The sequence below is a fragment of the Pseudomonas sp. 8AS genome (genome assembly GCF_902506505.1).
GTDB lineage: Bacteria > Pseudomonadota > Gammaproteobacteria > Pseudomonadales > Pseudomonadaceae > Aquipseudomonas.
This window is the reverse complement of record NZ_LR733406.1, coordinates 2,044,004-2,158,580: the sequence shown is the minus strand read 5'-3', so window position 1 is coordinate 2,158,580 and position 114,577 is coordinate 2,044,004. Positions and strand designations below refer to the sequence as shown.

General features: G+C 65.5%; 100 protein-coding genes, 4 tRNA genes, 1 other RNA gene and 1 pseudogene (2 of these 106 cut by a window edge). 39 read left to right on the top strand and 67 right to left on the bottom strand.

Going from position 1 to position 114,577, the window contains the following annotated elements:
* Positions 1–1,646 carry the 5' portion of a LuxR C-terminal-related transcriptional regulator gene (locus tag GV001_RS10105; protein ID WP_160079492.1) on the bottom strand. 982 nt of this gene lie to the left of the window's left edge, so only the first 1,646 of its 2,628 coding nucleotides appear in the window; its start codon is at positions 1,644–1,646; its stop codon lies beyond the left edge, outside the window.
* Between the two features lie 281 nt (positions 1,647–1,927).
* On the opposite strand from GV001_RS10105, the gene GV001_RS10100 reads away from it, so the two are divergent.
* Positions 1,928–2,650, top strand: coding sequence for a type II secretion system protein N (locus GV001_RS10100; protein WP_306108814.1), 723 nt, complete (start codon positions 1,928–1,930; stop codon positions 2,648–2,650).
* Entirely contained in the window at positions 2,647–4,596 is a 1,950-nt protein-coding gene (gene gspD / locus GV001_RS10095; protein ID WP_160079490.1) for a type II secretion system secretin GspD, read from the top strand. The genes GV001_RS10100 and gspD overlap by 4 nt, the downstream gene beginning before the upstream one ends.
* 45 nt (positions 4,597–4,641) lie before the next feature.
* On the opposite strand, the gene GV001_RS10090 is transcribed toward gspD, so the two are convergent.
* From GV001_RS10090 to leuC, 15 genes are all read right to left on the bottom strand, one after another.
* Positions 4,642–4,887, bottom strand: a complete 246-nt coding sequence (locus GV001_RS10090; protein ID WP_160079489.1) for a GlsB/YeaQ/YmgE family stress response membrane protein — start codon at positions 4,885–4,887, stop codon at positions 4,642–4,644.
* A gap of 92 nt (positions 4,888–4,979) precedes the next feature.
* Positions 4,980–6,191, bottom strand: coding sequence for an O-succinylhomoserine sulfhydrylase (locus GV001_RS10085; RefSeq protein ID WP_160079488.1), 1,212 nt, complete (start codon positions 6,189–6,191; stop codon positions 4,980–4,982).
* Between the two features lie 10 nt (positions 6,192–6,201).
* Positions 6,202–7,707: an amidophosphoribosyltransferase gene (gene purF / locus GV001_RS10080; RefSeq protein WP_160079487.1), complete on the bottom strand. Its 1,506-nt coding sequence runs from the start codon at positions 7,705–7,707 to the stop codon at positions 6,202–6,204.
* Positions 7,708–7,742: 35 nt separating this feature from the next.
* Entirely contained in the window at positions 7,743–8,306 is a 564-nt protein-coding gene (locus GV001_RS10075; protein WP_160079486.1) for a CvpA family protein, read from the bottom strand.
* A gap of 107 nt (positions 8,307–8,413) precedes the next feature.
* Positions 8,414–8,998 (bottom strand): SPOR domain-containing protein, encoded by a 585-nt coding sequence (locus GV001_RS10070; protein ID WP_160079485.1) that lies wholly within the window; start codon positions 8,996–8,998, stop codon positions 8,414–8,416.
* Positions 8,982–10,283 carry a bifunctional tetrahydrofolate synthase/dihydrofolate synthase gene (folC, locus tag GV001_RS10065; RefSeq protein WP_160079484.1) on the bottom strand — a complete coding sequence of 434 codons (1,302 nt, stop codon included), beginning with the start codon at positions 10,281–10,283 and terminating at the stop codon, positions 8,982–8,984. The genes GV001_RS10070 and folC overlap by 17 nt, the downstream gene beginning before the upstream one ends.
* Entirely contained in the window at positions 10,280–11,170 is an 891-nt protein-coding gene (gene accD, locus GV001_RS10060) for an acetyl-CoA carboxylase, carboxyltransferase subunit beta (protein ID WP_160079483.1), read from the bottom strand. The genes folC and accD overlap by 4 nt, the downstream gene beginning before the upstream one ends.
* Before the next feature lie 141 nt (positions 11,171–11,311).
* Positions 11,312–11,932, bottom strand: coding sequence for a phosphoribosylanthranilate isomerase (locus tag GV001_RS10055; RefSeq protein ID WP_160079482.1), 621 nt, complete (start codon positions 11,930–11,932; stop codon positions 11,312–11,314).
* An 83-nt stretch (positions 11,933–12,015) separates the two neighbouring features.
* Positions 12,016–12,882 carry a tRNA pseudouridine(38-40) synthase TruA gene (truA, locus tag GV001_RS10050; RefSeq protein ID WP_160079481.1) on the bottom strand — a complete coding sequence of 289 codons (867 nt, stop codon included), beginning with the start codon at positions 12,880–12,882 and terminating at the stop codon, positions 12,016–12,018.
* 3 nt (positions 12,883–12,885) lie between these two features.
* Entirely contained in the window at positions 12,886–15,663 is a 2,778-nt protein-coding gene (locus tag GV001_RS10045) for a FimV/HubP family polar landmark protein (protein WP_160079480.1), read from the bottom strand.
* A gap of 153 nt (positions 15,664–15,816) precedes the next feature.
* A complete protein-coding gene (locus tag GV001_RS10040; protein WP_160079479.1) occupies positions 15,817–16,830 on the bottom strand; it encodes an aspartate-semialdehyde dehydrogenase in 1,014 nt (337 codons plus the stop codon).
* A 111-nt stretch (positions 16,831–16,941) separates the two neighbouring features.
* Positions 16,942–18,054: an aspartate-semialdehyde dehydrogenase gene (asd, locus tag GV001_RS10035; RefSeq protein ID WP_160079478.1), complete on the bottom strand. Its 1,113-nt coding sequence runs from the start codon at positions 18,052–18,054 to the stop codon at positions 16,942–16,944.
* Between the two features lie 54 nt (positions 18,055–18,108).
* A complete protein-coding gene (gene leuB, locus GV001_RS10030) occupies positions 18,109–19,191 on the bottom strand; it encodes a 3-isopropylmalate dehydrogenase (RefSeq protein ID WP_160079477.1) in 1,083 nt (360 codons plus the stop codon).
* Positions 19,192–19,281: 90 nt separating this feature from the next.
* Entirely contained in the window at positions 19,282–19,929 is a 648-nt protein-coding gene (leuD, locus tag GV001_RS10025) for a 3-isopropylmalate dehydratase small subunit (protein ID WP_160079476.1), read from the bottom strand.
* An 11-nt stretch (positions 19,930–19,940) separates the two neighbouring features.
* Positions 19,941–21,368 carry a 3-isopropylmalate dehydratase large subunit gene (gene leuC / locus GV001_RS10020; RefSeq protein WP_160079475.1) on the bottom strand — a complete coding sequence of 476 codons (1,428 nt, stop codon included), beginning with the start codon at positions 21,366–21,368 and terminating at the stop codon, positions 19,941–19,943.
* A 211-nt stretch (positions 21,369–21,579) separates the two neighbouring features.
* Here leuC and GV001_RS10015 point away from each other — a divergent pair, with 211 nt between their 5' ends.
* Positions 21,580–22,479 (top strand): LysR family transcriptional regulator, encoded by a 900-nt coding sequence (locus tag GV001_RS10015; RefSeq protein WP_160079474.1) that lies wholly within the window; start codon positions 21,580–21,582, stop codon positions 22,477–22,479.
* 171 nt (positions 22,480–22,650) lie between these two features.
* A complete protein-coding gene (locus GV001_RS10010; protein WP_160079473.1) occupies positions 22,651–26,331 on the top strand; it encodes a PAS domain S-box protein in 3,681 nt (1,226 codons plus the stop codon).
* Positions 26,332–26,677: 346 nt separating this feature from the next.
* Here GV001_RS10010 and mgtE read toward each other — a convergent pair whose 3' ends face one another.
* Positions 26,678–28,120: a magnesium transporter gene (gene mgtE, locus GV001_RS10005; protein ID WP_160079472.1), complete on the bottom strand. Its 1,443-nt coding sequence runs from the start codon at positions 28,118–28,120 to the stop codon at positions 26,678–26,680.
* 318 nt (positions 28,121–28,438) lie between these two features.
* Between mgtE and GV001_RS10000 the strand changes: the two genes are divergently transcribed.
* A complete protein-coding gene (locus GV001_RS10000; protein WP_160079471.1) occupies positions 28,439–28,939 on the top strand; it encodes a DUF4124 domain-containing protein in 501 nt (166 codons plus the stop codon).
* A gap of 40 nt (positions 28,940–28,979) precedes the next feature.
* Here the strand turns inward: GV001_RS10000 and GV001_RS09995 are convergent.
* From GV001_RS09995 to GV001_RS09905, 19 genes are all read right to left on the bottom strand, one after another.
* Positions 28,980–29,056: transfer RNA gene (locus GV001_RS09995), tRNA-Arg, on the bottom strand.
* A gap of 72 nt (positions 29,057–29,128) precedes the next feature.
* A tRNA-Arg gene (locus tag GV001_RS09990) sits at positions 29,129–29,205 on the bottom strand.
* Between the two features lie 71 nt (positions 29,206–29,276).
* Positions 29,277–29,353, bottom strand: a tRNA-Arg gene (locus tag GV001_RS09985).
* 53 nt (positions 29,354–29,406) lie between these two features.
* A tRNA-Ser gene (locus GV001_RS09980) sits at positions 29,407–29,497 on the bottom strand.
* Between the two features lie 62 nt (positions 29,498–29,559).
* On the bottom strand, positions 29,560–29,745 hold the full coding sequence (gene csrA, locus GV001_RS09975) for a carbon storage regulator CsrA (protein WP_069517029.1): 186 nt from the start codon (positions 29,743–29,745) through the stop codon (positions 29,560–29,562).
* 183 nt (positions 29,746–29,928) lie between these two features.
* Complete coding sequence (locus tag GV001_RS09970; protein ID WP_160079470.1) at positions 29,929–31,167, bottom strand: aspartate kinase; 1,239 nt, start codon at positions 31,165–31,167, stop codon at positions 29,929–29,931.
* Positions 31,168–31,277: 110 nt separating this feature from the next.
* Positions 31,278–33,893 (bottom strand): alanine--tRNA ligase, encoded by a 2,616-nt coding sequence (alaS, locus tag GV001_RS09965; protein ID WP_160079469.1) that lies wholly within the window; start codon positions 33,891–33,893, stop codon positions 31,278–31,280.
* A gap of 152 nt (positions 33,894–34,045) precedes the next feature.
* Positions 34,046–35,038: a succinylglutamate desuccinylase gene (gene astE / locus GV001_RS09960; protein ID WP_160079468.1), complete on the bottom strand. Its 993-nt coding sequence runs from the start codon at positions 35,036–35,038 to the stop codon at positions 34,046–34,048.
* A gap of 14 nt (positions 35,039–35,052) precedes the next feature.
* Positions 35,053–35,340 carry a topoisomerase II gene (locus tag GV001_RS09955; protein WP_160079467.1) on the bottom strand — a complete coding sequence of 96 codons (288 nt, stop codon included), beginning with the start codon at positions 35,338–35,340 and terminating at the stop codon, positions 35,053–35,055.
* 14 nt (positions 35,341–35,354) lie between these two features.
* A complete protein-coding gene (astB, locus tag GV001_RS09950; protein ID WP_160079466.1) occupies positions 35,355–36,701 on the bottom strand; it encodes an N-succinylarginine dihydrolase in 1,347 nt (448 codons plus the stop codon).
* Entirely contained in the window at positions 36,701–38,164 is a 1,464-nt protein-coding gene (astD, locus tag GV001_RS09945; protein WP_160079465.1) for a succinylglutamate-semialdehyde dehydrogenase, read from the bottom strand. The genes astB and astD overlap by 1 nt, the downstream gene beginning before the upstream one ends.
* A gap of 2 nt (positions 38,165–38,166) precedes the next feature.
* Entirely contained in the window at positions 38,167–39,189 is a 1,023-nt protein-coding gene (gene astA, locus GV001_RS09940; RefSeq protein WP_160079464.1) for an arginine N-succinyltransferase, read from the bottom strand.
* Between the two features lie 88 nt (positions 39,190–39,277).
* Positions 39,278–40,309 carry an arginine/ornithine succinyltransferase subunit alpha gene (gene aruF / locus GV001_RS09935; protein ID WP_160079463.1) on the bottom strand — a complete coding sequence of 344 codons (1,032 nt, stop codon included), beginning with the start codon at positions 40,307–40,309 and terminating at the stop codon, positions 39,278–39,280.
* Positions 40,310–40,462: 153 nt separating this feature from the next.
* Complete coding sequence (locus GV001_RS09930) at positions 40,463–41,683, bottom strand: aspartate aminotransferase family protein (RefSeq protein WP_160079462.1); 1,221 nt, start codon at positions 41,681–41,683, stop codon at positions 40,463–40,465.
* Positions 41,684–42,155: 472 nt separating this feature from the next.
* Positions 42,156–43,145 carry a transcriptional regulator ArgR gene (argR, locus tag GV001_RS09925; RefSeq protein WP_160079461.1) on the bottom strand — a complete coding sequence of 330 codons (990 nt, stop codon included), beginning with the start codon at positions 43,143–43,145 and terminating at the stop codon, positions 42,156–42,158.
* A gap of 17 nt (positions 43,146–43,162) precedes the next feature.
* Positions 43,163–43,927 (bottom strand): arginine/ornithine transport ATP-binding protein AotP, encoded by a 765-nt coding sequence (gene aotP, locus GV001_RS09920; RefSeq protein ID WP_160079460.1) that lies wholly within the window; start codon positions 43,925–43,927, stop codon positions 43,163–43,165.
* 40 nt (positions 43,928–43,967) lie between these two features.
* Positions 43,968–44,666 carry an ABC transporter permease gene (locus GV001_RS09915; RefSeq protein WP_160079459.1) on the bottom strand — a complete coding sequence of 233 codons (699 nt, stop codon included), beginning with the start codon at positions 44,664–44,666 and terminating at the stop codon, positions 43,968–43,970.
* A 9-nt stretch (positions 44,667–44,675) separates the two neighbouring features.
* The gene (locus GV001_RS09910) at positions 44,676–45,365 is read right to left on the bottom strand and encodes an ABC transporter permease (protein ID WP_160079458.1); all 690 of its coding nucleotides are present in this window, start codon (positions 45,363–45,365) and stop codon (positions 44,676–44,678) included.
* A gap of 136 nt (positions 45,366–45,501) precedes the next feature.
* Positions 45,502–46,278: an ABC transporter substrate-binding protein gene (locus GV001_RS09905; protein WP_160079457.1), complete on the bottom strand. Its 777-nt coding sequence runs from the start codon at positions 46,276–46,278 to the stop codon at positions 45,502–45,504.
* A 636-nt stretch (positions 46,279–46,914) separates the two neighbouring features.
* On the opposite strand from GV001_RS09905, the gene GV001_RS09900 reads away from it, so the two are divergent.
* From GV001_RS09900 to GV001_RS09890, 3 genes are all read left to right on the top strand, one after another.
* The gene (locus GV001_RS09900) at positions 46,915–47,451 is read left to right on the top strand and encodes a hypothetical protein (protein WP_160079456.1); all 537 of its coding nucleotides are present in this window, start codon (positions 46,915–46,917) and stop codon (positions 47,449–47,451) included.
* 929 nt (positions 47,452–48,380) lie between these two features.
* Entirely contained in the window at positions 48,381–49,022 is a 642-nt protein-coding gene (locus GV001_RS09895; RefSeq protein ID WP_160079455.1) for a DUF1326 domain-containing protein, read from the top strand.
* A gap of 751 nt (positions 49,023–49,773) precedes the next feature.
* The gene (locus tag GV001_RS09890; RefSeq protein ID WP_160079454.1) at positions 49,774–50,364 is read left to right on the top strand and encodes a hypothetical protein; all 591 of its coding nucleotides are present in this window, start codon (positions 49,774–49,776) and stop codon (positions 50,362–50,364) included.
* A 57-nt stretch (positions 50,365–50,421) separates the two neighbouring features.
* Here the strand turns inward: GV001_RS09890 and GV001_RS09885 are convergent, their stop codons facing one another.
* From GV001_RS09885 to GV001_RS09865, 5 genes are all read right to left on the bottom strand, one after another.
* A complete protein-coding gene (locus GV001_RS09885) occupies positions 50,422–51,357 on the bottom strand; it encodes a quinoprotein relay system zinc metallohydrolase 1 (RefSeq protein WP_160079453.1) in 936 nt (311 codons plus the stop codon).
* A gap of 26 nt (positions 51,358–51,383) precedes the next feature.
* Positions 51,384–52,148 (bottom strand): quinoprotein dehydrogenase-associated SoxYZ-like carrier, encoded by a 765-nt coding sequence (locus tag GV001_RS09880; protein ID WP_160079452.1) that lies wholly within the window; start codon positions 52,146–52,148, stop codon positions 51,384–51,386.
* 241 nt (positions 52,149–52,389) lie between these two features.
* Positions 52,390–53,271: an ABC transporter substrate-binding protein gene (locus tag GV001_RS09875; protein ID WP_160079451.1), complete on the bottom strand. Its 882-nt coding sequence runs from the start codon at positions 53,269–53,271 to the stop codon at positions 52,390–52,392.
* 5 nt (positions 53,272–53,276) lie between these two features.
* Positions 53,277–53,714 (bottom strand): cytochrome c-550 PedF, encoded by a 438-nt coding sequence (pedF, locus tag GV001_RS09870; protein WP_160079450.1) that lies wholly within the window; start codon positions 53,712–53,714, stop codon positions 53,277–53,279.
* A gap of 223 nt (positions 53,715–53,937) precedes the next feature.
* Positions 53,938–54,375, bottom strand: coding sequence for a copper-binding protein (locus GV001_RS09865; protein ID WP_160079449.1), 438 nt, complete (start codon positions 54,373–54,375; stop codon positions 53,938–53,940).
* Positions 54,376–54,576: 201 nt separating this feature from the next.
* On the opposite strand from GV001_RS09865, the gene GV001_RS09860 reads away from it, so the two are divergent.
* The 6 genes from GV001_RS09860 to GV001_RS09835 all read left to right on the top strand — a co-directional run bounded on the left by GV001_RS09860 (position 54,577) and on the right by GV001_RS09835 (position 60,215).
* Positions 54,577–55,773, top strand: a complete 1,197-nt coding sequence (locus GV001_RS09860; RefSeq protein WP_160079448.1) for an ABC transporter substrate-binding protein — start codon at positions 54,577–54,579, stop codon at positions 55,771–55,773.
* Entirely contained in the window at positions 55,770–56,048 is a 279-nt protein-coding gene (locus GV001_RS09855; protein WP_160079447.1) for a hypothetical protein, read from the top strand. Before GV001_RS09860 ends, GV001_RS09855 begins: the two co-directional genes overlap by 4 nt.
* A gap of 50 nt (positions 56,049–56,098) precedes the next feature.
* Entirely contained in the window at positions 56,099–57,067 is a 969-nt protein-coding gene (locus tag GV001_RS09850) for a YVTN family beta-propeller repeat protein (RefSeq protein ID WP_160079446.1), read from the top strand.
* Positions 57,064–57,795, top strand: coding sequence for an ABC transporter ATP-binding protein (locus GV001_RS09845; protein ID WP_160079445.1), 732 nt, complete (start codon positions 57,064–57,066; stop codon positions 57,793–57,795). Before GV001_RS09850 ends, GV001_RS09845 begins: the two co-directional genes overlap by 4 nt.
* A gap of 172 nt (positions 57,796–57,967) precedes the next feature.
* Entirely contained in the window at positions 57,968–58,765 is a 798-nt protein-coding gene (locus GV001_RS09840) for an ABC transporter permease (protein WP_160083280.1), read from the top strand.
* Positions 58,766–58,847: 82 nt separating this feature from the next.
* The gene (locus tag GV001_RS09835) at positions 58,848–60,215 is read left to right on the top strand and encodes an MATE family efflux transporter (protein ID WP_160079444.1); all 1,368 of its coding nucleotides are present in this window, start codon (positions 58,848–58,850) and stop codon (positions 60,213–60,215) included.
* Between the two features lie 149 nt (positions 60,216–60,364).
* Here the strand turns inward: GV001_RS09835 and tusA are convergent, their stop codons facing one another.
* Entirely contained in the window at positions 60,365–60,616 is a 252-nt protein-coding gene (gene tusA / locus GV001_RS09830; RefSeq protein WP_160079443.1) for a sulfurtransferase TusA, read from the bottom strand.
* Between the two features lie 71 nt (positions 60,617–60,687).
* Here tusA and GV001_RS09825 point away from each other — a divergent pair, with 71 nt between their 5' ends.
* Positions 60,688–60,867 (top strand): hypothetical protein, encoded by a 180-nt coding sequence (locus GV001_RS09825; protein ID WP_160079442.1) that lies wholly within the window; start codon positions 60,688–60,690, stop codon positions 60,865–60,867.
* Here the strand turns inward: GV001_RS09825 and rlmM are convergent.
* Complete coding sequence (gene rlmM / locus GV001_RS09820; protein ID WP_160079441.1) at positions 60,842–61,891, bottom strand: 23S rRNA (cytidine(2498)-2'-O)-methyltransferase RlmM; 1,050 nt, start codon at positions 61,889–61,891, stop codon at positions 60,842–60,844. The two genes, GV001_RS09825 and rlmM, sit on opposite strands and share 26 nt — an antisense overlap.
* Before the next feature lie 136 nt (positions 61,892–62,027).
* On the opposite strand from rlmM, the gene acnA reads away from it, so the two are divergent.
* Positions 62,028–64,703: an aconitate hydratase AcnA gene (gene acnA / locus GV001_RS09815; RefSeq protein ID WP_160079440.1), complete on the top strand. Its 2,676-nt coding sequence runs from the start codon at positions 62,028–62,030 to the stop codon at positions 64,701–64,703.
* Between the two features lie 94 nt (positions 64,704–64,797).
* Here acnA and GV001_RS09810 read toward each other — a convergent pair whose 3' ends face one another.
* The 12 genes from GV001_RS09810 to GV001_RS09755 all read right to left on the bottom strand — a co-directional run bounded on the left by GV001_RS09810 (position 64,798) and on the right by GV001_RS09755 (position 80,798).
* A complete protein-coding gene (locus GV001_RS09810) occupies positions 64,798–66,237 on the bottom strand; it encodes a mannose-1-phosphate guanylyltransferase/mannose-6-phosphate isomerase (protein ID WP_160079439.1) in 1,440 nt (479 codons plus the stop codon).
* Between the two features lie 89 nt (positions 66,238–66,326).
* Entirely contained in the window at positions 66,327–67,448 is a 1,122-nt protein-coding gene (locus tag GV001_RS09805; protein ID WP_160079438.1) for a mannuronate-specific alginate lyase, read from the bottom strand.
* A gap of 9 nt (positions 67,449–67,457) precedes the next feature.
* On the bottom strand, positions 67,458–68,105 hold the full coding sequence (locus tag GV001_RS09800) for an alginate O-acetyltransferase AlgF (RefSeq protein ID WP_160079437.1): 648 nt from the start codon (positions 68,103–68,105) through the stop codon (positions 67,458–67,460).
* A 27-nt stretch (positions 68,106–68,132) separates the two neighbouring features.
* Positions 68,133–69,293 (bottom strand): alginate O-acetyltransferase, encoded by a 1,161-nt coding sequence (locus tag GV001_RS09795; protein WP_160079436.1) that lies wholly within the window; start codon positions 69,291–69,293, stop codon positions 68,133–68,135.
* 12 nt (positions 69,294–69,305) lie between these two features.
* Positions 69,306–70,778: an MBOAT family protein gene (locus tag GV001_RS09790; protein WP_160079435.1), complete on the bottom strand. Its 1,473-nt coding sequence runs from the start codon at positions 70,776–70,778 to the stop codon at positions 69,306–69,308.
* An 88-nt stretch (positions 70,779–70,866) separates the two neighbouring features.
* Positions 70,867–72,288 carry an alginate biosynthesis protein AlgX gene (locus GV001_RS09785; protein ID WP_160079434.1) on the bottom strand — a complete coding sequence of 474 codons (1,422 nt, stop codon included), beginning with the start codon at positions 72,286–72,288 and terminating at the stop codon, positions 70,867–70,869.
* Between the two features lie 10 nt (positions 72,289–72,298).
* Complete coding sequence (gene algG, locus GV001_RS09780) at positions 72,299–73,861, bottom strand: mannuronan 5-epimerase AlgG (RefSeq protein WP_160083278.1); 1,563 nt, start codon at positions 73,859–73,861, stop codon at positions 72,299–72,301.
* Between the two features lie 17 nt (positions 73,862–73,878).
* The gene (locus tag GV001_RS09775) at positions 73,879–75,312 is read right to left on the bottom strand and encodes an alginate export family protein (RefSeq protein ID WP_160079433.1); all 1,434 of its coding nucleotides are present in this window, start codon (positions 75,310–75,312) and stop codon (positions 73,879–73,881) included.
* Positions 75,309–76,685 carry a tetratricopeptide repeat protein gene (locus GV001_RS09770; RefSeq protein WP_160079432.1) on the bottom strand — a complete coding sequence of 459 codons (1,377 nt, stop codon included), beginning with the start codon at positions 76,683–76,685 and terminating at the stop codon, positions 75,309–75,311. Before GV001_RS09770 ends, GV001_RS09775 begins: the two co-directional genes overlap by 4 nt.
* Positions 76,682–77,836, bottom strand: coding sequence for a PilZ domain-containing protein (locus GV001_RS09765; RefSeq protein ID WP_160083276.1), 1,155 nt, complete (start codon positions 77,834–77,836; stop codon positions 76,682–76,684). Before GV001_RS09765 ends, GV001_RS09770 begins: the two co-directional genes overlap by 4 nt.
* A 78-nt stretch (positions 77,837–77,914) precedes the next feature.
* The gene (locus tag GV001_RS09760) at positions 77,915–79,396 is read right to left on the bottom strand and encodes a glycosyltransferase family 2 protein (RefSeq protein ID WP_160079431.1); all 1,482 of its coding nucleotides are present in this window, start codon (positions 79,394–79,396) and stop codon (positions 77,915–77,917) included.
* Positions 79,397–79,487: 91 nt separating this feature from the next.
* Positions 79,488–80,798, bottom strand: a complete 1,311-nt coding sequence (locus tag GV001_RS09755) for a nucleotide sugar dehydrogenase (RefSeq protein ID WP_160079430.1) — start codon at positions 80,796–80,798, stop codon at positions 79,488–79,490.
* A 686-nt stretch (positions 80,799–81,484) separates the two neighbouring features.
* On the opposite strand from GV001_RS09755, the gene GV001_RS09750 reads away from it, so the two are divergent.
* Positions 81,485–83,050 (top strand): PAS domain-containing methyl-accepting chemotaxis protein, encoded by a 1,566-nt coding sequence (locus GV001_RS09750; RefSeq protein ID WP_160079429.1) that lies wholly within the window; start codon positions 81,485–81,487, stop codon positions 83,048–83,050.
* A 186-nt stretch (positions 83,051–83,236) separates the two neighbouring features.
* Here the strand turns inward: GV001_RS09750 and GV001_RS09745 are convergent, their stop codons facing one another.
* Complete coding sequence (locus GV001_RS09745) at positions 83,237–83,905, bottom strand: alpha/beta family hydrolase (RefSeq protein ID WP_256664894.1); 669 nt, start codon at positions 83,903–83,905, stop codon at positions 83,237–83,239.
* Positions 83,906–83,947: 42 nt separating this feature from the next.
* On the opposite strand from GV001_RS09745, the gene ccoN (GV001_RS09740) reads away from it, so the two are divergent.
* From ccoN (GV001_RS09740) to hemN, 14 genes and pseudogenes are all read left to right on the top strand, one after another.
* A complete protein-coding gene (ccoN, locus tag GV001_RS09740) occupies positions 83,948–85,384 on the top strand; it encodes a cytochrome-c oxidase, cbb3-type subunit I (protein ID WP_160079428.1) in 1,437 nt (478 codons plus the stop codon).
* A complete protein-coding gene (ccoO, locus tag GV001_RS09735) occupies positions 85,384–85,998 on the top strand; it encodes a cytochrome-c oxidase, cbb3-type subunit II (RefSeq protein ID WP_160079427.1) in 615 nt (204 codons plus the stop codon). Before ccoN (GV001_RS09740) ends, ccoO (GV001_RS09735) begins: the two co-directional genes overlap by 1 nt.
* Positions 85,999–86,045: 47 nt before the next feature.
* On the top strand, positions 86,046–86,984 hold the full coding sequence (gene ccoP / locus GV001_RS09730) for a cytochrome-c oxidase, cbb3-type subunit III (RefSeq protein WP_160079426.1): 939 nt from the start codon (positions 86,046–86,048) through the stop codon (positions 86,982–86,984).
* A 396-nt stretch (positions 86,985–87,380) separates the two neighbouring features.
* The gene (gene ccoN / locus GV001_RS09725) at positions 87,381–88,823 is read left to right on the top strand and encodes a cytochrome-c oxidase, cbb3-type subunit I (protein WP_160079425.1); all 1,443 of its coding nucleotides are present in this window, start codon (positions 87,381–87,383) and stop codon (positions 88,821–88,823) included.
* Positions 88,823–89,434, top strand: a complete 612-nt coding sequence (gene ccoO / locus GV001_RS09720; RefSeq protein WP_160079424.1) for a cytochrome-c oxidase, cbb3-type subunit II — start codon at positions 88,823–88,825, stop codon at positions 89,432–89,434. The genes ccoN (GV001_RS09725) and ccoO (GV001_RS09720) overlap by 1 nt, the downstream gene beginning before the upstream one ends.
* A 6-nt stretch (positions 89,435–89,440) precedes the next feature.
* Complete coding sequence (locus GV001_RS09715; protein WP_160083272.1) at positions 89,441–89,626, top strand: cbb3-type cytochrome c oxidase subunit 3; 186 nt, start codon at positions 89,441–89,443, stop codon at positions 89,624–89,626.
* Positions 89,623–90,600 (top strand): cytochrome-c oxidase, cbb3-type subunit III, encoded by a 978-nt coding sequence (gene ccoP / locus GV001_RS09710; RefSeq protein ID WP_160079423.1) that lies wholly within the window; start codon positions 89,623–89,625, stop codon positions 90,598–90,600. Before GV001_RS09715 ends, ccoP (GV001_RS09710) begins: the two co-directional genes overlap by 4 nt.
* 141 nt (positions 90,601–90,741) lie before the next feature.
* The gene (ccoG, locus tag GV001_RS09705; protein WP_160079422.1) at positions 90,742–92,151 is read left to right on the top strand and encodes a cytochrome c oxidase accessory protein CcoG; all 1,410 of its coding nucleotides are present in this window, start codon (positions 90,742–90,744) and stop codon (positions 92,149–92,151) included.
* A gap of 64 nt (positions 92,152–92,215) precedes the next feature.
* Positions 92,216–92,491 (top strand): annotated as a pseudogene (locus GV001_RS20135) (DUF2628 domain-containing protein); the annotation flags it as partial.
* 87 nt (positions 92,492–92,578) lie between these two features.
* Positions 92,579–93,082 (top strand): FixH family protein, encoded by a 504-nt coding sequence (locus GV001_RS20130; protein ID WP_256664991.1) that lies wholly within the window; start codon positions 92,579–92,581, stop codon positions 93,080–93,082.
* Positions 93,083–93,095: 13 nt separating this feature from the next.
* The gene (locus GV001_RS09695) at positions 93,096–95,510 is read left to right on the top strand and encodes a heavy metal translocating P-type ATPase (protein ID WP_160079420.1); all 2,415 of its coding nucleotides are present in this window, start codon (positions 93,096–93,098) and stop codon (positions 95,508–95,510) included.
* A 16-nt stretch (positions 95,511–95,526) separates the two neighbouring features.
* Positions 95,527–95,733 carry a cbb3-type cytochrome oxidase assembly protein CcoS gene (gene ccoS / locus GV001_RS09690; RefSeq protein ID WP_160079419.1) on the top strand — a complete coding sequence of 69 codons (207 nt, stop codon included), beginning with the start codon at positions 95,527–95,529 and terminating at the stop codon, positions 95,731–95,733.
* A complete protein-coding gene (locus GV001_RS09685; RefSeq protein WP_160079418.1) occupies positions 95,726–96,409 on the top strand; it encodes a sulfite exporter TauE/SafE family protein in 684 nt (227 codons plus the stop codon). Before ccoS ends, GV001_RS09685 begins: the two co-directional genes overlap by 8 nt.
* A 141-nt stretch (positions 96,410–96,550) precedes the next feature.
* Positions 96,551–97,933, top strand: coding sequence for an oxygen-independent coproporphyrinogen III oxidase (gene hemN, locus GV001_RS09680; protein ID WP_160079417.1), 1,383 nt, complete (start codon positions 96,551–96,553; stop codon positions 97,931–97,933).
* Between the two features lie 53 nt (positions 97,934–97,986).
* Here the strand turns inward: hemN and GV001_RS09675 are convergent, their stop codons facing one another.
* Positions 97,987–98,388: an Ig domain-containing protein gene (locus GV001_RS09675; RefSeq protein WP_160079416.1), complete on the bottom strand. Its 402-nt coding sequence runs from the start codon at positions 98,386–98,388 to the stop codon at positions 97,987–97,989.
* Between the two features lie 300 nt (positions 98,389–98,688).
* On the opposite strand from GV001_RS09675, the gene fnr reads away from it, so the two are divergent.
* The 8 genes from fnr (at position 98,689) to GV001_RS09635 (ending at position 104,024) form a co-directional block, all read left to right on the top strand.
* Positions 98,689–99,423, top strand: coding sequence for a fumarate/nitrate reduction transcriptional regulator Fnr (gene fnr, locus GV001_RS09670; protein ID WP_160079415.1), 735 nt, complete (start codon positions 98,689–98,691; stop codon positions 99,421–99,423).
* A 35-nt stretch (positions 99,424–99,458) separates the two neighbouring features.
* The gene (locus GV001_RS09665) at positions 99,459–100,007 is read left to right on the top strand and encodes an adenine phosphoribosyltransferase (RefSeq protein WP_160079414.1); all 549 of its coding nucleotides are present in this window, start codon (positions 99,459–99,461) and stop codon (positions 100,005–100,007) included.
* 119 nt (positions 100,008–100,126) lie between these two features.
* Positions 100,127–100,336 carry a cytochrome oxidase putative small subunit CydP gene (gene cydP, locus GV001_RS09660; RefSeq protein WP_160079413.1) on the top strand — a complete coding sequence of 70 codons (210 nt, stop codon included), beginning with the start codon at positions 100,127–100,129 and terminating at the stop codon, positions 100,334–100,336.
* A complete protein-coding gene (locus GV001_RS09655) occupies positions 100,333–101,898 on the top strand; it encodes a cytochrome ubiquinol oxidase subunit I (RefSeq protein WP_160079412.1) in 1,566 nt (521 codons plus the stop codon). Before cydP ends, GV001_RS09655 begins: the two co-directional genes overlap by 4 nt.
* A gap of 10 nt (positions 101,899–101,908) precedes the next feature.
* Entirely contained in the window at positions 101,909–103,051 is a 1,143-nt protein-coding gene (gene cydB / locus GV001_RS09650) for a cytochrome d ubiquinol oxidase subunit II (protein WP_160079411.1), read from the top strand.
* Between the two features lie 11 nt (positions 103,052–103,062).
* On the top strand, positions 103,063–103,179 hold the full coding sequence (gene cydX / locus GV001_RS09645; RefSeq protein ID WP_160079410.1) for a cytochrome bd-I oxidase subunit CydX: 117 nt from the start codon (positions 103,063–103,065) through the stop codon (positions 103,177–103,179).
* Entirely contained in the window at positions 103,169–103,471 is a 303-nt protein-coding gene (locus GV001_RS09640) for a cyd operon YbgE family protein (protein WP_160079409.1), read from the top strand. Before cydX ends, GV001_RS09640 begins: the two co-directional genes overlap by 11 nt.
* Before the next feature lie 127 nt (positions 103,472–103,598).
* Positions 103,599–104,024, top strand: coding sequence for a group II truncated hemoglobin (locus GV001_RS09635; RefSeq protein ID WP_160079408.1), 426 nt, complete (start codon positions 103,599–103,601; stop codon positions 104,022–104,024).
* A 106-nt stretch (positions 104,025–104,130) separates the two neighbouring features.
* On the opposite strand, the gene GV001_RS09630 is transcribed toward GV001_RS09635, so the two are convergent.
* From GV001_RS09630 to GV001_RS20355, 10 genes are all read right to left on the bottom strand, one after another.
* Positions 104,131–105,279 (bottom strand): acyl-CoA dehydrogenase family protein, encoded by a 1,149-nt coding sequence (locus tag GV001_RS09630; RefSeq protein ID WP_160079407.1) that lies wholly within the window; start codon positions 105,277–105,279, stop codon positions 104,131–104,133.
* 52 nt (positions 105,280–105,331) lie between these two features.
* Entirely contained in the window at positions 105,332–106,534 is a 1,203-nt protein-coding gene (locus tag GV001_RS09625; RefSeq protein ID WP_160079406.1) for a PepSY domain-containing protein, read from the bottom strand.
* 63 nt (positions 106,535–106,597) lie between these two features.
* Entirely contained in the window at positions 106,598–109,072 is a 2,475-nt protein-coding gene (locus tag GV001_RS09620) for a TonB-dependent siderophore receptor (RefSeq protein ID WP_160079405.1), read from the bottom strand.
* Between the two features lie 111 nt (positions 109,073–109,183).
* Entirely contained in the window at positions 109,184–110,131 is a 948-nt protein-coding gene (locus GV001_RS09615; RefSeq protein WP_160079404.1) for a FecR domain-containing protein, read from the bottom strand.
* A gap of 3 nt (positions 110,132–110,134) precedes the next feature.
* Complete coding sequence (locus GV001_RS09610) at positions 110,135–110,647, bottom strand: sigma-70 family RNA polymerase sigma factor (protein WP_160079403.1); 513 nt, start codon at positions 110,645–110,647, stop codon at positions 110,135–110,137.
* A 184-nt stretch (positions 110,648–110,831) separates the two neighbouring features.
* On the bottom strand, positions 110,832–111,431 hold the full coding sequence (recR, locus tag GV001_RS09605; protein WP_160079402.1) for a recombination mediator RecR: 600 nt from the start codon (positions 111,429–111,431) through the stop codon (positions 110,832–110,834).
* Between the two features lie 171 nt (positions 111,432–111,602).
* Positions 111,603–111,929, bottom strand: a complete 327-nt coding sequence (locus GV001_RS09600; RefSeq protein WP_074940389.1) for a YbaB/EbfC family nucleoid-associated protein — start codon at positions 111,927–111,929, stop codon at positions 111,603–111,605.
* 22 nt (positions 111,930–111,951) lie between these two features.
* A complete protein-coding gene (dnaX, locus tag GV001_RS09595; RefSeq protein WP_160079401.1) occupies positions 111,952–114,042 on the bottom strand; it encodes a DNA polymerase III subunit gamma/tau in 2,091 nt (696 codons plus the stop codon).
* Between the two features lie 229 nt (positions 114,043–114,271).
* An RNA gene (ffs, locus tag GV001_RS09590) (signal recognition particle sRNA small type) lies at positions 114,272–114,368 on the bottom strand.
* Between the two features lie 89 nt (positions 114,369–114,457).
* Positions 114,458–114,577, bottom strand: the 3' portion of a protein-coding gene (locus GV001_RS20355) for a methyl-accepting chemotaxis protein (protein ID WP_372238583.1). 660 nt of this gene lie beyond the right edge of the window; the window shows 120 of its 780 coding nt (coding positions 661–780); its start codon lies beyond the right edge, outside the window; the stop codon is at positions 114,458–114,460.

The following is a 114,577-nucleotide window of genomic DNA, read 5'->3' as shown; positions in this document are numbered from 1 at the left end:
TGGTAGTCGTGGTAGACGTCCTTGCGCGCGCTGGTGGCGCGGCAGGCGTTGCGGTTGCACAGGGCGAGGATCAGGTCGGCGTAGCTCTCCAGAAAGCTCTGCCCGGTCTGCCCCAGCAGTGCCTTGGCCTGCAGCGCCATGTGGCTGGCCTGCTGCAACCGGGCATTGAGCAGGTGGTGGTAGGAGAGGATGGTCAGCGCCAGCGCGCGCACCTCCGGCGGCACGCCCGGCGCCAGCAGCTCGGACCAGCGCTCGCCGGGGGTGAAGCCGAGATCGAACTGGAACAGTTCCAGATTCAGCGCCAGCAGCTGGCGGGTCGGCGCATCCACCGCCGGCTCGCGGTGGGCGCGGGCGACCAGTTCGTCCAGGCAGTAGCGCGCCTGGTGGAAGCGCCGCGACAGGGTCAAGGCGTAGACCATCGGCACCAGCAGGCGCGGGCTGGCGAACAGTTCGGCCTCGCGCAGCGGTTCCAGCCACTTGAGCACCTCGGCGAAGTGCCCGGAGCGCACCCACTGCTCGCAGGCCTCTTCCAGCATGCGGCGAAACAGTCCCGGCTCGTCGCCGCGCTGGGCGTGCTGCAAGGCCTGGTCGAGATCGCCGCGCTGCTGCAGGCATTGCGCCGCACGCCGGTTGAGCGGGCCGATGCGCTGCGGCTGCTCGACCGCCAAGCGCTTGCCGAGAAAGTCGTGCAGCAGCGCGTGGTAGCGATACCAGCCGGGCTGATGCTCGACCGGCAGCATGAACAGCTCGCGCCCGGCGATATCCTCCAGCAGCAGCGCCGAGCCACTGCGCTGCAGCACGCGGTCGCAGAGCTCGCCATCGAAGCGCTCGAAGATCGCGCTGCACAGGAAGAAATCGCGCAGGTGCGGCGACAGGCGCTTGAGCACCACATGGCCGAAGTAGTCGACGATCTCCGGCTGGCTGCCGCTGAAGCGCTCCAGGGCGATGGTGCCGAAGCGCGCGTAGGCCAGCAGCGCCACCTTGACCCCGGCGACCCAGCCCTCGGTCATGGCCATCAGACTGTCGACATAGGCTTGGCTGAGGCTCGGCCCGCCCAGGTGGGCATTGAGCTGCTGGATCTGCGCGGCAGACAGGCGCAGGTCGTGCTGGTCGATGCACAGCAGCTTGTTCTCCAGTTTCAGCCGGCTCAGGGAAAAACCCGGGTGATTGCGGCTGGCGAGAATCACCCGCACGCCGTCTGGCAGGCGCTCGAGCATGGCCGAGAGCGCGTCGAGAATGGTCGGCTGATCGATGTGCTGGAAATCGTCGAGAACGATGTACAGGCCGCCGGCGATGCGTTCCAGGGCATCGGCCAGGTACTCGCCCACCACCTCGGGGGCCTGGTGCATCTCGGCGGCGAAGGGGTTGAACCAGGAAATGTCGAAGTCTTCGACCTGGCCGCGGATGATCTCGGCCAGGCGGCGAAAGAAGCGCACCGGTTCGTTGTCACGCGCCTGCAACGGGTAATGGACCACAGTGCGGCGGGGCTCGCCGGCCCGCCAGTGAGCCAGCAGGGTGGACTTGCCCGAGCCGGCGGGGGCCAGCAGCAGGGTCAGGGGAAACTGTTCGCAGTGGCGGAGCAGCTCCAGCAATGGCTCCCGGGCAAAACCGGGAGCCATGGTGGAGGACGGCGGGCGGTCTTCCATGGCAAGGATCCGTCAGGCTTGTTTTTATTGTTGAACGGAAAGCGCTTGGCGGCCGATGATAGCGACCAGATGCCGGTAAAGTCTGAAACAGATCACGCTTTTAGCAGCAAAGTCGCCGGTCCTGGCGCGGCACGGGCACGCCTGCCGCACCCGCCAGACGCCCGCAGTGCAGGAGCCAGCGGGCTTGCCGGCCGCCCGGCGCGAGAGTGGCGGCGATTGTCGCCCCGCTTGGCGATAGCGCACTGTGTGGAGACTTGCGGTATGGTTGGCGCGGCCCGCGCATGACGGGCCGCGTCGGCGCACGCTGGATGCAGCGCCAGGCGACCAACAATAAGAAAGTCATTGGGGGGAGTGAAGCATTGAGCGCAACGGGCACCCGCGTTCCTGGCTGGCTGCGTCGCCATGGTGTGACGGGCCTGTGCATACTCGTGGTCATCGCCATGAGCCAGAGCCTCTCGTGGCAGGCCCTGGACCTTGCGCGCCTGCTGCGCGCCACGCCGCCAGCCCCAGCCGCCGCGCCTGTCGCCCCCCAGGCCCAGCTCGCCCTCGACGCCCTGCAAGGCCTGTTCGGCACGCCCCTGCAGGCGCGCGGCGACCAGCCCGCACCGCCGACCAGCCTGCAGCTGACCCTGCTGGGCAGCTTCGTCAACCCGGACAGCCAGCGCTCCACGGCGATCATCCAGGTCGCCGGCGGCAACCCCCAGCGCCTGACCGTCGGCGACCCGCTCAATGCCGGCGTGCGCCTGCAGGCCGTGCACCAGGACCACGTGGTACTCAGCCGCAACGGCCGCGAGGAAAGCCTGCATTTCCCCCGCCCGCGCACGCCAACCGCCACGCCGCGCAGCGCGCAGCCGCCGATCAGTGAACTCCAGCATGAGCAACTGCAGGACGAGGATGTCCAGCTTCTGCAGCAGCGCATAGCCACTCTCCGCCAACAAATGGAAGACGAGGGTGCCCCCGCGGCCCCCACCGAAGCGACCGAAGTGACCGAAGCCAAGCCATGACCCACTCGAAACGCGTGCCGCCCAAACACCTGCCCCTCGCCCTGCTGCTGGCCATCGGCTGCCTGGGCGCCCCTCTGCCGCCGGCCCAGGCGGCCATCGCCACGGGCGCGAGCAGCCAGCAAGGGGAAACCTGGACCATCAACATGAAGGATGCGGATATCCGCGACTTCATCGAGCAGGTGTCCAGCATCAGCGGGCAGACCTTCGTCATCGACCCGCGCGTGAAGGGCCAGGTCACGGTGATGTCGCAAGCGCCGCTGGGCCTGAGCGAGGTCTATCAGCTGTTTCTCTCGGTGATGAGCACCCACGGTTTCTCGGTCATCGCCGAGGACGACCAGGCGCGCATCGTGCCCAACGCCGAGGCCAGGGCCGACGGCTCCGCCGCAGGCACGGCCAATACCCTGGAAACCCGCGTGCTGCAGGTGCAACAAAATTCCGTGACCGAGCTGATCCCGCTGATTCGCCCGCTGGTGCCGCAATACGGCCACCTGGCCGCCGTGGCCTCGGCCAACGCGCTGATCATCAGCGACCGCCCGGCCAATATCGCCCGCATCGAGCAACTGGTGCGCCAGCTGGACCAGGCCAACCAGCAGGACTACACGGTCTACGACATGCGCCACGCCTGGGTGATGGACGCCGCCGAGGTGCTCAACAACACCCTCAACCGCGGCCAGGCCAAGGGCACCGCCAGCGCCACCCAGGTGGTCGCCGACAGCCGCACCAACCGCCTGCTCCTGCTCGGCCCGGCCGAAGCCCGGGCGAAGATGCTGGCCCTGGCCAAATCCATCGACACGCCTTCCTCGCGCTCGTCCAACACCCGGGTGATCCGCCTGCGCCACAACGATGCCAAGACCCTGGCGGAAACCCTCGGCGAAATCAGCGAAACCCTGAAATCCGCCGAAGGCAGCACTGAAGGCGGCAGCGGCAAGCCCAAGCAGATGCTGATCCGCGCCGACGAAAGCCTCAACGCCCTGGTGATCCTGGCCGATCCGGAAACGGTGAGCATGCTCGAGGACATCGTCCGCCAGCTCGACGTGCCGCGCGCCCAGGTACTGGTCGAGGCCGCCATCGTCGAGATTTCCGGCGACATCCGCGACGCCCTGGGCGTGCAGTGGGCCGCCAGGGGCAGCGACGGCATCGGCGGGGTCAACTTCAACAATACCGGCCTGTCGATCGGCACCTTTCTCGGCGCCCTGCAGGACCAGAAGATCCCGACGCCGCTGCCCAACGGTGCCATCATCGGCATTGGCAACAGCGACTTCGGCGCGCTGATCACCGCCCTGTCGTCCAACAGCAAGAGCAACCTGCTGTCCACGCCGACCCTGCTGACCCTGGACAACCAGAAGGCGGAAATCCTGGTGGGGCAGAACGTGCCGTTCCAGACCGGCTCCTACACCACCTCTACCGACGGCGCGAGCAACCCCTTCACCACCATCGAGCGCCAGGACATCGGCGTGACGCTCAAGGTCACTCCGCACATCAACGAAGGCGCCACCCTGCGCCTGGAGATCGAGCAGGAGATCTCCTCGCTGGTGCCCTCCCCGGCCAACGTCACGGTGTCCGACGTGATCACCAACAAGCGCTCGATCAAGAGCACCATCCTGGCCAATGACGGTCAGGTCATCGTGCTTGGCGGCCTGATCCAGGACGACGTCACCCGCACCGACTCGAAAGTGCCGATCCTCGGCGACATCCCCCTGCTCGGGCGGCTGTTCCGCTCCACCGAAGACACCCACGTCAAGCGTAACCTGATGGTGTTCCTGCGCCCGGCGGTGGTCCGCGACGCCAACGGCCTGGCCAACCTGAGCAGCAAGAAGTACAGCGATATCCGCGTGCTCAGCCAGCCCATCGGCGACGAGCCGGGCCTGCTGCCCAGCGATCCGCAGCGCCTGTTCGACCCCAGGGACGACGCCAAGCCGACCCTCGACCTGCGTCCGCAGCCGTAATCCGGCGCCTGGCTCGCGCGGCCCGCTCCCGCAACCGGGGCGGGCTCAGGCCTTCTTGATCAGGCCGACGAGCACCAGCAGCACCAGCGCGCCGATCACCGCGGTGAGCAGCGAACCGATCAGCCCGCCACCGGCCGAGACGCCGAGATAGCTGAACAGGTGGCCGCCGATCACCGCGCCGACAATGCCAACCACCAGGTTGCCGAGCAGGCCGAAACCGCCGCCACGCAGCAGCTTGCCGGCGATCCAGCCGGCAACGGCACCGATAATCAGGAAAAGAATGAGGCTCATGGGCGCACCTGGCTGAGGGGTTGTTCAACCCAGCCTAGACCACTACGCGCCCGCAACCTGCCCGGCGGTTTGCCCGCCGGGCAGCCACGACCTCAGAGCGCGGCCAAGCCGCGGGCCAGATCGGCCTTGAGATCAATGATGTCTTCCAGGCCCACGGCAACCCGGATCAGGTTGTCGCGGATACCGGCATTGGCCCGCTCCTGCGGCGACAGGCGGCCGTGGGAGGTGGTGGCCGGGTGGGCGATGGTGGTCTTGGTGTCACCCAGGTTGGTGGTGATCGAAATGACCTTCGTCGCGTCGATGAAACGCCAGGCCGCTTCCTTGCCACCCTTGACCTCGAAACTGACCACCGCGCCGAAGCCGCTCTGCTGGCGCTTGGCCAACTCGTGCTGCGGGTGGCTGGGCAGGCCGGCATAGTAGACATGCTCGATGCCCGGCTGCTGCTCCAGCCACTGGGCCAGCTCCAGGGCACTGGCGCAATGGGCCTGCATACGCACGCGCAGGGTTTCCAGGCCCTTGAGGAACATCCAGGCATTGAACGGGCTGAGGGTCGGCCCGGCGGTGCGCAGGAAGCCGACGATCGCCTCCATCTGCGCGCGGCGTCCGGCGACCACGCCGCCCAGGCCACGACCCTGGCCGTCGATGTACTTGGTTGCCGAGTGCATGATGATGTCCGCGCCGAGCTTCAGCGGCTGCTGCAGCGCCGGAGTGCAGAAGCAGTTGTCCACCACCAGCAACGCGTCGCGAGCATGGGCGATCTCCGCCAAGGCGGCGATATCCACCAGTTCGGCCAGCGGATTGGACGGCGACTCGACGAACAGCAGCTTGGTATTGGGCTTGAACGCCGCTTCCCAGGCCGCCAGGTCGGCCAGCGGCGGGTAGTCGACCTGCACGCCGAAGCGCTTCAGGTAGCGCTCGAACAGGCTGATGGTCGAACCGAACACGCTGCGCGACACCAGCACGTGGTCGCCGGCGCTGCACAGGCTCATGACGATGGCCAGGATCGCCGCCATGCCGGAGGCGGTGGCCACCGCCTGCTCGGCGCCTTCCAGGGCGGCGATGCGCTCCTCGAAGGCGCGCACGGTGGGGTTGGTGTAGCGCGAATAGACGTTGCCCGGCACTTCGCCGGCAAACCGCGCGGCGGCATCGGCAGCGCTGCGGAACACGTAGCTGGAGGTGAGGAACATGGCCTCGCCATGCTCACCCTCCGGGCCACGATGCTGCCCGGCGCGCACGGCCAGGGTATCGAAGCCCACGCCCTCGAGATCGCTGTCCAGCCGCCCTGCTTCCCAATCCTGGCTCATCGGCTCGCCCTCAGTCGTTGTGCAGATCGATGATCGCGCTGACCGCCTCGGCGCTGGCCTTGCTGGCGTCGTTGCGCGCCTGCTCGATCTTGTTCAGGTAGGCCTCGTTGACATCGCCGGTGACGTACTGGCCGTCGAACACCGCGCAGTCGAAATGCTCGATCTTGACCTTGCCGCCACCGACCGCGTCGATCAGGTCCGGCAGGTCCTGGTAGATCAGCCAGTCGGCACCAATCAGCTCGGCCACCTGCTCGGTGCTGCGGCCGTGGGCGATCAGCTCGTGCGGGCTGGGCATGTCGATGCCGTAGACGTTCGGGTAACGCACGGCCGGCGCCGCCGAGCAGAAGTACACGTTCTTCGCCCCGGCCTCGCGGGCCATCTGGATGATCTGCTTGCAGGTGGTGCCGCGCACGATGGAGTCGTCCACCAGCATCACGTTCTTGCCGCGGAACTCCAGGTCGATGGCGTTGAGCTTCTGCCGTACCGACTTCTTGCGCGCAGCCTGGCCGGGCATGATGAAGGTGCGGCCGATGTAGCGGTTCTTGACGAAGCCTTCGCGGAATTTCACGCCCAGGTGGTTGGCCAGTTCCAGCGCCGAGGTGCGGCTGGTGTCCGGAATCGGGATGACCACGTCGATGTCGTGATCCGGGCGCTCGCGCTGGATCTTCTCGGCCAGCTTCTCGCCCATGCGCAGCCGCGCCTTGTACACCGACACGCCGTCCATCAGCGAGTCCGGGCGGGCCAGGTAGACGTGTTCGAAGATGCACGGCGACAGCTGCGGGTTTTCCGCGCACTGGCGGGTGTGCAGGTGGCCGTCTTCGGTGATGTACACCGCCTCGCCCGGGGCCAGGTCGCGGATAAGGGTGAAGCCGAGCACGTCGAGGGCGACGCTCTCGGAGGCGATCATGTATTCCACGCCGTTGTCGGTGTGGCGATGGCCGAAGACGATCGGGCGAATCGCATGGGGGTCGCGGAAGCCGACGATGCCGTAGCCGGTGATCATCGCCACCACCGCATAGCCACCCTTGCAACGGGCATGCACGCCGGCCACGGCGGCGAACACGTCTTCCTCGGTCGGCTGCAACTTGCCGCGCACGGCCAGCTCGTGGGCGAACACGTTGAGCAGCACTTCCGAGTCGGAGTTGGTGTTGACGTGACGCAGGTCCGATTCGTAGATCTCGCGCGACAGCTGCTCGACGTTGGTCAGGTTGCCGTTGTGCGCCAGGGTGATGCCGTAGGGCGAGTTGACGTAGAACGGCTGCGCCTCGGCGGAACTGGAACTGCCCGCGGTCGGGTAGCGCACGTGGCCGATGCCGATCTGGCCGACCAGGCGCTGCATGTGGCGCTGCTGAAACACGTCCCGCACCAGGCCGTTGTCCTTGCGCAGAAACAACCGGCCGCCATGGCTGGTCACGATACCGGCAGCGTCCTGGCCGCGATGCTGGAGGACGGTCAGCGCGTCATACAGCGACTGGTTGACGTTGGACTTACCGACAATACCGACAATGCCACACATGTGACGCAACCCCTACGTTGTGGATCAGGCTAAATCTACAGGCTCTCGGGCAGCTTGGGCTGCACCAGTACCTCTTTGAACGGCAGATCGGCCGGCGCGCTGATGCCGCTCGCCAACCACTGACTGGACAGACTGAGAATCAGGTTCTTCGACCAGTCCGCCACCATCAGAAAATGCGGCATCAGACTCGACTGCTGCCACCATTTGTCCTGTTGCACCGGCGCCAGGCTGACCAGCCCGACCAGCACCACCACCAGCAGGGCCCCACGCGCCGCGCCGAAGACCATGCCGAGAAAACGGTCGGTGCCCGACAGTCCGGTGACCCGGATCAGCTCACCGATAAGGAAATTGACCAGCGCACCGACCAGGAGGGTGGCGATGAACAGCATGGCGCAGGCGGCGATGACCCGCATCGACGGGGTTTCGATGAGTTCCGTGAGGTGCTGCGACAGGGCGCCGCCGAACATCCAGGCGACCACACCGGCGATGATCCAGGTCAGCAGCGACAGGGCTTCCTTGAAGAAGCCGCGCTTGAGGCTGATCAAACTGGAAATGGCGATGACGGCGATGATCGCCCAATCGACCCAAGTGAATGCCACGATGCTGCCTACAGACGGGAAAGGCGGCGGATTTTAACAGAGCCAAGCCCCATCGGGTAAGTCGGCTTTGCGCAGCCGCGGCCCGGCCTCGCGCAGGGCCGGCGCAATCAGTTGGTTTCCGGCTGGAAACGCACGACGAAGCCGTTGAGCTTCTGCTGGCGATTGAGCTGGTCGCGCAGGCGATCGGCTTCGGCGCGCTCGACCAGCGGCCCGACAAACACCCGGTTCATCCCCTCGAACGTACGCACGTAGGCGTTGTAGCCCTGGCTGCGCAGCTTCTTCTGCAGTTCTTCGGCGCCGCTGCGGCTGGACAGGCTGGCCAGCTGCACCGACCAGCTGACCGGCAGGCTGCTGGCATCCAGGCGTGCCGGCTCTGCCGGTGCCACGGGCTGGCTCGGCTCGACCGGCGCCACGGCAGCCGGCGCGGCCTCTGTCGGTGCTTCGGCGACCTCGGGTACATCCAGCGGCTCGACCGGCGGCACCTGTTCCTCGGCAATCGGCTGCGGCACCTCGACCGGGTCCAGCGCCACCTCGGGGATCGCCGGGGCCTGCGGCAGCGCGGGCGCATCCACCACCACCTGGCGCAGCTCGTCCTCACGGGAAAACAGCATCGGCAGGAAGATAACCGCCAGCGCCACCAGCACCAGTGCCCCGACGATTCGCTGCTTCAGCCCTTTATCCAGCACAGCCATTACCCGCCTCCGCCTGTTGCCCCAGCCACTCCAGGGCCTCGGCCACACAATAGAAAGATCCGAACACGAGAATCTCATCTTCGGCCGTCGCCTGTCGGCACTGTGCCAACAATGCCTCGGCAACGCTGTCGCAGGCAAGCGCGCTGGCACCCAGATTGGCCAAGGCCGCCTGCAGCTCACCGGTCGGCCGGCTACGCGGGCTCGGCAGCGGCGCCACCGCCCAGCCCTGCACTTCGCCCAGCAGGGGCTTCAGCACCCCGACCAGATCCTTGTCCTGCAACAGGCCGAACACCGCCAGGCGCCGCCCCTGCGGCGGCCGTGCCGCCAGGCGGGTAGCCAGGTAATCGGCCGCATGCGGGTTATGCCCGACATCCAGCAGCAGCTGCAGGGTCTTGCCCTGCCAGTGCAGCTGGCGACGATCCAGGCGGCCTGTGACGCGGGTATTCAGCAAGGCGGCGCGAATATCCTCAGCCTGCCAGGACAGATCCAGCTGGGCATAGGCCTGCAGGGCCAGGGCCGCATTTTCCATGGGCAGATCGAGCAGCGGCAGGTCGTGCAGCTCCAGCACGGCGCCGGCCGCATTCAGCCCCCACCAGTGCCAGCCCTGCTCGCCGATGGCGAGGTCATAGTCGCGCCCGCGCAGGAAGAACGGGCAATCGAGCGCAGCCACCCGCTCCAGCAGCGGTCGCGGCGGATCGAGGTCGCCGCACAGCGCAGGCTTGCCCTGGCGCAGGATCCCAGCCTTTTCGAAAGCCACCGACTCGCGGCTGTCGCCCAGCCAGTCGGCGTGATCGATGCCGATGCTGGTGATCAGCGCCAGGTCGGCGTCGATCAGATTGACCGCATCCAGCCGTCCGCCCAGGCCGACTTCCAGCACCAGCGCATCCAGGCCGGCACGCTCGAACAACCAGAACGCCGCCAGGGTGCCCATTTCGAAGTAGGTCAGGGAAATCTCGCCACGCGCGGCCTCGACCGCAGCGAAGGCCGCGCACAGGGCGGCATCGTCGGCCTGCTGACCGGCGACCTGTACCCGCTCGTTGTAGCGCAACAGGTGCGGGGAGCTGTAAACCCCGACGCGCAGGCCCTGCTGCTGAAGCAGCGAGGCCAGGAAAGCACAGGTGGAACCCTTGCCATTGGTGCCGGTGACCGTGATCACCCGCGGCGCAAGCCGCCCCAGGCCGAGTCGCTCGAGCACCTGCTGGCAGCGCTCCAGGCCCATGTCGATGGCGCTGGGGTGCAGCTGCTCGAGGTAGGCGAGCCAGTCGGCGAGGGTACGCTCACTCATGCCGTGGCCGGAACCTGGGCCAGGGTGGGAGCCGGCAGGTGCTGCAGTTGCGCCAGCAGGCGGGCCAGACGCGGGCGCAGCTCCTGACGATGAATGATCATGTCGATGGCGCCGTGTTCGAGGAGGAACTCGCTGCGCTGGAAGCCTTCCGGCAGCTTCTCGCGCACGGTCTGCTCGATCACCCGCGGACCGGCGAAGCCGATCAGCGCGCGCGGCTCGGCGACTATCACGTCACCGAGCATGGCCAGGCTGGCGGAAACCCCGCCGTAGACCGGGTCGGTCAGCACGGAGATGAAGGGAATGCCCTCCTCGCGCAGGCGCGCCAGCACGGCGGAGGTCTTGGCCATCTGCATCAGCGAGATCAACGCCTCCTGCATGCGCGCACCGCCGGAAGCGGCGAAGCACACCAGCGGGCAGCGTTTTTCCAGGGCGACGTTGGCGGCACGCACGAAGCGCTCGCCGACGATGGCGCCCATGGAGCCGCCCATGAAGCTGAACTCGAAGGCGCAGGTGACGATCGGCATGCCGAGCAGGGTACCGCTCATGGACACCAGCGCATCCTTCTCGCCGGTATCCTTCTGCGCGGCGCTCAGGCGATCCTTGTACTTCTTGCTGTCACGAAACTTCAGGCGATCGACCGGCTCCAGCTCGGCACCGATCTCCTCGCGCCCTTCCGGGTCGAGGAAAATGTCCAGGCGGCTGCGCGCATCGATACGCATGTGATGGTTGCACTTGGGGCAGACATCTTCGGTCTTTTCCAGCTCGGGGCGATACAGCACGGCGTCGCAGGACGGACACTTGTGCCACAGGCCTTCCGGCACCGAGCTCTTCTTGACCTCGGAACGCATGATCGAAGGGATCAGTTTTTCTCTCAACCAGTTGCTCATGCTCACTCTCCGTAGCTGACCCGGGACGACTCTACAATCCCGGCAAACTCATACTCGCGGCCCGCCAAACCCAGCCGAAGCGGACCCTGCGGGACAATTCAAAGACAGCTTATGGACGGCAGGCACTGCCGGCCCGTCACATCAGCCACCCTGCGCCGCACGAATAAAAGCCCTGATCTTGTCCGCATCCTTGATGCCCTTGGCCGATTCCACGCCACCACTGACATCCACCGCATAAGGGCGCACACGAGCAATCGCCGCCGCGACATTCTCAGGGGTCAGGCCACCGGCCAGGATCACCGGTTTGGACAAGTCGGCCGGCACCAGCGACCAGTCGAACGCCAGGCCCGTACCGCCGGGAACGCCTTCGACGAAGGTATCCAGCAGCACACCGGCAGCCCCCGGATAACGGGCCACCTGCGCCGCCACATCGTCACCGGCCTTGACCCGCAAGGCCTTGATATAGGGCCTGCCGTGCCCCTCGCACTGCTCCGCGCGCTCATCGCCGTGGAACTGCAAAAGATCCAGCGGCACCTGCGCCAGGATCTGCCGCAGCTCGTCGCGCCCGGCATCGACGAACAGGCCCACCGTCGTCACGAAAGGCGGCAAGGCGGCGATGATCTGCCGCGCCTGCGCCACGCTGACCGCGCGCGGACTCTTGGCGTAGAACACCAGGCCGATGGCATCGGCACCGGCCGCGGCCGCGGCAAGCGCATCCTCGACCCGGGTGATGCCACAAATTTTGCTGCGAACGGCTGACAAGTAGGGACACCTTGTAGGGAAAAAACGATGGTAGCAAAAGGCCCAGGACGCTGTTGAGCGTTTTTTCGCGCCATCACGAGCGCTTATGCGCCCGCCATCACATCCGGCAAGCCGGAGAGGAAGTGCGGCCCCAGGTAGCGCTGCGGCAGGTCGAACTGCGCCGGGTATTCCACCTGCACCAGGTACAGGCCGTAAGGATGGGCGGTCACCCCGCCGGTGCGGCGCACACGGCTTTCCAGCACCTCGGCCACCCACTCCACCGGCCGCTCGCCGGCACCGATGGTCATCAGCACCCCGGCGAAGTTGCGCACCATGTGATGGAGAAAGGCATTGGCGCGGATATCCAGCACGATGAAGCGCCCATGCTCGAGCAGCTCCAGGTGATGCACCGTCTTGACCGGCGACTTGGCCTGGCACTGACGCGCGCGGAAGGCGCTGAAGTCATGGGTGCCGATCAGGTAGCGCGCCGCCGCGCGCATACGCTCGACATCCAGCGGCCGGTGGTTCCAGGTCACTTCTTCGGCCATGTGCGCCGGGCGGATCTGGTCGTTGTAGATCACGTAGCGGTAGCGCCGCGCCATGGCACTGAAGCGTGCATCGAACTCGGGCGGCATGGCCTTGGCCCAGGTGACGCTGATATCCGCCGGCAAGTTGAGGTTGGCGCCCATCACCCAGGAATGCATGGTGCGCTCGACACTGGTGTCGAAATGCACCACCTGGCCGCTGGCATGCACCAGCGCATCGGTGCGACCGGCGCAGCTCAAGACCACCGGCGCGCCGCCGGCGACCTTGGACAGGGCCTTCTCCAGACTCTCCTGAATCGACGGCACCCCGGCGCGCTGGCGCTGGAAGCCGCGATAACGCGAGCCCCGGTATTCGACGCCCAGGGCAATCCTGGAAATGCCAACGGCAGCCGAATCGGCTGCCGCTGTTGGTACTGCTTCAGACATGTATCAGACCAGTTTACCGATCAGCTCGCGCGCTTCCTGCTGCTGACCTTCATTACCTTCGGCGACTACTTCGTCGAGGATATCACGAGCACCTTCGGTGTCGCCCATGTCGATATAGGCCCGCGCCAGATCCAGCTTGGTCGCGGTCTCATCGGTGCCCGACAGGAAGTCGAAATCGTCGTCCATATCCAGTCCTGCGGCTGCGGCCGGCTCTTGCACTGGGGCAAAGGCCAGGTCGTCGGTTAGCAGCTCATCATCCAGACCGCCGCTCATTTGTTCCAGTTCGGCACTGACCTCATCCAGTTGTGCAGCAAAGCTGTCGGCGGCAGGCACGGTCGCAGCCGGCTCATCGGCCAGCGACAGATCGAAATCGGCCGACATATCCAGTTCGGCTTCGACCGGAGCAGAGCTCAGCGACACCGCCGGTTCATCTTCCAGGCTGAGCATGAAGTCGTCATCGGCCAGCTCGCCGGGCTTGCTGTCGGCCGGCAGATCCAGGCTGAAGTCAGCCAGATCGTCGCCCAACTCCAGCGCGTCAGCCGTGCTGTCGACGCCGAGGTCCAGATCGAAATCCAGGTCAGCGGCCGCGCTGGGCTCGGCAACCGGGGCGTCGAAGCTCAGGGCATCCAGGTCGGCATCGGCCAGCTTGGGTGCATCCTGCAGGTCGCTTTCCAGCTCATCCAGGCTCAGGTCGAAGGCGTCATCCAGATCGGCGCCCTTGGCCGGAGCGGAAGGCTCGTCCAGGGTCAGATCGTCGAGACTGAAGGAGTCCATGTCATCCAGCGCCGCCATGCTGCCAGCGGCTGCCGCGATCATGGCCGGATACTTGACCTTGAGCTGGTCGACATTGGCGGCAGCGCCACCGATCTCGCGCAGTTCCTGGTCCTGGCGGGCAAAACCGTCGCGGTCGCCCAGCTCGGCATAGACTTCCATCAGTTTCAGGCGCAGATCGGCGCGCTGCGGCTCGTCGTTGATGGCATTCAGCAGCAGCTCGGCGGCCTGGCTGAACTTGCCGTAGGCGATGTAGATATCCGCCTCACCCAGGGCATCGGCGGTTTGCGGTGCGACACGTTCCTGCTCGCGCACCACGGTTTGCGCAGAAGCATCGCCCAGCTCGGCGAAGCTGTCTTGCGGCATGTCCAGATCGGCTTCGAAGGTGCTGCCCAGATCGTCGCTGGCCAGGCTGTTCTGCAGCTCGGCTTCCTTCATCGCATTGCGCCGCGACAGCACCATCAGGCCGACCAGCAGCGCCAGCAGCGCACCGCCGCCGACGGCGCCGAGCAGCATCGGGTTGGCCAGCAGGTCATCGATGAAGCTGCTCGGCTGCGGCTCGGCGGCCACGACCGGAGCCGGCTTGGCGGGTGCTGCAGGCTTGGCCGGAGCAGCCGGCGCCGGGGCGGCGACTACGGGCTTGGGCGCCTCGACCTTGGCGGCCGGCTCTTCGCTGTAGTTGTAGTCGGGGGTGGCCGGCTTGACGGCTTCCGCCACCGGAGCCGGCACGGCTGGTGCCTCAGCTGGCTTGGCTTCAACCGGCTTGGCAGCGGCGGGCTCGACTGCCTGCGGCTTGGCCTCTACCGGTGCGGCAGGCTGCGCCGGTGCAGCCGGAGCGGCCGCCGGCTGGCTAGCCAGATCGGATTGCAGCTTGGCCAGTTGGTTGTCTTTCAGGGCGATCAGCTTCTGCAGCTTGTCCAGCTGGCTCTGCAGATCGGTCATGCGTCCCTTCAGCTCTTCGTTTTCACGACGAGTGGAGTCCAGGCTTTCCTTGGTCACGGCCAGTTGGTCGTTGAGCGCCTTGTTGTCGCCGACGCCCTTCTCGCTGCCACCGGCCGACTTGCCGCTCTCGGCGGCCACCAGCTTCAGGCTGTCCTTGCTTTCGGCCTTGGCTGGCGCGGCGCCGGCCTCGGAACGCTTGGTCGCGTCCAGCTGACGCGAACCGGTACTGGCCAGGCTGCGACCTTCGCGCCAGGCGGTATTCTGCGCGGTAACCTGGGCGATGGCCTCGGCCTGGCTGCGGCTCTTGATCTGCTGATCATCGGGCAGACGCAGCACCTGGCCGCTCTTCAGTCGATTGATGTTGCCGTCGACGAAGGCATCCGGATTGAGTTCCTGGATCGCCAGCATGGCCTGATGCACGGAGCCGCCCTGACGGGTGCGCTGGGCGATTTCCCACAGCGTATCGCTGGAGGTGGTCTTGTATTCGTTACCCTGGATCTGGCTGGGCGCACTGCTGGCCGGCGCGGCTGGTCGGCTGGCGAGCGGGGCCGCAGACGGAGCGACTGGACGCGGGGTCGGCGCAGCAGCCTGCGGACGGGGCGCCGGAGCCGACACCGGGGCGGCGACCGGCAGGCGCGGGGCCGCGGCCACTACCGGTTGCGGCGAGTAGAGCGGCGGGTCGAGCAGCAGGGTGTATTCCCGCAGCAGGCGACCGTTGGGCCACAGCACTTCCACCAGGAAATTCAGGTAGGGCTCGTTCACCGGCTTGCTGGAGGTGATGCGAATCACGCTCTTGCCGTTGGGCTTGATCACCGGCGTGAACTTGAGGTCGGTCAGGAAGTACTGGCGATCGACGCCAGCCTTGTTGAACTCCTCCGGGGACGCCAATGCCGGAATCACCTCGGCAGTGCCGAGATCGCGCACCTCGAGCAAATCGATTTCCGCCACCAACGGCTGGCTCAGCGAGGACTTGAGGGTAACTTCCCCCAGCCCGAGCGCATGCGCCGTACCGGAGGTCAGCGCCGAAGCAGCGGCGATTGCCAGCACCAGTTTGCGAACCCGAACCATAGCGTAATCCCTTGTTTTATCTTTTTTTCTCGATAATCGAGAGGATTTTGAAGGTCACTGCCTGCACCCGCCTACAGCGGTTCCCCGTCAGCGAACAGCCAAACCAGTATTGCCAAGCTAGAAAAATTCTTCAAATTTGGGGCTAAGTATCTTTTACAGATAGTGTTTTATCAATAACTCGCCTATTTGCACAGCATTTAGCGCGGAGCCTTTTCGCACATTATCAGACGCAATCCACAAATTGAGTTCGGCCGGATCATCCAGCCCCGTGCGCAGACGCCCCACATACACCTCGTCCTGCCCCACGGCGTCGCCGACCACGCTCGGATAATCGCCGGCCTCGACCAGCTCGATGCCCTCCTGCGCCTCCAGCAGCCGGGCGACCTGGGCAATATCCACGGTTTCGGCGGCCTGCAGCGAAACGGCCAGGCTGTCGCCGAAGAACACCGGCGCCTGCACGCAGGTGGCCGCGACGCGCAGCTGCGGCAGCGCCAGCACCTGCTTCAGCTCCTCGGCCAGCTGGCGCTCCAGCAGCGCGTGACCACCCTCTTCCTCCAGCCCGCCGACCTGGGCCAGCAGGTTGAAGGCGATCTGCCGGTCGAACACCTTGGACTCCAGCGGGCGCATGTTGAGCAGTTCGGTGGTCTGCCGGGCCAGTTCGGCAATCCCCTCGCGCCCCTGGCTGGACACCGCCAGGGCCGCCATCACGCTAACCTTCTGCAGCGCCAGCGCAGCCCGCAACGGTGCCAGCACCAGCGCCAAGGCCACCACCAGCGGCTGCGGACTGCTCAGCAGAAAAGGCGCCTGCAACCCGGCCAACAGCTCGGCATTGACCTCCGGCACCAGGCGCGGCGCCTGCTGCTGGGGCAGCGCGCCGCTCAGGTCGATCACCGTGCAACCGGCGCCCTGGGCCTTCGCCGCATAGGCCTGGGTGACGGACGCGCCCGCACAGAAGAACACCAGCTGCACCGTGGCGAAGTCGAAGTCGGCCAGCTCGCGCACCCGCAGGTTCTTGCCCTTGAATGGCACCGACTGCCCCGCCGAGGCGCTACCGGCCAGCAGATGCAGACTGGCCAGCGGAAAGGCGCGCTCTTCGAGCAGTTGCACCAGGGTTTCACCGACAGTGCCGGTGGCACCGATCACGGCGATATCGAAAAGCTTGGACATCAGCAGGCCTTACCCAGAGAAGCGAATGGACGGCACTCTAACCGGCGCCGCCCGCACAGGCAATTTGCCGCCCACAATGAACAAGGGCCGGTGTTGGCCGGCCCTTGTTGCTTAACGCTCCAGCAGGATGCGCAGCATGCGTCGCAGTGGTTCGGCCGCGCCCCACAGCAGCTGGTCGCCGACGGTGAAGGCGCCGAGGTATTGCGAGCCCATGTTGAGCTTGCGCAAGCGCCCGACCGGCACGCTGAGGGTGCCGGTGACGGCGGTCGGCGTCAGCTCGCGCATGCTGGCTTCACGCTGGTTCGGCACCAGCTTGACCCAGGGATTGTGCTGGCTGATCAGGCCTTCGATATCGGCCAGCGGCACATCCTTGTTCAGCTTGATGGTCAGCGCCTGGCTGTGGCAGCGCATGGCGCCGATGCGAACGCACAGGCCGTCGACCGGGATCGGGCTCTTGTTGCGCCCGAGGATCTTGTTGGTCTCGGCCTGGCCCTTCCACTCTTCACGGCTCTGCCCGTTCGGCAGTTCCTTGTCGATGTAGGGGATCAGGCTGCCGGCCAGCGGTACGCCGAACTGGTCGGTGGGGAAGCTGTCGCCACGCATGGCCTCGGCGACCTTGCGGTCGATGTCGAGGATGGCGCTGGCCGGGTTGGCCAGGTCATCGGCCACAAAGGCGTTGATCGCGCCCATCTGCTTGATCAGCTCGCGCATGTTTTGCGCGCCGGCGCCGCTCGCCGCCTGGTAGGTCATGGCACTCATCCACTCGACCAGGCCGGCTTCGTACAGGCCGCCCAAGGCCATCAGCATCAGGCTGACGGTGCAGTTGCCGCCGATGTAGTTCTTGGTGCCGGCGTCCAGCGACTGGTCGATGACCTTGCGATTGACTGGGTCCAGCACGATCACCGCGTCATCGGCCATGCGCAGGCTGGAGGCCGCATCGATCCAGTAGCCCTGCCAGCCGGCTTCGCGCAGCTTGGGGAAGACTTCGCTGGTGTAGTCGCCACCCTGGCAGGTGAGGATCACGTCGAGGCTTTTCAGCTCGTCGATGCTGTAGGCATCCTTCAGCGGGGCAATGTCCTTGCCCACGGCCGGGCCCTGACCGCCGACATTGGAGGTGGTGAAGAACACCGGCTCGATCAGGTCGAAGTCACGCTCTTCCAGCATGCGCTGCATGAGCACGGAACCGACCATACCGCGCCAACCGATCAGACCTACACGTTTCATAACGACTACACCTTTATATACAACCCGCCGGGCGGTCCCGGAGGGGCTGAAAGATTACAGACTACGCAGCGCTTCGACTACCGCATCACCCATGCCGGCAGTACCGACTTTGGTCATGCCCGCGGAGAAGATGTCGCCGGTACGCAGACCCTGATCGAGCACCTTGCTCACGGCCAGCTCGATGGCATCGGCCGCGGCGGCCTGATTGAAGCTGTAGCGCAGCATCATCGACACCGAGAGAATGGTCGCCAGCGGGTTGGCGATGCCCTGCCCGGCGATATCCGGCGCCGAGCCGTGGCACGGCTCGTACATGCCCTTGTTGTTGGCATCCAGGGATGCCGACGGCAGCATGCCGATGGAGCCGGTGAGCATGGAGGCTTCGTCGGAGAGGATGTCGCCGAACATGTTGTCGGTGACCATCACATCAAACTGCTTGGGCGCACGGACCAGCTGCATGGCGGCGTTGTCGACATACATGTGCGACAGCTCGACCTCCGGATAATCCTTGGCCACTTCCTCGACCACGGCGCGCCACAGCTGACTGGAGGCCAGCACGTTGGCCTTGTCCACCGAGCAGAGCTTCTTGTTGCGCACCATGGCCATGTCGAAGCCGACCTTGGCGATGCGGCGGATCTCGCTCTCACTGTACGGCAGGGTGTCGTACGCCATGCGCTCGCCGTTTTCCAGCACCTTGCTCTCGCGCGGCTGACCGAAGTAGATGCCGCCGGTCAGCTCACGGACGATCAGGATATCCAGGCCGGCCACCACTTCCGGCTTGAGGCTGGAAGCCTCGGCCAGCTGCGGATAGAGAATGGCCGGACGCAGGTTGCCGAACAGGCCCAGCTGTGAGCGGATCTTCAGCAGGCCGCGCTCCGGGCGCAGGGCCGGCTCGATGGCGTCCCACTTGGGCCCGCCCACCGCGCCGAGCAGGATCGCATCGGCAGCGCGTGCGCGCTCCAGGGTCTCGTCGGCCAACGGCACGCCGTACTTGTCATAGGCCGCGCCGCCCAGCTCGTCGAAGCTCAGCTCGAAGCCCAGGCTGTACTTGTCGTTGGCCAGCTGCAGCACCTTGACTGCCTCGGCCATGATTTCCGGGCCGATGCCGTCGCCAGGGAGAACCAGAATCTGCTTGCTCATTGCATTCCTCATTTATTCAGCAAGGCCCGGCATTTTCGTTGCCGGACCTCTGTCCGGCGGGTTACGGCCTTCGGCCTAACCCACCCTACATCACTTGATCGCGCCGAACAGCCAGGGGCTGCTCTGCTGGTGTTTGGCTTCGAAGGCCTTGATCGCCTCAGCGTCCTGCAGGGTCAGGCCGATATCGTCCAGGCCATTGAGCAGGCAGTGCTTGCGAAAGGCATCGACCTCGAACCCGTACTGCACGCCGTCCGGACGGGTCACGGTCTGCGCCGCCAGGTCGACGGTCAGCTGGTAACCCTCGGTGGCTTCGGCCTGCTGGAACAGCGCATCGACCTCATCCTCCTTGAGGATGATCGGCAGCAGGCCGTTCTTGAAGCTGTTGTTGAAGAAGATATCAGCGAAGCTCGGTGCGATGATGGTGCGGAAACCGTACTCTTCCAGCGCCCAGGGCGCATGCTCGCGGCTCGAACCGCAGCCGAAGTTCTCCCGCGCCAGCAGCACGCTGGCACCCTGGTAGCGCGGGAAGTTCAGCACGAAATCCTGGTTGATCGGGCGACCCGAGCTGTCCTGGTTCGGCTGGCCGACATCCAGGTAACGCCACTCGTCGAACAGGTTGGGGCCGAAGCCGGTGCGCTTGATCGACTTGAGGAACTGCTTGGGGATGATCTGATCGGTGTCGACGTTGGCGCGATCGAGCGGCGCGACCAGGCCGGTATGTTGGGTAAAGGCTTTCATCATCTAGCTCCTCAGGCCTGCATCAGTTCGCGTACATCGATGAAGTGACCGGTCACCGCGGCGGCGGCGGCCATGGCCGGACTGACCAGGTGGGTACGACCACCGGCGCCCTGGCGGCCTTCGAAGTTGCGGTTGGAGGTCGAGGCGCAGTGCTCGCCGCTACCCAGCTTGTCCGGGTTCATCGCCAGGCACATGGAGCAGCCCGGTTCACGCCATTCGAAACCGGCCTCCATGAAGATCTTGTCCAGGCCTTCGGCCTCGGCCTGCGCCTTGACCAGGCCGGAACCCGGTACCACCAGCGCCTGCTTGACGCTGCCGGCGACCTTGCGGCCCTTGGCCACCTCGGCGGCGGCGCGCAGGTCTTCGATCCGCGAGTTGGTGCAGGAGCCGATAAATACGCGGTCCAGCTGGATATCGGTGATCGCCTGGTTGGCGGTCAGGCCCATGTATTTCAGGGCGCGCACGATCGAGTCGCGCTTGACCGGGTCGGCCTCGGCGGCCGGGTCCGGCACGCACTCATCTACGGCCAGGACCATTTCCGGCGAAGTGCCCCAGCTGACCTGCGGCTTGATGTCTTCGGCACGCAACTCGACCACGGTGTCGAAGTGCGCATCGGCATCGGACACCAGGCCTTGCCACTGGGCCACGGCCTTGTTCCAGTCGGCGCCCTTGGGCGCGAAGGGACGGCCTTCGACATAGGCGATGGTCTTGTCATCGACAGCCACCAGACCGACACGGGCACCGGCCTCGATGGCCATGTTGCAGATGGTCATGCGCCCTTCCAGGGACAGCTCGCGAATGGCGCTACCGGCAAACTCCAGGGCATGGCCGTTGCCACCGGCGGTGCCGATCTTGCCAATGACAGCAAGAACGATGTCCTTGGCGGTGACTCCGGCGGGCAGCTGGCCCTCGACGCGCACCTGCATGTTCTTCATCTTCTTGGCCACCAGGCACTGGGTGGCGAGCACGTGCTCGACCTCGGAGGTGCCGATGCCGTGGGCCAGGGCACCGAAGGCGCCGTGGGTGGAGGTGTGCGAATCGCCGCAGACCACGGTCATGCCCGGCAGGGTGGCGCCCTGCTCCGGGCCGACCACGTGGACGATGCCCTGGCGGCTGTCGTTCATCTTGAATTCGAGGATGCCGAAGTCGTCGCAGTTCTCGTCGAGGGTCTGCACCTGGATGCGCGACACCTCGTCGGCGATCGACTCCAGGCCGCCCTGGCGCTCGGCCTTGGTGGTCGGCACGTTGTGGTCCGGGGTGGCAATATTGGCGTCCACACGCCAGGGTTTGCGCCCGGCCAGACGCAGCCCTTCGAAGGCCTGCGGCGAGGTCACTTCGTGGAGGATCTGCCGGTCGATGTAGATCAGCGACGAACCATCATCGCGGCGCTTCACCTCATGCATGTCCCAGAGCTTGTCGTACAGCGTTTTGCCGGCCATCGGAGCAATCCTCATCAGCGGTTTGGGGGGTGCAGGGTCTATGGCCCTTCTACCCATGTGGCGATCCTAGGGGCTGGCATCAAATAACTCCAATTCATAATTTTTATCCAAAGCATTCCTTGTCGGAATGCGCTGCGCTATAAGCTTGCTTCTATATGCCGCGCGCAACCGCGCCGCCCGTCACTCGCCATCCGCGGCCCGGAGCTACAGCATGGACCTCGCCAACCTCAACGCCTTTCTCGCCATCGCCGAAGCCGGCAGTTTCTCCGAGGCCGCCGAACGCCTGCACCTGACCCAGCCGGCAGTGAGCAAGCGCATCGCCGGCCTGGAACAGCAGCTCAAGGTGCGCCTGTTCGACCGCCTGGGCCGCGAAGTCAGCCTCACCGAAGCCGGCCGCGCCCTGCTGCCGCGCGCCTACCAGATCCTCAACGTGCTGGACGATACGCGCCGCGCGCTGACCAACCTGAATGGCGAAGTCACCGGTCGCCTGACCCTGGCCACCAGCCACCACATCGGCCTGCACCGCCTGCCGCCGCTGCTGCGCGCCTTCACCCGCGCCCACCCGCAGGTGGCGCTGGACATCCAGTTCCTCGACTCGGAAGTGGCCTACGAGGAGATCCTCCACGGCCGCGCCGAGCTGGCAGTGATCACCCTGGCCCCGGAAACCCGCGAGCCGGTGCGCGCCGTGCCGGTGTGGGACGACCCGCTGGACTTCGTCGCCGCCCCCGAGCACCCGCTGGTGCGCAATGGCGGCACGGTCCGCCTGGCCGATGTGGCCCGGCATCCGGCGGTGTTTCCCGGCGACAACACCTTCACCCACCACATCGTGCGCCGCCTGTTCGAGGCCGAAGGGCTGACGCCGAACATCGGCATGAGCACCAACTACCTGGAAACCATCAAGATGATGGTCTCCATCGGCCTGGCCTGGAGCGTGCTGCCGCGCACCATGCTCGACGAGCAGGTCACTCGCCTGCCGCTGCCCGGCATCCAGCTGAGCCGCCAGCTCGGCTACATCCTGCATACCGAACGCACCCTGTCGAATGCGGCCAAGGCCTTCATGAACCTGCTCGACGAACAGCGCACCCTGCCCGGCGCGGCCCTGCCCCGCTAGCGGCGCAACAACCCCGTCACAGACGCGTTCCAGCAGCACCGCACAGGCCTTGCCTAGAGGCCTGGAGTGGGGCTAACGTGGCCCCATAACGATAAGAAAGGCCCCCGCAGGCATCAGCCAGGCCAGTTACCGGACGGTGACAGCCACATGCATGCGCCACACGAGCCCGCCATGCCCAAATTGCCCAAGCCAACGCCCCCCCTGCCGTTCATTCCGGCGCTGGATCCCGCCGAAGTCGAGAAGACCTGGCAAGACGCGCCGCGCCTGCTTGCCGCGCTCAACGGCGCGCACCTGGGCGCCTGGTACTGGGACACCGACAGCGGCCAGGTCAGCTGGTCGCGCGGCGCGCAGGCGCTGTTCGGCATCGACGCCAGCCATCCCCTGCGCCAGCGCGTCGACTACATCGACCTGATCCCGGAAGAAGACCGCCCGCGCGTGCTGCGCCTGTTCCGCCAGGTGCTCGCCGGCACGCCTGCCGCCGAGCCGCTGCGCCATCGCATCCGCTGGCCCGACGGCAGCCTGCACTGGCTGGAGATCAGCGGCCGCCAGCAGCTCGACAGCGACGGCAGCAAGCGGGTATTCGGGGTGATCCGCGACATCACAGAACAGCAGGAGCGCTCGGTCGCCCTGAGCCAGTCGGAACAGCGCTTTTCCATCCTGTTCCACATGATTCCCGACGTACTCCTGCTGATCCGCGCCGAGGACAACCGGATCGTCGAAGCCAACCCGCACTTCGAGAGACTGTTCGGCTGGAATGCCAGCGAGGTCCTCGGCCGCACCACCCTCGAGCTCAACCTGTGGAGCGACCCGGGCCAGCGCGACGAACTGCGCGCCAAGGCCTGGCAAAGCCAGGAGCCGGTGATCCAGCATGTACGCCTGAACAGCCGCGATGGCCGGCAACTGCATGGCGTACTGAACAGCCAGTACATCGAAATCGACAAGCAGGCCTACCTGCTCAGCACCTTCCTCGACACCACCGAGGACAAGCAGGCCGCCGCCGCCCTGCGCGCCAGCGAGGAAAAATTCGCCAAGGCCTTCCGCCAGACCCCGGACGCCATCGTCATCACCGACAAGGCCAGCGGCATCTTCATCGAAGTCAACCCGGCTTTCGAGCAGCGCTTCGGCTGGAGCAAGGACGAAGCCATCGGCCGCAGTTCGCTGCAGCTGGGCATCTGGAAAAGCCCCGGCGATCGCCAGCGCCTGATCGATGCCATGCAGCACGACGGCAGCTGCCAGAACCTGGAAGTCGAACTGCTCGACCGCCGCGGCCAGCCCAGCCTCAACCTGATCTTCGGTGGCGAGATCGAACTGGACGGCAAGCCGTGCCTGGTCCTCACCGTGCGCGACATCGGCCACGAGCGCGCCCAGGAGCAGGCCCTGCGCGACAGCCAGGAACGCCTGACCCTGGCCCTCGAGTCCGCCAGCCTGGGCACCTGGGAATGGCACATCCCCAGCGACACCCTGTACGGCTCGGCGCGCGCCGCGGCCCTGCACGGGCTGGCCGACACGCCCTACCACGGCGACTTCACCGCATTCTTCAGCCACGTGCCCCTGCAGGACCGGCACAGCATGCGCCAGGCCTACCTGGAACTGCTCGACGGCACCCGCACCGACTACCAGATCACCTACCGCACGCGCTTCGCCGACGGCGAGCTGCACTACCTGGAAAGCACCGCCAAGCTCTACCGTGACGCCCAGAACCAGCCGCTGCGCATGGCCGGCATCCTCATCGACATCAGCGAGCGGGTGCAGCGCGAACAGCGCCTGGCCGCCTCCGAGGAGAAGTTCTCTACCCTGTTCCAGAGCAGCCCGGAGCCGATCAGCGTGTCGCGCATCCGCGACGGCGCGTTCATCGAGATCAACCCCAGCTTCAGCCAGACCTTCGGCTGGCAACCGGCGGAAATCGTCGGGAAAAGCGCACCGCAACTGGGCTTCTGGGTCGATGAGCAGCAGCGCAACCGGTTATTCAAGCAGCTGACCCAGGACCAGGGCCTGAACAACGAGGTGGCGCGCTTCCGCACCAAGGACGGCCGCGAGCTGACCTGCGTGCTGTCCAGCCGCTTCATCCGCGTCGAACGCCAGCTGTGCATCACCACCACCTTTCGCGACATCAGCGAGTGGCAGAAGAGCGAGGCCGCGCTCAAGGCCAGCCAGGACAAGTTCGCCAAGGCCTTCCACTCCAGCCCGGACGCAATCACCATCACCGAACGCGACAGCGGCCGCTATATCGAGGTCAACGAGGGTTTCTGCCGCCTGACCGGTTACCGGGCCGACGAGGTCATCGGCCGCAGCGCCAACGAACTGAGCGTCTGGGCCGACCCGCAAGAGCGGGTCATGATGGTCGAGACGATCAAGCGCGAAGGCCGCGCCTACCACCTGGAAATGCACGGCCAGCACCGTGACGGCCATGTCCGCCTGGTCGAGGTCTCGGTGGAGCCCATCGAACTCGACGACATTCCCTGCCTGCTGCTCACCGCCCGCGACATCAGCGAGCTGAAGGATGCCCAGGCGCAGATCCATCACCTGGCCTACCACGATCCGCTGACCAACCTGCCCAACCGCGCCATGCTGATGGACCGCCTGACCCAGCAGATCGCCCTGCTCAAGCGCCACAACCTGCATGGCGCGCTGCTGTTCCTCGACCTCGACCACTTCAAGCACATCAACGACTCGCTCGGCCACCCGGTCGGCGATGCCGTGCTCAAGCTGGTGACCGCGCGCCTGAGCGCCAGCGTGCGCCAGGAAGACACGGTAGCGCGCCTGGGCGGCGACGAGTTCGTGGTGCTGCTGTCCGGCCTGGAGGGCACCCGCAATCAGGTTCGCCACCAAGTGCGCCAGGTTGCCGACAAACTGCGCCAGCTGCTCGGCGAACCCATGCACCTGGACGGCCATCGCCTGCAGGTCACGCCGAGCATCGGCATCGCCCTGCTGCCCGAGCACGGCGACAACCCGACCGACCTGCTCAAGCGCGCCGACATCGCCCTGTACCGGGCCAAGGATTCCGGACGCAACACCGTGCAGGTGTTCCGCAAGGCCATGCAGGACGCCGCCAGCGAGCGCCTGCGCCTGGAGAACGACCTGCGCCTGGCCCTGGCCCGCGGCGAGTTCGAGCTGCACTTCCAGCCCCAGGTGGATGCCCGCAACAACCGCATCATCGGCGCCGAGGCCCTGCTGCGCTGGACCCACCCGACCCTCGGCCCGCAGTCGCCGAGCCAGTTCATCCAGGTCCTGGAGGAAAGCGGGCTGATCCTCGAAGCCGGCACCTGGGTGCTCAGCGAGGCCTGCCACGCCTGCGCCCGCCAGCTACGCGACGGCCTGCTCGACCCGGTCCACTTCCAGCTGTGCGTGAACATCAGCCCGCGGCAATTCCGCCAGCACAACTTCGTCGAACTGGTCGAACTCAGCCTGAAGAGCAGCGCCCTGCCGGCGCCAATGCTCAAGCTGGAGATCACCGAAGGCATCGTGATCCAGAATCTGGATGACACCATTGCCAAGATGCACCAGCTGAAGAAGCTCGGCGTCAGCTTCGCCATGGACGACTTCGGCACCGGCTACAGCTCGCTGACCTACCTCAAGCGCCTGCCGGTGGACGTGCTGAAGATCGACCAGTCGTTCGTCCGCGACGCCACCAGCGACCCCAACGATGCGGAAATCATCCGCGCCATCGTCGCCATGGCACGCAGCCTGAATCTGCAGATGATCGCCGAGGGCGTCGAGCAGCAGGAGCAGCTGGACTTCCTCCTGCAGCAGGGTTGCCACCTGTACCAGGGCTACCTGTTCAGCAAACCGCTGGCGCTACCCGGCTTTCGCCAGTTGCTCGGGCTCAACCGCGAGCAGGCGCTCAAGGCCTAGGCTGGCCTGGAGTCGCCGAACGCCTGCTGCAGACGGTGCACCGACTGGATGGCTTCAGGGTTGCGCCACGACTTGGAATAAGTGACCGGATGCTAGTTGCAAACCCGTGAAAGCAGGCCATCCGACACTAGAGTCGACACTGACGCTCTGGATATGAAATACGCCCCGGCCTTGCCTGTAGTCGTATCAATACCACCGAGTCGATGATGACGGAGCTTCAGAGCATTCTTGAAAAGTGCTGAGATGTGACTGAGGCATAGCCAAAATCGCGGCGGATCTTCCATGGGCAAGCACGATGACCCTTTATGAAAAAACCGCCCGCAGGCGGCTTCTCTGCCCCTCGGATCTACAGCAAAAAGATGGTGGCCAGGCCGAGAAAAATGAAGAAGCCACCACTGTCGGTCATCGCCGTGATCATCACGCTGGCCCCCATCGCCGGATCGCGCCCCATGCGCGCCAGGGTCATGGGGATCAACACGCCCATCAGGGCCGCCAGCAACAGGTTGAGGGTCATCGCCCCGGTCATGACCAGGCCCAGCGACCAGCTGTTGTAGAGCAGGAAGGCAACCACGCCGATCACCCCACCCCAGACCAGGCCGTTGACCAGCGCCACGCCCAGCTCCTTGCGCATCAGGCGCGAAGTGTTGCCGGTACTGATCTGATCCAGCGCCATCGCGCGCACGATCATGGTAATGGTCTGATTCCCCGAGTTGCCGCCAATCCCAGCCACTATGGGCATCAGCGCCGCCAGGGCCACCAGCTTTTCGATGGAACCCTCGAACAACCCGATCACGCGGGAGGCGACAAAGGCGGTGATCAGGTTGATCGCCAGCCAGGACCAGCGGTTACCGAGCGATTTCCACACCGAGGCGAAAATATCCTCCTCTTCGCGCAGACCGGCCATGTTGAGCACTTCGGTCTCGCTCTCCTCGCGGATCAGGTCGACCATTTCGTCGATGGTCAAGCGCCCGATCAGCTTGCCGGCAGCATCGACTACAGGCGCGGAAACCAGGTCGTAGCGCTCAAAGGCCTGAGCCGCATCGTAGGCATCCTCATCCGGAGCGAAACTGACCGGATCGCTGGCCATGACTTCGCCGACCTGCTTGTCCGGATCGTTGACCAACAGGCGCTTGATCGGCAGCACACCCTTGAGGATGCCGTCGTAATCGACCACGAACAGTTTGTCGGTATGGCCCGGCAGTTCCTTCAGGCGGCGCAGGTAGCGCAGCACCACTTCGAGACTGACGTCCTCGCGGATGGTGACCATCTCGAAGTCCATCAGCGCCCCGACCTGATCCTCCTCGTAGGACAGCGCCGAGCGCACGCGCTCGCGCTGCTGCGCATCGAGGGACTCCATCAGCTCGAGGACCACATCGCGCGGCAGCTCGGGGGCCAGATCCGCCAGCTCGTCGGCGTCCATTTCCTTGGCCGCGGCGAGGATCTCGTGATCATCCATGTCGGCGATCAGCGATTCACGAACGGCATCGGAAACTTCGAGGAGAATGTCGCCGTCACGCTCAGCCTTGACCAGCTGCCAGACGGCCAGGCGCTCATCGAGCGGCAGGGCTTCCAGAATATGGGCGACGTCGGCCGAGTGCAGCTCATCGAGCTTGCGCTGCAGTTCGGCGAGATTCTGTCGATGGACCAGGTTTTCCACCAGGTCCCGGTGCTGGCCTTCCTGGCGATGCGCCAGGCTTTCAACCAGCCGGTGACGATGCAGCAATTCAACCACCTGGGCCAGGCGGTCTTGCATGCTCTCTTGCGGCTTTTTGGCTTCTACTTCAGTCATATGGCGCGCTCCACCCCAGCAGCAGAGCACGCCACGGGGATCAATCAGTCAATACGCGATTGGGCAATCGGAATTTTGAGTAACTACTGGGTAAGTCCATGGTGGTATTCCACAAGCCCCGGCGGAGCTGACAGGGCAATGATAGCACTCCAGGCCAGCCCATACGCGACAAAATCGTGTCTAGAACAAGCGCTTGCACCACACACTTGAGCAAACTTTGAAAGCACGACTCTGACGCCAGACCGGCACCGCGAGACACCACTGGCGACAGCTCCAAGATCAGCTAGGCTTGCCCGGGAACGTCAAGGAGGACGCCCCATGCTGCGATCAATCTGCGCAGGAATTTGCGCAACCCTGCTATTGCCCACCACAAATGCTCTCGCCTCGACCGTGTTCCGCTGCGAAGACCACAGCGGCCACATCACCTACACCCTGCAGGGATGCCCGACAGATGCCGAGCAGGCCCTGCAGAGCGCAGACAACCCCACGCCAGGCCGAGGCAAACCGGTTCCGCTAGCCAAGGACAACCGCAGCAAGAGCAGCACGCACAAGGGCGACAGCCGTGAGACACCAGTAGTCGTAGTGGGCGAGAAACAGGATGGCTGCGGCAACCGCATCACCGGCAGTCAGCGGCGCAGTGCGATGATTCGTCAACAGGTGCGCGCCGGCATGACGCGTCGCGACGTCGAAAGCAGCCTGGGCGAGCCCGACAAGATCACCAGCCAGGATGGCCAGACCCGCTATCACTACGCCGACCAGAAGGGCAATCGACGCCAGGTCACCTTCGACGAAGCCGGCTGCGTGAAAGGCAAACGCTGAAATGCAAAAGGCCCGCATCGCTGCGGGCCTTTTGGCTTTATGGTGCACTCAGGAGGATTCGAACCTCCGACCGCTCGGTTCGTAGCCGAGTACTCTATCCAGCTGAGCTATGAGTGCAAGTGGCGCTTTTAGACCAGATCACCGCTGGTTGAATCCTGGAACCCCGCATCACTGCGGCAATCCCCTATATGGTGCACTCAGGAGGATTCGAACCTCCGACCGCTCGGTTCGTAGCCGAGTACTCTATCCAGCTGAGCTATGAGTGCAAATGGCGCTTTTAACCAGATCACCGCTGGCTGAAACAAAATGGCCTGCATCACTGCAAGCCATTCCGATTTGGTGCACTCAGGAGGATTCGAACCTCCGACCGCTCGGTTCGTAGCCGAGTACTCTATCCAGCTGAGCTATGAGTGCATGTAACGCTTGCACTGTAGACATCCAACATCAACGCCTGCAGCACTAAATAATGGCGGAGAAGGGGGGATTCGAACCCCCGACACCCTTTTGAGGTGTACTCCCTTAGCAGGGGAGCGCCTTCGGCCACTCGGCCACCTCTCCGCAACACGGGGCGCATGATAACCATGTTTTCCCCGTTTGCAAAGCCAAAATTTCGAGAAAAATTAGTGGCTTGGTTCGTCGCCTTTCTCTTTCTGGATGCGCTGGTAGATTTCTTCCCGGTGCACGGCCACTTCCTTCGGAGCGTTAACGCCGATGCGCACCTGGTTACCTTTCACACCTAGCACAGTGACGGTCACTTCATCACCGACCATCAGGGTCTCTCCAACCCGGCGAGTCAGAATCAGCATTCCTTTCTCCTTACGGACTTAGTTCAGGACAACAATCTGCAGAAATAAAATGGTGGCAGCCCCGCCAATATCAAGCCGGAACCTTCACCCAAGTATTGACCAGCATCGACAAAAGGAAAGCCCCCGTCGCACCGCTCAAAAAAAGCAAAAGGCGCGGACTAGCCGCGCCTTTCGGACAACGCTTCACTCACCCTGTCGGGCCGGAGCGTCCAGCTCGAAGGCAGTGTGCAATGCGCGCACGGCCAGCTCCAGGTATTTCTCCTCGATCACCACGGAAACCTTGATTTCCGAGGTCGAGATCATCTGGATATTGATGGTTTCCTTGGCCAGCGCCTCGAACATGCGACTGGCGACGCCGGCATGGGAACGCATGCCGACCCCGACGATGGAGACCTTGGCGATATTGGTGTCGCCACTGACCTCGCGGGCTCCCAGTTCGCGCGCGGTGCTTTCCAGCACGCTGTAGGCGTTCTGGTAGTCGTTGCGGTGCACGGTGAAGGTGAAATCGGTGGTGTTATCGTGCGCCACGTTCTGCACGATCATGTCCACTTCGATATTGGCGGCACTGATCGGGCCGAGGATCTTGAAGGCCACGCCCGGGATATCAGGCACGCCACGGATGGTCAGCTTGGCTTCGTCGCGGTTGAAAGCGATGCCGGAGATGATCGGCTGTTCCATGGATTCCTCTTCATCAAGGGTAATGAGGGTGCCCGGACCCTCCTGGAAGCTGTGCAACACGCGCAGCGGAACGTTGTACTTGCCGGCGAACTCCACCGAGCGGATCTGCAGCACCTTGGAGCCGAGGCTGGCCATTTCCAGCATCTCCTCGAAGGTGATCTTCTCCAGGCGACGGGCCTTGGGCACCACGCGCGGATCGGTGGTGTAGACGCCGTCGACATCGGTGTAGATCTGGCATTCGTCGGCCTTCAGCGCCGCCGCCAGGGCCACGCCGGTGGTGTCGGAACCGCCACGACCGAGGGTGGTGATGTTGCCCTGCTCGTCCACACCCTGGAAACCGGCGACCACCACCACGCGACCGGCCTTGAGATCGGCACGGATACGCTGGTCGTCGATCTGCAGGATGCGCGCCTTGGTGTGCGCGCTGTCGGTGAGGATGCGCACCTGGTTGCCGGTATAGGACACCGCCGGCACGCCGCGCTGGATCAGCGCCATGGCCAGCAAGGCGATGGTCACCTGCTCGCCGGTGGAGACCATCACGTCCAGCTCGCGCGGCACCGGCTGACCATCGCTGACCTGCTTGGCCAGTTCGATCAGGCGGTTGGTTTCGCCACTCATGGCGGACACCACGACGACGATGTCATCGCCGCCTTCGCGGAACTTCTTCACCTTGTCGGCCACCTGCTGAATACGCTCGACGGTGCCGACGGAGGTGCCCCCAAATTTCTGTACGATCAAAGCCATGTCAAAAAGCCGCCTGATTCCTCAAGGGCGCCCATTAGACCCGCATCGGGCCACACTGCCAAGGCTTGCCGGACGCGCTGCCAGCCTTGGGTATCGCGGATTTATCGAGCTTAGCCGGCGAAAGCGGCAGCCAGGGCCAAGGCCTCATCCAGCTTGCCGGCGTCCACGCCACCGCCCTGGGCCATGTCCGGCCGGCCACCACCCTTGCCACCGACAACGGCGGCGGCCTGGCGCATCAGATCGCCGGCCTTGAGCTTGGCGGTCAGGTCCTGGGTCACCCCGGCGACCAGCACGACCTTGTCGTCCTGCACGCCGCCGAGCAGGATCACCGCGCTGCCCAGCTTGTTCTTCAGCTGATCGACCATGGCCAGCAGGGCCTTGCCATCCAGGCCATCGAGACGCGCGGCCAGCACCTTGATGCCGTTGACCTCGATAGCCGAGCCGGCCAGGTCGTTGCCGGCCGCGCTGGCGGCCTTGGCCTTAAGCTGCTCCAGCTCCTTTTCCAGCTGACGGTTGCGTTCGAGCAGGCCGGCCAGCTTGTCCAGCACGTTGTCGCGACTGCCCTTGACCAGGCTCGCCGCTTCTTTCAGCTGCTCTTCCGCGCCATTCAGCCAGGCCAGCGCCGCGGCGCCGGTGACGCCTTCGATGCGGCGCACGCCGGCGGCCACGCCGCCTTCGCTGGTGATCTTGAACAGGCCGATGTCGCCGGTACGCGACACGTGAGTGCCGCCGCACAGCTCGACGGAGAAACCGCCACCCATGCTCAGCACGCGCACTTCGTCGCCGTATTTCTCGCCGAACAGGGCCATGGCGCCCTTCTGCTTGGCGGTTTCGATATCGGTTTCCTCGGTCTCGACAGCCGAGTTCTTGCGAATCTCGGCGTTGACCAGCTCTTCGAGGGCCTTCAGCTGCTCGGGCTTGATCGCCTCGAAGTGGCTGAAGTCGAAGCGCAGGCGCTGGCTATCGACCAGCGAGCCTTTCTGCTGCACGTGCTCGCCGAGAATCTGGCGCAGCGCGGCGTGCAACAGGTGGGTCGCGGAGTGGTTCAGCGCGGTGGCCTGGCGCACCGAGGCGTCGACCGCAGCCTGCAGCGCGTCACCAACCTTGATCGCACCCTGGGCGACGATGACGTGGTGCAAGAAGGCGCCACCGGCCTTGGTGGTATCGCGCACATCGACGCGCACGCCAGCAGCTGTCAGGTAACCGGTGTCACCGACCTGGCCGCCGGATTCGGCGTAGAAAGGCGTCTGGTCGAGGACGATCACGCCCTCCTCGCCTTCGCCCAAGCTGTCCACCGCCGCGCCGGCCTTGAACAGCGCGACGACCTTGCCGGCCCCCTGGGTGCCCGCATAACCGGTGAAGACGGTATCCACGTCGACCTTGACCAGGCTGTTGTAGTCCAGGCCGAAGGCGCTGGCGGAGCGGGCACGCTCGCGCTGGGCGTCCATCTCGCGCTCGAAGCCTTCCTCGTCGAGGGTCAGCTCGCGCTCACGGGCGATGTCGCCGGTGAGGTCCATGGGGAAGCCGTAGGTGTCGTACAGCTTGAAGATCACCTCGCCAGGGATGACGCTACCCTTGAGTTCGGCCAGATCCTGCTCGAGGATCTTCAGGCCCTGCTCCAGGGTCTTGGCGAACTGCTCTTCCTCGGTCTTCAGCACGCGCTCGATGTGCGCCTGCTGCTGTTTCAGCTCGGGGAAGGCCTCGCCCATCTCGCCGACCAGTGCGGCAACGATCTGGTAGAAGAAGCTGCCCTTGGCACCCAGCTTGTTACCGTGGCGGCAGGCGCGACGGATAATGCGGCGCAGCACGTAGCCGCGGCCTTCGTTGGACGGAGTCACGCCATCGGCGATCAGGAAGCCGCAGGAACGGATGTGGTCGGCCACCACTTTCAGCGAAGCCTGGGCCTCGTTGGCGCAGCCGATGGCCTTGGCCGCGGCGTTCAGCAGGCTCTGGAACAGGTCGATTTCGTAGTTCGAGTTGACATGCTGCAGCACCGCGCTGATGCGCTCCAGGCCCATGCCGGTGTCCACGCTCGGCGCCGGCAGAGCGTGCAGCACGCCGTCCGCGGTGCGGTTGAACTGCATGAACACGTTGTTCCAGATCTCGATGTAGCGGTCACCATCTTCTTCCGGCGAACCGGGCGGGCCGCCCCAGATGTGCTCACCGTGGTCGAAGAAGATTTCGGTGCACGGGCCGCACGGGCCGGTGTCACCCATCGCCCAGAAGTTGTCGGAGGCGTACGGCGCGCCCTTGTTGTCGCCGATGCGGATCATGCGTTCGGCCGGGATGCCGACTTCCTTGTGCCAGATGTCGTAGGCTTCGTCGTCAGTGGCGTAGACGGTGACCCAGAGCTTCTCTTTCGGCAGGTTCAGCCACTTGTCGGAAGTCAGGAACTCCCAGGCGTAGGTGATGGCGTCGCGCTTGAAGTAGTCGCCGAAGCTGAAGTTGCCCAGCATTTCGAAGAAAGTGTGGTGGCGCGCGGTGTAGCCGACGTTTTCCAGGTCGTTGTGCTTGCCGCCGGCACGCACGCACTTCTGGCTGGTGGTGGCGCGGGTGTAGGCGCGTTTTTCCAGGCCGAGGAAGCAGTCCTTGAACTGGTTCATCCCTGCGTTGGTGAACAGCAGGGTCGGATCGTTCGCCGGGATCAGCGAGCTGGATGCCACACGGGTGTGCCCCTTCTCTTCGAAGAAGCGGAGGAAGGCTTCACGGATTTCTGCGCTTTTCATGTATTTCTTCCAGGCAAACGACGGCCACGGCAAGCCGGCAAAGGGCCGCATTATATCGGCCCTGCGCGGCAGGCACAGCCTGTTTGCGGGGAAAATGGATAGAAAGCGTCTATTGCACCGCTAGAGGCGGGCCGACAAGGCAGGGCGAGCGGTCAGATGGCGGCCGGAACGATCAGAATCCCGGCGCGCAGGCCATTCCTCACCTTCGGGTTGGGGAAGATGATCCGCGCCCCCGCCTCCTCCACCAGCCAGCGGGTGCCGGCGATGTCTTCGGCCAGCAGGTAGCCGACCGGCAGTTCGCTGAAGTTTTCCACATCGGCGGGCAGGTGCAGGCGGAACGCATCGCTGTGCTTGATCACCTCGCGCGCCACGCTGAACAGCTGCAGGCCATCGAGCGCACTATCGGCCGGTTCGCTGTTCTCGATGATCTGGCGCAGGCGCCGCTCCAGCGGATCGAGGTTGACCCCCTGGTTCTGCCCGAACGGCCGCGCCTTGCCCAGCTCCAGGGTGAAGGCCTCGGCATCCAGGTGGGCGTAGGTGTAGGAGCTGAAGGTGATGCCGACCTTCTTCTGCAGCAGCACCGCCTCGATCCCCGCCGCGCGTAGGCGCGCCAGTTCGCGGGGCGAATGGACACGGCCTTCGGCGTAGGGATAGAGGGCGAACTGCTCGATCTTCGAGCCACGAATGGCGGTGTGCAGGTCGTAGTGCAGGCGCGAGCGCCCGGGCTTGCTGAAGAAGGCCGCGGCCAGGTGCTCCAGCTCGTTGGCGCGTAAGGCCTCGGGGCCACTGCTCTGCTCATGGCGACCGCTGAACAGACGATTGATGTCCTGCTCGATAAAGCGCTCGCCGCGGCGCATGGCCTCCGGGTTGCCGAACAGGAAGAGAATCCGCGCCTGGGGAACCAGCTGGCCGGAGGCTATGCCTTGCAGCAGGCGGTCGAGCAACTCGATCGGCGCCGTTTCATTGCCGTGGATGCCGGCCGACAGCAGCAGGTCGAGGCCGCTGTCGGCACTCACCGACGGCGTCACTTCCAGCGCGCCATTGGCCAGCCAGTGCAGGCGCACGCCCTCGCGGGTCAGTTGAATCTTCTCGGTCGGCTCGCGGCCGGCCAGGGTCAGTTCAAGCAGTTTGCCGAGGGCGAGCATGGCGGCAGGAGTCCTTAGTGGTTGCAGTCCGGACCATGCACATGGTCGTCGTCTTCGTCGCCGACCTCGGCCGGCTCCATTTCCAGCTGCAGGCTGACCAGGTTGGTGGCCAGCGGGCGCAGCAGCAGGTTGGCGTACTCGCTGTCGCCCTCCTCCACGTCCACGCCGATCAGCAGCTGCCCGTTGCCGGCCTGCTGGATCCACACTTCCTTGCCCTGCCAGATCACGGCAAAGCGCGTGCAGGTGGTTTCCAGCTGGGTGCCGTCGGTGTCTTCGAGGATCAGTTGCAGGGCGTCGGACATGGAATAAGTACTCGTTAAGCCAATTGGAAGGGGTAAACCGCGCCCAGTTTAAGGATCTGCGTCAGTTCATCCAATGCCGTGCGGCATTCGATGAGCAATTGCGGATCGGCCAGGTCGCTTTCCGCCAGGCGGTCGCGGTAGTGCTTGCCGACCCAGACGGTCAGGGTTTCGTACAGGCTCGGGGTCATGATCACGCCTGGATTGACCGCCGCCAGTTCGTTGTCCGTGAGCGCCACGCGCAGGCGCAGGCAAGCCGGGCCACCGCCGTTCTGCATGCTCTGCTTGAGGTCGAACACCTTGACCTCGCGAATCGGGCCGTTGCCGCCGGTGAGCTGCTGCAGGTAGCTCCACACGCTGGCGTTGTTGCGGCACTCCTCCGGCACGATCAGCAGCATGTTGCCGTCTTCGCGGGTCAACAGCTGGCTGTTGAACAGGTAGGAGCGCACCGCATCGTCCACCGTCACCGCCTCACGCGGCACGCAGACCGCCTGGAAGTTGCCGCCACGACGAGCGAGCTTGGCGGCCAGTTCGGCCAGCACCCGCTCGGTGTCGAGGAAGGCATCCTGGTGGTAGAACAGCACTTCGCCGTTACCCACCGCGATCACGTCGTTGTGGAACACACCCTGGTCGATCACCGCCGGGTTCTGTTGAGCATAGACCACGCCGTCGTCGCTCAGGCCATGCAGGCGGGCGATGGCCTGCGAGGCTTCGAGGGTCTGCCGCGCCGGGTAGCGCGCAGGCGCCGGGTAGCGACTGTCGAAGGCGCTGCGACCGTAGACGAAGAACTCCACGCCGGCATCGCCATAGCCCTTGCAGAAACGGGTGTGGTTGGCAGCGCCTTCGTCGCCGAACTGGCCGACTGCCGGCAATGCGGCGTGGTGGGCGAAGTGCTGCTCGCTGGCGAACATGGCACCCAGCACGCGACTGGTGGTCGGGTGCTCGATTGAGCGGTGGAACTTGCAGTTGAGGTTGGCGGCGGTGAAGTGCACACGGCCATCGGCGGTGTCGGCACTGGGGCTGACGGTGCAGGAGTTGGCGGTCCACATGCTGGAAGCCGAGCTGACGGCGGCCAGCAGCGGCATCGCTTCTTTCGCCGCCTGGGCGATCACCTGGGCATCGGTGCCGGCGAAACCCAGGCTGCGCAGGGCAGCGACGTCCTGGCGCTCCTGCGGGGCGAACACGCCCTGCTTGAAGCCCATGTCCATCAGCGCCTTCATCTTGCCCAGGCCCTGCAGCGCCGCTTCCTTCGGGCTGGACGCCGCCTGGCTGTTGCTCTGCGACGCCACGTTGCCGTAGGACAGGCCGCCGTAGTTGTGGGTCGGGCCGACCAGGCCGTCAAAGTTCATCTCATAGGCGGACATCACAGACTCACTCCCGGGGTCAGGGTGGCGGGCAGGCTCAGGGTTTCACTTTCCAGCGAGGCGACCGGGTAGGCGCAGTAATCGGCGGCGTAGTAGGCGCTGGCGCGGTGGTTGCCGGAGGCGCCGACGCCACCGAACGGCGCGCTGCTGGCGGCGCCGGTCAGCTGCTTGTTCCAGTTGACGATGCCGGCACGGCTCTCGATGAGGAACTGCTGGTAGCGCTCGGCGCTATCCGACAGCAGGCCGGCGGCCAGGCCGAACTGGGTGTTGTTGGCCTCGGCGATGGCAGCATCGAAATCGGCGTAGCGGATCACCTGCAGCAGCGGGCCGAAGAACTCCTCGTCGATGCGCTCGGCCACCGCCGTGACGTCGATGATCCCCGGGGTCAGCAGCGCGGCGTTCGCCACCGGCTGGATCATCTCCAGCAGCACGCTGGCGCCCTGGTCGACCAACTGGCGCTGGGCCTTGAGCAGGTGCTCGGCGGCTTGCAGCGAAATCACCGAACCCATGAAGGGCGCCGGCTGCTCGTCGAAGGCGCCGACCTTGATCGTCGAGCTGACCGCCACCAGGCGCGCCAGCAGGGCATCGCCCCACTCGCCCGCCGGCACCAGCAGGCGCCGCGCGCAGGTGCAGCGCTGGCCGGCGGAGATAAAGGCGGACTGGATGATGGTGTACACGGCGGCATCCAGATCGGCGACCTGGTCGACCACCAGCGGGTTGTTGCCGCCCATTTCCAGGGCCAGGATCTTGTCCGGACGCCCGGCGAACTGGCTGTGCAGCAGGTTGCCGGTGCGGCTGGAGCCAGTGAAGAACAGACCGTCGATGCCGGTGCTGGCGGCCAGGGCCACGCCGGTTTCGCGGGCGCCCTGCACCAGGTTGAGCACGCCAGCCGGCAGGCCGGCCTCGATCCAGCACTTGACGGTCAGCTCGGCAACCTTGGGCGTCAGCTCGCTGGGTTTGAACACCACCGCGTTGCCGGCCAGCAGCGCCGGCACGATATGGCCGTTGGGCAGGTGGCCGGGGAAGTTGTACGGACCGAATACGGCCACCACGCCATGCGGCTTGTGCCGCAGCACTGCGGTGGCGTCGGCCAGCGGGCCGCTCTTGGTGCCGGTGCGCTCGCGGTAGCTCTGCACGGAGATGGCGACCTTGTTGACCATGCTGGTCACCTCGGTGGCCGACTCCCACAGCGGCTTGCCGGTTTCCTCGCCGATGGCGCGGGCCAGCTCGTCGCTGTGCGCCTTGAGGGTGGCGGCGAACTGCTCGAGCACGGCGATGCGCTCCTCCAGCGGGCGCCGCGCCCAGGCCGGGAAGGCAGCACGAGCGGCGGCGACGGCCTGCTCGACCTGCGCGGCGCTGGCGCCATTGCCGACCCAGATGCTGGCCTGGGTGACCGGATTGAGGGAGGCGAAGGCCTCGCCCTGGCCGGGCTGCCAGCTGCCGGCGATGAAGTGCGTGCTCATTGTTATTGTGTCTCCTTGGCCGACAGGGGCACGGCGCGCACCTGGGCGCCGACCGCGAGTTGCAAGCGCTTGGCGGTCAGGGCATCGACCACCAGGGTGCCGGCGGCGACGCGCGCCGGGGCGGCGGTGATGCGGCAGTCTTCGCGCTTGCGGTTGTGGATCAGGTAAGGCGTGGCCTCAGCGCCCGGGGTACCGATGGCCAGCACCAGGGTCTGGCTGTTCTGCACCGCGCGGATCTTATCGGTAGGCGCCTCGATGGCCGGGCCGGCGTCGAAGATGTCGACATAACCCTGGTAGTCGAAACCTTCGCCCTTGAGCATGGCCAGCGCCGGCTCGGTGTTCGGGTGGACGCGACCGATGGTGCTGCGCGCATCCTCGGAAAGGAAACAGGTGTAGAGCGGGAACTTGGGCATCAGCTCGGCGATGAAGGCCTTGTTGCCGACGCCGGTGAGGTAGTCGGCCTGACTGAACTCCATCTTGAAGAAGTGCCGGCCCAGCCCCTCCCAGAACGGCGAGCGGCCATTGGCGTCGGACATGCCGCGCATCTCGGCGATCACCTTGTCGCCGAACAGCTCGCGGAATTCGGCGATGAACAGGAAGCGGGCCTTCGACAGCAGGCGGCCATTGAGGCCTGTACGGTAATCGGCATGCAGGAACAGCGAACACAACTCGGAATTGCCGGTGAGGTCGTTGGCCAGGAACAGGGTGGGAATCTCGCGGTGGATCTTCAGCTCCTGCGAGGCGCTCACGATCAGGCCGACCCGGTAGTTGTACCAGGGTTCGCGCAGGCCGACGGCGCCGGCCACGGCGGAGATGCCGACGACCTTACCGTCGTCGTCTTCGAGCACGAACAGGTAGTCGGCATCGGCCCGTTCGGCCTCGCCACGGAAGGTCTTCTCGGCCCAGCCGACCCGATGCGCCAGACGCTCCATGTTGGCCGGCAGGGTGGTCAGCCCGGCGCCGGTGCTGCGGGCCAGGTCGAACAGCGCCGACAAATCGGTGCTACGGACGGGACGAACGATCATAGATCCTCCGGGTAACGGCACGCCTGCTGCGGCCAGCTACGAGTTTGAAAGGCATCCAGGCGTACTGCGCGCAGCACGCCGCTTGTAGTTAAACCGCGACCAGCCTGACGCTGGCACCTTCACCGACGCCCAGGGCCTCGGCCGCCTCGGCGGACAGGGTCACCGGCCTGCCGGGCGCCCAGTCGAGGTCGGCGACGATGGCGCGAAAATCCTGCAGCTGGCCGTTGCTGACCAGGTACTGCCGGCCGCCCTTGCGCGGCTCGCGCTCTTCGCTGGAAGAGACGCGCACCGGCACCACGCGGCTCTGGGCGATCGAGCGGATGCCCGAGGTGCGCGCATGCAGGGTCGGCCCGCCGTCGAAGATGTCGATGTAGTGATCGGTCTCGAAACCTTCGCGCATGAGGATGTCGAAGCTCACCTGGGCCCGCGGATGCACCTGACCCATGGCCTCCTGCGCCTCATCCGGCAGCAGCGGCACGTAGATCGGGTAGTGCGGCATCAGCTCGGCGAGGAAGGTGCGGCTCTTCAGGCCGCACAGGCGCTCGGCCGCGCTGTAGTTGAGGTCGAAGAAGTTGCGCCCCACCGCGTCCCAGAACGGCGAGTCGCCGTGCTCATCGCTGTGGCCGACGATCTCCACCACCACCGCATCGGCGAAACGCTCCGGGTGGCTGGCGACGAACAGCAGGCGGGCCCGCGAGTTGAGCTCGGCACTGGCCGTGTCGACCAGCTCCGGCTGCACGTAGAAACTGCTCAGCAGGCTGTTGCCGGTGAGGTCGTGGCACAACGAAAGCACATGGATCTTGTTGTGGATCGACAGCGACCGCGAGGCGTGCACGAAGGTCTCGTTGCGGAAGCTGTAGAACGGCTCGGAGTAGCCGGCCGAGGCGACGATGCCGGAGCAGCCGACCAGGCGACCGCTGGCGCTGTCCTCGAGGACGAAGAAGTAGCTCTCCTCGCCGTTGAAGCTGACTTCGGCGGCGAACGACGCCTCCGAGGCGGCGATCTTGTCGCTCAGGCGGTCGCTATCGTCCGGCAGTGAGGTCACACCGACCGGGCTATCCGCAGCCAGACGTTGCACTTCGGCAAGGTCGGACAGTTGCGCGGGGCGCATCACCAGCATGGCCTTCTCCTTTCGACAAAAACGCCTTTCGAATAAAAACTCCAGAAACCTCGACGGCTGTCGCTGGAGAAAGACCGGGCCTGGCCCGATCACGCATGGAATCGCTCATCCTGAGGTGACTCGGGCGGCGCTTCCTGCGCCGCCCGGCAGGCATCAGCCCTGGACCAGCTTGGCCACGGCGCGCTCGAAGCGATCCAGGCCTTCGTTGATGTCGGCGTCCCCGACCACCAGACTCGGGGCGAAACGCACCACATCCGGGCTGGCCTGCAGCACCAGCACGCCTTCGGCGGCAGCGGCATCCAGCACGGCCTTGGCCTTGCCCTTCCAGGCCTCGCTCAGCACGCAGCCGAGCAGCAGGCCGAGGCCGCGCACTTCGCTGAACACGCCGTACTTCTCGCCAATCGCCTGCAGGCGGCTGGTGAACTGCTTGTGCTTGGCCTTGACCCCTGCCAGCACGGCCGGGGTGTTGACCACGTCGATCACCGCCTCGCCCACCGCGCAGGCCAGCGGGTTGCCGCCGTAGGTGGTGCCGTGGGTGCCGACCGCCAGGTGCTTGGCCAGCTCGTTGGTGGTGAGCATGGCGCCGATCGGGAAGCCGCCGCCCAGGCTCTTGGCGCTGGAGAGGATGTCCGGGGTGACGCCGTAGTGCATGTAGGCGAACAGCTCGCCGCTGCGGCCCATGCCGGTCTGCACCTCATCGAACACCAGCAGCGCGTTGTGTTCGTCGCACAGCTTGCGCGCACCTTCCAGGTAGGCCCGGTCGGCCGGCAGCACGCCGCCTTCGCCCTGGATCGGCTCCAGCACCACGGCGCAGGTCTTGTCGGAGATCGCCGCCTTCAGCGCGTCCAGATCGTTGTACGGGACATGGCTGATGCCCTGGATCTTCGGCCCGAAACCGTCGGAGTACTTGGGCTGGCCACCGACGCTGACGGTGAACAGGGTGCGACCGTGGAAACTGTTGGTGGCAGCGATGATCTCGCACTTGTCCGCGCCGAACTTGTCGAAAGCGACGCGGCGGGCCAGCTTGAAGGCGGCCTCGTTGGCTTCGGCGCCGGAGTTGCAGAAGAACACGCGCTCGGCAAAGGTGGCATCGACCAGCTTGTGCGCCAGGCGCAGGGCCGGTTCGTTGGTAAACACGTTGGAGATGTGCCACATCGTGTTGGCCTGCTCGGTCAGCGCGCCGACCAGTGCCGGATGGCAGTGGCCCAGCACGTTGACGGCGATGCCGCCGGCGAAGTCGATCAGCTCTCGGCCTGCCTGGTCCCAGACTCGCGAACCCTGGCCACGCACCGGAACGAAAGCGGCGGGAGCATAGTTGGGGACCATGAACTGGTCGAAATCGGCGCGTTGCACCGGATCGTGCTGAACGGACATCGGGGCTCTCCTGAATAAGCAGCACCGGCACTCAATGGCAGGTGATGGAAGGATTGTAGGGGCTCATAACTAGGGCGCATTGCCGCCATGCGACAACTTCTTACAGCGGCAACCCGTGATTTTCCGGGGCTTTCGGCAATGCGACAGAAAGCTCCGGAATTGCGCAGTTTAAACGCTGCGCGGCGGAATCGGGGCAATTCCCTGCCCCCTGCAATCGCCGTGTTGTCTTCGAGGAATGGCACGACAGAGGTCGTTCAGGGCCGGCCGCCCCTGCAACCCGGGCTCGGCGCTTTTCTCGGCACTTGGCTACAGCACGGCACCCTGCCCCGGCGCCACCCGGCCTCCCGACAGGGGTCCGGGCTCCGAGCCGCTTATCAGCAAGCAGGATGGGCTGTAGCGCAGCGATACCCGACGGGACCGCCGATGGGTATCGGCGCTACGCGCCTCAACCCATCCTATGGGAAGGCCAGCCTCAGCCGCGTTCGGCGGCCGCCGGCGCTATCTCGAACGGGCTGGCGCTGCGCCGCTGGTTGCGGTCTTCCCGCGGCGTCGCGCCGAAGAAGTTGCGGTAGGCGCTGGAGAAGTGCGGGCCGGAGGAGAAGCCGCAGGACAGGCCGATCTGGATGATCGACTTACTGGTCTGCATCAGCAGCTGGCGCGCCTTGTTCAGACGCAGCTCCAGGTAGTACTGGCTCGGTACGCGGTTGAGGTACTGCTTGAAGATGCGCTCCAGCTGCCGGCGCGACACGCACACATGGGTGGCGATCTCGTCGGTGGTCAGCGGCTCTTCGATATTGGCTTCCATCAACAGCACGGCCTGGGTCAGCTTGGGATGGCTGGAGCCGATGCGGTTCTGCAGCGGGATGCGCTGGCGCTCGCCACCTTCACGGATGCGCTCGACCACCAGCTCCTCGCTCACCGCCCCGGCCAGCTCGGCGCCATGGTCGCGGGCCAGCACGGCCAGCAGCAGGTCGAGCACGGCCAGGCCGCCACAGGCGCTGAGGCGGTCGCGGTCCCAGTCGAACAGATGGCTGGTGGCAATCGCTTTGGGGAAGCGCTCGGTGAAATCGTCCTGCCAGCGCCAGTGCACGGCGACGCGATAGCCATCGAGCAGGCCGAGCTGGGCCAGCGGGTAGACGCCGGCCGACAGGCCGCCGACCTGCGCACCGCTACGCACCAGCTGCTTGAGCGCAGAGGCCAGCGCCGGCGCCACGCTGGCCGGCGGCTCGTCGGCGAGCAGGAACAGCTTCTGACAACCCTCCAGGCGCCCAGCCCAGGGCTCGCCCGGCAAGCGCCAGCCAGCCTCATCGGCAGGCGGTTCGGCGAGCAGGAAACGCGCCTCGTACACCACTTCCGGGTGCACGCGCTGCGCCACGCGCAGGGCTTCCTCGGCCAGGGCCAGGGTCATGGGCCGGGTTTGCGGCCAGATCAGGAAACCGATGCAGTGGGCAGTTTGCGTCATGATGGGCAGTCTAGTTCCTACTTCAGGCTGCCGGAAAGGAATTGCTTGAGGCGATCCGACTGCGGATTGGCCAGCACTTCCTTCGGACAGCCACGCTCCTCCACCAGGCCCTTGTGCAGGAACACCAGCTGGTTGGACACCTCGCGGGCAAAGCCCATCTCGTGGGTCACCACGACCATGGTGCGACCCTCCTGGGCCAGGTCCTGCATGACCTTGAGCACTTCGCCGACCAGCTCCGGGTCGAGCGCCGAGGTCGGCTCGTCGAACAGCATCACCTCCGGCTCCATGGCCAGGGCGCGGGCAATCGCCACGCGCTGCTGCTCGCCACCGGACATGTGCGCCGGATAGGCATCCTTGCGGTGCGCCACGCCGACCTTGGCCAGGTAATGTTCGGCTTTTTCCAGGGCTTCCTTCTTCGGCACGCCGAGCACGTGCACCGGCGCCTCGATGACGTTTTCCAGGGCACTCATGTGCGACCACAGGTTGAAGTGCTGGAACACCATGGCCAGGCGCGAACGCATGCGCTGCAGCTGCTTGGGATCGGCCGCCTTGAGCGCGCCACCCTTGCTCGGCACCAGCTTCAGCTCTTCGCCGTTGAGCAGGATCTTGCCGCCGTAGGGCTGCTCGAGCATGTTGATGCAACGCAGGAAGGTGCTCTTGCCCGAGCCGCTGGAGCCGATGATGCTGATCACGTCGCCAGCCTTGGCGGCCAGGGACACGCCCTTGAGCACTTCGTGGTCGCCGTAGCGTTTGTGCAGATCCTGGACTTCAAGCTTGTACATGGTCTCGGCTCTCGTATGCGAATGCGGTGAAATCGGTGGCTCAGGCTTTACGCGGAGCCAGGTAGGCCAGCCAGCGGCGCTCGGCCAGTTTGAACAGGCGCACCAGGATGAAGGTCAGGCACAGGTAGAACAGGCCGGCGGTGATATAGGCCTCGAACGGCAGGTAGAACTGCGAGCTGACGGTCTTGGCCGCGCCGGTGATATCGATCAGGGTGACGATGGACGCCAGGCTGGTGGTATGCAGCATCATGATCACCTCGTTGCTGTACTGCGGCAGCGCGCGGCGCAGGGCCGAGGGCAGGAGAATCCGCCGGTACAGCTTGAAGCGCGACATGCCCATGGCCTTGGCCGCCTCGATCTCGCCATGGGGCGTTGCCTTGATGCTGCCGGCGAGGATCTCTGCCGAATAGGCGCTGGTGTTGATGGCGAACGCCAGGCAGGCACAGAAGGTCGCGTTGCTCAGGTACGGCCAGGCAAAACTCTCGCGCACCCCCTCGAACTGGGCCAGGCCGTAGTACAGCAGGTACAGCTGCACCAGCATCGGCGTGCCGCGGATGGCGTAGGTGTACAGCCAGGCCGGCAGATTCACTGCCGAGCGCTTGGACACCCGCATCAGCGCCAGCGGCACGGCCAGGGCCAGGCCGAACGCCAGGGAAATGAGCAGCAGCTTGAGGGTGACCAGCACGCCGCCGAAGTAGAGCGGCAGACTGTCAAATACCACGTTGTAATCGAAGATCATGGCAGCCCCTTAGATTTCCATCGCCTTGACGCCGACCGAATAGCGCCGCTCGAAGTGGCGCAGGACGAACAAGGAAACACTGGTGATGACCAGGTACATGGCCGCCGCCAGCAGGATGTAGGTGAACGGCTCGCGGGTGGCGTCGCCGGCGCTCTTGGCGCGGGCCATCATGTCCTGCAGGCCGACCAGGGAGATCAGCGCGGTGGCCTTGACCAGCACCAGCCAGTTGTTGGTGAAGCCGGGAATCGCCAGGCGGATCATCTGCGGCACCAGGATGCGCAGGAACACCCGCAGCGGACTCATGCCATAGGCCATGCCAGCCTCGCCCTGCCCCTTGGGGATGGCCATGAAGGCACCGCGAAAGGTCTCGGACAGGTAGGCGCCGTAGATGAAGCCCAGGGTGCCGACACCGGCGATGAACGGGTTGATGTCGATGTAGCCGTCGTACTCCAGCAGGGTCGCCACGCGGTTCACCAGATCCTGGCCGCCGTAGAAGATCAGCAGGATCAGCACCAGATCGGGAATGCCGCGGATCACCGTGGCATAGGCATCGCCCAGCCATGCCAGCCACTTGATCGGCGACAGGCGACAGGACGCACCGATCAGACCCAGGGAAATAGCGACCGCCATCGACAGCAGAGCCAGCTGCAAGGTGAGCCAGACGCCATCGAGAATGGTCGAGCCGTAGCCATTGAGCATGAATCAATCCTCAGGGAAATACAGGAAGAACGCCCTTCTCCCTCAGGGGTGGAGCGCGGCGGGCCGGCCGGTTTCAGACGCCCCGCACGCGACCCACGGGCCACCTTCCCCGCAGCGGGGGAAGGTCTTGCCGGTCTTACTTGCCGTAGACGTCGAACTGGAAGTACTTGTCCTGCACGGCCTTGTACTTGCCGTTGGCGCGGATCGCCAGGATCGCCGCACTGATCTTGTCGGCCAGGGCCTTGTCACCCTTGCGTACCGCGATACCCTGGCCTTCGCCGAAGTACTTGACGTCGGTGAAGTCCGGCCCGACGAAGGCGAAGCCCTTGCCGGCATCGGTCTTGAGGAAGCCGTCGTCGATGTTCACCGAGTCGGCCAGGGTGGCATCCAGGCGACCGGAAGCCAGGTCGAGGAAGATCTCGTTCTGCGAGCTGTAGCGCACGATCTCGGCGCCGGCCGCGGCGAACACGTCGGTGGCGTAGCGGTCATACACGGAAGAGCGCTGCACGCCGATCTTCTTGCCCTTCAGGTCAGCCTGCGGGTCCTTCAGCTCGGTACCCGCCTTCATCGCCAGCTTGGCGGGGGTGGCGTAGTACTTGCCGGTGAAGTCCACGGACTTCTTGCGGTCTTCGGTGATCGACATGGACGACAGCACGGCGTCGAACTTGCGCACCTTCAGCGCCGGGATCAGGCCATCGAACTCCTGCTCGATCCACTTGCATTCGACCTTCATCTCCTCGCACAGGGCCTGGCCGATGTCGTAGTCGAAGCCGGTGATGTTGCCTTCCGCAGTCTTGTAGGCGAAGGGCGGGTAGGCGGCCTCGATGCCGATACGCAGCGGTTTGTCTTCTGCCTGCACCAGCGCGCTGAACGCGGACAGCGCCAGGGCGCCAAGAAGTACGATCTTCTTCATGTTGTGACTCCTTCGAATGGGGACATCGTTTGGCGCAACGGGGTTCGCCAGGGCCGTGGGTGAATTGTAGGAAGTGTCGTCGTCTTTGCCGCGCCGAAAAGCACAGCGACAGGCTCGGCCAGGTGGGCGGCATTCTAGCGAGCGCCGGAAGACCGATATTTCCTCAAAGCGACAACAAATTACAGAAGCACCGGAGAGGCGCGCACCGCATCTTGACAGGCCAGGCAAAACATGACCAGAGGGAAAGGAAGATCAACCGATATAACCAGCAATAAATACGCCAATAAACAGAAAAAGCCTCTAGAACGGCATATTCAGAGACTCGCCTGGCTTTCTCGAAGCCCTCGAAGGGGGCACTGTGTTTCCACCCTCCCCCAATCGGGGCGACGCGTTACCCCCGGGTGTTACCCATCCGCCCCGCCCCCGACACACTCTCGGCAACCTGGTAAACGGACTTGGCCAAATCAATTGCTATGCGTTTCATCGAAGCTCTCCCAGCGAACAGGCACCTCGGTCTTATAGAAGAAACGTGGTGCAGGGAGAGTCCATTACAGCCCTCAAGTCGTTCGCTTCGCTCACTCGGGACGTCCAATAGCAGAGCTATTGGCCGCCCCTTAGCCAAACGTTAGGGATCATATGAAAATAACAGTATCAATAGTACTATCTTTACTATTAGTTGGTTGCTCAGGAATTCCATACGACCAAAATAAAAGTCACGCTCAAATTGCTTCAGATCTAAAAATAAAAGAGCAAGAAATTAAAGTTATCAGCAAGTGCAATTTCTATCCATTTGAATACGGAAAAAAAGCGTACGCCAAAATGCGCAGCTGTGTATTTGTGGAAAATTCCGACAGTGTTTTTATTGTAAACTATGACAAAGATGAAAATAGATACTATGCGGAATTCAGCATCAAGCCTGAAGAAATACATTGCACAGCAATTGCTAAAAAAGAACCTGGCAAAGGAATAATATATTTATACGCAGAGAAAAATGCATTTACGGTTGCGCTACTTCATCAGAATAACGACTTAAATCATGAAGCCGTGCTCAAGCTAGAAAAAGAACTAATCAGCAAATCAATACCTGTGCTGGATCTTTCAATATCAATATCCAATCCATTGTACAAATATAAAACTGGCGTTAGCAGTGTATGCCCCCTAACAATGCGCTGAAATCGCTCGCTTCACTCGCTGGGACCGGCGAAGCCGGCCCCTTAGCTTAATCGTTAGGCCCCGCAGTGAGAGTTCATCGCAATGCCTGAGCCTGATCAGATCGACCTATCAACTGCGGCAAATGGGTACGCGTTAGTAAGTACCTTCTCGCGCAGGCAGCGGCTGCGGCTAGGCTTGCTCCTCATGTTTCGCTACGGCTTTCTACGCTGGGGCGTGTATGTCCCGCCCACCACGGACGACGCCGTTTACCCCAGCTTTGTTCGCTGGGGCATGCGCATTCACTCCGGCTGGGACAACTGGATCGGCTACGACCTACTTGCTGCCAACCAGAGAACCGACGCATTTCTCCGCACTTTCTACGCCCGGCACTGTGCACCAAAAGCAGTCGCGCGCGGGGCCTAACCAATCGTATATGGACTCTCCCCACAAGCAGTGAGGAAAGCTTTTTTCGATCCTGTCGTCAGCGCGGTTGCATTCGTATATCCGGCCTTGTCACGGGCAGTGCCCTGGCCATTCTGTAGTTCGCGCAGCGGGGGCCAAGCGTTCAAACGATCCCGAGGATCATGATTGTTATCGGCCTATGCCGAGCAACTGGCCTCGAAAGCCGTTACATTGAGCCAGGACTCTAAAGCCAACTGCTACTGAAAACGAGGAGACGTCGGGTGATAGCGAAGTCATTTCTATCATTGAGTGGAAGTCGACAAAAATTGCAGGCTCACAACTTTCAGTCCTCTTCAAATTCGCAAGCGACAAAATTTACGAAGAGCGATGGTTCATTGACACCGAACAATGGAAGAGCGCTTTCTAGAGCGGCCGCCTAAGCAAGGCCAAAGCAAGGCCAAAGCACTCAACGTGCGCTGCTCGTCGGTTTGACCAGGCACGGAAGCAGGATCATATTGATCAAGTAGTCACTCTGAAAGGAGGACGCCATGGCACATGTTGACTGGTATATCGAGGGCATTGAGGTCAGCAACTGCAATTGTGATTTCGCCTGTCCTTGCCAGTTCGAGTCCCCCCTCCCCACACACGGACACTGTCGCGGCTTCGCCGCCGTTCACGTCGATAAAGGTCACTTCGGGGATGTCGCGCTCGATGGCCTCTGCGCAGCTCTCCTCTATGGTTGGCCTGGCCCCATCTACAAGGGCAACGGCGAGTGTCAGGCTATCGTCGACGAGCGAGCGGACAGGACGCAACGAGAGGCGCTGGCAGCCATCATGTATGGCAAGGAGACGGATGCAGGAGCGACCCATTGGTGGGTGTACACGACGATGTCGAGCACCGTCCACCCTCCACTCTTCAAGCGCTTCGAGTTTGAAACGGACGTCGCGAACAGAACAGCACGCGTGGTCATCGCCGACGTGCTCGAGTCCACGGCCCGCCCGATCAAAAGCCCCGCGACCGGGGCTGAGCATCGTGTCCGCATCAGTCTGCCGGACGGGATCGAGTTCGACCTCGCGGAGATCGCCAGCGGCACAACGCAGACGACAGCCTCAATTGCTCTCGACCTTAAAGACTCCTACTTCCATTTCAACGCCCTGCACCAGTCGGGCAAGGGCGTAGTCCGCTCATAACGGATGTCGATGGAGCGGAGGCAGCGCAACAGGCCCGCCAGATTCAACAACGAGGCCCATTGCCCCTACCTGTCCACCCTGCCCAAGCCCTTCTGTTCATAGTGGTATTAGGGGACAGACCACGTTTTTTAGAGAAGCAGAAGAGAATTAATCGTGGCCTGCCCCCTATTGCCCAAACAGCCGAGCAAGCCCTATCGGTACTAAAAGAAGGCAATGTACCAATAGCGTGTTGTATGCGGTGCCATGGTTAGCTGGGGTGGAAACCAAATCCGCGTAGCGGCAAGAAAGAGCCATCAAGCAGCTCGGAGCCCGAGTCCCCGTCAGGAGGCCGAGTGGAGGTGTTGCGCAGGGGGACGAGCCGCAGGGATGCGGCGAGAGGCTTAAAGGGCCAGGGATGGCCCTTGTAAGCCGCCCCCCGGAGTGGCACCGGAAGGAGGGCACCCGGAGCGAAGCGCAGGGCCGGATGCCGGGGTGCGCTTTCTTTTGCTTACTTTTCTTTGCGCAAACAAAGAAAAGTGAGTCGCCCGGGTGGGCGAAACCCAAACCATCAGCCCGCTCGGCAATCGGCTCGGCAGGGTGCCCCGAGGCCATCAGGTGCGCACAGCGCACCCGTAAAGCCACCTCAACCTGTGGTATGGACAGAGTGCTAACGGCTGGCTAGTGTCAACTGAGCGCATTCTCCCTCGCGCAAATAAATTTGCCGCTATTGCTATCGCTTAACGCGCTATATGTTGTCGCGTTGGTTGCGCACATGTTCAGGAACAACAAGGAGTTGGCAGACGACAAGGAGCATCGCTCGAAACAACCGACAGATAATTACCAGGCACATATGTCGCTTAATTATAGTGAGCCCCGCATGAATCATCTTGAACAACTTACAGCAGAGTGGTACGAATTCCGCGGTTATTTTGTCCGGAGAAATGTACAGGTTGGCCGTCGTCTCAAAGGTGGATATGAGTGCGAGCTAGATGTTGTGGCTTTCTGCCCAAATCGGCAGCATCTTGTGCACGTTGAACCTTCCATGGACGCAAATACCTGGGCAGTCCGGGAAGCACGCTACGCCAAAAAATTTTCTGCAGGAAAGAAATATATCCGTGACGTATTTAAAGGCATTGAACTCCCAAACCACATTGAGCAAATCGCATTGCTCGGTTTTGCAAGCAATGCCAACGTCAAAGAACTTGCTGGTGGAAAGATCGTCACCTCCGCCCAGTTCCTCCAGGAAATAACCTCAGAAATTGGTGGTCTCAAGATCTCAAGCTCCGCTATACCAGAGCAGTATCCACTTCTACGTACTATCCAGTTTGCATATCAACATCGCAAAGCAGCGGGCTGGCACTAACAGTAAAGGCCGGGGTAGCGTTAGGGCGTCCCCGACGCCCGTAGGGTGCACCAGCCGTTATTCCTGCTGGTCCACCCTGCCCAAGCCCTTCTGTTCATACCGCGGATACAGGTGGCTGACGCTGCGGATCAGTTCGTAGCGGCTCAGGCTGACCCCGGCGAAGCGTTCGGGGATCGGCGTGCGCAGCAGTTCGTTCATGTCCGCGCCCTGCGCCGTGCCGTCGCGCATCACCTGGTCGAGCCAGCCGAGGTAGTCGCGCATCTGCACGAAGGGTTGCTGGTCCGTGGCCAGCGGGCCGTGGCCGGGGACTATGACCTTCCAGGGCAGCGCCTGCAGCGTGTCGATATCCGCCAGCCAGACGTCCAGGCCGGGGCTGTTGGGGGTGGTCAGGGCGCGCTGGTAGAACACCAGGTCGCCGGCGAACAGCACGCCGGTGCTTTCGTCGAGGATGGCCAGGTCGGCGCCGGTGTGGCCGCTCAGGGCCAGCAGGCGCAGGCGGTGGCCGCCAACTTCGAGGGTGCCGGCCTCGACGGTCTGGTTGGGCAGTACCACTTCGGTGCCGCGCATCCAGTCGCCGACCAGGCGGTACATGTTCTCGGCCATGGCATTGCCCTGCTCTTCCAGCAACTTTCGCGTGCCGGCCAGGGCGGCGATGGGCACGTCGGCGAAGGCCTGGTTGCCGAGCACATGGTCCGGGTGGTGGTGGGTCAGCAGTAGCAGCTTGACCGGCTTGCCGCTGGTGGCGGCGATGGCCTGGCGCAGGGCCTCGCCGTAGCGCTTGGACGGGCCGCTGTCGATCACCACCACGCCGTCGTCGGTCTCGATGAAGGCGATGTTGACGATGTTGGCGCCGTTGTCCTGGGCGAAGTTGTCGGTGCTGCCCTGCAGCAGCCAGGTGCCGGCGGCGATCTGCCTGGGTTGCAGCGAGTAGGCCAGCTCGGCGTGGACGCAGGCGCTGGCCAGCAGCGCGAGCAACAGCAGGAATGGGCGCATGGTCACCTCATGGGGCCGGTTTGCGATCACGGGTTGGACGTGGGCTGGAAGTCGGCCTGGAATTCGTTGCCGTTGTTGTCGTGCAGCCACAGCTGGGTGCTGGGGTGGCCGCGCACTTCCAGGGTCAGGGTCGGGTTCTCGCTGACCGCCGGGAACAGGTCGAAGCGCGCCAGCACCTCGCCGTTGCTGGCGCGCAGTTCGGCGCGGTCGAGGTAGAACTCGGGCACGCCGCCGACCAGGCCGTTGTCCATGGGGTGCGAGACCTGCAGGCGCAGGCGCTGGTTGGCGCCGCGGGCGAAGCTGCCGCCGAGCACCTGGCCGAGGCGGTCTTCCCAGCCGGGCTGGGCGCGCACCACGCTGGGCGCGGTACAGCCACCGCCGGCAGCATCGATCCAGGCCGAGCCGACATGCCACACGCCGTCTTCGCCGAGCAGTGCGGCGCGGATCGGCGTGGCCTGTTCGACGCGGATGCGGATGGCCAGCAGCGGCACGATCTCGGCGCTGGGGTAGAGGGTGAACACCTGCGGGATGGGGTTGAGTTCGGCCCACAGCAGCATGCGGCTGAAGCGCCCGGGCAAGGCACGGGCGTCGATTTCCACCGGCACCTGGCGCGAGTCCTCGGCGAACGGCGGCACGCTGACCTTGACCCGCTCATCGAAGACGAACGGCGCGCCGCCGAGCAGGCGGGTGTGGTGGAAGTCCCACATCACCGAGGGCAGCGGATCACCCTCGACGGCCGCCGCCAGCAGCGGCAGGCCGACCAGGCCGAGGAGCAGGGAGCGTCTGTGCATCGTGCCTCCGTTCAATCCATTGGCTGTGGGGGTACGGGGTTGCATGGTTTTTTGTAGGAAGGGCCTTGGCCGCGACAGGCGGGCCGCTCCGGGGTGGTTCTGATCGCGGCTGAAGCCGCTCCCACAGGAAGCACGAACGCCGAGTTGCCTGGGCTTTTGTGGGAGCGGCTTTAGCCGCTAATTACAGGCCACTGCGCGTGGGTTCTGGTCGCGGCCAAGGCCCCTCCTACGGCAAAGGCGTTCACTCCACGTCCTGGTACAGGCCGGGAAGTTCGTAGCGCAGGCCGTAGCGGGCATAGAGCTTGGCCATCGCGCCGCCGCGGATCATTTCGTCGAGCTGCTGGTCCACCGCATTGGCCAGCTGGCGGTTGCTTTCGTGCACGGCCATGCCGATGTCCCAGGCCGGCTGGCCGAGGTTGGGATAGGTGTTGTCGGCGTTGCGCAGCTGCGGGTCGACGGCTTCATGCTGCAGCCAGTCGAGTTCGCCGCGCAGGGCCATCACCGCGTCGACCTTGGCGCCGCGCATGGCCTCGAAGGCTTCGCGGGTGTTGGCGTAGTGCTCGGTCATGCCGCTGAGGCGGCCGCCGAGCACCGAGGTCAGGTAGAAGGACGGCACGCTGTCCACCTCGACGCCGACCTTGTGGTACTGGAACAGGCCGATGGTGTCGAGCTGCGGCAGCCGGCGGCTGTCGTGCACCACCTGCCAGCGCTCGCGCTGGTAGGGGCCGAACATCACCACCTGCTCGTTGGCCAGCTCGCCGACGTCGTTGCGCCGGTTGGAGAACTCGCGGTCGTAGGGCACCCGCAGCATCAGGTCGGCCATCACGCCGGGGCGCATGTAGTGGCCCTTCCAGATGAAGTTGCGCAGGTCGTCGTCGAGCTTCTCGCCCGGCGTGACCCACAGCAGCTCCAGCTGCAGGCCCTGCCCCTTGGCCAGGCTCTGCGCCAGGTCGACGTCCACGCCATGGGCCTTGCCGCCCTGCAGGAAGCTGTAGGGCGGGAAGTTCTCGTATACGGCGACCTTGAGCACGCCCGAATCGAGCATGTCGTCGAAGCTGCGCACCTGAGCCTGGGCCTGCGTGCAGAGCAGGGCCAGGCCACACAGCAAAGCGAGCAGGCGCATGGCGGTTACTCTTCGACTTTGAGGCTTTCCAGGTAGCTGCGGATGGCCCACAGGCCTTCCTGGCTGATGAACTCGGCCATCTTCGGCATGTATACCGCGCCATCGCGCACGGCGCCGTTGATCACCCGCTCCTTGAACCACTCGTCACCCTCGATGCCGGCATCCAGGTAGCGCAGGTCCGGGGCGATGCCGCCGGAGATGGCTTCCAGGCCGTGGCAACGGGCGCAGTTCTGGGTGTAGGCCGAGCTGCCGATTTCCACCGCCAGCTTGTTGTTGGCGTAGGGCTCGCGGTAGGGGTTCTCGTCAACCCATTCCTTGCCCAGGGGCTCCAGGCCTTCGGTATTGACGGCCTGCGGGGTGACATCGCCGTGGGCCAGGGCGAAGGCGGAGACGCTCAGGCCAGCCCAGGCGATCAGGACGCGGAATGCGTTGTTGTTGTTCATGACTTCCTACCTCTTCGAGTTGCTGTGCAAGGCAGGCGCCCGAGGCGAGCGCCGTGGGGGTCATGTTAGGAACGGCCGGAGCGGCGAAGAATGCTGCTTAGGTGGCCATCGCCTACTCCCTTGGTAGTAACGCGGGAGGCGGCCTTGCGCGTTTCTTTCGACCCCAGAGGCCAAGCCTCCAGCTCGGGGATATTCAACAGGCGCCGGTGATCATCCCGGCCGCTTACTTGACGATGAACCAGCCCTGCATGCCCTTGCCTTCCAGGCCCTTGGCGTAGAAGCGGAACTTGCCCGGCTTGATCGGCACGAAGAAGATCTCGGCCTCGCCGGCGTCCTCGAACTCCAGCTCGTTGAGGGTCACCGCCTTGATCTCCACGCCGCCGGCCTCGACCTTGCGCAGATAGATGCTCTGGGCGAATTCCGGCGCCTGCACGGCGTATTCCTTCTGCCCGTTGGAGATCACCTTGAGCTGGTAGGCCTTGCCGGTTTCCAGCTGGTACTCGGTCTGGCTCATGCTGTAGTCGCTGGCCTCCGAGCCGAGTACCAGGTCTGGCAGCGGCTGGGTGCGGCGGGTCAGGTCGCCGGCGGCGAAGACCTTGTCGAAACCGATCAGGCTGGTGATCAGCAGCAGGTTGAGCAGCAGGGCTTTGAGTGGGGTCACGACACACCTCGTCTTGTTGTTATGGCGGTTCGACACGCGCGACGCCCCATCCGGGGCAATCACCAGCGCGTGGCGCCATGCTAGTGGCGGCACGGACACAACCCTCTACTACCTTGGTACCGGCAGACTGGTACTTTCTGCATATTCCCCGGGCGGCCGGGGCTTCCTATGCTGGCGCAAACCCCAGCAGGAGGTTCCGCCATGCCGTTCTATGCCGCCTACGCCCTGCTCTACCTGCTCGCCCTGGCCTGCGCCAGCCTGGTGGCCACCGACCTGCAGGCCGCCGAAAGCCAGCTGCAGGTGCGCATCGGCTACCTGGAGTACCAGCCGCCGCGCGGGCCGCTGCTGTCCAACGTCATCCCCGAGCCGACTGACGCCGGCCTGCGCGGCGCCGAGCTGGCGATCGCCGACAGCAACAGCACCGGGCGCTTCCTCCAGCAGCAGTTCAGCCTGCAGGCCGTGCAGGCGCCCAGCGCCGACGAGCTGCTGAGCGCCGCCCGCCAGCAGCACGCCGCCGGCATCCGCCTGTTCGTGGTCAACGCCCCGGCCGCCAGCCTGCGCGCCATCAGCCAGGCGCTGCCGGACAGCCTGCTGTTCAACGCCGGCAGCGCCGACGACGAGCTGCGCACCGACAACTGCCCGAGCAACGTGCTGCACAGCCTGCCCAGCCGCGCCATGCTCGCCGACGCCCTGGCCCAGTTCCTCGCCGTACGGCGCTGGAGCCGCTGGCTGCTGATCGTCGGCCAGACCGCAGACGATCAGGCCTACGCCGCCGCCCTGCGTCGCGCGGCCAAGCGCTTCGGCCTGCAGATAGTCGCCGAGAAACCCTGGACCTTCGACAACGACCAGCGCCGCAGCGCCAGCGCCGAGATGCCGCTGTTCACCCAGACCGCCGAGTACGACGTGGTGCTGGTGGCCGACGAGCGCGGCGACTTCGGCGAGTACCTGCCCTACAACACCTGGTACCCACGTCCGGTGGCCGGCACCCAGGGCCTGACCCCGGTGGGCTGGCACAAGACCGTGGAAACCTTCGGCGCCGCCCAGCTGCAGAAGCGCTTCGAGGCCCTCGCCGGGCGCTGGATGAACAGCCGCGACTTCGCCGCCTGGATGGCCGTGCGCAGCATCGCCGCCGGCGTCAGCAAGCTGCGCCATGGCGACCCGGCCGCCCTGCGCCAGCTGGCGCTAAGCGGCGAGCTGCCGCTGGACGGCTTCAAGGGCCGCAAGCTCAGCTACCGGCCGTGGGACGGCCAGCTGCGCCAGCCGATCGAACTGGTGCAGCCGCGCGCGCTGATCAGCAGCTCGCCGCAGGAAGGCTTCCTGCATCCGCACAACGAAATGGACAGCCTCGGCTACGACGAAGCGGAAAGCCGCTGCCGCCTGGCCGGAGCCGCGCTGTGAAACTGCTGCTGGCCGCCCTGCTGCCGGCCGTGCTCGGCGGCGGCGTGGCGTTCAGCGTGCCGCCGAGCGATCCGGCGCTGCGCAGCGCCCTGCTGCTCGGCAGCCAGCGCGTGCCCTGCCTGTATGCCCGCCTGGCCGCCGAACGCGGCGAGGACACCCGCGAGCGCCTCAGCGAATGCGCCAGCCAGTGGCACGACCGCCAGGCCGCGCAGCTGCTGGCCAGGCAGGACGCCGCCAGTGCCGAGCCCGCGGCTGCGACGCGAACCTCGCCCTAGGGTGCGCCGCGCGCACCCATCCACAACCATTACAAGAAAGGACCACCGCCATGCACCGCACCCTGCTCGCCAGCCTGTTCACCGCGCCGCTGCTGCTCGCCAGCCAGGTGCAGGCCGCCACCGCCTACGTGTCCAACGAGAAGGACGACAGCATCAGCGTGATCGACCTGGACAGCCTGGAAGTCACCGCCACCCTGCCGGTCGGCCAGCGCCCGCGCGGCCTGGCCCTGTCCCACGACCGCAGCCTGCTGTACATCTGCGCCAGCGACTCGGACACCGTGCAGGTGATGGACCTGGCGACCCGGCAGATCATCAAGAACCTGCCCTCCGGCGCCGACCCCGAGCAGTTCGCCCTGCACCCCAACGACAAGTGGCTGTACATCTCCAACGAGGACGATGCCCTGGTCACCGTGGTCGACACCCAGAACAGCCAGGTGCTCGGCCAGATCGACGTCGGCGTCGAGCCCGAGGGCATGGCCGTCAGCCCGGACGGCAAGTGGGCGGTCAACACCAGCGAAACCACCAACATGCTGCACTGGATCGACACCGCCACCCAGCAGCTGGTCGACAACACCCTGGTCGACCAGCGCCCGCGCCACGTCGAGTTCAGCGACGATGGCAAGCGCCTGTGGGCCTCGGCCGAGATCGGCGGCACGGTGACGGTGATCGACGTCGCCAGCCGCCAGCCGCTCAAGGTGCTGACGTTCAAGATCAAGGGCGTGCACCCGGACAAGGTGCAGCCGGTCGGGGTCAAGCTCAGCCCGGACGGCAAGTACGCCTTCGTCGCCCTCGGCCCGGCCAACCATGTGGCGGTGGTTGACGCGCAGAGCTACGAGGTGCTCGACTACCTGCTGGTCGGCAAGCGCGTCTGGCACCTGGAATTCACCCCGGACCACAAGCAGCTGCTGACCACCAACGGCATCAGCGGCGACGTCTCGGTGATCGACGTGGCCAGCCTCAAGGTGGTCAAGTCGATCAAGGTCGGCCGCTACCCCTGGGGCGTGGTGGTGACTCCGTGAATAGCCTGGAGGTGGAAGGCCTGGGCTTCGCCTATGGCCAGCGCCAGGCCCTGGGCGATGTCAGTTTCGCCTGCCCGGCCGGGCAGTTCAGCGCCCTGCTCGGCCCCAACGGCGCCGGCAAATCGACCCTGATCGCCTTGCTCACCTGCCTCTACCGCCTGCAGCAGGGCCGGGTCCGCGTCGGCGGCCACGACCTGCGCCAGCAGCCGCGCCAGGCCCTGGCCCAGCTCGGCGTGGTGTTCCAGCAGAGCACCCTGGACCTGGACCTCAGCGTGCAGCAGAACCTGCACTACCACGCCGCCCTGCACGGCATGCCGCGCGCCCTGGCCAGCCAGCGCATCGCCGCCGAGCTGGAGCGCCAGCAGCTCGGCGAGCGCCGCGACGACAAGGTGCGCCTGCTCAACGGCGGCCATCGGCGGCGGGTGGAAATCGCCCGCGCCTTGCTCCATCGGCCGCGCCTGCTGCTGCTCGACGAGGCCAGCGTCGGCCTCGACCCGGCCAGCCGTCTGGCGCTCAACCAGCATGTGCGCCAGCTGTGCCGCGACGAGGGCCTGGCGGTGCTGTGGACCACCCACCTGCTGGACGAGGTGCAAGACAGCGACGCCCTGCTGATCCTCAACCGCGGCCGGTTGATCGCCCAGGGCCGCGCCGACCGGCTCAGCGCCGAGCATGGCCAGGGCAGCCTGGCAGAGACCTTCAGTCGCCTGACCGCCAGCGAGGTGGCGTGATGAGTGCCCAGGCGTGGCCTGCGGTGCGCACGGCGCACCCTACGGGAGATGAGCCGACCGCAGCAGATGCGCACTGGCGCGGAGCCGTAGGGTGCGCCATGCGCACCAACCAGGCCCCTACGGTGCATCGAACCCTCGCTGCCCCGCCAACTACCCCGGAGCCCCGCCCATGATCACCGCCTACTGGGCCTGCCTGCGCGGCGTGGTGCTGCGCGAATGGCTGCGCTTCATCCAGCAACGCTCGCGCTTTCTCAGCGCCCTGGTGCGCCCGCTGCTGTGGCTGCTGGTGTTCGCCGCCGGCTTTCGCGCCGCGCTGGGCATCTCGATCATCGAGCCGTACGACACCTACGTCACCTACGAGACCTACATAGTCCCCGGCCTGGCCTGCATGATTTTGCTGTTCAACGGCATGCAGGGCTCGCTGTCGATGGTCTACGACCGCGAGATGGGCAGCATGCGCGTGCTGCTCACTAGCCCGCTGCCGCGCGCCTTCCTGCTGGCGGCCAAGCTGCTGGCCACCGCCCTGGTGTCGCTGCTGCAGGTCTACGCCTTCCTCGCCATCGCCTGGCTGTACGGCGTGCAGCCACCGGCCCTGGGCCTGCTCGCCGCGCTGCCGGCGCTGCTGCTGGCGGCGCTGCTGCTCAGCGCCCTGGGCCTGCTGCTGTCCAACGGCATCCGCCAGCTGGAGAACTTCGCCGGGGTGATGAACTTCGTCATCTTCCCGCTGTTCTTCCTCTCCTCGGCGCTCTACCCGCTGTGGAAGATGCGCGAGGCCAGCGAGTGGCTGTACTGGCTGTGCGCGGTCAATCCGTTCAGCCACGCCGTGGAGCTGGTGCGCTACGCCCTCTACGAGCGCTTCAACCTGCTGGCGGCGGCCATCTGCCTGGGCCTGACCCTGCTCTGCGCGCTGCTCGCGGTGCTCACCTTCAACCCCCAGCACGCCGCCCTGCGCCGCAGCCCCGGCGGCTGATTGCCCGGGCGCCGGATACTCGTGTTGATGCCGCCGGCGCGCCGGCGGAGTAGAATCGCCGGCCCTGTCGTCGGATCTGCCCATGTCTGCCCTCACCCGTCCCGCCCGCATCCGCGCCGAACTGCGCGCCCTGCTGGCGCTGGCCACCCCGATCATCATCGCGCAACTGGCGCACACCGCCATGGGCTTCGTCGACACCGTGATGGCCGGCCGCGTCAGCCCGCGCGACCTGGCCGCCGTGGCCCTGGGCAACTCGCTGTGGGTGCCGGTGTTCCTGCTGATGACCGGCATCCTGCTGGCGACCACGCCGAAAGTGGCGCAACGCTTCGGCAGCGGCCAGCACCAGGAGATCGGCCCGCTGGTGCGCCAGGCGCTGTGGCTGGCCCTGGCTGTGGGCGGTGGCGCCGCCGCCCTGTTGTGGAATGCCGAACCGGTGCTGCACCTGATGAAGGTCGACCCCAGCCTGGTCGAGCCGGCCATGGGCTACCTGCGCGGGGTGGCCTGCGGCTTCCCCGCCGTGGCGCTGTACCACGTGCTGCGCTGCTACAGCGACGGCCTGGGGCATACCCGGCCGAGCATGATGCTGGGCATCGGCGGCCTGCTGCTGAACATCCCGCTGAACTACGTGCTGATCTACGGCAAGCTCGGCCTGCCGGCCCTCGGCGGCGTGGGCTGTGGCTGGGCCACCGGCATCGTCATGTGGAGCATGCTGCTGGGCATGCTCTGGTGGGTGAGCTGGGCGCCCTACTACCGCCCCAGCCAACTGTTCGCCCGCTTCGACTGGCCGCAGTGGCAGGTTCTCCGGCGCCTGCTGGCGATCGGCGTACCGATCGGCGTGGCGGTGTTCGCCGAGGCCAGCATCTTCTCAGTGATCGCCCTGCTGATCGGCGGGCTGGGCGCCACGGTGGTGGCCGGCCACCAGATCGCCCTGAACTTCAGCTCGCTGGTGTTCATGATCCCCTACTCCCTGGGCATGGCCGCCACCGTGCGCGTCGGCCAGTCGCTGGGGCGCGAGCAGCCGCGCGAGGCGCGTTTCGCCGCGGGCGTGGGCATGGCCACCGCCCTGGCCTATGCCTGCCTGTCGGCCAGCCTGATGCTGCTGTGGCGCAGCGAGATCGCGCAGATTTATACCGCCGCGCCGGAAGTGATCGCGGTGGCGTCGAGCCTGATCGTCTATTCGGCGCTGTTCCAGTTCTCCGATGCCATCCAGGTCACCGCCGCCGGTGCGCTGCGCGGCTACCAGGACACCCGCGCGACCATGCTCTACACCCTGTTCGCCTACTGGGGCATCGGCCTGCCGGTGGGCTACGGCCTGGGCCTGGCCGACTGGTTCGGCGAGCCATCGGGGCCGCGCGGCCTGTGGCAGGGCCTGGTGGTCGGGCTGACCTGCGCCGCCGTGCTGCTCGGCATTCGCCTGGCGCGCAGCGCGCGCCGACGCATCCGCGCCTAACCGGCTCAGAGCCCGTTTACGGGTCTTTTGAGCTAGAGCCAGGCAAGGCGAAATTGGGCGAGGACGCGGAGTTTACGAGGTGTAAATGAGCAGTCCGAGCCCAATTTCAACGCGGCATGGCCGACGATCAAGAGATCGTCGACGGACTCTCAGTCGAGCTTCTTGCGAATCCAGTACAGATAGCTGCCGGCTTCCTCGCCCTGCTCGACCAGCTCGTGGCCGAGAAACATACAGAACTTGGGGATGTCGCGGCGGGTCGAAGGATCGGTGGCGATCACCTTGAGCAGGCCGCCGGCCGGCAGGTCGCGCACCTTGTTGTGCAGCATCATCACCGGCTCCGGGCAGTTGAGCCCGCTGGCGTCGAGGATGGCGTCGGGAATGACAGCAGAGTGTTGGGACATCGGGCTACTCCGGAAACAGGCCGCTATTGTCGCGCAAAGGGCGCCGCGCGCCCAGCGCAGGAGGTCGCAGCATGGCCAGCACGCCAGACTGGTGCGTCAAACGCCTGGACGACAACGGCAATGAATTCGTCCTGCGCGCCGGCCTCAGCCGCGAGGAGGCCGAGCGCCTGGCCCGCGACTACCAGGCCCGCGGGCACAAGCAGACCTACTGGGCCTGCCCTCAGGCTAAAGACGCCGCAGGTGGCAGGTGACCTCCTCGCGGTCGTGGTAGAGCTGCTTGCAGGCGATGGAGACCTTGATCTTGCGCGCGGCGAAGGCGTCCTCCAGGCGCTGCAGCAGGCGGCTGACCTCGGCATAGCGCTGCTTCATCGGCAGCTTGAGGTTGACCACCGCCTCGCGGCACAGGCCCTCGCCGATCCAGGTTTCCAGCAATGCGGCGTTGCGCGCCGGCTTCTCGACTATGTCGCAGACCATCCAGTCCACCGGCTGTTTGGGCTTCCAGGTGAAGCCGTCGACCATCAGGTGCTGGACCAGGCCGGTGTCCATCAGGCTCTGCGCCATCGGCCCGTTGTCGATGGCGGTGACCAGCATGCCGCGCTTGACCAGCTGGTAGGTCCAGCCGCCGGGGGCGGCACCGAGGTCGACGCCGGTCATCTCGCCCGACAGGCGCGTGTCCCACTGCTCACGCGGGATGAAGTAGTGCCAGGCCTCCTCCAGCTTGAGGGTCGAGCGGCTCGGTGCCTCGCGCGGGAACTTCAGGCGCGGGATGCCCATCGGCCAGGGCGCCTGGTTGTTCGCCTCGGCGAGGCCGAGGAACACCTCGCGGCCGCTCTTGAAGGTCAGCAGCAGGCGCGGCTTGGCCGGGTCGTCGACCAGCCTGCCGGCCGCAACCAGCGCCTTGCGCAGCGGCGCCTCGAACTTCTTGCAGAAGTTCGACAGTTCCTTGCCGTCGTTGGTGTCGAACACTTCCAGCCACAGGCTGCCGCACACCGGGTAATCGGCCAGGGCCTGCAGCAGCACGCTGATGCGGTCGCTTTCCGGCAGCTGCAGGTAGCTGCCGCGCGCCCACTGGCGCGGGAAGATCAGCCTGTTGAAGCGCAGGCCCTGCATCAGCCGCTGCGCGCCATCGGCCTCGCTGCAGACGAATTCGGCATGGGCGCTGTTCGGCTTGCCCTTGGCATAGCCGGCCACCTCCAGGCGCGCGGCGTGTTCGCTGATTTCGGCACAGACTTCAGCTTCGAAGCCGGGGCGGCAGTGCAGTAGCAGGGTATTCATCGCGGTTCTCCTCAGGCCGCGCATGATAGCCGAGTCGGCCCGCCGCGGGGCGCCGGGGAAAGTGGCGGGAGTTGACTCGGCGGTCTAGTTTCACTAACTCGCCATCAGCCGGTTCCGACCGCGCAGGAGAAACGCCATGCCCTCCCTGGACAGCCTCAATTGCCAGCGCCGCCTGGAGATCGACGGCCAGCGCTACCAGTACTACGACCTCAACGCGGCAGCCAAGAGTCTTGGCGACATCCGCCGCCTGCCGCTGTCGCTCAAGGTGCTGCTGGAAAACCTGCTGCGCCACGAAGACAACGCCACGGTCAGCGTGTTCGATATCAAGGCCATGGTCGACTGGCAGAAGCAGCGGCGCAGCGACCACGAGATCCAGTTCCGCCCGGCCCGCGTGCTGATGCAGGACTTCACCGGCGTGCCGGCGGTGGTCGACCTGGCCGCCATGCGCGCGGCCATGGCCGCCGCCGGCGGCGACCCGCAGCAGATCAACCCGCTGTCGCCGGTGGACCTGGTGATCGACCACTCGGTGATGGTCGACCAGTACGCCTCGCCCAGCGCCTTCGGCCAGAACGTCGCCATCGAGATGCAGCGCAACGGCGAGCGCTACGCCTTCCTGCGCTGGGGGCAGAATGCCTTCGCCAACTTCCGCGTGGTGCCGCCGGGCACCGGCATCTGCCACCAGGTCAACCTGGAATACCTGGCGCGCAGCGTGTGGACCAAGGAGGAAGACGGCCAGACCTTCGCCTTCCCCGACACCCTGGTCGGCACCGACTCGCACACCACCATGATCAACGGCCTCGGCGTGCTCGGCTGGGGCGTCGGCGGCATCGAGGCGGAAGCGGCCATGCTCGGCCAGCCGGTGTCGATGCTGATTCCCGAGGTGATCGGCTTCAAACTCAGCGGCAAATTGAAAGAAGGCATCACGGCCACCGACCTGGTGCTGAGCGTGACGCAGATGCTGCGCAAGAAGGGCGTGGTCGGCAAGTTCGTCGAGTTCCATGGCGACGGTCTGGCCGACCTGCCCCTGGCCGACCGCGCCACCATCGCCAACATGGCCCCGGAATACGGCGCCACCTGCGGCTTCTTCCCGGTGGACGCGGTCACCCTAGACTACCTGCGCCTGTCCGGCCGCCCGGAAGCCAGCGTCAAGCTGGTCGAGGCCTACTGCAAGGCCCAGGGCCTGTGGCGCGAACCGGGCCTCGAGCCGCTGTTCAGCGACAGCCTGGAGCTGGACCTGGCCAGCGTCGAGGCCAGCCTGGCCGGGCCCAAGCGCCCGCAGGACCGGGTGCCGCTGGCGCAGGTGGGCCAGGCCTTCGCCGACCTGCTGGCCCTGCAGGGTAGGGACCAGGTCGCCAGCGCCGAGGTCGAGCACGACGGCCAGCGCTACCGGCTGGAGGACGGCGCCGTGGTGATCGCCGCCATCACCTCCTGCACCAACACCTCCAACCCCAGTGTGATGATGGCCGCCGGCCTGCTGGCCAAGAAGGCGGTGGAGAAAGGCCTGAGCCGCCAGCCCTGGGTGAAGAGCTCGCTGGCCCCCGGCTCCAAGGTGGTCAGCGAATACTTCGCCGCCGCCGGGCTGACCCCCTACCTGGATCGACTGGGCTTCGCCCTGGTCGGCTACGGCTGCACCACCTGCATCGGCAACTCCGGGCCGCTGCTCGAACCGATCGAGGCGGCGATCCAGCAGGCCGATCTGACCGTGGCCTCGGTGCTGTCCGGCAACCGCAACTTCGAGGGCCGCGTGCACCCGCTGGTCAAGACCAACTGGCTGGCCTCGCCGCCGCTGGTGGTGGCCTATGCCCTGGCCGGCACGGTGCGCATCGATCTCAGCAGCCAGCCGCTGGGCACCGGCTCGGACGGCGCGCCGGTGTACCTCAAGGACATCTGGCCGAGTCAGGCGGAAATCGCCGCGGCCGTGGCCCAGGTCGACAGCGCCATGTTCCGCCGCGAGTACGCCGCGGTGTTCAGCGGCGACGCGCAGTGGCAGGCCATCGCTGTGCCGCAGGCCGCTACCTACCAGTGGCAGGCCGACTCCACCTATATCCGCCACCCGCCGTTCTTCGAAGACCTCGCCGGCGACCCGCCGCATGTCGGCGACACCCACGGCGCGCGCATCCTCGCCCTGCTCGGCGACTCGGTGACCACCGACCACATCTCCCCCGCCGGCAACATCAAGCAGGACAGCCCGGCCGGGCGCTACCTGGCCGAGCACGGCGTGGCCCCGGCCGACTTCAACTCCTACGGTTCGCGGCGCGGCAACCACGAGGTGATGATGCGCGGCACCTTCGCCAATATCCGCATCCGCAACGAGATGCTCGGCGGCGAGGAAGGCGGCAATACCCTGCACATCCCCAGCGGCGACAAGCTGGCGATCTTCGATGCGGCCATGCGCTACCAGGACGAAGGCGTGCCGCTGGTGATCTTCGCCGGCCAGGAATACGGCACCGGCTCGTCCCGCGACTGGGCGGCCAAGGGCACCAAGCTGCTGGGGGTCAAGGCGGTGATCGCCGAGAGCTTCGAGCGCATCCACCGCTCCAACCTGGTGGGCATGGGCGTGCTGCCGCTGCAGTTGCGCGCTGGGCAAACGCGCAAGACGCTGCAAGTCAATGGCACGGAGAAAGTCGGCATCGGCGGCCTGGATGGCGTCAGCCTGCGCCCGCACATGACTCTGGCGCTGGATATCCTGCGTGCCGACGGCAGCCATGAGGAGGTCGAGGTGCTGTGCCGCATTGACACGCAGAACGAGGTGGAGTACTTCAAGGCCGGCGGCATCCTGCAGCATGTGCTGCGGCAGATGCTGGCCCGCTAAGCGAGCGCCCGGGGCCAGCCCCGGGCGCCATGCGCCTGATCGCCACCCGCGACCAGCGACCGCTTGCCGGTCGCCCGTTGCGGGCGGGCCCGCTTCAGCTCGGCACGGTGGCCTTGGGCGTACGCCCGTAGACGTCTTCCAGACGCTCGATGTCGTCCTCGCCCAGATAGCCGCCGGACTGCACCTCGATGATCTCCAGGGGGATCTTGCCCGGGTTGCTCAGGCGATGCACCGAGGCGATCGGGATGTAGGTCGACTGGTTTTCCGTGAGCAGGAACACCTTGTCGTCGCAGGTCACCTGCGCCGTGCCGGACACCACGATCCAGTGCTCGGCGCGGTGATGGTGCATCTGCAGCGACAACTGCGCGCCCGGCTTGACGGTGATGCGCTTGACCTGGTGGCGCGTGCCGTTGTCCACCGAGTCGTAGTTGCCCCAGGGGCGGTACACCGCGCAGTGGTTCTGGGTTTCCTGGCGGCCCTGGGCATCCAGGGCGTTGACCAGCTTCTTCACGTCCTGCACGGCATCCTTGTGCGCGACCATCACCGCATCCTTGGTCTCGACCACCACCACATCGTTCATGCCGATCAGGGTGACCAGCTTGGAGGTGCCGTGCACGAAGCTGTTGTGGCTGTTGTGGGTGACCACATCGCCCTTGATCACGTTGCCGTCGCTGTTCTTCTCCTGCACGTCCCACAGCGACGACCAGGAGCCCACATCGTTCCAGCCGGCCGCCAGCGGCACGACGCAGGCGCGCGCGGTCTTCTCCATCACCGCGTAGTCGATGGAGTTGTCCGGGCAGCACTCGAAGGTGCCGGCGTCGATGCTCAGCACCCCGCCGCTGCTCTTGCTACGTTCGAGCGTCAGCACGCAGGTGTCGTAGATATCCGGCTCATGGCTGCGCAGCTCGTCGAGGTAACGGCTGGCGCGGAACAGGAACATGCCGCTGTTCCAGTAGTAGCCGCCGCTGCGCACGAACTCGCTGGCACGTACAGCGTCGGGCTTCTCGACGAACTGCTTGACGCGGTAAGCGCCGGGAACCAGGGTCTCGCCCTCCTCGCCACGCGCCGCCTTGATGTAGCCGAAGCCGGTTTCCGGGCGGTCCGCGGGAATCCCGAACAGCACCATCTCGCCCTCTTCGGCGGCGCTGCGCGCCAGCTCCAGGGCCTGGCGCAGGCTCAGCTCGTCGCTGATCACATGGTCGGCCGGCAGGATCAGCATCAGCTCGTCGCGGCCCTCGGCCAGCAGCTGCAGGGCGGCCATGGCCACCGCCGGCGCGGTATTGCGCCCGAACGGTTCGAGCAGCATGCCCTGGGCAGTGATGCCGATCTTGGCCAGCTGCTCATTGACGATGAAGCGATGCTCCAGGTTACACACCACCAGCGGCTTGTGCATGCCTTCGAACGCCAGGCGCTGCAGGGTCTGCTGGAACAGCGACAGCTCGCCGGTGAGGGCGAGGAACTGCTTGGGATACATCTTGCGCGACAAAGGCCACAGGCGAGAGCCGCTACCACCAGAAAGAATGACCGGGATCATGGGTCTGTCTCCAATTTAATATCCGTTTAAATTTGGACCTGTCTCGCCGCCGGAACGGATGTACCGGGCAGCGGGAACTGCATCAGGAATCACTTTCGAGGCAGTTGCCCGGAAAACAGCTGGGTCATGTCACCGCCGAGCCGGTAGGTGCTCAGCGGCTCGATCGAGCGTCGCCACGCGTCCGTGCTCTCCGAGCACGGGTACAGCGCGCAGTAAGGCTCCAGCCAGGCAAATCGGTTGCTGTCCTGCAGGTCCTCCAGGGTCTGCGGGTAACCGGTTTTTTCTTGGAATGTCTTCGGCTCGCGCAGGCCGGCCTGCATGCGTAGCGCCAGGCGTTGCAGGGCGCCGTCATTCTCGCCACGCAGGTCCAGGCCATTGGCCTTGGCGAACGCCGCGATCATCAGCAGCGGCCCCATGCTGTAGTTGTGGTACGCCAGCGCACGGGTCTGGCGGGACAGCTCCAGCGGCAGATAGCCTTCGCCGTCGACCTGCTGCATGCCATGCCGGTACTGCTCCACGGCCCAGTCGAACAGGTCGCGCCGGTCGAGCACCACGGCCGTGGCCATCACCGACCAGGCGGCCCAGTACTGGTGATTGTTGCGCCGCTCCAGCGGCTGGGCGTTCCAGTCGACCACCACCTGGTCGGCCAGCTCGCCCAGCCACGCCTCGATGCGTTCGGCCCGCTCGGCATGCCCCGCGAGCGGCTGCGAGCGGGAAAACTTCAAACGCAGGTAGGCGCCCGCGACGCTGCCCAGGGCCCATTTGCGCACCGACTTGCCGGTGTGGTTGTAGCGCTCGCTGAGCAGCGCCTCGGCCTCGGCCCAGGTGTCCAGCCAGGTCAGCGCGCAATCGGCATAGGCCTGCTGGCCCGTTTCCAGGTAGCGGCCGACCAGGCGGCTGCTGCCGTTCTCCAGCTGGCGCACATCGTCGGTGAGCTGCGCATAGCGGGCCGCCGCCTCGCTGTTGATCTTGTCGCGGGCCGCATCGGAGCCGGCGTACTTGCTCGGGAAGTACAGCTCGCCGGTATAGGGCGGCGGCACCGGCGGGCAGCTCGGCACCTTGCCTTGCGGCGCCGCGGCGCTGCGCAGGTAGCCGGCGGGCGGCACCAGCGTGACACCCGCGCGCTCCCAGGAGCAGCCCTGGGCCAGCAGCACGGCCAGGCAAAGCCCGCCACGCAGCAGCACTGCCAATGTCCGATGCGCAAGCTTCATGGTCATTCCTCAGTCGCTGGTGACCGGACGCTTGACCCACACCGGCGACAGCTTGTCGGCGCTGCCGGTGACATACAGGCTGACCACCTCGCCCCGCTCGATCACCAGGGGGCTGAGCTCGCTGACCTTGCGCTCGCCGGCGAACAGCGCCAGGCGCACCTTGACCGGGTTGATCTCACGCTCACCACGGGCCTGGCCGGCTACCGCCTTGATCACCTCGGTCTTGCCGTCGGCGGTCTTCAGGGTCAGCGCGCTGTCGGACAGGTTCTGCAGGCGCAGCAGCGACTTCTGCCGGTTCTTGAACAGCGGCTCCTCGATCAGGCTCAGCTCACCGCCCGGCAGGCGCACCAGGGTGTAGTAGGTGTTTTCGGCCAGGCTGACGGCCAGGCTCTTGCCGCCCGCCTTGGCGCTGTAGCTACCGGCAGGCAGGAACTCGTAGTCACTGCTGGCCTTCGGCGCGATATCGCTGAAGTTCAGGTTGCCCAGGTTGGCATCCAGGGTTTCATTGGTGGCGTTGTAGCTGCGCACGAAGGCCGAACCGTCCGGGGCGACCGGGCCGTACAGGGTGGCTTCGTCGGCCATGGCCAGCGGCGCGCACAGACTGAGCAGCAGGCTGCCCACACGGCCGGAACGGTTGAGGGTGCGAATCATCGACATGGGTGTTTCCTCGGCAGACAGGACGACTCAGGGAGCCGTCGCGGATTTAACGGGGTCGCGCAGCGCCAGCTGCTCATTGCCGCGCAGGCGCTCGAGCCAGGCGCTGTCGAAACCGGACAGGTCGCTCGGCAGCATCAGGTAGCGCTCCGGGAACTCCCAGATCACCAGGCGCAGGTCGGCGGTTTCCGCCCGTTCGCGCTGCAGCAGGCGCAGCATCGGCACCAGCGGGCCATGGCCGTCCTCGGCGTAGTTGAGCAGGTCGCTGCCCAGCGCCTGCTTGAGCGCGCCGGCGAAGTTCCATTTCGGGTTGGCGCTGTAGCTGGTACCGACCAGCGCCACCTGCGGCTGGGCGTCGCCGAACAAGTCGGCGGCCGTCTCCGCGCCCGCCTCGGCGGCCTCAGCGGCCTCGGTATGCCGCGGCTGCAGGCTCTCCGCCTGCGGTTGCAGGGCGGCGAAATAGGGTGCCATGGGCAGGAAGCTGAGCAGGTCGCCCTTGTGTGGCTGGCTATCGCTGGTACGGGTGACGAAGCGCTGCTCGCCACGCGACCAGTCCCCCCGAGCGGCCAGGTACTCGGCCAGCGCCTTGGCGGTGGCCTCGGCGCCATGGGGCGTCCAGTGAGTGTCGGTACGCAGGAACACCGCCGCAGCGCTCTTGGCCTGCTGCAACGCCGGCAGCAGATCCGGGCCCGGCAGCTGCTGTGTCTGCATCAGCGCATGGGCCTGGGCATACAGTGCCTGCTGGGTGGCGACCGGCTTGGCCGCGGCCAGCTGCTCCGGGTACAGGCGCGCCTTGGCCGGCAGCAGGGCCAGCACCAGGTCGATGTCGCGGCGCTTGAACTCCTCCTGCACGGCCGCGATCATCCGCCAGTTGTCCTGCAGCTGCTGCGGGTTGCTGGCCGGCTTGAATTCCTCGTCGGTGAACAGCCAGTCCTCGCGCCCCACCACCACGCCCGGGCGGCCTTCGCCGAACAGGGTGAACTCCAGGGCAGCCCAGGCGTTGGTGCCGAACTCCTTGAGCGGAAACTGCTTGTCGTAGTGCTTCTCGATGGCATGCGCCAGCTTGCCGTTCAGCAGCGGGGTTTCGCTGGCCGCGGAGAAGCTCAGCAACGCCGGCAGCGAGGCCAGCGACAGGGCCAGCAGCAAGCCGAGAAACAGCAGGCTGTACAGCATATTGGCGGTACGCGACATGACGGCGCCTCCTCAGAACTGGAAATACAGGAAGGGAGAGAAGCTCTGTGCCGACAGCTTCAGCACCGCGGCGGCGAACAGCAGCAGGACCGCAGCATGGAACAGCAGCGCGCGGTAGCTCAGCGCCACGCCCACGGCGGTGCCCCCGGCCGGGATGGCATCCGCGGCCCGCGCCTTGGGCGCACCGGCCAGCGGCTGGGCATAGAACTGGCGAATGCCGCACCAGGCCATCACCGCATAGGCCAGCAGCAGGGTGGCGACCTGCAGGCTGGTCAGCTGCGCGCGGGTCAGCTCGGAGAGACGCCAGTCGCCGAAGCTGAACATGGCCGCATACATGCGCCAGGCCACGTCGAGGTTCTCGGCGCGGAAGATCACCCAGCCGATCACCACCAGGGCGAAGGTGAAGGCCCACTTCAGCGGGCGGATGCGCTGCGGTGCGGCATCGACGCCCAGGGCGCGCTCGATGGCCAGCCACATGCCATGCCAGGCGCCCCAGATCACATAGGTGAAGTTGGCGCCATGCCACAGGCCGCCCAGCAGCATGGTCAGGAACAGGTTGCGGTAGGTGGCGAAGGTGGTGCCGCGGTTGCCGCCCAGGCTGATGTACAGGTAGTCGCGCAGCCAGGTGGACAGGCTGATGTGCCAGCGCCGCCAGAACTCGGTGATCGACTGGCTGATATAGGGCTGGTTGAAGTTCTCCATGAAGCGGAACCCCATCATCAGGCCCAGGCCGATGGCCATGCTGCTGTAGCCGGCGAAGTCGAAATACAGCTGCGCGGTATAGGCCAGGGCCCCCAGCCAGGCATCGCCGGTACTGGGGTTGGCCAGGGCGAAGCAGTGGTCGGCGATCGGCGCGATGCTGTCGGCGATGAACACCTTCATGATGAAGCCCTGCATGAAGCGCGTGCAGCCTTCGGCGAACTTGTCCACCGTGTGGGTACGGTGGTTGAACTGGTCGACCAGGTCGCGAAAGCGCAGCACCGGGCCGGCGATCAGGTGCGGGAAGATCGCCACGAAGGCGGCGAAGTCGATCAGGTTGTGGGTGGCCGGGGTATCGCCGCGGTACACGTCGATGATGTAGCTGATCGACTCGAACACGTAGAACGAGATGCCGATCGGCAGCAGGATGTGGGTGAGCACGAACGGCTCGATGCCGAACGAGGCGATGATGGCATTGAGGCTGTCCACGCCGAAGTTGGCATACTTGAAATAGCCCAGCACACCCAGGTCGACCACCACGCCGAGGATCAGCCATTTCTGCGCAGCCCTGGTGCGCACCCCGGCCGCGCCGACCCGCAGGCCGATCCAGTAGTTGAACAGGGTGACCGCGGCGAACAGCGCGAGGAAGTCGATGCGCCACCAGGCATAGAAGATGTAGCTGGCCACCAGCAGCAGCAAGTTGCGGTAGCGATTGCCGCTCAGGTAGTACAGGCCGAGAAATATCGGCAGGAACAAAAACAGAAATACGTTGGATGAAAAAACCATGCCTTCACTCTCCGATTAAGCCGCGCCCTCCCCCCGATCCCTCGGGGGTAAGCCGGTGCCCGCTGGGCACCGGCGCGTCCCGCTTTGGTTAGTCCGCGCGGGCCTGCAAGGCCGCCCCGGCGTCGTCGCGACGCGGGCAGATGCTGGCCTCGACCTGCATGCCGGTGGGGATGTCCGCCGGCATCTCGATCTCCAGGGACAGCAGGGTCTGCCCCGACCACTCCGGGCCATCGCGCAGGCCGAAGACGAAGCGGCCGTCGGGCTCCACTTCCGGGGCGCGGGAGATGTTCAGGTTGTCGCGCGAGCCACTCATGTACAGAAACGAGCTGCGCAGGTCGCGCACATTGCCGCCGCTGAACTGGATATCGGCGACATAGTCCTCGCTGCGGATCGGCTTGACCGCGGTGTTCACCAGGATCTGGTTGACCCCCGGGTGCAGGGCCACCTTCTGCCTCAGCGCCGCCGGAGAGGCCTGGCAACCGTTGGCGAGCATCGGCATGATCTGCCGGTAGAAGATCGACATGGCCAGGTCGTAGTAGCTGTTGATCTCCCAGACCAGGATCTTCGGCGGGTCGTTCTGGAAGTCCTGGCTGCCCAGGTACTGCAGCATGGCGCTGTGGAAGCCGCCGCCGGTTACCGAGCGGTTGTCCACATCGACGCTGGCGTACTGCTTGAGGAAACCATCGAAGTTGTACTGCGCGGAGCTGAAGCTGGTGCCCACCAGCACCACATCGGGCGCCGCGGTTTCGCCGAACAGCTCGGAGCTTTCATCCTTGGGCTCGGTGGCCACGCGGGTGAAGTATTCGTTGGCGTAACCGTTGCCGCAGATCTTGCCGAAGGCCTGGTTGAGCGAGCCGATCTTGTGCCGTACGCCCTCCGTGCGCGTGACGAACTCCTTGCGGGCAATGCTCTTGAACACCTCCGACTTGCCCAGCTCGGCGGCCAGCAGCTGCGCCGTCAGTTCGGCTCCACGGGGCGTCCAGTGGTTGTCGCGCTTGAAGAACAGCGTCTCGCGTACCGCCGCCGGCTGTTCCAGCAGCGCCGACAGGTCTGGCACGCGAATGCCCAGACTGCGCAAGCGCTCGATGGTCGCCAGGTAGTTCTTGCGTGACAGCTCGGCATCGTAGCCGCTGCGACTCTGCGCGCTGAGCATCTCCGGGCTGACCAGGCCGCGCGGCGGCAGGTAGACCATGACCAGCTCCACGCCCCGTTCCTTGAGGGCATCGCGCAGGCGCTGCAGGTGCTGATAACCCTCGGCCGTGGTGCCGATATCGGTCATCAGATCGATCTTGCTGCGGAACAGCCAGTCATCGCGGCCCTGCACCAGCTTGGTGAACTCACCCATGTCGCCGGTATAGGTGCTGTCCTGCAGTGCTTGCGGGCAGATTTCGCAGCAACGCTCGATCTTGTACTGCGGCGCCTCTTCGGCACGGGCGGTGCCGGCCAGCAGGCTGAACAGCCCCAGCGAGGCCAGCAGGCCGGCCGCTTTCGCGCTTGAATTGCGTGTCATCGCTCGTTCCTCACTTCTGCAATTGCGCCAGCTGGTCCAGCGGCAGGACCAGCACGGCTTTCTTCTGCCGCACGAGCAGGTCGAGAATCTGGTTCTTGTCGTCGGCCAGCGCGCCGAACATGCCGATACCCGTGGGTTTGGTCGGCATCAGCATGTCCAGCTGGTAGAGCTTCACGCTCTGCGGCGCCACCACCGAGATGGCGCCCGTCTGGTTGCCCACCAGGCGCCCGCCGACCACGGTCAGCGACAGGTTCATGTCGAAAGGGTCCAGCGCCAGGTCGCGGTCGGTGCCGTTGAGATCCTTGACGTGGCCATAGATGCCGAGCAGGCCGTTGGCCACCGCCAGGTTCTCGTACAGGCCGACCTCGGCGCTGTTGCGCACGCGGATGCCGTGCCGCTCGTTGTTGAAGGCCTTGTTGCCCCACAACAGGTTCTTGCCGCTCTCGTAGATGGTGATGCCGTCGGACTTGTTGCGGTAAATCTCGTTGTAGGCGATCACGTTGTTGATGCTGGTGCGGTCGATGACGATGCCGGACAGGTGGTTCTCGTAGGAACGGTTGTTGAAGATCCAGCTGTCGTTGACCTCGCGCGAAATGATGATGCCGTGCTTCTGCACCGTGCCGTAGGCGGTGTTCTCGGCAATGATCAGGCGCCGCGAGCGGTCGTGGGGATCGATGCCGTAGACCAGGTTGTTGCGGTAGGTATTGCCGCGCAGCACCACGTCGAAGGCCTCGTAGCAGTAGAAGCCGTACCACATGTCGTCGAACATCGAGTTGAGCAGCCAGCCGGTGGGATGACCGCGCTGCATGATCGGATGCATCGCCGGGCTGTACTGCGAGATCGACACGCCATAGGACTTGCTCGCGGTGTAGCCGAGGCTGGATACCACGCTGTTGACTATGTAGGTCTCGGTGCCGCCCCAGGAGTTGAGGAACGGACGGAACTTGCCCTTCTTGCGGAACCAGTCCTGCTGGTTCTCGGCTTCGCGCCAGGCGGTCAGGCGGCTGTCGGTGATGAACAGCTTGCCGTCGTTGATCAGGAACGCGCCGCGCTCGCTGGACAGACGGAAATCCTTGGTCTCCTTGCCAATGTGCAGGGTCGCGCCCTGGCTGACCACGATCGGCAGACGGGCCAGGTACACGCCCGGCTCGGTCTCGCGGAAGTACTTCTGCGGCAGGCTGCGCGCCAGATCCACCGGGGTCACGTAGCCGCCCTCGATGAACACCACCTGGGGCATCTCGCCCTGGCGCTTGACCCACTCGCGCAGGCGCTCGTCGCCACCGGTGAACTCCACCAGCGGGTTCTGCTCGATCATGCCGCGCACCACCACGCGCCCGGCCGGCTTGGCCTGGACCTTGGCGTAGACCGCCTCGGCGGTGTAGCCGCTCAGGTCGGGCAGCTGGGGCGCCTCGCGCTGCAGCGACTCGACCGGGATGCTCGACACCCGATAGGCCGGGTGCTTGACCTCGGCGGCCTCGGCGGCCACGGCCAACGCCAGCCCGCCCGCCAGCAGCAGGCCATGGCGCAGCAGTTGCCTGAATGCTCTAGGTGAATCCATCTTGCCAGTCTCCATGTTCACTTCAGGCCGCCTCAGTAACGCCAGACCACGTCGACAACGGCGCGGTGCATGTTCGAATCGCTGTCGCCGGAAAAGGCGTCGCCCGGCAGGAACAGACCGCCGCGAAAACGCACCAGCGCCGATTTCGCGCCCAGCCATCCCAGCTCGGCGGGCATCTGCCCCTCGTTGAAGTAGCGGGTCAGTACCAGGTCGACTTCCTGGCCCAGATCCTTCTCCCCCGGCTCCAGCGCCGCCTGCAGGCCGCTGGCGCTGTCGGCCTGGTCATCCACCCGCCAGAAGCGGTGATAGACCAGGCTGGCGTCGTAGTCCTTGTTCAGCTGCCAGGCGCCGAACAGGCTGGCCGCCTGCAGGTTGTTCAGCTCGCCGCGATAGGCCTCGCCGAAGCGGTTGATGGTGGAGTTGGTGCCTGTGAAGTTGGCGCGGTTGCTCTGCAGATCGGTCTGCACGAACTGCTCGGAATCGTCGCCATCGCCGCCACCACTGGCGCGCGAATAGGTGGCGCCGAGCCGCCAGTGGTCATCGATGTTCCAGCGCAGGCCGAGATCCAGGGCCCAGGCATCGACGTCCTGATTGCTCTCGCCGGCGGCCCGGCGTACGCCATCGACGCTGCGCGTGCTGAGCACGTCGGCGTCGCCGGTCAGCCAGGTCAGGCTGGCCATGTAGCTCAGCGGCAGGCTGCTGCGGTAGTTGTAGAAGTCGCCATTGGCCTCGATGCCCAGCCAGGTCAACTGACCGCTGTAGGTCTTGCTCAGTTGGTCCACCGCTTCGCCCGGGTTCGGCAGGCTGCCGTTATCGTCGCTGTGGTGGAACTTGAGCCCGGCCCAGTGCCCCGGCCGCCACTGGGTGGAGAGATCGCCAAGCAGGTGCAGGCGATCCTCGTCCTGCGGCGCCAGGTCGTCGAGGTCGGTGCGGTAGTCGCTGAAGCGCTCGGCGATGCCGACATGGGCGTTGAGCAGCGTGGTATCGAAGTTCCAGCGCAGCGCCTCGATATTGCTGTCCCACCAGAGGCCGTCGATGCTGCGGATCTTCTGCCGGCCCAGGCGCAGGGACTCGCCGGGATAGGCGGTCAGGCCGCCGTAGTCGACCCAGAACTCGTGCAGGGCGAGGAAGTTGTCGTCCCGCTCGCGGGCATCGGTGGAGTCGATGGTGTCGGACTCGCTGGTATCGGACTCGATCACATCGCTGGCGACGAACGCCTCGGCCATCAGGTAGGCGCTCCAGTCGCCACGCAGGCCGTAGACCCAGGGCCGCACGCTGAGGCCGACGCCATTGAAGTCGCCGCCATCGCGGGTGCCCAGGTCGCGGTCGTCGAGCGACTGCGCGGTGATCTTCAGGTTGGCCCCGTAGGACAGCCCGGGCTGCGCCTCGGCCGCCAGCAGGAGCGGGCTGCCGAGCAGGCCGGCCGTGCACGCGAAAACGGCGGCGCAACGGTTGGTCGAAGTCATAGCATTCCCTGCATTGGATGGGTCGAATTACGGATGCTCAACTGCTCGCCGCCACGGGCACGCAGCTCGCGGGCCAGCAGGCTCTCCACCTGCGCGTAGTCCTGCGCTTGCAGGCGCGGCGCCAGGCGCTCCTGCAGCGCCTGGCCCTGGGGCGCGCCCTGCTGCTTGGCCAGGGTGGCGAAGGTGTAGGCGTACACCGCATTGATGCGGATGCCCTTGCCGGCGCCGAACAGCTGGGCCAGGGCCACATCGGCACTGGGGTTGCCGCCGCGAGCGGCGATCAGCAGGTGCTCCAGGGCCTTGTCCGGGTCGATGTCGCCCAGCTGCCCTTCGCTGTAGATCTTGCCGAGGAAGAAATGCGCCTTGGGCTCCTGCGGCAAGGCCTGCAGCAGGTACTTCTCGGCGGCCTGGGGATCGCCCGGCAGGATCTGGCCTTTCATGTAGTGCTGGCCCAGGGTCATGGCCGCGCGCGAGGAACCCGCCGCCACGCCCTGCTCCAGGTAGGCCTGGATTTCCGCGGCGCCACCCAGCTCCGGGTAGTTCTGCGTCAGTTCCGCCAGGCTGACCCAGGCGTCGGCATGGACGGGCGCGATCAGCTCGAACAGCTCCCTGGCGGTCTGTGCAGCCGGCTCGCCGTTGGCCGGGGCGGCGAGCACCTTGGCCACCGCCTGCAGACGGTCGGGCAGCACCGCGCCGGCCTGATAACCCTCGCGCAGGCGCACCAGCAGGGCCTCCAGCGCCGCGCTATCGGCCTGCTGCTGGTAGATCGCCGCCAGCTCGGCGTAGCACTCGCTGACCTGGGACAGCCAGGCCTCGCAGGTCTGCCTGATCTGCACCTGGTGCTGGGCGTAGTCGCCACGGGCGCGGTACAGCTGAATCATGCCGAGCTGCGCCTCAGCCAGCCCCTGGGCCTGCCACTGCGCCAGTTCGCGCTCGATCTCGCCGCTGCCGACCTTTTGCGGGTCGCGCAGCTGCACCTGCACCAGCGGCAACAGTGCGCTGCGGTCGCCCTCCTGCAGACCCTGGCGCAGCAGGCGCTCGGCCTCCTGGCGTTGCTCCACGCTCAACTGCGGCTGGCTGGCCAGCCACTTGCCGAGGCGCACCGGCGCCAGTGGCGAGCGCCCCAAAGCGCCGCGATAGAGCGCTACGCCCTGCTCCTGCTGGGCCACCGAGGCGCTGCGCACGAGGATGTCGGCCAGGCCGATTTCGGCGTCGACATAGCCCTGCGCCGCCAGCGCCTGGAAGTTGGCCTGCGCGGTCGCCAGATCGCCGGCGTTTTTCGCCTGCTTGGCCAGCTGCAGGTCGGGCAGGCTCATGCAGCCCGACAGCAGGCCGAGGCCCAGAGTCCCGAGTGCCAGGCTGCGCCGTTTCATTTGCCGGCAGCCAGGCTGTTGCTCGACCACAACCCGCCCAGCGGCTGGATGCGCACATCCACCGGGCGTTTGGCCAGTTCGCTGGCCAGCGGCAGTGCCGGCTCGATCATCACGCGGATGTCCGAGGCCAGGCCGCCGTCCTGCAGTGCCATGCTGCTGATCACGCCGCTGCGCGGCTCGGTCTCGCCACCCACCAGGAAGCTGACCTGGGTGCCCGGCTGCAGCTCGGCAAAGGCCCGATAAGGGAAGCGCGCCTCGACGGTCGCCACGCTGTCGGCCGGAGCCAGGGTGAACACGGCCGTGCCCTTGACCGCCATCTGCCCGTCGCCGACCAGCTGTGCCACCACGCGGCAGTCGCAGGGGCTGGTCAGGGTGCCCTGGAAGCTCTTGCTGAACAGGCGCTCGAGGTTGTCCGGGGTCATTTCCGCCTCCGGCAACGCACCTTTCAGGGCATCCAGCATGGTCGCGGAGAAGGTGGCCACCGGCGCGCCCTTGGCCACCGTGTCGCCGACCTTGACCAGGCTCTGCACCGAGCCTTCACGCGGCATGGCCACCTGCTGCCCGGGCACCATGACCTGGGCCGAGTCGGCATGGGTGACGAAGTAGATGTCATACAGTTGATAAAGCACGTAGCTGCAGGCGCTGACCCCGACCAGGAAGATCGCCAGGCTCAGACCCAGGGCGCGCAGGCGTGCCAGCGGGCTGACCGGGCCGTCGGCCTTGTTGTTGCGCGCCTTGGTGAAGTTCTCGCGCTGCAGGGTGCTGATCAGGTCGCCGACGGTAACCAGCTCGCCGCTGAGGAAACCGCTGATCAGGTAGCGCAGCGCGGAAATTTCGCGCGGTTTGAGGTTGTGGAACTCGCAACCGACGCGCTTGCCGCCCTGCAGCGAGCGCACCTGGAACTCCACGTCCATGGCGAAACCTATCCCCTCGATCTCGAACATCAGCTTGCCGCGCAGGTGCTGGCCTTCGCTGATCAGCCCGGAGTTGGGCTCGAAGCTGAAACCACCAGCCGACAGATCCAGCAGCGGTGCTTCCAGATCCTGGCCCTGCGGGCTGCGGTAGACGATCTTCGCCGGCAGCTTCAGGCGCGCGTACTGGCGCTGGGCTTCCGACTCGTGGACAACATTGCTGTTGCTGCTTGGACTCATCACTGCACTCATGGCTTTTCCCTTTTAAATTAATGAGTTAACTCGGGCATCAAGCGGCCTTCGGCCATCCGTTGCCGATCACACCACCCACATCAAGGCAGCGACGAAAATACTGCCCGCCGAAAAGGTCATGGCCCGCGACGACCAGGTGTTGAACCAGCGCTGGAAGCTGGCCAGGTCGCGATTGAGCTTGGTTTTCTGGCGGGTCCAGGACTGCTGGTCGAGGCGGAAAAACACGTACACCTTCACCAGGGCCCCGACGATCTGGTTGTAATAGAGGATCAACGGGTAGGCCGGCCCGATCTCATGCCCGGAGGCCAGCAACAGCAGGGTCAGCACCAGGCGCGTCAGGCCGATCCACAGCAGGTAGATCAGCAAATAGGCGAAGCCGTACTTGATGCTGGCGATGATCGCCACGCTCGGCCCCAGCAGGCTGGTCCACATCGAGATGCGCTGATCCAGCAGCACCAGGCTGGTGAACCAGCCCAGGCGCGACGGGCCCAGGCCGAGGGCGCGCGAGTTCTGCCGCAGGTTGTTGCCGTACCAGCGGAACATCAGCTTGCGGCTGGCCTTGATGAAGCTCTTCTCCGGCGGGTGCTCGACCGTATTGATCGTCGCGTCCGGCACGTAGAAGGTGTCGTACCCCAGGCGCATCAGGCTGTACCAGCTGGACTTGTCGTCGCCGGTGAGGAACTTGAAGCGGCCCAGGCGCCAGTGCTCCAGGTGGTCGCTTTCCACGTCGGCGATGAAGCCGGGGTTGGTCACCACCTCGGCGCGGAATACCGACATGCGCCCGGTCAGGGTCAGCACGCGCTTGGACAGGGCCATCGAGCACATGTTGATGTGGCGCTGGGCGAAGCGCAGCTTGTGCCACTCGTGCATGATGTAGCCGCCGCGCACTTCGCAGAACTCGTTGGTGGTCAGGCCACCCAGGTTTTCGAACAGGCCGAAGTACGGCACGGTCTTGCGCACCACGCCGGCACTCAGCACGGTGTCGCCATCGACCACGGCCACCACGGCCCGCTCGTCCGGCTGCGCCCGCGAGATGGCGCGGAAGCCCTGGGCCAGGCCGTCACGCTTGCCGGTGCCGGGAATCCGCACGAAAGTCAGCTTGACCCGCTGCGGCGGATTCAGGCGATTCCACAGGTTCTTGACCAGCAGTTCGTCGGACAGCTCGACGATCGAGCAGACCACCGTGCACGGGTAGTCGCAGTTGATCGCCTCCTCGATCACCGAGCGATAGACCTCGGCGGTGGTCAAGGCATCGATGCGGAAACTGGTGACCATCAGGAACACATGCGATGGATCGGCATCCGCCCCCTGCTTGCGCGCCTTGCGCCGGTAGTAGGGGAACACCAGGTAGAGAAAGATCATCCCGCGCACATAGTGGGTGATACCCACCGAATAGCGCCAAATCCCCACTGCACCCAGCAGCAGGAGGAAATCGGTGGATTGCGGATCGAACACGCTGTGCGGCAGCAGTAACGCCATGCCACCCAACGCGCTGAGATAGAAAAGCCAACCCGCGGCAGTGCGCAGGCGCCCCCGAGTATCGTCCATGTAACCAACCCCGTTTGAGTTTCGACTCTGCAACGGGGGCGTTCTTATTCTTGTTGTAACGCCCTGTGCATGTTCAACGCTGCAGCAGTCGCTACCAGCAGAGGCCTTCCTTGACGTCGTCACTGCAGTGGCGCATGAAACCGACCAGGTCGATAAGTTTCTTGCCCGGCGGCAGCTGCTGCACCACGGTCTCGAACAGCTCGTCGCCGTTGCCCAGCACGATCACGTCGGCATCCGCCACGACCTGCTGCAGGTCGGAGCGCAGCAGCGAGGACACATGGGGAATCTTCGACTCGATGTATTCGCGGTTGGCGCCATGCACGCGGGCATATTCGACGTTGCGGTCGAAGATCTTCAGGTCGAAGCCCTTGCCGATCAGCTGCTCGGCCAGCTCCACCAGCGGGCTCTCGCGCAGGTCGTCGGTGCCGGCCTTGAAGCTCAGGCCGAGCAGCGCGATCTTGCGCTTGTCCTGGCTGGCGATCAGGTTGTAGGCGTTGCGCACCTGGGCTTCGTTGCTCGGCATCAGCGAGTTGATCAGCGGCGACTCGACGTCGAGCTGGGTGGCGCGGTAGTTGAGGGCGCGCACGTCCTTGGGCAGGCAGGAACCGCCGAAGGCGAAGCCGGGCTTCATGTAGTACTTGGACAGGTTGAGCTTGTGATCCTGGCAGATCACATCCATCACCTCGCGACCGTCGACGCCGACCGCCTTGGAGATGTTGCCGATCTCGTTGGCGAAGGTGATCTTGGCCGCGTGCCAGACGTTGCAGGTGTACTTGATCATCTCCGCGACCTCGATGGTCTTGCGGATGATCGGGGCGTCCAGCTCGCCGTAGATCGCTTCGAGCAGGTCGCCCGAGGTCTTGTCCAGCTCGCCGATCACGGTCATGGCCGGGAAGTCGTAGTCCTTGATCGCGGTGCTCTCGCGCAGGAACTCCGGGTTGACCGCCACACCGAAGTCCTCACCGGCCTTGAGGCCCGAGTACTTCTCCAGGGTCGGGATGACCACGTTGCGCAGCGTGCCTGGCAGCACGGTGCTGCGTACCACCACGGTGTGGCGGGTGCTTTTTTCCGGGAGAACCCGGCCGATCTGCTGGCAGACTTCCTCGATGTAGGACACATCCAGATCGCCATTGCGCTTGCTCGGCGTCGGCGGGGCGAGGAAGGAGATATCCGTCTCCAATACCGCCTCGCGCATGTCCAGCGTCCCGCGCAGCTTGCCGCTCTTGATGCCCTGCTGCAGCAGCTCCTCGAGCCCCGGCTCGACGATTGGCGCCTTACCGCTGTTGATCAGGTCGATCTTCAGCGCCGAAATATCCACACCGATGATCTGATGCCCCCGGGCCGACAGACAACCGGCACACACAGCTCCTACATAGCCAAGCCCAAAAATGCTGATGCGCATTTGGCGATCTCCTCCTTGCGTTGATCGATGCGGTAGCCACACGGCTGACCCGCCTATCTCGCGAGACCGAAAACAGGTACGACAAAACCCTCGAGTCCCTTCACCAACCAGTCAACTTCTGCCTCATCCAAGGCAGATAAAGTTCAACTTGGCCAGAGCAAAACCAATGCCACACGAAGACACTAAGCTCCTCATATGACAGTTGTTAAGTTATTCCTTTTTAAAACAGTAACCTAGTTACCAAGAGTAACGCGTGACCAGCTTCACAAATGCCATTTTTCTGGCACCAAGATGATGCAAGCGCTCTGGAATGGATCATACAGAAGATGCATTAGAAAGTAACACCAAAAAAACAGGCATTACCCGAGGTAATAATCGCACTGACAGCATATATAAAAACACGCGAATGCCATTTTTCTGACGCCATATATCGAGACAAAAATAGCGCTATATAGGACACTATTAGCCGAGCCGGATAAGTTGCATATCAATCTCCACTGAACATTTCAGCTATTTGCCATTGACTGCATATAAAAACAGCCATGCCAAATAAAAAGTTGGCGCCAAAATATTCTTATCCATCCAGGCAGGTTACAATCGGTTACGAACGCTCGGATCGACCGCTAAATTTTCACCGCTCACGGCCGATCAACTCTGACAAGCCCTCCGCCGAAGAATCGACACGCATGCGAAACAACCAGCCCATCACCCAGCGCGAGCGCACCTTCCCAGCCCAGCAGCGCCTGATCTCCACCACCGATGCCAAAGGTCAGATCACCTACTGCAACCAGGCCTTCATCGAGATCAGCGGCTTCACGCGCGATGAGCTGATCCGGGCGCCGCACAACCTGGTGCGCCACCCGGATGTGCCACCGGCGGTGTTCGAGCACATGTGGACCACCCTGAAGAAGGGCCGCCCGTGGATGGGCATCGTCAAGAACCGCAGCAAGAACGGCGACTATTACTGGGTCAATGCCTACGTGACCCCGATGCTCGAAGGCGGCCAGGTGGTGGGCTACGAGTCGGTGCGGATCAAGCCGACCGCCGAGCAGGTGAGCCGCGCCCAGGCGCTGTACGCGCGGATCAATGCCGGCAAATCGGCGATCCCCAGCCGCGACAGCTGGCTGCCACTGCTGCAGGCCTGGCTGCCATTCATCCTGATCAGTCAGATCGGCTTCCTGATCGGCCACTGGATGGGCTCGACCTGGGGTTTCCTGCTCGCCGCCCTGCTCTCGGTGCCGCTGGGCCTGACCGGCCTGGCCTGGCAGAACCGCGGAATCAAGCGCCTGCTGCGCCTGGCCGAGCAGACCACCTCGGACCCGCTGATCGCGCAGATGTACACCGACAGCCATGGCGCCGAGGCGCGCCTGGAAATGGCCATGCTCAGCCAGGAGGCCCGCCTGAAGACCTGCCTGACCCGCCTGCAGGATACCGCCGAGCGCCTGACCCACCAGGCCCGCCAGGCCGACCAGCTGGCCCACAACAGCTCCGCCGGCCTGGAGCGCCAGCGCGTGGAGACCGAGCAGGTCGCCACCGCGGTCAACGAGATGGCCGCAACGACGCTTGAGGTCGCCAGCAATGTGGCGCGCACCGCCATCGCCACCCAGGAAGCCAATCGCCTGACCGGTGAAGGGCGCAATGTCACCGCGGAAACCCGCGACGCCATCCAGCGCCTGTCGCTGTCGGTGGGCGAAACCGGCGAAACCGTGTCGCGCCTGGCCCAGGACAGCAACGAGATCGGCGGCGTGGTCGATGTGATCAAGGGCATTGCCGACCAGACCAACCTGCTGGCGCTCAATGCCGCCATCGAAGCGGCCCGCGCCGGCGAGATGGGCCGCGGCTTTGCCGTGGTGGCCGACGAGGTGCGCTCGCTGGCCCAGCGCACCGCCGAATCCACCGGGCAGATCCACGCCCTGATCGCCAAGCTGCAGCGCACCGCCGAAGAGGCGGTGATGACCATGGAGATCGGCCGCAAGCAGGCCGACGAAGGCGTCGAACGCGTGCAGCAGGCCGACCAGGCCCTGCTGGGTATCAGCGAAGCCGTGGCTAATATCGCCGACATGGCCAACCAGATTGCCGCCGCCGCCGAGGAACAGAGCGCCGTGGCGGACGAAATCAACCAGAACATCACCACCATCGCCCAGCTGGCCGATCAGACCGCCGGCGAAGCGCAGAACACCGCGAACCTCAGCGAGGCGCTGACCACCACCGCGCAGGACCAGTACTCCCTGGTGGAGCGCTTCAACCGCTGAAGGCTGGTGACGTATAAGAAAGCCGGCTGATGCCGGCTTTTTTTGTGGTGCGGCAACCGCGGAATGCCGATGCGGAATCGGCCCCGACCGAATGCTTTCGCCGCGAAAGAAGCACCGGGCGGTGTCTCTCGCCGATCAAGCCCCCCCATATCAGCCGCCGCGGCATGGCCTCGATGGCCGAGCGACTCAGCGCCGCAGAAACCCGGCCACCGCATCGGCGGCGCTGCACAAGTACTGCTCGTGGCTGAAGCCACTCGCCTTGAGCGGCTTCAGGTCATGATCGCCGGCCGCCAGCCAGTGCAGCTCAACCGCTGCCGACAGGGCATAACCCGCCACCGTGGTCCGCGCGCCCATCGGGTCGCGCTCGCCCTGGACGATCAAGGTCGGCGTGCGCAGGTCGGCTAGGTGGGCGACCCGCGGCTTGTCCTGCTTGCCCACGGCATGGAAGGGATAGCCCAGGCACACCAGCGCGTCGGCGCCCAGCTCGTCGGCCAGCAGACTGGCCATGCGCCCGCCCATGGATTTGCCGCCGATCGCCAGCCGCCCCGGCACCTGCTCGCGCACGGCGGCATAGACCTGGCGCCAGCTCTCCAGCAGCTGCGCCTGGGGATTGGGCGGCCGCTTGCCGCCACCCAGACGCCTCTGCGCCATATAGGGAAATTCGAAGCGCAGCACCGCGATGCCGCGTGCCGCCAACATCCCCGCCATCCCGGCCATGAACGCGCTGTCCATCGGCGCGCCGGCGCCGTGCGCCAGGATCAGATCGACTTGCGACAGCCTGTCACACCCGTCCAGAAGCCACTCACCCACCGCGCATTGACCTCCGTCAATAACTGTCACCGTGCCATTACCCATGCTTGCCCTGCTTTTCATAAACCGTGGATGGAAGCCCAACACATGAACACAACCAGCAGAACCGCCTACAACTACAAGGTGGTCCGCCAGTTCGCCATTATGACGGTGGTTTGGGGCATAGTCGGGATGGGGCTCGGCGTGTTCATCGCCGCGCAACTGGCCTGGCCCGAACTCAACTTCAACCTACCCTGGACCAGCTTTGGCCGCTTGCGACCCCTGCATACCAACGCGGTGATCTTCGCCTTCGGTGGTTGCGCCCTGTTTGCCACCAGCTACTACTCGCTGCAACGTACCTGTCAGACCCGCCTGATCTCGGACAGCCTGGCCGCCTTCACCTTCTGGGGCTGGCAGCTGGTCATCGTGCTCGCGGCGATCAGCCTACCCCTGGGCTGGACCAGCTCCAAGGAATACGCCGAGCTGGAATGGCCGATCGACATCTTGATCACCATTGTCTGGGTCTCCTATGCCGTGGTGTTCTTCGGCACCCTGATGAAGCGCAAGACCAAGCACATCTATGTGGGCAACTGGTTCTTCGGCGGCTTCATCCTGACCGTGGCGATCCTGCACCTGGTCAACAACATGGAGCTGCCGGTCACCCTGACCAAGTCCTACTCGCTGTATGCCGGCGCCACCGACGCCATGGTGCAGTGGTGGTACGGCCACAACGCCGTGGGCTTCTTCCTCACCGCCGGTTTCCTGGGGATGATGTATTACTTCGTGCCCAAGCAGGCCGGGCGTCCGGTGTATTCCTATCGCTTGTCGATCGTGCACTTCTGGGCACTGATCACCCTGTATATCTGGGCCGGTCCGCACCACCTGCACTACACCGCCCTGCCGGACTGGGCCCAGTCGCTCGGCATGGTGATGTCTCTGGTCCTGCTGGCACCCAGCTGGGGCGGCATGATCAACGGCATGATGACCCTCTCGGGCGCCTGGCATAAGCTGCGCTCCGACCCCATCCTGCGCTTCCTGGTGGTGTCCCTGGCCTTCTACGGCATGTCCACCTTCGAAGGCCCGATGATGGCCATCAAGACCGTCAACGCCCTGTCCCACTACACCGACTGGACCATCGGCCACGTACACGCCGGCGCCCTCGGCTGGGTGGCAATGATCTCCATCGGCGCCCTGTACCACCTGATCCCGCGCGTCTTCGGCCGCGAGCAGATGTACAGCATCGGCCTGATCAACGGCCACTTCTGGCTGGCCACCATCGGCACCGTGCTGTACATCGCCTCCATGTGGGTCAACGGCATCACCCAGGGCCTGATGTGGCGCGCGGTCAACGAAGACGGCACCCTCACCTACTCCTTCGTCGAAGCCCTGGAAGCCAGCCACACCGGTTTCGTGGTGCGCGTACTGGGCGGGGCGATCTTCTTCACCGGCATGCTGCTGATGGCCTACAACACCTGGCGCACCGTACGCGCCGTGCAACCGGCCGAATACGACGCGGGCGCGCTGATCACTGAGGGAGCCCACTGATGAGCAGCAAACACGAAATACTCGAGAAGAACGTCGGCCTGCTGGCCCTGTGCATGGTCCTGGCCGTCAGCATCGGCGGCCTGACCCAGATCGTCCCGCTGTTCTTCCAGGACGTGGTCAACGAGCCGGTACAGGGCATGAAGCCCTACACCGCGCTGCAGTTGGAAGGCCGCGACATCTATATCAAGGAAGGCTGCGTCGGCTGCCACTCGCAGATGATCCGTCCGTTCCGCGCCGAAACCGAGCGCTACGGCCACTACTCGGTCGCCGGCGAAAGCGTCTGGGACCACCCGTTCCTGTGGGGCTCCAAGCGCACCGGTCCGGACCTGGCCCGCGTCGGCGGCCGCTACTCCGATGACTGGCACCGTGCGCACCTGTACAACCCGCGCAACGTGGTGCCGGAGTCGAAGATGCCGGCCTACCCCTGGCTGGTCGAGAACAAGCTGGACGGCAAGGACACCGCCGCCAAGCTTGAAGCCATGCGCACCCTCGGCGTGCCTTACAGCGACGCGGATATCGCCGGCGCCGCCGAAGCCGTCAGCGGCAAGACCGAGATGGAGGCGCTGGTCGCCTACCTGCAGGTCCTCGGCACCAGCCTGAAGAACAAGAGGTAAGTCATGGTCATTCACCCCTTCCTGTTTCTGTCACGGAGTACACAGCCATGACCTCTTTCTGGAGTGGCTACATCACCCTGCTCACCCTCGGCAGCCTGGTCGCCCTGCTGTGGCTGGTATTCGCCACCCGCAGCGGCGAGAACAAAGGCACCACCGAGCAGACCATGGGCCATGCCTTCGACGGCATCGAGGAGTATGACAACCCGCTGCCCAAGTGGTGGTTCATGCTGTTCATCGGCACCATCATCTTCGCCGCCGGCTACCTGGCCATCTACCCGGGCCTGGGCAACTGGAAAGGCTGGCTGCCGGGCTACGAGAACGGCTGGACCCAGGTCGGCCAGTGGCAGCGCGAAATGGACAAGGCCGAGCAGCAGTACGGGCCGATCTACGCCAAGTTCGCCGCCATGCCCATCGAAGAGGTAGCCAAGGACCCGCAAGCCGTGAAGATGGGTGGCCGCCTGTTCGCCTCCAACTGCTCGGTCTGCCACGGCTCCGACGCCAAGGGCGCCTACGGCTTCCCCAACCTGACCGACAACGAGTGGCGCTGGGGCGGCACTCCGGCCGACATCAAGCAGACCATCATCGCCGGCCGTCACGGCATGATGCCGGCACAGGCTCCGACCATCGGCGAAGATGGCGTGCGCAATGCCGCTGCCTACGTGCTCACCGAACTGGCCGGGCGCAAGCTGCCGGAAGGCGTGAGCGCCGACATCGAAGCCGGTCGCAAGATCTTCTCCAGCACCTGCTTCGCCTGCCACGGCGCGGACGGCAAGGGCACCCCGAGCATGGGCGCACCCAACCTGACCAAGCCGAGCGCCTTCATCTACGGCAGCAGCTACGCGCAGCTGCAGCAGACCATCCGCTACGGCCGCAACGGCAACATGCCGGCGCAGCTGCAGTACGTGGGCAGCGAAGACAAGGTGCACCTGCTGGCCGCCTACGTGTACAGCCTGTCCGCCCAGGTCGAGAAAACCGCGGCCAAGTAAGCCCGCACCAACGCGCGACGTCGCCCGACGCCGCCGCACAGGCAAACGACACATCCCGCCAAAACCACCTGCCGCGCCCGCGGCAGGTGGCATTTCTCCGTGCGACCGAGCGTCGCACCCCTCCGACCAGCAGCACACCCTGTCGTTTGACATGGACTAAGCTGCTGACAGTCGCACGCAGTAACAATTACAAGCGATTCCCTCTTCCGCGCAGCGCCCCTAAAGGTGCGAAAGCTTCGCAACTGCGGTGTTCTTTGCCCCCCGCCAAGGCCCGGCAAAAGCCGCTAAAACCTTGATCGCACAGGCATGTAGCGTTGCAATGGGTACCTCATTTCTCCATACTTGCCGCCGTTTTTTACCCCCCAAAAAACCTCCATTAACCGTGGAACCCCTAGCATGAGCACAGCAATCAGTCAGACTGCTTACAACTACAAGGTGGTCCGCCAGTTCGCCGTCATGACGGTGATCTGGGGCGTCATCGGGATGAGTCTAGGCGTGTTCATTGCCGCACAACTCGTGTGGCCAGAACTCAACCTGAACCTCCCCTGGACCAGCTTCGGACGCCTGCGTCCGCTGCACACCAACGCAGTCATCTTCGCCTTCGGTGGTTGCGCGCTGTTCGCCACCTCCTACTACGTGGTGCAGCGTACCTGCCAGGCCCGCCTGGTCTCCGACGGTCTGGCCGCCTTCACCTTCTGGGGTTGGCAAGCCGTGATCGTGCTGGCCGTGATCACCCTGCCGCTGGGTTACACCAGCTCCAAGGAATACGCCGAGCTGGAATGGCCGATCGACATCCTGCTGGGTCTCGTCTGGGTCACCTATGCCGTGGTGTTCTTCGGCACCGTGATGAAGCGCAAGAGCAAGCACATCTATGTGGGCAACTGGTTCTTCGGTGCCTTCATCCTGGTGACCGCCATGCTGCACATCATCAACAGCATGGAAATGCCGGTCAGCCTGTTCAAGTCGTACTCGCTGTACGCCGGCGCGACCGATGCCATGGTGCAATGGTGGTACGGCCACAACGCCGTGGGCTTCTTCCTGACCACCGGTTTCCTGGGCATGATGTACTACTTCGTACCCAAGCAGGCCGGCCGCCCGATCTACTCGTACCGCCTGTCGATCGTGCACTTCTGGGCGCTGATCACCCTGTATATCTGGGCCGGTCCGCACCACCTGCACTACACCGCCCTGCCGGACTGGGCGCAGTCCCTGGGCATGGCCATGTCCCTGATTCTGCTGGCTCCGAGCTGGGGCGGCATGATCAACGGCATGATGAGCCTGTCGGGCGCCTGGCATAAGCTGCGCAGCGACCCCATCCTGCGCTTCCTGGTGGTGTCCCTGGCCTTCTACGGCATGTCCACCTTCGAAGGCCCGATGATGGCCATCAAGACCGTCAACGCCCTGTCCCACTACACCGACTGGACCATCGGCCACGTGCACGCTGGCGCCCTCGGCTGGGTGGCAATGATCTCCATCGGCTCGCTGTACCACCTGATCCCGAAAGTCTTCGGTCGCGAGCAGATGCACAGCGTCGGTCTGATCAACGCCCACTTCTGGCTGGCCACCATCGGTACCGTGCTGTACATCGCCTCCATGTGGGTCAACGGCATCACCCAGGGTCTGATGTGGCGTGCAGTCAACGAAGACGGCACCCTCACCTACTCCTTCGTTGAAGCCCTCGAAGCCAGCCATCCCGGTTTCCTGGTCCGCGCTATCGGCGGTGCCTTCTTCGTCGCCGGCATGCTGCTGATGGCCTACAACACCTACCGCACCGTGCGCGCGGCCAAACCGGCTGAATACGAAGCCGCCGCCCGCATCCCTGCCGAGGTCGCTCACTGATGAAAAGCCACGAAATAGTCGAGAAGAACATCGGCCTGCTGGCTCTGTTCATGGTCATCGCCGTCAGCATCGGCGGCCTGACCCAGATCGTCCCGCTGTTCTTCCAGGATGTCACCAACACCCCGGTCGAGGGCATGAAGCCGCGTACCGCTCTGGAACTCGAAGGTCGCGACATCTATATCCGCGAAGGCTGCGTCGGCTGCCACTCGCAGATGATCCGTCCGTTCCGTGCCGAAACCGAGCGCTACGGCCACTACTCGGTCGCCGGCGAAAGCGTCTGGGATCACCCGTTCCTGTGGGGTTCCAAGCGTACCGGCCCGGACCTGGCCCGCGTCGGCGGCCGCTACTCCGATGAGTGGCACCGCGCGCACCTGTACAACCCGCGCAACGTGGTGCCGGAGTCGAAGATGCCGGCTTACCCATGGCTGGTCGAGAACAAGCTGGATGGCAAGGACACCGCCACCAAGCTCGAAGCCCTGCGCTCCATGGGCGTGCCCTACACCGACGCCGACATCGCCGGTGCGGCAGAAGCAGTCAAAGGCAAGACCGAGATGGAGGCGCTGGTCGCCTACCTGCAAGGTCTGGGCACCTCAATCAAGAACAAACGGTAACGCATGATGGATATCGGGACGCTTCGCGGTATTGGCACCGCCGTGGTTTTCATCGCTTTCATTGGCGTGGTGCTCTGGGCTTACAGCAGCAGACGCAAGGACAGCTTCGACGAAGCCGCCAACCTGCCCTTCGCCGACGACGCCCCCGCCAAAAAGCGTGACGAACAAGCTTCTGGGAGCAATAAAGAATGACTACCTTCTGGAGTCTGTACATCACCGTGCTGAGCCTGGGCACCATCGTCGCCCTTACCGTGCTGATCTTCAGCGTGCGTAAGGGGCAACGCCAGGAAGCCACGGAAGAAACCCTCGGCCACGAGTTCGACGGCATCGCCGAATACGACAACCCGTTGCCGAAGTGGTGGTTCATGCTGTTCATCGGCACCATCGTCTTCGCCCTCGGCTACCTGGTGCTCTACCCGGGCCTGGGTACCTGGAAAGGCCTGCTGCCGGGCTACAACGAAGTGGGCGACGGCAAGCCGTTCGCCAACGGCGAGCCAGGCTGGACCGGCGTGCACCAGTGGGAAAAGGAGATGCTGCGCGCTGACAAGCAGTACGCGCCGATCTACGCCCAGTACGCCAAGATGCCGATCGAGGAAGTGGCCAAGGACGAGAAAGCCCTGAAGATGGGCGGCCGCCTGTTCGCCTCCAACTGCTCGGTCTGCCACGGCTCCGACGCCAAGGGCGCCTACGGCTTCCCCAACCTGACCGACAACGAGTGGCGCTGGGGTGGCGCTCCGGCCGACATCAAGCAGACCATCATCGCCGGCCGTCACGGCATGATGCCGGCACAGGCTCCGACCATCGGCGAAGAGGGCGTGCGCAATGCCGCTGCCTACGTACTCACCGAACTGGCCGGGCGCAAGCTGCCGGAAGGCGTGAGCGCCGACATCGAAGCCGGTCGCAAGATCTTCTCCAGCACCTGCTTCGCCTGCCACGGCGCGGACGGCAAGGGCACCCCGAGCATGGGCGCACCCAACCTGACCAAGCCGAGCGCCTTCATCTACGGCAGCAGCTACGCGCAGCTGCAGCAGACCATCCGCTACGGCCGCAACGGCAACATGCCGGCGCAGCTGCAGTACGTGGGTAGCGAAGACAAGGTGCACCTGCTGGCCGCTTACGTGTACAGCCTGTCGCACGGCGCAAAGCCGGAAACAGTCGAGAAGTAAACCGCCACTTGTCCGGGTGCGCGACCCAAGGTCGCACCCGGACAAAGCTCGTTTCGGCGTACTATATAGGCATGCGTGACGCCCTGACTCCAGTCGGCAGGTACTGACCGGAGCAATCACCTACCGCCGTGGTACGAGCCGATGAGCGAACAAATTCCCGTCAAGAATCTCACCCCGCAACATGCCAAAGGCAGCGTCGACCTGTACGCCAGCCGCGAGAAGATCTACACCCGTGCCTTTACCGGCCTGTTCCGCAACCTGCGCGTAGGTGGCGGCGCCCTCCTCTTCATCCTCTATTTCGGTACCGCCTGGCTCAGCTGGAATGATCGGCAAGCCGTCTGGTGGGATCTCCCCGAGCGCAAGTTCTACATCTTCGGCGCCACCTTCTGGCCGCAGGACTTCGCCCTGCTGTCCTGGCTGCTGATCATCTGCGCCTTCGGCCTGTTCTTCATCACCGTGTTCGCCGGGCGCGTTTGGTGTGGCTACACCTGCCCGCAGAGCGTGTGGACCTGGGTCTTCATGTGGTGCGAGAAAGTCACCGAAGGCGACCGCAACCAGCGCATGAAGCTGGACAAGCAGCCCATGAGCGGCCAGAAGTTCCTGCGCAAGGCCGCCAAGCACTCGCTATGGATTCTGATCGGCCTGGTCACCGGCCTGACCTTCGTCGGCTACTTCTCGCCGATCCGCGACCTGGTGCCGGGCCTGCTCGCCGGCAGCGCCGACGGCTGGGCCTATTTCTGGGTCGGTTTCTTCACCCTGGCCACCTACGGCAACGCCGGCTGGCTGCGCGAGCAGGTGTGCATCTACATGTGCCCCTATGCGCGCTTCCAGAGCGTGATGTTCGACAAGGACACCCTGATCGTCTCCTACGACCCGCGCCGTGGCGAAACCCGTGGCCCGCGCAAGAAAACCGCCGACTACAAGGCCGAAGGCCTCGGCGACTGCATCGACTGCACCCTGTGCGTGCAGGTCTGCCCGACCGGCATCGACATCCGTGACGGCCTGCAGATCGAGTGCATCGGTTGCGCCGCCTGCGTCGACGCCTGCGACAGCATCATGGAGAAGATGAACTACCCGAAAGGGCTGATCAGCTACACCACCGAGCACAACCTGTCCGGCCAGCAGACCCACCTGCTGCGCCCGCGCCTGATCGGCTACGCCATCGCCCTGATCGCGATGATCGGCCTGTTCGGCTGGACCGTCGCCCACCGCTCGCTGGTCGAACTCGACGTGCTCAAGGACCGCGTACTGTTCCGCGAGAACGAACAGGGCTTCATCGAGAACGTCTACACCCTCAAGCTGATGAACAAGGCCCAGCGCGACCTGACCTTCATGGTCAGCGCCGAAGGCCTCGACGGCCTGGTCTACGAAGGCAAGCGCGAACTCAAGGCCGCCGAAGGCGAGGTACTCTCGGTGCCGGTGGAGCTGTCCATCCCGCCGGAAAAACTGCCGTCGAGCACCAACGAGATCCGCTTCAAGATCCAGGCGGTCGAAGACCCGACCATCCAGAGCGACTCTGTCAGCCGCTTTATCGGCCCCAGCGTCAGGTAACCGTTGAACCCTGCCGGCCCGCTCAAGCGGACCGGCAGGCGATCCCCACTCAGTAAGGCAGTCGATGAAGAGCTTTGACGTTTTCCACCACCCCGCCCACGGCCTAGAGGCCGTCAAGACGGGCTTCTCCTGGCCGGGCCTGTGCTTTGGCCTGATCTGGGCGCTATACAAGCAGCTCTGGTGGCTGGCGTTGGGGCTGTTGCTGCTGACTCCGTTACTGGTGCTGCTGGTTTTCCAGCTGCCGGACAGCCTGGCGCAGACCAAGCCCCTGCTGATCGCCGCCGTGCAGCTGCCGCTGTTCTGCCTGGTCGGATTCAAGGGCAACCAGTGGCAGGCAGCCAACCTGCAACGCCGCGGCTTCGCCCTGCTGCGCCGCCTGCAGGCCGCATCGCCGGAAAATGCGGTACTTGCCATCGCCCCGAGCGAACTGCCGCCAACCCAGCCCTACCACAGCGTCTGGTACAAGCAGTTCTGGCCCTGGTTCATCCTCGGCATTCTCGGCATGTCCATCACCCTCGGCACCACCATGCTGGTGATCGCGACCAAGAACCCGCCGGGCCTGATCGCCGACAACTATTACGACGTCGGCAAGGGCATCAACACCTCGCTGGAGCGCGAGAACCTGGCCAGCCGCCTCAAGCTCAAGGCCAGCCTAGTGCTGGACAACGACAAGGGCACCGCCAACCTGCAACTGCAGGGCTACAGCAACCCGCCGCAGCTGGTGCTCAACCTGATCTCGCCGACCCAGCCCGAGCGCGATCGCCGGGTGATCCTGCAACTGCAGGGCGACGGCAGCTACTTCGGGCAGATGCCGGACCTGGTCGAAGGCCGTCGTTTCGTCGAGCTGATCGGCCAGGAAGGCGGCCAGGACTGGCGCCTGTTCGAGGAAGAACAATTGGCCAGCGGCCAGTCGGTCCGGCTCGGCGAGTGACCGATCCGCGCCCATGAGCAGTCCCCTCCCCTGTTATCACTGTGGCTTGCCGGTTCCCGCCGGCAGCCGCTTCGAGGCCCGTGTACTCGGCGAGACGCGGGCCTTGTGCTGTCCGGGCTGCCAGGCGGTGGCCGAGGCCATCGTCGCCGGCGGCCTGGAAAACTACTACCGCCACCGCAGCGACAGTGCGATCAACCCGCAGGCCCTGCCCAAGGCCCTCAGCGACGAGCTGGAGCTGTACGACCGCAGCGAAGTGCAGCAGCCCTTCGTCCAGCACCAGGGTGAACTCAGCGAAACCGTGCTGCTGATCGAGGGCATCAGCTGTGCGGCCTGCGGCTGGCTGATCGAGAAACACCTGCGCACCCTGCATGGCGTCGCCGAGGCCAGCCTCAACCTGTCCAACCAGCGCCTGCAGGTACGCTGGGCCGACAGCCAGCTGCCGCTCAGCCAGCTGCTCAAGGAACTGCGCAAGATCGGCTACGCCGGCCACCCCTGGCAGGCCGACGCCGCCAGCGCGCGCCTGGCCGAGGAAAACCGCAAGGCGCTGCGCCAGATCGGCGTCGCCGGCCTGCTGTGGATGCAGGTGATGATGGCGGCGATGGCCACCTGGCCGGAGTTCAACATCGACCTGTCCCCCGAGCTGGACAAGATCCTGCGCTGGACCAGCCTGTTCCTCACCACGCCCATCGTCTTCTACTGCTGCGGCCAGTTCTTCCGCGGCGCCCTGCGCGACCTGCGCACCCGCCACCTGACCATGGACGTGTCGGTGTCGCTGGCCATCGGCGGCGCCTACGCGGCCGGCATCTGGTCCACCGTCACCGGCATCGGCGAGCTGTACTTCGATGCGGTCGGCATGTTCGCCCTGTTCCTGCTGGCCGGCCGCTACCTGGAACGGCGCGCCCGCGAGCGCACGGCGGCGGCCACCGCGCAGCTGGTCAACCTGTTGCCGGCCTCCTGCCTGCGCCTGGATCAGGCCGGCCAGAGCCAGCGCATCCTGCTGCGCGAACTGCGCGTCGGCGACCGCGTGCTGGTGCCGCCCGGCGGCCTGCTGCCGGCGGACGGCCGCATCCACAGCGGCCAGTCCAGCGTCGACGAGTCGCTGCTCACTGGCGAGTACCTGCCGCTACCCCGCGCGGAAGGCGACTCCGTGACCGCCGGCACCCTCAACGTGGAGAGTCCGCTGACTGTCGAAGTCCAGGCCCTCGGCGCCGATACCCGGCTGTCCGCCATCGTCCGCCTGCTAGAGCGCGCCCAGGCCGACAAGCCGCTCATCGCCGAACTGGCCGACCGGGTGGCACAGTGGTTCCTGCTGATCGTGCTCGGCGTGGCGGCCGTGGTCGGCCTGGTCTGGTGGCAGATAGACCCGCAGCGTGCGTTCTGGATCGTCCTCGCGCTGCTGGTCGCCACCTGCCCCTGCGCCCTCTCCCTGGCCACCCCGACCGCGCTGACCACCGCCACCGGCAGCCTGCACAAGCTCGGCCTGCTGCTCACCCGCGGCCATGTGCTGGAGGGGCTGAAGCAGATCGACACGGTGATCTTCGACAAGACCGGCACCCTCACCGAGGGCCGCCTAACCCTGGACCGCATCCTCACCCTGCGCGAGTTCGACAGCGACGCCTGCCTGGCGCTGGCCGCCGCCCTCGAACACGGCTCCGAACACCCCATCGCCCGCGCCTTCGGCCACAGCCAGCAAGGCGCCGAGCAGCTGCGCAGCGAACCCGGCCAGGGCCTGGAAGGTGTGGTCGACGGCCGCCGCCTGCGCATCGGCCAGCCCGCCTACGTGGCCGCGCTGGCGGCGCGCGGCGCCCCACCGATTCCCGGCGAGCACGGCCAGTGGCTGCTGCTCGGCGATGAGCGCGGGCCGCTGGCCTGGTTCGTCCTCGACGATCGCCTGCGCGCCGATGCCGCGCAGCTGCTCGCCGCCTGCCGCGCCCAGCACTGGAATATCATCCTGCTGTCCGGCGACAGCTCACCGATGGTCGGCGAAGTGGCGCGCCAGCTGGGCATCGACGACGCCCGCGGCGGCCTGACCCCGGATGCCAAGCTGGCCGTATTGCAGCAGCTGCACCAGGACGGCCACCGCGTGCTGATGCTCGGCGACGGGGTCAACGACGTGCCGGTGCTGGCCGGCGCCGACATCAGCGTGGCCATGGGCAGCGCCACCGACCTGGCCAAGACCAGCGCCGATGCCGTGCTGCTGTCCAATCGCCTGGGCAGCCTGGTGCAGGCCTTCGCCATGGCCCGCCGCACGCGGCGCATCATCGTCGAGAACCTGGCCTGGGCCAGCCTGTACAATGGCCTGGTACTGCCGTTCGCCGCCGCAGGCTGGGTCACTCCGCTATGGGCCGCCTTCGGCATGTCGGTCAGCTCGCTGCTGGTGGTACTCAACGCCCTGCGTCTGACCCGCACCCCGGCGACTCGCCCCTAAACCCATCGGAGCCCCCATGTCCGCGCTGTATATCCTGATTCCGGTTGCCGTGGCCCTGGTCGGTTTCGCCATCTGGCTGTTCGTCTGGGCCGTGGACAACGGCCAGTACGACGACCTCGACAGCCCGGCGCACAGCATCCTGTTCGACGACGAAGACCCGCAGCACAAGGCCGGCATCGCCGAGGCCGACAAACCGGCGGCGCAGGACGAACCCCGTGCCTGAACTGGCGCCACTGCTGGTTTCCGCGCTGATCCTCGGCCTGCTCGGCGGCGGCCACTGCCTGGGCATGTGCGGCGGCCTGATGGGCGCCCTGACCCTGGCCATTCCCGCCGAGCAGCGCGGCCGGCGCCTGCGCCTGCTGCTGGCCTACAACCTCGGCCGCATCCTCAGCTACGCGGCTGCCGGCGTGCTGATCGGCCTGGCCGGCTGGGCCGTGGCCAGCAGCCCGGCGGCCATGGTCCTGCGGGTCATCGCCGCCCTGCTGCTGATCGCCATGGGCCTGTACCTGGCCGGCTGGTGGAGCGGCCTGACCCGCATCGAAGGCCTCGGCCGCCATCTCTGGCGCCATCTGCAGCCGATCGCCAGCCGCCTGATGCCGATCAGCAGCGTGCCGCGCGCCCTGCTGCTCGGCGCAATCTGGGGCTGGCTGCCCTGCGGCCTGGTCTACAGCACCCTGCTGTGGGCGGCCAGCCAGGGCTCGGCCCTGGACAGCGGCCTGCTAATGCTGGCCTTCGGCCTCGGCACCTGGCCGGTGCTGCTGGCCACCGGCATGGCCGCCGAACGCCTGACCGCCCTGCTGCGCCGGCGCGGCGTGCGCATGGCCGGCGGCCTGCTGGTCATCCTGTTCGGCCTGTGGACCCTGCCCGGCCCCCACCAGCACTGGCTGATGGGGCACTGAGCAGCGTTACACAGCGCACAGTTGCGCAGCGCGCCGAGCCGCCGAAGCCGTCAGCCACCGCCACCCTGATCCAGGTCAAGACCCGTCTGCCCCGCGCTGCCTAGACTCGCAACCATTGCTTGCCTTTGCAGGGACAACCGCATGCTCGACGCCATCCGCTGGGACACCGACCTGATTCGCCGCTACGATCTGCCGGGCCCGCGCTACACCTCCTACCCGACCGCCGTGCAGTTTCACAGCGATGTCGGCTCGTTCGACCTGCTGCATGCCCTGCGCGACAGCCGCAAGGCCCTGCGTCCGCTGTCCCTGTACGTGCACGTGCCGTTCTGCGCCAACATCTGCTACTACTGCGCCTGCAACAAGGTGATCACCAAGGACCGCGGCCGCGCCCTGCCCTATGTCGAGCGCCTGGAAAAGGAAGCCGCCAACATCGCCTGCCACCTGGACCGCCAGCAGGTGGTCGAGCAGCTGCACTTCGGCGGCGGCACCCCGACCTTCCTCAGTCATGACGAACTGCGCCGGCTGATGGCCCATCTGCGCGAGCACTTCACCCTGCTGGACGACGACTCCGGCGATTACGGCATCGAGATCGACCCGCGCGAGGCCGACTGGTCGACCATGGGCCTGCTCCGCGAGCTGGGTTTCAACCGCGTCAGCCTCGGCGTACAGGACCTCGACCCGGCCGTGCAGCGGGCGATCAACCGCCTGCAGAGCCTGGAGGAGACCCGCGCCATCGTCGAGGCCGCGCGGACCCTGCAATTCCGCTCGGTGAACATCGACCTGATCTACGGCCTGCCCAAGCAGACCCCGGAAAGCTTCGCCCGCACCGTGGCCGAAGTCATCGCCCTGCAACCGGATCGCCTGTCGGTGTTCAACTACGCGCACCTGCCGGAGCGCTTCCTGCCGCAGCGGCGGATCAACAGCGAAGAGCTGCCCGGCCCGGCCGACAAGCTGGCCATGCTGCAGGGCAGCATCGAGCAGCTGACCGCCGCCGGCTACCGCTACATCGGCATGGACCACTTCGCCCTGCCCGACGACGAACTGGCCACCGCCCAGGAAGACGGCACCCTGCAACGCAATTTCCAGGGCTACACCACCCACGGCCACTGCGACCTGATCGGCCTCGGCGTGTCCTCCATCAGCCAGATCGGCGACCTCTACTGCCAGAACAGCAGCGACCTGAGCAATTACCAGCAGAGCATCGACAACGGCCAGCTCGCCACCCTGCGCGGCCTGGTGTGCAATGAAGACGACCGCATCCGCCGTGCGGTGATCCAGCAGTTGATCTGCGAATTCCAGCTGGATTTCCAGCAGATCGAAGAACGTTTCAACATCGATTTCCGCGGCTACTTCTCCAGCCTCTGGCCGCAGTTGCAGCAACTGGCGCGCGACGGCCTGATCGAGCTGAGCGACAAGGGCATCGATGTGCGCCCAGCCGGCCGCCTGCTGGTGCGTTCGGTGTGCATGCTGTTCGACCGCTATCTGGAGCAACAGAACCAGCAGCGGTTCTCCCGGGTAATCTGAGCGGCGGCTGGCCCGGTGCGCGGGGGGCGCGCCGGGCCAGACGCCGAGCAGGTTCAATCCGCCACCAGCACTTCAAGCCGGTACGAGCGCTCGACTTTCTTGCCCACGCACTGGGTGCCGTAGCTACCGGCATAGATCCGCAGCGAATACAGCCCCGGAGTCAGGGGCGTACCGGCAATCACGCCATGGGCAGCACGCTCCGCATGCTCCAGCGTCAGGCCGGCCGGCAGCGGCTGCCCGGGATCGACATGGATGCCGCTCAGCGGCGAGCTGGTGTCGACCACCTCGATGCGCACCCGGTAGGGCTCACCGGCCCGCGCCACCGGCAGCTCCCGGGGCAGGATCTCCATCTCCGGGCGCATCGCGCAGCCGACCAGGGTGTTGGCCACGAACAGCACCTCACAGCCTGCCAGCAGCAGGGCACAGCCGAGTAGCACGAAGAGTTTCAGGGGCATGCCGATCCTTGGCCTGTTTGGGGTGGGCAAAATGCCGCTGCGGCTAAAGCGCACAACGGCGCGCCTATCTTTGCCCGGCAGCGGCCTGGGTGCCAACCGGCACCTGTGTCCTTGCGCCCACGCCAAGCCCTGGCGCTGCGCGGTTTATCCGTAACAACCCGCGCTCCTCTGGCTGGGCACGACGGCCTTATCGGTCGAAACCTGAACGAGCCGTCAGGTCACCGTTCTAGGCTGGCTGATGAACCGGGCATGCGTTACCCTTGCCATCTATGCGTGTTTAGCCAGCAGGAACCCCCCGTGATGCCCGAGACCATCAAGGTGCACACCCCGCACCAGGCCCATTGCAAGGATTGCAGTCTGGCGGCGCTGTGCCTCCCGCTGTCACTGAACCTGGAGGACATGGATGCCCTCGACGAGATCGTCAAACGCGGTCGCCCGCTGAAGAAGGGCGAGTTCCTGTTCCGCCAGGGCGATGCCTTCGCCTCGGTATTCGCCGTGCGCGCCGGCGCGCTGAAGACCTTCAGCCTGAGCGACGGCGGCGAGGAGCAGATCACCGGCTTCCACCTGCCCAGCGAGCTGGTCGGCCTGTCCGGCATGGATACCGAGCTGTACCCGGTTTCCGCCCAGGCGCTGGAAACCACCTCGGTCTGCGAAATCCCCTTCGAGCGCCTGGACGAACTGTCCGTGCAGCTGCCGCAGCTGCGCCGCCAGCTGATGCGGGTGATGAGCCGGGAAATCCGCGACGACCAGCAGATGATGATGCTGCTGTCGAAGAAGACCGCCGACGAGCGCATCGCCACCTTCCTGGTCAACCTGTCCGCGCGCTTCCGTGCCCGCGGCTTCTCGCCCAACCAGTTCCGCCTGGCCATGTCGCGCAACGAGGTCGGCAACTACCTGGGCCTGGCGGTGGAAACCGTCTCGCGGGTGTTCACCCGCTTCCAGCAGAACGGCCTGCTCGCCGCCGAAGGCAAGGAAGTGCACATCCTCGACCCGATCGAGCTGTGCGCCCTGGCAGGCGGCAACGTGGACAGCTGATACCCCGCACAAAACCGGCCGACAGGAATCTGACGATGATCTTCGATGAATTCAGCATCAAATCCCTGATCCGCCCGGTGCCGGACTTCCCCAAGCCGGGCGTGGTGTTTCGCGACATCACCCCGATTTTCCAGTCGCCGCGCGCCCTGCGCATGGTCGCCGACAGCTTCATCCAGCGCTATGTGGAGAACGACTTCAGCCACATCGCGGCCATGGATGCGCGCGGCTTCCTGATCGGCTCGATCATCGCCTACGAGCTGAACAAGCCGCTGATCCTGTTTCGCAAGCAGGGCAAGCTGCCGTCCGAGGTGCTGAGCGAGAGCTACCAGACCGAATACGGCGAGGCGCTGCTGCAAGTGCAGGCCGACAGCCTGTGCGAAGGCGACTCGGTGCTGATCTTCGATGACCTGATCGCCACCGGCGGCACCCTGCTCGCCGCCGCCCGCCTGGTCCGGCGCATGGGCGCCAAAGTCCACGAAGCCGCGGCGATCATCGACCTGCCCGAACTGGGCGGCTCGCAGAAGCTGCAGGACAGCGGCATCGCCGTGTTCTGCCTGACCGCCTTCGAACTCGGCGAGCGGTAAATCTTCCCCGCCCATACTGCGACACTGCGCCACGCCCGAGAGTAACGAGCGTTTGATCAAGATCGAACGCTAATACGTTACTATGGCCAGGCTACAAGCATACTCCACGGGGTATCCGCATGAAGGCCATCCAGCCGTCCATCTGGCGCATTGCGCTGGTCCGCGAAATTGCCGCGATCCTACTGATCAAGCTGGCCCTGCTGTTCGCCATCAAAGCCATCTGGTTCGACGCACCCACCGTGCCCGAAGACGGCCTGAACCGTGTCGCCAATCACCTGCTGGGCAACGCCAGCAGCGAATCCCAACGCACCGAGGAGACACCGAGATGATCTCGGAAACAGTCGTCGACCTGTCACGCCTGCAGTTCGCCATGACCGCGATGTACCACTTCCTGTTCGTGCCGCTGACCCTGGGCCTGGCCTTCCTGCTGGCGATCATGGAGTCGGTCTACGTGATGACCGGCAAGCAGGTCTACAAGGACATGGTCAAGTTCTGGGGCAAGCTGTTCGGCATCAACTTCGCCCTCGGCGTCACCACCGGGCTGACCATGGAGTTCCAGTTCGGCACCAACTGGGCCTACTACAGCCACTATGTCGGTGACATCTTCGGCGCGCCGCTGGCCATCGAGGGCCTGATGGCGTTCTTCCTCGAATCGACCTTCATCGGCCTGTTCTTCTTCGGCTGGGATCGCCTGTCCAGGGTGCAGCACCTGGCCGTCACCTGGCTGGTGGCCATCGGCTCGAACATGTCGGCGCTGTGGATCCTGATTGCCAACGGCTGGATGCAGAACCCGGTGGGCGCCGAGTTCAACTTCGAGACCATGCGCATGGAGCTGACCGACTTCGGCGCCCTGCTGTTCAACCCGGTGGCGCAGGTCAAGTTCGTCCATACCGTGGCCGCCGGCTATGTCACCGGGGCGATCTTCGTCCTGGCCATCTCCAGCTACTACCTGCTGAAGAAGCGCGACCAGGGTTTTGCCCGCCGCTCCTTCGCCATCGCTTCGGCCTTCGGCCTGGCCTCGATCCTCTCGGTGATCGTGCTGGGTGACGAATCCGGCTACGAGATCGGCGACGTGCAGAAGACCAAGCTGGCTGCCATCGAGGCCGAGTGGGAAACCCACCCCGCCCCGGCCGGCTTCACCCTGTTCGGCCTGCCCAACCAGGAGGAGATGCGCACCGACTACGCGGTGAAGATCCCCTACGCGCTCGGCCTGATCGCCACCCGCTCGCTGGATACCGAGGTCAAGGGCATCAAGCAGCTGATTACCGAGCACGAAGTGCGCATCCGCAGCGGCATGCAGGCCTATGCCCTGCTCGAACAGCTGCGTGGCGGCGACAAGAGCGAGGCCAGCATCGCCGCCTTCAACGCGGTCAAGCAGGACCTCGGCTACGGCCTGCTGCTGAAGAAATACACCGCCAGGGTGGTCGATGCCACGGACGCGCAGATCAAGCAGGCCGCGCTGGACACCATCCCCAACGTGTTCAGCCTGTTCTGGACCTTCCGCATCATGGTCGCCTCCGGCTTCCTCATGCTGGCCCTGTTCGCCTGCGCCTTCTGGGCCTCGGCGCGCAAGAACGAGGAGCGCAAACCCTGGCTGCTGAAGTGGGCACTGCTCAGCCTGCCGCTGCCCTGGATCGCCGCGCAGACCGGCTGGTACGTGGCCGAACACGGCCGCCAGCCCTGGTCGATCGGCGAGGTGCTGCCGACCCACTTGTCCACCTCCAGCGTGTCCGCCGGCGATGTATGGGGTTCGCTGATCGCCCTGATCGCCTTCTACAGCCTGCTGCTGGTGATCGAGATGTACCTGATGATCAAGTTCGCCCGCCTGGGCCCGAGCAGCCTGCACACCGGCCGCTACCACTTCGAACAGCTACAGCCGGCCCAGGCCTGAGGAGATCGCCATGTTCGACTATGAAAGCCTCAAGCTGATCTGGTGGGTGCTGGTCGGCGTCCTGCTGATCGGCTTCGCCCTGACCGACGGCTTCGACCTCGGCGCCGCCGCCCTGCTGCCCTTCGTCGGCCGCACCGACCAGGAGCGCCGAGTGGTGATCAACACCATCGCCCCGCACTGGGACGGCAACCAGGTCTGGCTGATCACCGCCGGTGGCGCCCTGTTCGCCGCCTGGCCACTGGTGTATGCCGCCTCGTTCTCCGGCTTCTACTGGGCCATGCTGCTGGTGCTGTTTGCCCTGTTCGTGCGTCCGGTCGGCTTCGACTACCGCAGCAAGCTGGAAAACACCCGCTGGCGCAGCAGCTGGGACTGGGGCCTGTTCGTCGGCGGTCTGGTGCCGTCGCTGGTGTTCGGCGTGGCCTTCGGCAACCTGCTGCTGGGCGTGCCCTTCCAGTTCGACGAGACCCTGCGGGTCAGCTACCACGGTAGTTTCTGGCAGCTGCTCAGCCCCTTCGGCCTGCTCGCCGGGGTGGTCAGCCTGAGCATGCTCATGCTGCACGGCGCCACCTGGCTGATGATGCGCACCGAAGGCGACATCGCCCGGCGTAGCCAGCGTGCCGCGCAGCTAACGGCCCTGATCTACCTGAGCGCCTTCATCGGCGCCGGTGCCTGGTTGTGGCTGGGCGGCATCCAGGGCTACACCCTGGCCGCCGGCCTCGACCCCAATGCGGCAATCAACCCGCTGGGCAAGAGCGTGCTGCACGACAACGCCGGCTGGCTGGCCAACTATGCCAGCTACCCTCTGACCAAGCTGGCCCCGCTGACCGGCATTCTGGGTGGCGTCCTGGCCCTGGCAGCCGCCACCGGCAAGCGTGGCGCCTGGGCCTTCCTCGGCTCCAGCCTGGCCATCAGCGGCACCCTGTGCACCGCCGGCTTCGCCATGTTTCCCTTCATCATGCCGTCGAGCCTGGACCTGAACTCCAGCCTGACCCTGTGGGACGCGGTATCCAGCCACAAGACCCTGGGCATCATGTTCGTCGCGGCCTGCATCTTCGTCCCGCTGATCCTCGTCTACACCCTGTGGTGCTACGCGAAGATGTGGGGCAAGGTCACCACCGGCCAGATCGAACAGAACAGCCACGGGCTTTATTGAGGAGATCGACCATGTGGTACTTCACCTGGATTCTCGGCGTATTGCTCGCCTGCAGCTTCGGCATCATCAACGCCCTGTGGCTGGAAACCACCCAGGACCTCGACACGGAGCCTGCGGGTGACGAGTGAGGCCCGCTCCCTGCTGCAGCGCCCGTGGAGTCGGGCGCTGTCGCTGCTGCTGGCCAGCCCGCTGGCCCTGCTGCTGCTCATCCACCCGGCGGCCATGCTCGATGAGCAGGGCCGCTACAGCCACTCGCTGCTGATGCTGGTGATGATTGGCGTGGCGGGCGGCTTCGTCCACGGCGTCGGCTTCGACCCGTACAATCGCCTCTGGCGCCTGCTGTTCGGCCCGGTCTGCGCCTGGCCGCTGCTGGCGCTGGGCTATGCCCTGCTGGCCAAGGCGCAAGCGCTGCTCGGCTGAGCACCAGCTTTCAGCTTCTCACCCCTTGGAGCGCAAGCCCATCTGCCTGATTCGGCTGCGGCGCCCTGCCCCAGTCCGCCACTCGCGCGGCAGCGGTTACACTGCGTTTTTGCCCGGAGCCCCGTCCATGTCCGATTCCCCGACCTATGGCGTTGGTGACGCCTCCTACCAGGCCGCTGGCGGCATCGACGGCTTGCGCCGCCTGGTCGACGACTTCTATGACCTGATGGAACAGCGCCCGGAGGCTGCGGCCATCCGCGCCATGCACCCGGACAATCTGGATCTCGCGCGCGACAAGCTGGCCTGCTTCCTCAGCGGCTGGCTGGGCGGCCCGCGCCTGTTCAGCGAACGCTACGGCCCGATCGCCATCCCGGCCTTCCACGCCCAGTGGCCGATCGACCAGGCACATAGCCAGGCCTGGCTGGACTGCATGGCCGGCGCCATCGCCCGCCAGCCCTATGCGCCGGATTTTGCCGAATACCTGCTGACCCAGCTGCACGTACCGGCAGCGCGCATCGTCCAGGCCAGCCGCCACAAACACGGCGCGGCGTAACGCAGACAGAAGAAAGCCCCGCCAGGCGGGGCTCTGTTCACGGGCTGAAGCGCCTGTTTGCTGTACAGCAAAACGCCGCAGGCGCCATGCGCACAGGGTCAGTGGCCTACAGGCCCATCTGCTTGCTGATGATCTCGTTCATCACTTCGCGCGTGCCGCCGCCGATGGAGAGGATGCGGTTGTCGCGGTACAGGCGCTCGACCAGCGACTCGCGCATGAAGCCCATGCCGCCGAGGATCTGCGTGGCGTCGTAGGTGATGCGGTCGGAGACGTCGGTGGCGAAGTTCTTGGCCATGGAGATCTCCTTGATCACGCTCTTGCCGGCGGCCATCTTGGCGGCCTGGCGGTAGGTGAACTCGCGCGACACTTCCAGCTGGGTGGCCATCTCGGCCAGGCGGTGCTTGAGCACCTGGAACTTGCCGATCGGCTTGCCGAAGGCCTGGCGCTCGTTAGCCCATTTCAGCGCCTCCTCCAGCGCCAGCTGCGAGGTCATGTTGGCCATGATCGCCAGCGACAGGCGCTCGCTCTGGAAGTTGGCCATGATCCCGGCAAAGCCCATGTTCTCGGCGCCGATCAGGTTGCCCAGCGGCACCTTGCAGTCGTCGAAGAACAGCTCGGCGGTGTCGGAGGCCCACCAGCCCATCTTCTTCAGCGAGCGGCCGACGGTGAAGCCCGGCGTGCCCTTCTCGATCAGCAGCAGGCTGACGCCGCCGAAGCCCTCGCCACCGGTGCGCACCGCCACCGTGTAGTAATCCGCCCTTACCCCGCTGGTGATAAAGGTCTTGCTGCCGGTCACCCGGTAGCAGTCGCCATCGCGCACGGCACGGGTCTTCAAGCTAGCCACGTCGGAGCCGCCGGACGGCTCGGTCACCGCCAGGGCCATGATCTTTTCGCCGGCCAGCACCTGCGGCACCACGCGCTCACGCACCTCCGGACGGGCCCACTTGAGCACCGGAGGCAGGCCGATATCCAGCGAGCCGAGCCCGGCCACCAGGCCGCCGGAGCCGCAGCGCATCAGTTCCTCGCTGGCCGCCACCTTGGCGAACAGGTCGCCCTCGTGGCTGCCGCCGAACTGCTCCGGGTAGCCGATGCCGAGGATGCCTGCGGCGCCGGCCTTGCGGTACAGCTCGCGGGGAAACTCCTCGGCCTCCTCCCAGTCCGCCACGTGGGGCAGGATTTCGCGCTCGACGAAACGGCGTACCGAATCGCGGACCAGTTGATGGGAGTCGTCGAAGTAGTCCTGGAAGGCAGTCATGGGGCAGCTCCGGATAAGGTTGCCACGACCTTAACCGAGCGCTTGCTTGGTTTCAAGAAGGCGTATCGGCCAAGCCCGACGAGGATTGTGCTGCCCGCCGCCGGATGGCGAAGCGCCGCGCCCGTTGCTTGCGCCACCAGATCACCACGCCGGTGACGCTGAGCACGGCAATCGCCAGGCCCAGCACGGCGATCAGCACCCGCCCTGGGAAGCCGAGGATGCGCCCGCCGTGAATCGGCAGCTGCAGCTGGTAGAAGCGCTCGCCGAGCGTGCCCACGCCGGGAATCTCGCGGCCGATCACGCGGCCGTCCTCGCCATCCACGAAGACCCAGGCGTTGCCCTGGTCGCTGGCGTGGTCGCCGAAGCCGGCACCGAAGAAGTTGTACTCGAAGCTGTAGTACAGCTCGGTGACAGGTGCGTGCAGGCCCAGGCGATCGCCCTCCTCCCGCGCCAGCCGGTAGGCCTGGCGATGATCCAGACGCAGCTCGCCCAGTTCATCCTTCGGCAGGCGCCCGCGCGCTTCATAGGTACTCAGCGGCACCTCGGAGAACAGCGACACCAGCGGCTTGAACACCTCGGCCGGCAGGTTCATGGCCACGCTGCTGACCGCCACCGGGGTCAGCAGCAGCCACAGCCACAGGCCACCGGCACGGTGCAGGTCGTGGTTGAGGCGCTGGCGCTTGATCTGCCAGGCCTTGCCCCACTTGCGCCAGAACGGCCGGCCGCGGGGCAGGGTCAGCCACAGCGAAACCAGGCAATCGAGGGTCCAGAGGATGGCCACCAGGCCCATCAGCAGGATGCCCCAGTTGCCGGGCAGGCTGAGGTTGTAGTGGAACTCCAGGATAAAGGGCACCAGGTTCTCCCTGGAAAAGCAGCAGGCGCCCCACTCCCGCTCGCCCAGCACGCGGCCGTCCGCCGGGTCGAGGTAGAACACCCGGGGCGCCAGCGCATAGGGCTGGCCGCTGGCCGGATCGGTGCGCGGCACGGTGGCCAGCAGCGCCGAATGGCCGGGCTCGTCCGGCTGCTCCAGGTACCAGACCAGGCGCTGCGGCTGGCTGGCCTCGAAGCGCTCGATCAGTTCGGGGCCGTCCAGGCGCGCCGTGGTGGCGCGATCGGTCTGATAGAACTGCGGGTTGAGCCACTCGTCCAGCTCGTGGTGGAAGGCCAGCACGCTGCCGGTCAGGCCGGCCAGGGCGAGGAATATCGCGGTGGCCAGGCCCAGGTAGCGGTGCAGCAGGACCAGGAGGTTGCGCATGATGTACTTCCGTCTTGCAGACAGCAGAAGACCGCCGCCCCTCGCGAGGCGGCGGTCGGTTCGTCAGAACTTCTGGGTGACGCTGGCCACCACGCTGCGCTCCTCGCCCAGGTAGCAGGCATTGGCCGAGTAGCAGGAGGCCACGTAGTACTCGTCGGTGAGGTTGTTGGCATTGACCCGTAGCGAGGTGCCCTGCAGGCCGACGTTGGCCAGGTCATAGCTGAGCGCCGCATCGAACAGGGTGTAGGCCGGCACCTCGAAGTCGTTGAGGTCGCTGCCGTAGCTCTCGCCCACGTAGCGTGCGCCGGCGCCGAGGGTCAGGCCGGCCAGCAGGCCGTCCTTGAAACCGTAGTCGGCCCACAGGCTGGCCATCTGCTCGGGGGTCTGGTACGGCGTGTTGCCCTTGGCATCGACCACCCCGCCGAGGGCGTCGAAGACGAAGTAGGACTTGCTGTACTCCACGTCGTTGTAGGTGTAGCTGCCCATCAGCTGCAGGTTGTCGCTGACCTGCACCCGCGCCTCCAGCTCCACGCCCCTGGACTCCACGCCGCCGACGCCCTTGTACTCGTAGCTGTCGGTGAAGCTGTTCTCCTTGGCGAACAGGTTCTCCATCTCGATGGTGAAGAATGAGAGGGCGTACAGGTCGTCGCTGCCCGGCGGCTGGAACTTCAGGCCGGCTTCCCACTGCTCGCCGGTGGTCGGCTTGAGGATCTGCGCGCCGTCGGAGTAGTTGGAAGTCGGGTTGAACGAGGTGGAGTAGCTGACATAGGGCGACAGACCATTGGCGAAGGCGTAGAGCACGCCGAGATGGCCGCTGAGCTTGTCGCCGGTGTTGGCGTCCTTGCTGCCCTGGCGATAGTCGTCGATGGACACGTCGTACCAGTCCTGGCGCAGGCCGGAGCTGAAGTTCCAGCCGCCCAGCTCGATCAGGTCCTGGATATACAGGCCGGCCTGCTTCTGCCGGCGCAGCGCCTCGCTGGCGGTGGCCAGAGCGGACAGGTCGTTGGGGCTGTAGACCGGGTCGAACACGTCGATCGGGGTCACCGAGCTGTAGTCGCGGTCGTAGCGCACCTTGTTCTTCGAGTACTGGTAGTCCAGGCCGGTGACGACGATGTGCTGCGCCGCGCCGGTGGCGAAGTCGGCCTGCAGCAGGTTGTCGACGATCCAGGCATGCAGACTCTCCTCGCCGCCGCTGAAGCCGCGGTACAGCTGGTTGCTGCTCGGGCTCAGGTAGCCGCTGGCCCAGACCTGGCTGTTCTCGGTGCTGGCGTCCAGGTAGCGGAAGTTCTGCCGCGCACTCCAGGTGTCGTTGAAGCGGTGCTCCAGCTCGTAGCCGAGCATCTGCTGGGTACGGGTGAATTCTTCCAGCTCCGGATCGCCCTCGAAGAAGCTGGCGGAGATGCGCTCGCCGTTGCGCTTGTGCAGGGTGCCGGAAGCCGGCGCGCTGCCGTGGTAGCCGCCGTTGGGGTCGTGCTGCAGGTAGGCGTAGAGGTTCAGGTAGGTGTCGTCGCTGAGGTTCAGCGCCAGACTGGGCATCAGCGCGTAGCGGGTCTCCTCGACATGCTCGACCTGCACGTCGCTGTCCTTGGCCAGGCCGACCAGGCGGTAGGCGAGCTTGTCGCTGAGCGGGCCGGTGACGTCGAAGGCGGTCTGCTTGTAGTCGTGGCTGCCATAGGACAGGTCGATGCGCCCGGCCTGCTCGAACTCCGGGCGCTTGGTCGTCAGCGCGGCCAGACCGCCCGGGTTGCTGCGCCCGTAGAGCACCGAGGACGGCCCCTTGAGCAGGTCGATGCGCTCGATGAAGTAGGGGTCGATCTGCAGGCTGGTGAACGAGCCCGGGTCGCCCATGGACTTCAGGCCGTCGATGATGATGTTGTCCACCGAGCCGTCGTTGATCCCGCGCATGGCCAGGTAGTCGTAGCGGTGGGTGTTGCCGTAGGGATTGGTGAGCACGCCGGCGGTATAGCGGGCGGCCTCGGCAACGGTGCGCGAGCCCTGCTTCTCGATCTGTTCGCGGGTGACCACGGACACCGCCTGGGAGATCTTGACCAGCTCCTTGCTGGTCTTGGTCGCCACGCTGCTGTGGGTGGCGTTGTAGCCGTCCATGCTGCCCAGCGCATTGCCCAGGGCGAAACCTTCCACCGTGGTGGCCGGCAGGGCCAGGCTGCTGCCCGCCTCCAGGGCAATCAGCGAATAGCCGCCGCGGGCATCGCGCAGCACCTGCAGGCCGCTGCCCTGCAGCAGCCGGGCCAGGCCCTCGTCGATGGCGAACTGGCCCTGCAGGCCCTGGGTCTGCTTGCCGGCGGTGAGCTGGCCATCGACCGCCAGGAGAATCTGCGCCTCGCTGGCGAAGCGGCTCAGCGCGGTGGACAACGCACCGGCCGGGATCGCGTAGCTGCGCAGCGCCTGCTGGCTGTCCGCGGCCTGGGCCAGGCCGGCCAGGCCCGGCATAAGGGTCGCCAGCGGCATGGCCAGCAGGGCGACGCGGACGGCGCGGCGCAGCGGCTGCAGCACGGGACGAGTGGATGGGGTATGCATGAATGACCTCGCGAGCTCGGTTGAATGACGGGCCGGATCGACCCTGTTAACCCTGAAGCCAAGCGAGATCGGAAAAGGGGAACCGTCGATGCAAGATATTTTCCGGCGCACTCAAGTCGCAGCCGCTTCGCGCGGCTCGACGCTGATCCACCAGGGCAGGCGGCGCACCACGCGCACCGGCAGGCTGGCCTCCAGGGCGCCGAAGATGCGCTCACGCTCGGCCAGCGGGAAAGCGCCGACCAGGCGCAGCTCGGCCACCCGCGGGTCGCAGCCGAGATAACCCTGTTGGTAGCGGCCAAGCTCGGCGATGAAATCGCCCAGGCGCATGTCGTCGGCCAGCAGCACGCCGCGGGTCCAGGCCTGGCGGGCCGAATCCAGGGCCTGCGGCGCACTGGCCTGGCTGCCGAGCAGGCGCTGCTGCCCTGCCGCGATCCGCACCACCGGCGACAGCAGCTCGATGCTGCCGGCATAGGCCGCCACCTGGGTGCCACGCTCGCGCTCATGCACGCCGAAGCGCCCGGCCGTTGCGCACAGTCGCCCGCGAGCGGTATCGATCAGCAACGGCCGGCTATCGGCCAGCGCCTCGATCAGCAGCTCGCCGCGATACAGCGCCAGGCGTCGCTCGCCGGCGCTGAAAAACAGCTCCACGGCACTGTCGGTGTTCAGCCACAGACGGCTGCCATCGGCGAGACGCGCCTCGCGCACCTCGCCCACCGCCGTGCGCTGGCTGGCCTGCCACTGCTGCCAGGGCAGCGCGCGGCCGGCCAGCAGCAAGGCGCTGCTGGCGCCGAGCAGCGAGAGCAGCTTCAGTGCCTGCCGACGCGGCAGGCCTTGTGCCTGCAACGCCTGGCGCGCCACCTGTGGCTGCGCCAGTCCCTCGAACTGTCGGCTGATCGCCTCGACCCGCTGCCAGGCCAGGCGATGCTGCGGCCGCGCCTCCAGCCACGCCTGCCAGCGCGCATGCTCCTGGGCGGCCAGGCCTTCGCTGCGCAGCAGGGCGAACCATTCGGCGGCCTGCTCCAGCACGGCATGTTCGATACCCTCGACGATACGGGCCATGCTTCAGTCCTGCGCCAGAGTCAGGCAGTGCAGCATGGCCTGGGCCATGTACTTCTTCACCATGCGCTCGGAGATGCCGAGGCGGCCGGCGATCTGCGCATAGGTCAGGCCATCGAGCTGGGCCAGGAGGAAGGCCTCGCGCACCTTGCCCGGCAGGCGCCGCAGCATGGCGTCGATCTGCAGCAGGGTGGCCATGATCAGCTCGCGCTCTTCCGGCGACGGCGCGTAGCGCTCGGCCTGCTGCGCCAGGGACTCCAGGTAGGCACGCTCGATGGCCAGGCGCCGCCAGTGGTTGACCAGCAGCGAGTGGGCGATGGTCGACAGGTAGGCGCGCGGGTCGCGCAGCGGGGACAGTTCGCGCTCCTTGCTCAGCAGGCGCAGGAAGGTGTCCTGGACCAGATCGGCGGCGCTTTGCGTGCAGCCCAGGCGCCGGCACAGCCAGCCCCGCAACCAGCCGTTGTGCTCGAGATAGAGCTGCTGCACGGCTTGCTGCCGATGCGTTGCGCTGACTGCCATGAAAGACCATCCACCTCTTCACACCGAATTGGCGCGAATGGTAATGCTTCTCATGTATGTATACCAGCGTCATCGGTCCTGGCGCACTAGCGCGCAGAGTCCGCGCTGACGGGAGCGCACTGCGCTGCGCCATTCGCGGCTGAAGCCGCTCCCAGGTGGCCGGCGCGGTGCCCCTGGCGGAGGTTCAGTGGGCGATCGGCCGCCTTCCGGCAAAGGCATGGGCCAGCGTGCCGCCGTCCACCAGTTCCAGCTCGCCTCCCAGCGGTACGCCATGGGCGATACGCGACAGGATGATGCCCTTGCCGTCGAGCAGCTGGGCAATGTAGTGGGCGGTGGCCTCACCTTCCACCGTCGGGTTGGTGGCCAGGATCACTTCGCCGAAGCTGCCCGCCTCGACCCGCGCCAGCAGCTCAGGAATGCCGATGGCCTCCGGACCCAGGCCGTCGAGTGGCGACAGATGGCCCTTGAGCACGAAGTAGCGCCCGCGATAGCCGGTCTGCTCGACGGCGAACACATCCAGCGGCCCCTCGACCACGCACAGCAGGCTGTCGTCGCGGCGCGGGTCGGCGCACTGCGGGCACAGCTCGTCCTCGCTCAGGGTCCGACAGCGCGTGCAGTGCCCTACCCCCTCCATCGCCGCGCTCAGCGCCTGGGCCAGGCGCAACCCGCCACTGCGATCGCGCTCGAGCATCTGCAGGGCCATGCGCTGGGCAGTCTTCTGCCCGACCCCGGGCAGGATGCGCAAGGCGTCGACCAGTTGGCGGATCAGCGGGCTGAAGCTCATGGAGGTATACCGTAGGAGATGGCTTTGAAAGACAGACACGGAGCGAGGGGCGATCAGACGCAGTGCAGAGCAAGGCGCAATTCGGCCCGGGCAGCGGAGTTTACTGGCCGTAAATGAGCATGCCCGGGCCGAAGTGCAACACAGCTATGCGCTGTGGCTGGACGTCCCGGTTTAGAAGGGCATTTTGAAGCCGGGGGGAAGCTGCATGCCGGCGGTCATGCCGGACATCTTGTCCTGGCTGTTCTGCTCGACCTTGCGCACGGCATCGTTGACCGCGGCGGCGATCAGGTCTTCCAGCACTTCCTTGTCTTCCTGCATCAGGCTGTCGTCCAGGGTGATGCGCTTGACGTCGTGGCGACCGGTCATCACCACGCTGACCAGGCCGGCGCCGGACTGGCCGGTGACTTCGGCATTGGCCAGCTCTTCCTGCATCTTCTGCATCTTTTCCTGCATCTGCTGAGCCTGCTTCATCAGGCCTGCCATGCCACCTTTCATCATGATGGGTTCCTCAGCTATCCAATTAGGTATTCAGGGGTTCGATGGAGTCGGCGCGGATCACCGCACCGAATTGTTGAATCATCTGCTGCACCAGCGGGTCGGCGTGAATCGACTGTTCCGCCAGGCGCTGGCGCTCGGCGCGCTTGCGCGCAGCGGCCTGGGCCGGGGTTTCCTGCTCGGGCAGGATCAGCTCGATGCGCAGCTCGATGTTACGCCCCAGGTGCTGGTTCAGCGCGTCATTCAGACGACGCTGCTGGGTGGCATTGAACAGCGCGCTGTGGCCCGGGTCCAGGTGCAGCAGCCAGGCGTCGCCATCGGCTTCGATCAGGGTGCAGTTGGCGCCGATGCTGCCGGTCATGCCGGACAGGCCCAGGCGCGGGAACAGGTCCAGCCACTCGGCCGCCAGGCCGGTGGCCGGCTTGGCCGCCGGCAGCGGCTCGGGCTCGGCTTGCACCTCGGCGGCCGACACGTCGAAGTCGTAGTCGAGGCTGTCGCCATCCACTTCGGCATAGTCGTAGTCGCCGGGCGGCGGCTCGTCGTCATCGCCCTCCTCGGCCTGCGCAACGGCCGGCAGCACGGCGGCCGGAGCCGGCACCGCAACGACAGGCGGCGGCTCGGCCGCGACCGCCACAGGGGCAGGCTCGATCGCCGCCACCGGCTCCGCGACCACCGGCTCGACCAGCGGTTCGGCGACGGGCTCGGCAACCGGCAATGCGGGCTGGCTCGCCGCTTCCCAGGGCAGGTCGACGACCGGCGCCTCGACCATACTCGGCGCGCTGGCCGGAGCCGCCACAGTGGCCGCCACCGGCACTTCCGCAGGCGCAACGGGGGCAGGCACCGGCTCGACCGCTGCAATCGGCGCGACGACAGGGGGCGGCGCCGAAACTACGGGCGCGGCAACGACGGGAGATGCGATAGAAGCCGGCTGGGCAGCAAGGGCTGCGCCGGCCACTGGGTTGTTCGTGGAATCAGCTGTGGCCTTGCTGATTCCCAGATCCTTTAAAGGTGAACGGGGCGCCCCGTCGGCATCCGCCGGGCGGAACGCCAACATGCGCAGCAGGACCATCTCGAAACCGCTGCGCGGGTCTGGCGCCAGCGGCAGGTCGCGGCGGCCGATCAGGCCCATCTGGTAGTAGAACTGCACGTCCTCGGCCGGCAGCGCCTGGGCCAGCGCCAGGACCTTGTCGCGGTCGCCCTGGCCATTGTCCACCGCCTCCGGCAGGGCCTGGGCCACCGCCACCCGGTGCAGCACGTTGAGCATCTCGGAGAGCACGCCGTTCCAGTCCGGGCCTTGCTCGGCCAGATGGCGCACGGCCTCCAGCAGCGCCCGCGCATCGCCTTCGAGCAGCGCATGCAGCACGCCGTAGACCTGACCGTGGTCGAGGGTGCCGAGCATGGCACGCACATCGGCGGCCAGCACCTTGCCCTCACCGAAGGCGATGGCCTGGTCGGTCAGGCTCATAGCATCGCGCATCGAACCATCGGCAGCACGGCCGAGCAGCCACAGGGCGTCGTCCTCGAACGGCACGCTCTCGGCAGTCAAAACATGGGTCAGGTGCTCGACCACCCGCTCCGGCGGCATGTTCTTCAGGGAGAACTGCAGGCAACGGGAGAGAATGGTGACCGGCAGTTTCTGCGGGTCGGTGGTGGCCAGCAGGAACTTGACGTGGGGCGGCGGCTCTTCGAGGGTCTTGAGCAGCGCGTTGAACGAGTGCGTGGAGAGCATGTGCACTTCGTCGATCAGATAGACCTTGTAGCGCCCGCGGCTCGGTGCGTACTGCACGTTTTCCAGCAGTTCGCGGGTGTCCTCGACCTTGGTGCGGCTGGCGGCGTCGACTTCGATCAGGTCGACGAAACGCCCCTCGTCGATCTCGCGGCATACCGAACACTCACCGCACGGCGTGGAACTGATGCCGGTTTCGCAGTTCAGGCACTTGGCGATGATCCGCGCGATGGTGGTCTTGCCCACCCCGCGGGTACCGGTAAACAGGTACGCATGGTGCAAGCGCTGGCTGTCCAGGGCATTGATCAGGGCCTTGAGCACATGGGTCTGGCCGACCATTTCGCGGAACGAGCGCGGACGCCATTTACGTGCAAGAACCTGATAACTCATCGAAAACCGTCGCGTCTGGGTAACAGAGGGGCTAATCCTAGCGGAGCACCGGGTAAATTGCATCCGCGCCGGCGCAATGCCCGGTCGGGAACTGACACGGATGAGCGCTGGCACCGCGAGGAAGGTGCAAGAGGCATGCTTTCGCCCTGCCAGGCATGGCTAGGCGGCAGAGAAGACGAAGCGGAGGTGGCGCTGGAGACAGACAACCCGGAGCGGGTTATGGAGGCGGTCCCGCCAGCCACACCCCGGCACACGATGTCACCGCTGCGGCTGCTCCCTTCCGGGCCTGACCGGGTTCACGGCTGATCGTTGCGGGGGGACCGACGGAACCACCATAACGAAGCCCGTCAGGCGACGGGCCGCGCCATTGTACTGGTTAAGAGCAAACTTACAACTGCTTCAACCACTTAGAGTGCTAAACCCGAAAACGTCCGACCAGTTGTGCCAGGCCGCTGGACAACTCGGACAGCCGCGCACTGGCCTGGGTGCTCTGCTCCGAGGTCAGCGCCGCCTCATTGGACAGGTCGCGAATATC

Excerpts from the sequence above, each read along its gene's own strand:
- GV001_RS10100 (WP_306108814.1), top strand. The coding sequence starts at position 1,928 with ATGACGGGCCGCGTCGGCGCACGCTGGATGCAGCGCCAGGCGACCAAC.
- gspD (WP_160079490.1), top strand. The coding sequence starts at position 2,647 with ATGACCCACTCGAAACGCGTGCCGCCCAAACACCTGCCCCTCGCCCTG.
- GV001_RS10090 (WP_160079489.1), bottom strand. The coding sequence starts at position 4,887 with ATGAGCCTCATTCTTTTCCTGATTATCGGTGCCGTTGCCGGCTGGATC.
- GV001_RS10085 (WP_160079488.1), bottom strand. The coding sequence starts at position 6,191 with ATGAGCCAGGATTGGGAAGCAGGGCGGCTGGACAGCGATCTCGAGGGC.
- purF (WP_160079487.1), bottom strand. The coding sequence starts at position 7,707 with ATGTGTGGCATTGTCGGTATTGTCGGTAAGTCCAACGTCAACCAGTCG.
- GV001_RS10070 (WP_160079485.1), bottom strand. The coding sequence starts at position 8,998 with ATGGCTGTGCTGGATAAAGGGCTGAAGCAGCGAATCGTCGGGGCACTG.
- folC (WP_160079484.1), bottom strand. The coding sequence starts at position 10,283 with ATGAGTGAGCGTACCCTCGCCGACTGGCTCGCCTACCTCGAGCAGCTG.
- accD (WP_160079483.1), bottom strand. The coding sequence starts at position 11,170 with ATGAGCAACTGGTTGAGAGAAAAACTGATCCCTTCGATCATGCGTTCC.
- truA (WP_160079481.1), bottom strand. The coding sequence starts at position 12,882 with ATGTCTGAAGCAGTACCAACAGCGGCAGCCGATTCGGCTGCCGTTGGC.
- GV001_RS10045 (WP_160079480.1), bottom strand. The coding sequence starts at position 15,663 with ATGGTTCGGGTTCGCAAACTGGTGCTGGCAATCGCCGCTGCTTCGGCG.
- GV001_RS10040 (WP_160079479.1), bottom strand. The coding sequence starts at position 16,830 with ATGTCCAAGCTTTTCGATATCGCCGTGATCGGTGCCACCGGCACTGTC.
- asd (WP_160079478.1), bottom strand. The coding sequence starts at position 18,054 with ATGAAACGTGTAGGTCTGATCGGTTGGCGCGGTATGGTCGGTTCCGTG.
- leuB (WP_160079477.1), bottom strand. The coding sequence starts at position 19,191 with ATGAGCAAGCAGATTCTGGTTCTCCCTGGCGACGGCATCGGCCCGGAA.
- leuD (WP_160079476.1), bottom strand. The coding sequence starts at position 19,929 with ATGAAAGCCTTTACCCAACATACCGGCCTGGTCGCGCCGCTCGATCGC.
- leuC (WP_160079475.1), bottom strand. The coding sequence starts at position 21,368 with ATGGCCGGCAAAACGCTGTACGACAAGCTCTGGGACATGCATGAGGTG.
- GV001_RS10015 (WP_160079474.1), top strand. The coding sequence starts at position 21,580 with ATGGACCTCGCCAACCTCAACGCCTTTCTCGCCATCGCCGAAGCCGGC.
- GV001_RS10010 (WP_160079473.1), top strand. The coding sequence starts at position 22,651 with ATGCCCAAATTGCCCAAGCCAACGCCCCCCCTGCCGTTCATTCCGGCG.
- mgtE (WP_160079472.1), bottom strand. The coding sequence starts at position 28,120 with ATGACTGAAGTAGAAGCCAAAAAGCCGCAAGAGAGCATGCAAGACCGC.
- GV001_RS10000 (WP_160079471.1), top strand. The coding sequence starts at position 28,439 with ATGCTGCGATCAATCTGCGCAGGAATTTGCGCAACCCTGCTATTGCCC.
- csrA (WP_069517029.1), bottom strand. The coding sequence starts at position 29,745 with ATGCTGATTCTGACTCGCCGGGTTGGAGAGACCCTGATGGTCGGTGAT.
- GV001_RS09970 (WP_160079470.1), bottom strand. The coding sequence starts at position 31,167 with ATGGCTTTGATCGTACAGAAATTTGGGGGCACCTCCGTCGGCACCGTC.
- alaS (WP_160079469.1), bottom strand. The coding sequence starts at position 33,893 with ATGAAAAGCGCAGAAATCCGTGAAGCCTTCCTCCGCTTCTTCGAAGAG.
- astE (WP_160079468.1), bottom strand. The coding sequence starts at position 35,038 with ATGCTCGCCCTCGGCAAACTGCTTGAACTGACCCTGGCCGGCCGCGAG.
- GV001_RS09955 (WP_160079467.1), bottom strand. The coding sequence starts at position 35,340 with ATGTCCGACGCCCTGCAACTGATCCTCGAAGACACCGACGGCACCCAG.
- astB (WP_160079466.1), bottom strand. The coding sequence starts at position 36,701 with ATGTCCGCCTATGAGATGAACTTTGACGGCCTGGTCGGCCCGACCCAC.
- astD (WP_160079465.1), bottom strand. The coding sequence starts at position 38,164 with ATGAGCACGCACTTCATCGCCGGCAGCTGGCAGCCCGGCCAGGGCGAG.
- astA (WP_160079464.1), bottom strand. The coding sequence starts at position 39,189 with ATGATCGTTCGTCCCGTCCGTAGCACCGATTTGTCGGCGCTGTTCGAC.
- aruF (WP_160079463.1), bottom strand. The coding sequence starts at position 40,309 with ATGCTGGTGATGCGCCCCGCGCAACTGTCCGACCTTGCCGAAGTGCAA.
- GV001_RS09930 (WP_160079462.1), bottom strand. The coding sequence starts at position 41,683 with ATGTCCGTTCAGCACGATCCGGTGCAACGCGCCGATTTCGACCAGTTC.
- argR (WP_160079461.1), bottom strand. The coding sequence starts at position 43,145 with ATGACGCAAACTGCCCACTGCATCGGTTTCCTGATCTGGCCGCAAACC.
- aotP (WP_160079460.1), bottom strand. The coding sequence starts at position 43,927 with ATGTACAAGCTTGAAGTCCAGGATCTGCACAAACGCTACGGCGACCAC.
- GV001_RS09915 (WP_160079459.1), bottom strand. The coding sequence starts at position 44,666 with ATGATCTTCGATTACAACGTGGTATTTGACAGTCTGCCGCTCTACTTC.
- GV001_RS09910 (WP_160079458.1), bottom strand. The coding sequence starts at position 45,365 with ATGCTCAATGGCTACGGCTCGACCATTCTCGATGGCGTCTGGCTCACC.
- GV001_RS09905 (WP_160079457.1), bottom strand. The coding sequence starts at position 46,278 with ATGAAGAAGATCGTACTTCTTGGCGCCCTGGCGCTGTCCGCGTTCAGC.
- GV001_RS09900 (WP_160079456.1), top strand. The coding sequence starts at position 46,915 with ATGAAAATAACAGTATCAATAGTACTATCTTTACTATTAGTTGGTTGC.
- GV001_RS09895 (WP_160079455.1), top strand. The coding sequence starts at position 48,381 with ATGGCACATGTTGACTGGTATATCGAGGGCATTGAGGTCAGCAACTGC.
- GV001_RS09890 (WP_160079454.1), top strand. The coding sequence starts at position 49,774 with ATGTTCAGGAACAACAAGGAGTTGGCAGACGACAAGGAGCATCGCTCG.
- GV001_RS09885 (WP_160079453.1), bottom strand. The coding sequence starts at position 51,357 with ATGCGCCCATTCCTGCTGTTGCTCGCGCTGCTGGCCAGCGCCTGCGTC.
- GV001_RS09880 (WP_160079452.1), bottom strand. The coding sequence starts at position 52,148 with ATGCACAGACGCTCCCTGCTCCTCGGCCTGGTCGGCCTGCCGCTGCTG.
- GV001_RS09875 (WP_160079451.1), bottom strand. The coding sequence starts at position 53,271 with ATGCGCCTGCTCGCTTTGCTGTGTGGCCTGGCCCTGCTCTGCACGCAG.
- pedF (WP_160079450.1), bottom strand. The coding sequence starts at position 53,714 with ATGAACAACAACAACGCATTCCGCGTCCTGATCGCCTGGGCTGGCCTG.
- GV001_RS09860 (WP_160079448.1), top strand. The coding sequence starts at position 54,577 with ATGCCGTTCTATGCCGCCTACGCCCTGCTCTACCTGCTCGCCCTGGCC.
- GV001_RS09850 (WP_160079446.1), top strand. The coding sequence starts at position 56,099 with ATGCACCGCACCCTGCTCGCCAGCCTGTTCACCGCGCCGCTGCTGCTC.
- GV001_RS09835 (WP_160079444.1), top strand. The coding sequence starts at position 58,848 with ATGTCTGCCCTCACCCGTCCCGCCCGCATCCGCGCCGAACTGCGCGCC.
- tusA (WP_160079443.1), bottom strand. The coding sequence starts at position 60,616 with ATGTCCCAACACTCTGCTGTCATTCCCGACGCCATCCTCGACGCCAGC.
- GV001_RS09825 (WP_160079442.1), top strand. The coding sequence starts at position 60,688 with ATGGCCAGCACGCCAGACTGGTGCGTCAAACGCCTGGACGACAACGGC.
- rlmM (WP_160079441.1), bottom strand. The coding sequence starts at position 61,891 with ATGAATACCCTGCTACTGCACTGCCGCCCCGGCTTCGAAGCTGAAGTC.
- acnA (WP_160079440.1), top strand. The coding sequence starts at position 62,028 with ATGCCCTCCCTGGACAGCCTCAATTGCCAGCGCCGCCTGGAGATCGAC.
- GV001_RS09810 (WP_160079439.1), bottom strand. The coding sequence starts at position 66,237 with ATGATCCCGGTCATTCTTTCTGGTGGTAGCGGCTCTCGCCTGTGGCCT.
- GV001_RS09805 (WP_160079438.1), bottom strand. The coding sequence starts at position 67,448 with ATGAAGCTTGCGCATCGGACATTGGCAGTGCTGCTGCGTGGCGGGCTT.
- GV001_RS09800 (WP_160079437.1), bottom strand. The coding sequence starts at position 68,105 with ATGTCGATGATTCGCACCCTCAACCGTTCCGGCCGTGTGGGCAGCCTG.
- GV001_RS09795 (WP_160079436.1), bottom strand. The coding sequence starts at position 69,293 with ATGTCGCGTACCGCCAATATGCTGTACAGCCTGCTGTTTCTCGGCTTG.
- GV001_RS09790 (WP_160079435.1), bottom strand. The coding sequence starts at position 70,778 with ATGGTTTTTTCATCCAACGTATTTCTGTTTTTGTTCCTGCCGATATTT.
- GV001_RS09785 (WP_160079434.1), bottom strand. The coding sequence starts at position 72,288 with ATGACACGCAATTCAAGCGCGAAAGCGGCCGGCCTGCTGGCCTCGCTG.
- algG (WP_160083278.1), bottom strand. The coding sequence starts at position 73,861 with ATGGAGACTGGCAAGATGGATTCACCTAGAGCATTCAGGCAACTGCTG.
- GV001_RS09775 (WP_160079433.1), bottom strand. The coding sequence starts at position 75,312 with ATGACTTCGACCAACCGTTGCGCCGCCGTTTTCGCGTGCACGGCCGGC.
- GV001_RS09770 (WP_160079432.1), bottom strand. The coding sequence starts at position 76,685 with ATGAAACGGCGCAGCCTGGCACTCGGGACTCTGGGCCTCGGCCTGCTG.
- GV001_RS09765 (WP_160083276.1), bottom strand. The coding sequence starts at position 77,836 with ATGAGTCCAAGCAGCAACAGCAATGTTGTCCACGAGTCGGAAGCCCAG.
- GV001_RS09760 (WP_160079431.1), bottom strand. The coding sequence starts at position 79,396 with ATGGACGATACTCGGGGGCGCCTGCGCACTGCCGCGGGTTGGCTTTTC.
- GV001_RS09755 (WP_160079430.1), bottom strand. The coding sequence starts at position 80,798 with ATGCGCATCAGCATTTTTGGGCTTGGCTATGTAGGAGCTGTGTGTGCC.
- GV001_RS09750 (WP_160079429.1), top strand. The coding sequence starts at position 81,485 with ATGCGAAACAACCAGCCCATCACCCAGCGCGAGCGCACCTTCCCAGCC.
- GV001_RS09745 (WP_256664894.1), bottom strand. The coding sequence starts at position 83,905 with ATGGGTAATGGCACGGTGACAGTTATTGACGGAGGTCAATGCGCGGTG.
- ccoN (WP_160079428.1), top strand. The coding sequence starts at position 83,948 with ATGAACACAACCAGCAGAACCGCCTACAACTACAAGGTGGTCCGCCAG.
- ccoO (WP_160079427.1), top strand. The coding sequence starts at position 85,384 with ATGAGCAGCAAACACGAAATACTCGAGAAGAACGTCGGCCTGCTGGCC.
- ccoP (WP_160079426.1), top strand. The coding sequence starts at position 86,046 with ATGACCTCTTTCTGGAGTGGCTACATCACCCTGCTCACCCTCGGCAGC.
- ccoN (WP_160079425.1), top strand. The coding sequence starts at position 87,381 with ATGAGCACAGCAATCAGTCAGACTGCTTACAACTACAAGGTGGTCCGC.
- ccoO (WP_160079424.1), top strand. The coding sequence starts at position 88,823 with ATGAAAAGCCACGAAATAGTCGAGAAGAACATCGGCCTGCTGGCTCTG.
- GV001_RS09715 (WP_160083272.1), top strand. The coding sequence starts at position 89,441 with ATGGATATCGGGACGCTTCGCGGTATTGGCACCGCCGTGGTTTTCATC.
- ccoP (WP_160079423.1), top strand. The coding sequence starts at position 89,623 with ATGACTACCTTCTGGAGTCTGTACATCACCGTGCTGAGCCTGGGCACC.
- ccoG (WP_160079422.1), top strand. The coding sequence starts at position 90,742 with ATGAGCGAACAAATTCCCGTCAAGAATCTCACCCCGCAACATGCCAAA.
- GV001_RS09695 (WP_160079420.1), top strand. The coding sequence starts at position 93,096 with ATGAGCAGTCCCCTCCCCTGTTATCACTGTGGCTTGCCGGTTCCCGCC.
- ccoS (WP_160079419.1), top strand. The coding sequence starts at position 95,527 with ATGTCCGCGCTGTATATCCTGATTCCGGTTGCCGTGGCCCTGGTCGGT.
- hemN (WP_160079417.1), top strand. The coding sequence starts at position 96,551 with ATGCTCGACGCCATCCGCTGGGACACCGACCTGATTCGCCGCTACGAT.
- GV001_RS09675 (WP_160079416.1), bottom strand. The coding sequence starts at position 98,388 with ATGCCCCTGAAACTCTTCGTGCTACTCGGCTGTGCCCTGCTGCTGGCA.
- fnr (WP_160079415.1), top strand. The coding sequence starts at position 98,689 with ATGCCCGAGACCATCAAGGTGCACACCCCGCACCAGGCCCATTGCAAG.
- GV001_RS09665 (WP_160079414.1), top strand. The coding sequence starts at position 99,459 with ATGATCTTCGATGAATTCAGCATCAAATCCCTGATCCGCCCGGTGCCG.
- cydP (WP_160079413.1), top strand. The coding sequence starts at position 100,127 with ATGAAGGCCATCCAGCCGTCCATCTGGCGCATTGCGCTGGTCCGCGAA.
- GV001_RS09655 (WP_160079412.1), top strand. The coding sequence starts at position 100,333 with ATGATCTCGGAAACAGTCGTCGACCTGTCACGCCTGCAGTTCGCCATG.
- cydB (WP_160079411.1), top strand. The coding sequence starts at position 101,909 with ATGTTCGACTATGAAAGCCTCAAGCTGATCTGGTGGGTGCTGGTCGGC.
- cydX (WP_160079410.1), top strand. The coding sequence starts at position 103,063 with ATGTGGTACTTCACCTGGATTCTCGGCGTATTGCTCGCCTGCAGCTTC.
- GV001_RS09635 (WP_160079408.1), top strand. The coding sequence starts at position 103,599 with ATGTCCGATTCCCCGACCTATGGCGTTGGTGACGCCTCCTACCAGGCC.
- GV001_RS09630 (WP_160079407.1), bottom strand. The coding sequence starts at position 105,279 with ATGACTGCCTTCCAGGACTACTTCGACGACTCCCATCAACTGGTCCGC.
- GV001_RS09625 (WP_160079406.1), bottom strand. The coding sequence starts at position 106,534 with ATGCGCAACCTCCTGGTCCTGCTGCACCGCTACCTGGGCCTGGCCACC.
- GV001_RS09620 (WP_160079405.1), bottom strand. The coding sequence starts at position 109,072 with ATGCATACCCCATCCACTCGTCCCGTGCTGCAGCCGCTGCGCCGCGCC.
- GV001_RS09615 (WP_160079404.1), bottom strand. The coding sequence starts at position 110,131 with ATGGCCCGTATCGTCGAGGGTATCGAACATGCCGTGCTGGAGCAGGCC.
- GV001_RS09610 (WP_160079403.1), bottom strand. The coding sequence starts at position 110,647 with ATGGCAGTCAGCGCAACGCATCGGCAGCAAGCCGTGCAGCAGCTCTAT.
- recR (WP_160079402.1), bottom strand. The coding sequence starts at position 111,431 with ATGAGCTTCAGCCCGCTGATCCGCCAACTGGTCGACGCCTTGCGCATC.
- GV001_RS09600 (WP_074940389.1), bottom strand. The coding sequence starts at position 111,929 with ATGATGAAAGGTGGCATGGCAGGCCTGATGAAGCAGGCTCAGCAGATG.
- dnaX (WP_160079401.1), bottom strand. The coding sequence starts at position 114,042 with ATGAGTTATCAGGTTCTTGCACGTAAATGGCGTCCGCGCTCGTTCCGC.